Source organism: Amycolatopsis coloradensis (assembly GCF_037997115.1).
Lineage (GTDB): Bacteria > Actinomycetota > Actinomycetes > Mycobacteriales > Pseudonocardiaceae > Amycolatopsis > Amycolatopsis coloradensis_A.
Window position 1 is genome coordinate 2,250,951 of the sequence record NZ_CP150484.1, and the last position, 114,114, is coordinate 2,365,064.

General features: G+C 67.9%; 104 protein-coding genes, 4 tRNA genes and 1 pseudogene (1 of these 109 cut by a window edge). 59 read left to right on the top strand and 50 right to left on the bottom strand.

What is annotated here, in order from left to right; all coding sequences use genetic code 11:
- Positions 1-47: 47 nt before the first annotated feature.
- Complete coding sequence (gene ypfJ, locus LCL61_RS10560; protein WP_340686669.1) at positions 48-962, bottom strand: KPN_02809 family neutral zinc metallopeptidase; 915 nt, start codon at positions 960-962, stop codon at positions 48-50.
- Positions 963-1,500: 538 nt separating this feature from the next.
- Here ypfJ and LCL61_RS10565 point away from each other — a divergent pair.
- Positions 1,501-2,004, top strand: a complete 504-nt coding sequence (locus tag LCL61_RS10565) for a MarR family transcriptional regulator (RefSeq protein ID WP_185927058.1) — start codon at positions 1,501-1,503, stop codon at positions 2,002-2,004.
- Here the strand turns inward: LCL61_RS10565 and LCL61_RS10570 are convergent.
- Positions 1,994-2,706, bottom strand: a pseudogene (locus LCL61_RS10570) (sigma factor-like helix-turn-helix DNA-binding protein). The gene LCL61_RS10565 and the pseudogene LCL61_RS10570 overlap by 11 nt on opposite strands.
- Before the next feature lie 8 nt (positions 2,707-2,714).
- Positions 2,715-3,059 (bottom strand): YciI family protein, encoded by a 345-nt coding sequence (locus LCL61_RS10575; protein WP_340688545.1) that lies wholly within the window; start codon positions 3,057-3,059, stop codon positions 2,715-2,717.
- Positions 3,060-3,161: 102 nt separating this feature from the next.
- On the opposite strand from LCL61_RS10575, the gene LCL61_RS10580 reads away from it, so the two are divergent.
- Entirely contained in the window at positions 3,162-4,937 is a 1,776-nt protein-coding gene (locus LCL61_RS10580) for an RICIN domain-containing protein (RefSeq protein ID WP_340686670.1), read from the top strand.
- Between the two features lie 49 nt (positions 4,938-4,986).
- On the opposite strand, the gene LCL61_RS10585 is transcribed toward LCL61_RS10580, so the two are convergent.
- From LCL61_RS10585 to LCL61_RS10595, 3 genes are all read right to left on the bottom strand, one after another.
- Positions 4,987-5,075: transfer RNA gene (locus LCL61_RS10585), tRNA-Ser, on the bottom strand.
- A 71-nt stretch (positions 5,076-5,146) separates the two neighbouring features.
- Complete coding sequence (locus LCL61_RS10590) at positions 5,147-5,509, bottom strand: DUF4190 domain-containing protein (protein WP_340686671.1); 363 nt, start codon at positions 5,507-5,509, stop codon at positions 5,147-5,149.
- Between the two features lie 23 nt (positions 5,510-5,532).
- Complete coding sequence (locus LCL61_RS10595; RefSeq protein ID WP_340686672.1) at positions 5,533-5,820, bottom strand: DUF2277 domain-containing protein; 288 nt, start codon at positions 5,818-5,820, stop codon at positions 5,533-5,535.
- A gap of 113 nt (positions 5,821-5,933) precedes the next feature.
- Between LCL61_RS10595 and LCL61_RS10600 the strand changes: the two genes are divergently transcribed.
- Entirely contained in the window at positions 5,934-6,878 is a 945-nt protein-coding gene (locus LCL61_RS10600) for an Ldh family oxidoreductase (protein WP_340686673.1), read from the top strand.
- A gap of 46 nt (positions 6,879-6,924) precedes the next feature.
- Here the strand turns inward: LCL61_RS10600 and LCL61_RS10605 are convergent, their stop codons facing one another.
- Together LCL61_RS10605 and LCL61_RS10610 are read right to left on the bottom strand one after the other, a co-directional pair.
- Positions 6,925-7,143 carry an RNA-binding S4 domain-containing protein gene (locus LCL61_RS10605; protein WP_016330720.1) on the bottom strand — a complete coding sequence of 73 codons (219 nt, stop codon included), beginning with the start codon at positions 7,141-7,143 and terminating at the stop codon, positions 6,925-6,927.
- Positions 7,144-7,150: 7 nt separating this feature from the next.
- Complete coding sequence (locus LCL61_RS10610; RefSeq protein WP_340686674.1) at positions 7,151-7,912, bottom strand: trypsin-like serine peptidase; 762 nt, start codon at positions 7,910-7,912, stop codon at positions 7,151-7,153.
- Between the two features lie 146 nt (positions 7,913-8,058).
- Here LCL61_RS10610 and LCL61_RS10615 point away from each other — a divergent pair, with 146 nt between their 5' ends.
- Both LCL61_RS10615 and LCL61_RS10620 read left to right on the top strand, forming a co-directional pair.
- Positions 8,059-8,883, top strand: coding sequence for an SDR family NAD(P)-dependent oxidoreductase (locus LCL61_RS10615; RefSeq protein ID WP_340686675.1), 825 nt, complete (start codon positions 8,059-8,061; stop codon positions 8,881-8,883).
- Positions 8,884-8,979: 96 nt separating this feature from the next.
- Positions 8,980-9,639: a hypothetical protein gene (locus LCL61_RS10620; protein ID WP_340686676.1), complete on the top strand. Its 660-nt coding sequence runs from the start codon at positions 8,980-8,982 to the stop codon at positions 9,637-9,639.
- Here the strand turns inward: LCL61_RS10620 and LCL61_RS10625 are convergent.
- The gene (locus tag LCL61_RS10625; protein ID WP_340686677.1) at positions 9,627-10,475 is read right to left on the bottom strand and encodes a LysR family transcriptional regulator; all 849 of its coding nucleotides are present in this window, start codon (positions 10,473-10,475) and stop codon (positions 9,627-9,629) included. The genes LCL61_RS10620 and LCL61_RS10625 overlap by 13 nt on opposite strands.
- Positions 10,476-10,551: 76 nt before the next feature.
- Here LCL61_RS10625 and LCL61_RS10630 point away from each other — a divergent pair, with 76 nt between their 5' ends.
- From LCL61_RS10630 to LCL61_RS10640, 3 genes are all read left to right on the top strand, one after another.
- Positions 10,552-11,268 (top strand): CTP synthase C-terminal region-related (seleno)protein, encoded by a 717-nt coding sequence (locus LCL61_RS10630; protein ID WP_340686678.1) that lies wholly within the window; start codon positions 10,552-10,554, stop codon positions 11,266-11,268.
- A 72-nt stretch (positions 11,269-11,340) separates the two neighbouring features.
- Positions 11,341-12,603, top strand: coding sequence for an MFS transporter (locus LCL61_RS10635; RefSeq protein ID WP_340686679.1), 1,263 nt, complete (start codon positions 11,341-11,343; stop codon positions 12,601-12,603).
- A gap of 254 nt (positions 12,604-12,857) precedes the next feature.
- Entirely contained in the window at positions 12,858-14,033 is a 1,176-nt protein-coding gene (locus tag LCL61_RS10640; RefSeq protein WP_340686680.1) for a GGDEF domain-containing protein, read from the top strand.
- A 444-nt stretch (positions 14,034-14,477) separates the two neighbouring features.
- Here LCL61_RS10640 and LCL61_RS10645 read toward each other — a convergent pair whose 3' ends face one another.
- The 7 genes from LCL61_RS10645 to LCL61_RS10675 all read right to left on the bottom strand — a co-directional run bounded on the left by LCL61_RS10645 (position 14,478) and on the right by LCL61_RS10675 (position 26,987).
- Positions 14,478-19,433: an RHS repeat-associated core domain-containing protein gene (locus LCL61_RS10645; RefSeq protein WP_340686681.1), complete on the bottom strand. Its 4,956-nt coding sequence runs from the start codon at positions 19,431-19,433 to the stop codon at positions 14,478-14,480.
- Positions 19,434-19,466: 33 nt separating this feature from the next.
- A complete protein-coding gene (locus LCL61_RS10650; protein ID WP_340686682.1) occupies positions 19,467-19,988 on the bottom strand; it encodes a YbaB/EbfC family nucleoid-associated protein in 522 nt (173 codons plus the stop codon).
- Positions 19,985-20,314, bottom strand: coding sequence for a type VII secretion target (locus LCL61_RS10655; RefSeq protein WP_340686683.1), 330 nt, complete (start codon positions 20,312-20,314; stop codon positions 19,985-19,987). The genes LCL61_RS10650 and LCL61_RS10655 overlap by 4 nt, the downstream gene beginning before the upstream one ends.
- A complete protein-coding gene (locus LCL61_RS10660; RefSeq protein WP_340686684.1) occupies positions 20,311-22,260 on the bottom strand; it encodes a hypothetical protein in 1,950 nt (649 codons plus the stop codon). The genes LCL61_RS10655 and LCL61_RS10660 overlap by 4 nt, the downstream gene beginning before the upstream one ends.
- Positions 22,261-22,271: 11 nt before the next feature.
- Positions 22,272-22,688 (bottom strand): hypothetical protein, encoded by a 417-nt coding sequence (locus tag LCL61_RS10665; RefSeq protein ID WP_340686685.1) that lies wholly within the window; start codon positions 22,686-22,688, stop codon positions 22,272-22,274.
- 30 nt (positions 22,689-22,718) lie between these two features.
- Positions 22,719-23,570: an ESX secretion-associated protein EspG gene (locus LCL61_RS10670; protein WP_340686686.1), complete on the bottom strand. Its 852-nt coding sequence runs from the start codon at positions 23,568-23,570 to the stop codon at positions 22,719-22,721.
- A 489-nt stretch (positions 23,571-24,059) separates the two neighbouring features.
- The gene (locus LCL61_RS10675) at positions 24,060-26,987 is read right to left on the bottom strand and encodes a helix-turn-helix transcriptional regulator (RefSeq protein WP_340688546.1); all 2,928 of its coding nucleotides are present in this window, start codon (positions 26,985-26,987) and stop codon (positions 24,060-24,062) included.
- Positions 26,988-27,460: 473 nt separating this feature from the next.
- Here LCL61_RS10675 and LCL61_RS10680 point away from each other — a divergent pair, with 473 nt between their 5' ends.
- Positions 27,461-28,555: a S1 family peptidase gene (locus LCL61_RS10680; protein ID WP_340686687.1), complete on the top strand. Its 1,095-nt coding sequence runs from the start codon at positions 27,461-27,463 to the stop codon at positions 28,553-28,555.
- 101 nt (positions 28,556-28,656) lie between these two features.
- Here the strand turns inward: LCL61_RS10680 and LCL61_RS10685 are convergent, their stop codons facing one another.
- Positions 28,657-29,061 carry an SsgA family sporulation/cell division regulator gene (locus LCL61_RS10685; RefSeq protein ID WP_340686688.1) on the bottom strand — a complete coding sequence of 135 codons (405 nt, stop codon included), beginning with the start codon at positions 29,059-29,061 and terminating at the stop codon, positions 28,657-28,659.
- A 285-nt stretch (positions 29,062-29,346) separates the two neighbouring features.
- Positions 29,347-29,820 carry an Lrp/AsnC family transcriptional regulator gene (locus tag LCL61_RS10690; protein ID WP_125679070.1) on the bottom strand — a complete coding sequence of 158 codons (474 nt, stop codon included), beginning with the start codon at positions 29,818-29,820 and terminating at the stop codon, positions 29,347-29,349.
- A gap of 224 nt (positions 29,821-30,044) precedes the next feature.
- Here LCL61_RS10690 and LCL61_RS10695 point away from each other — a divergent pair, with 224 nt between their 5' ends.
- Positions 30,045-31,043 carry a beta-ketoacyl-ACP synthase III gene (locus LCL61_RS10695; RefSeq protein ID WP_340686689.1) on the top strand — a complete coding sequence of 333 codons (999 nt, stop codon included), beginning with the start codon at positions 30,045-30,047 and terminating at the stop codon, positions 31,041-31,043.
- Here the strand turns inward: LCL61_RS10695 and LCL61_RS10700 are convergent.
- Positions 31,030-32,514: an adenylate/guanylate cyclase domain-containing protein gene (locus LCL61_RS10700; RefSeq protein ID WP_340688547.1), complete on the bottom strand. Its 1,485-nt coding sequence runs from the start codon at positions 32,512-32,514 to the stop codon at positions 31,030-31,032. The genes LCL61_RS10695 and LCL61_RS10700 overlap by 14 nt on opposite strands.
- Before the next feature lie 84 nt (positions 32,515-32,598).
- Here LCL61_RS10700 and LCL61_RS10705 point away from each other — a divergent pair, with 84 nt between their 5' ends.
- A complete protein-coding gene (locus LCL61_RS10705; protein ID WP_340686690.1) occupies positions 32,599-33,153 on the top strand; it encodes an FBP domain-containing protein in 555 nt (184 codons plus the stop codon).
- Here LCL61_RS10705 and LCL61_RS10710 read toward each other — a convergent pair.
- Together LCL61_RS10710 and LCL61_RS10715 are read right to left on the bottom strand one after the other, a co-directional pair.
- Positions 33,116-33,931: a class I SAM-dependent methyltransferase gene (locus LCL61_RS10710; RefSeq protein ID WP_340686691.1), complete on the bottom strand. Its 816-nt coding sequence runs from the start codon at positions 33,929-33,931 to the stop codon at positions 33,116-33,118. The two genes, LCL61_RS10705 and LCL61_RS10710, sit on opposite strands and share 38 nt — an antisense overlap.
- A gap of 77 nt (positions 33,932-34,008) precedes the next feature.
- Entirely contained in the window at positions 34,009-34,701 is a 693-nt protein-coding gene (locus LCL61_RS10715) for a FadR/GntR family transcriptional regulator (protein WP_340686692.1), read from the bottom strand.
- Positions 34,702-34,775: 74 nt separating this feature from the next.
- Here LCL61_RS10715 and LCL61_RS10720 point away from each other — a divergent pair, with 74 nt between their 5' ends.
- From LCL61_RS10720 to LCL61_RS10730, 3 genes are read left to right on the top strand one after another with little or no spacing between them, the layout of a single operon-like run.
- On the top strand, positions 34,776-35,402 hold the full coding sequence (locus tag LCL61_RS10720; protein WP_340688548.1) for a GNAT family N-acetyltransferase: 627 nt from the start codon (positions 34,776-34,778) through the stop codon (positions 35,400-35,402).
- Positions 35,403-35,711, top strand: a complete 309-nt coding sequence (locus LCL61_RS10725) for a VOC family protein (RefSeq protein ID WP_340686693.1) — start codon at positions 35,403-35,405, stop codon at positions 35,709-35,711. It abuts the gene before it with no gap.
- A gap of 20 nt (positions 35,712-35,731) precedes the next feature.
- A complete protein-coding gene (locus LCL61_RS10730) occupies positions 35,732-36,493 on the top strand; it encodes a sulfite exporter TauE/SafE family protein (RefSeq protein ID WP_125679063.1) in 762 nt (253 codons plus the stop codon).
- Between the two features lie 113 nt (positions 36,494-36,606).
- Here LCL61_RS10730 and hisC read toward each other — a convergent pair whose 3' ends face one another.
- Positions 36,607-37,662, bottom strand: coding sequence for a histidinol-phosphate transaminase (gene hisC, locus LCL61_RS10735; RefSeq protein ID WP_340686694.1), 1,056 nt, complete (start codon positions 37,660-37,662; stop codon positions 36,607-36,609).
- Between the two features lie 97 nt (positions 37,663-37,759).
- Between hisC and LCL61_RS10740 the strand changes: the two genes are divergently transcribed.
- From LCL61_RS10740 to LCL61_RS10775, 8 genes are all read left to right on the top strand, one after another.
- On the top strand, positions 37,760-38,392 hold the full coding sequence (locus tag LCL61_RS10740; protein ID WP_340686695.1) for a dienelactone hydrolase family protein: 633 nt from the start codon (positions 37,760-37,762) through the stop codon (positions 38,390-38,392).
- Between the two features lie 49 nt (positions 38,393-38,441).
- Positions 38,442-38,921 carry a hypothetical protein gene (locus tag LCL61_RS10745; RefSeq protein ID WP_340686696.1) on the top strand — a complete coding sequence of 160 codons (480 nt, stop codon included), beginning with the start codon at positions 38,442-38,444 and terminating at the stop codon, positions 38,919-38,921.
- The gene (locus tag LCL61_RS10750) at positions 38,921-40,051 is read left to right on the top strand and encodes a PPE domain-containing protein (protein ID WP_340686697.1); all 1,131 of its coding nucleotides are present in this window, start codon (positions 38,921-38,923) and stop codon (positions 40,049-40,051) included. Before LCL61_RS10745 ends, LCL61_RS10750 begins: the two co-directional genes overlap by 1 nt.
- On the top strand, positions 40,051-40,812 hold the full coding sequence (locus LCL61_RS10755; protein WP_340686698.1) for an ESX secretion-associated protein EspG: 762 nt from the start codon (positions 40,051-40,053) through the stop codon (positions 40,810-40,812). Before LCL61_RS10750 ends, LCL61_RS10755 begins: the two co-directional genes overlap by 1 nt.
- A 19-nt stretch (positions 40,813-40,831) precedes the next feature.
- Positions 40,832-42,808, top strand: a complete 1,977-nt coding sequence (locus LCL61_RS10760) for an acetoacetate--CoA ligase (RefSeq protein WP_340686699.1) — start codon at positions 40,832-40,834, stop codon at positions 42,806-42,808.
- Between the two features lie 33 nt (positions 42,809-42,841).
- Positions 42,842-44,488: a phosphatidylglycerol lysyltransferase domain-containing protein gene (locus tag LCL61_RS10765; RefSeq protein ID WP_340688549.1), complete on the top strand. Its 1,647-nt coding sequence runs from the start codon at positions 42,842-42,844 to the stop codon at positions 44,486-44,488.
- Between the two features lie 65 nt (positions 44,489-44,553).
- A tRNA-Ser gene (locus tag LCL61_RS10770) sits at positions 44,554-44,643 on the top strand.
- 42 nt (positions 44,644-44,685) lie between these two features.
- Positions 44,686-44,759: transfer RNA gene (locus LCL61_RS10775), tRNA-Arg, on the top strand.
- Between the two features lie 135 nt (positions 44,760-44,894).
- On the opposite strand, the gene LCL61_RS10780 is transcribed toward LCL61_RS10775, so the two are convergent.
- From LCL61_RS10780 to LCL61_RS10795, 4 genes are all read right to left on the bottom strand, one after another.
- Positions 44,895-45,053 carry a hypothetical protein gene (locus LCL61_RS10780; protein ID WP_340686700.1) on the bottom strand — a complete coding sequence of 53 codons (159 nt, stop codon included), beginning with the start codon at positions 45,051-45,053 and terminating at the stop codon, positions 44,895-44,897.
- 367 nt (positions 45,054-45,420) lie between these two features.
- Positions 45,421-46,032: a hypothetical protein gene (locus LCL61_RS10785; protein WP_340686701.1), complete on the bottom strand. Its 612-nt coding sequence runs from the start codon at positions 46,030-46,032 to the stop codon at positions 45,421-45,423.
- 3 nt (positions 46,033-46,035) lie between these two features.
- On the bottom strand, positions 46,036-47,715 hold the full coding sequence (locus tag LCL61_RS10790) for a DEAD/DEAH box helicase family protein (protein WP_340686702.1): 1,680 nt from the start codon (positions 47,713-47,715) through the stop codon (positions 46,036-46,038).
- Positions 47,712-50,015, bottom strand: coding sequence for an ATP-binding protein (locus tag LCL61_RS10795; RefSeq protein WP_340686703.1), 2,304 nt, complete (start codon positions 50,013-50,015; stop codon positions 47,712-47,714). The genes LCL61_RS10790 and LCL61_RS10795 overlap by 4 nt, the downstream gene beginning before the upstream one ends.
- 259 nt (positions 50,016-50,274) lie before the next feature.
- On the opposite strand from LCL61_RS10795, the gene LCL61_RS10800 reads away from it, so the two are divergent.
- The 3 genes from LCL61_RS10800 (at position 50,275) to LCL61_RS10810 (ending at position 53,860) form a co-directional block, all read left to right on the top strand.
- Complete coding sequence (locus LCL61_RS10800; RefSeq protein ID WP_340686704.1) at positions 50,275-51,621, top strand: DNA cytosine methyltransferase; 1,347 nt, start codon at positions 50,275-50,277, stop codon at positions 51,619-51,621.
- 371 nt (positions 51,622-51,992) lie between these two features.
- Positions 51,993-52,388: a very short patch repair endonuclease gene (locus LCL61_RS10805; RefSeq protein ID WP_340686705.1), complete on the top strand. Its 396-nt coding sequence runs from the start codon at positions 51,993-51,995 to the stop codon at positions 52,386-52,388.
- 17 nt (positions 52,389-52,405) lie between these two features.
- Complete coding sequence (locus tag LCL61_RS10810; RefSeq protein ID WP_340686706.1) at positions 52,406-53,860, top strand: PIN domain-containing protein; 1,455 nt, start codon at positions 52,406-52,408, stop codon at positions 53,858-53,860.
- 88 nt (positions 53,861-53,948) lie between these two features.
- On the opposite strand, the gene LCL61_RS10815 is transcribed toward LCL61_RS10810, so the two are convergent.
- A complete protein-coding gene (locus LCL61_RS10815) occupies positions 53,949-54,518 on the bottom strand; it encodes a TetR/AcrR family transcriptional regulator (protein WP_340686707.1) in 570 nt (189 codons plus the stop codon).
- Positions 54,519-54,565: 47 nt separating this feature from the next.
- Between LCL61_RS10815 and LCL61_RS10820 the strand changes: the two genes are divergently transcribed.
- Both LCL61_RS10820 and LCL61_RS10825 read left to right on the top strand, forming a co-directional pair.
- Complete coding sequence (locus LCL61_RS10820; protein ID WP_340686708.1) at positions 54,566-55,234, top strand: SDR family oxidoreductase; 669 nt, start codon at positions 54,566-54,568, stop codon at positions 55,232-55,234.
- A gap of 4 nt (positions 55,235-55,238) precedes the next feature.
- A complete protein-coding gene (locus LCL61_RS10825) occupies positions 55,239-56,132 on the top strand; it encodes an SWIM zinc finger family protein (protein ID WP_340686709.1) in 894 nt (297 codons plus the stop codon).
- On the opposite strand, the gene LCL61_RS10830 is transcribed toward LCL61_RS10825, so the two are convergent.
- Positions 56,129-57,121: a tetratricopeptide repeat protein gene (locus tag LCL61_RS10830; RefSeq protein WP_340686710.1), complete on the bottom strand. Its 993-nt coding sequence runs from the start codon at positions 57,119-57,121 to the stop codon at positions 56,129-56,131. The two genes, LCL61_RS10825 and LCL61_RS10830, sit on opposite strands and share 4 nt — an antisense overlap.
- A gap of 156 nt (positions 57,122-57,277) precedes the next feature.
- Between LCL61_RS10830 and LCL61_RS10835 the strand changes: the two genes are divergently transcribed.
- Together LCL61_RS10835 and LCL61_RS10840 are read left to right on the top strand one after the other, a co-directional pair.
- Entirely contained in the window at positions 57,278-57,946 is a 669-nt protein-coding gene (locus LCL61_RS10835) for an HNH endonuclease family protein (protein WP_038507695.1), read from the top strand.
- 28 nt (positions 57,947-57,974) lie between these two features.
- Entirely contained in the window at positions 57,975-58,631 is a 657-nt protein-coding gene (locus LCL61_RS10840; RefSeq protein WP_340686711.1) for an alpha/beta hydrolase, read from the top strand.
- On the opposite strand, the gene LCL61_RS10845 is transcribed toward LCL61_RS10840, so the two are convergent.
- Complete coding sequence (locus LCL61_RS10845) at positions 58,609-59,244, bottom strand: nitroreductase family protein (RefSeq protein WP_340686712.1); 636 nt, start codon at positions 59,242-59,244, stop codon at positions 58,609-58,611. The two genes, LCL61_RS10840 and LCL61_RS10845, sit on opposite strands and share 23 nt — an antisense overlap.
- A 55-nt stretch (positions 59,245-59,299) precedes the next feature.
- On the opposite strand from LCL61_RS10845, the gene LCL61_RS10850 reads away from it, so the two are divergent.
- Positions 59,300-59,776 carry a MarR family transcriptional regulator gene (locus LCL61_RS10850; RefSeq protein ID WP_340686713.1) on the top strand — a complete coding sequence of 159 codons (477 nt, stop codon included), beginning with the start codon at positions 59,300-59,302 and terminating at the stop codon, positions 59,774-59,776.
- Here LCL61_RS10850 and LCL61_RS10855 read toward each other — a convergent pair.
- The 3 genes from LCL61_RS10855 to LCL61_RS10865 all read right to left on the bottom strand — a co-directional run bounded on the left by LCL61_RS10855 (position 59,745) and on the right by LCL61_RS10865 (position 61,434).
- Positions 59,745-60,170 (bottom strand): ATP-binding protein, encoded by a 426-nt coding sequence (locus tag LCL61_RS10855; protein ID WP_340686714.1) that lies wholly within the window; start codon positions 60,168-60,170, stop codon positions 59,745-59,747. The two genes, LCL61_RS10850 and LCL61_RS10855, sit on opposite strands and share 32 nt — an antisense overlap.
- 77 nt (positions 60,171-60,247) lie before the next feature.
- The gene (locus LCL61_RS10860; protein ID WP_340686715.1) at positions 60,248-61,021 is read right to left on the bottom strand and encodes a SigB/SigF/SigG family RNA polymerase sigma factor; all 774 of its coding nucleotides are present in this window, start codon (positions 61,019-61,021) and stop codon (positions 60,248-60,250) included.
- The gene (locus LCL61_RS10865; RefSeq protein WP_005149761.1) at positions 61,018-61,434 is read right to left on the bottom strand and encodes an ATP-binding protein; all 417 of its coding nucleotides are present in this window, start codon (positions 61,432-61,434) and stop codon (positions 61,018-61,020) included. The genes LCL61_RS10860 and LCL61_RS10865 overlap by 4 nt, the downstream gene beginning before the upstream one ends.
- A 136-nt stretch (positions 61,435-61,570) precedes the next feature.
- Between LCL61_RS10865 and LCL61_RS10870 the strand changes: the two genes are divergently transcribed.
- The 4 genes from LCL61_RS10870 to LCL61_RS10885 all read left to right on the top strand — a co-directional run bounded on the left by LCL61_RS10870 (position 61,571) and on the right by LCL61_RS10885 (position 63,974).
- Positions 61,571-61,879 carry a WhiB family transcriptional regulator gene (locus LCL61_RS10870; RefSeq protein ID WP_016330769.1) on the top strand — a complete coding sequence of 103 codons (309 nt, stop codon included), beginning with the start codon at positions 61,571-61,573 and terminating at the stop codon, positions 61,877-61,879.
- A gap of 214 nt (positions 61,880-62,093) precedes the next feature.
- Complete coding sequence (locus LCL61_RS10875; RefSeq protein WP_340686716.1) at positions 62,094-62,447, top strand: STAS domain-containing protein; 354 nt, start codon at positions 62,094-62,096, stop codon at positions 62,445-62,447.
- Between the two features lie 54 nt (positions 62,448-62,501).
- Positions 62,502-63,287, top strand: a complete 786-nt coding sequence (locus LCL61_RS10880) for a metal-dependent hydrolase (RefSeq protein WP_340688550.1) — start codon at positions 62,502-62,504, stop codon at positions 63,285-63,287.
- Between the two features lie 63 nt (positions 63,288-63,350).
- Positions 63,351-63,974 carry a helix-turn-helix domain-containing protein gene (locus tag LCL61_RS10885; RefSeq protein ID WP_340686717.1) on the top strand — a complete coding sequence of 208 codons (624 nt, stop codon included), beginning with the start codon at positions 63,351-63,353 and terminating at the stop codon, positions 63,972-63,974.
- Positions 63,975-64,035: 61 nt separating this feature from the next.
- On the opposite strand, the gene LCL61_RS10890 is transcribed toward LCL61_RS10885, so the two are convergent.
- Positions 64,036-64,302 (bottom strand): hypothetical protein, encoded by a 267-nt coding sequence (locus tag LCL61_RS10890; RefSeq protein ID WP_340686718.1) that lies wholly within the window; start codon positions 64,300-64,302, stop codon positions 64,036-64,038.
- An 84-nt stretch (positions 64,303-64,386) separates the two neighbouring features.
- Here LCL61_RS10890 and LCL61_RS10895 point away from each other — a divergent pair, with 84 nt between their 5' ends.
- A complete protein-coding gene (locus LCL61_RS10895; RefSeq protein ID WP_340686719.1) occupies positions 64,387-64,779 on the top strand; it encodes a hypothetical protein in 393 nt (130 codons plus the stop codon).
- A 44-nt stretch (positions 64,780-64,823) separates the two neighbouring features.
- Here the strand turns inward: LCL61_RS10895 and LCL61_RS10900 are convergent, their stop codons facing one another.
- Positions 64,824-66,458 carry an ABC transporter permease gene (locus LCL61_RS10900; RefSeq protein ID WP_340686720.1) on the bottom strand — a complete coding sequence of 545 codons (1,635 nt, stop codon included), beginning with the start codon at positions 66,456-66,458 and terminating at the stop codon, positions 64,824-64,826.
- Positions 66,455-67,351: an ABC transporter ATP-binding protein gene (locus tag LCL61_RS10905; RefSeq protein ID WP_340686721.1), complete on the bottom strand. Its 897-nt coding sequence runs from the start codon at positions 67,349-67,351 to the stop codon at positions 66,455-66,457. The genes LCL61_RS10900 and LCL61_RS10905 overlap by 4 nt, the downstream gene beginning before the upstream one ends.
- Before the next feature lie 94 nt (positions 67,352-67,445).
- Between LCL61_RS10905 and LCL61_RS10910 the strand changes: the two genes are divergently transcribed.
- Positions 67,446-67,949, top strand: coding sequence for a GbsR/MarR family transcriptional regulator (locus LCL61_RS10910; protein WP_192747577.1), 504 nt, complete (start codon positions 67,446-67,448; stop codon positions 67,947-67,949).
- Between the two features lie 235 nt (positions 67,950-68,184).
- Here the strand turns inward: LCL61_RS10910 and LCL61_RS10915 are convergent, their stop codons facing one another.
- On the bottom strand, positions 68,185-68,775 hold the full coding sequence (locus LCL61_RS10915) for a helix-turn-helix domain-containing protein (protein WP_340686722.1): 591 nt from the start codon (positions 68,773-68,775) through the stop codon (positions 68,185-68,187).
- 96 nt (positions 68,776-68,871) lie between these two features.
- Here LCL61_RS10915 and LCL61_RS10920 point away from each other — a divergent pair, with 96 nt between their 5' ends.
- From LCL61_RS10920 to LCL61_RS10945, 6 genes are all read left to right on the top strand, one after another.
- Positions 68,872-69,504: an NAD(P)-dependent oxidoreductase gene (locus LCL61_RS10920; protein ID WP_340686723.1), complete on the top strand. Its 633-nt coding sequence runs from the start codon at positions 68,872-68,874 to the stop codon at positions 69,502-69,504.
- A gap of 85 nt (positions 69,505-69,589) precedes the next feature.
- Positions 69,590-70,306, top strand: coding sequence for an SGNH/GDSL hydrolase family protein (locus LCL61_RS10925; protein ID WP_340686724.1), 717 nt, complete (start codon positions 69,590-69,592; stop codon positions 70,304-70,306).
- Between the two features lie 125 nt (positions 70,307-70,431).
- Positions 70,432-70,593: a hypothetical protein gene (locus LCL61_RS10930; protein ID WP_340686725.1), complete on the top strand. Its 162-nt coding sequence runs from the start codon at positions 70,432-70,434 to the stop codon at positions 70,591-70,593.
- A 391-nt stretch (positions 70,594-70,984) separates the two neighbouring features.
- Entirely contained in the window at positions 70,985-71,590 is a 606-nt protein-coding gene (locus LCL61_RS10935) for an RNA polymerase sigma factor (RefSeq protein WP_007030724.1), read from the top strand.
- The gene (locus tag LCL61_RS10940) at positions 71,587-72,066 is read left to right on the top strand and encodes a hypothetical protein (protein ID WP_007030725.1); all 480 of its coding nucleotides are present in this window, start codon (positions 71,587-71,589) and stop codon (positions 72,064-72,066) included. The genes LCL61_RS10935 and LCL61_RS10940 overlap by 4 nt, the downstream gene beginning before the upstream one ends.
- A 111-nt stretch (positions 72,067-72,177) precedes the next feature.
- Positions 72,178-74,706, top strand: a complete 2,529-nt coding sequence (locus tag LCL61_RS10945) for a CHAT domain-containing protein (protein WP_340686726.1) — start codon at positions 72,178-72,180, stop codon at positions 74,704-74,706.
- 228 nt (positions 74,707-74,934) lie between these two features.
- Here LCL61_RS10945 and LCL61_RS10950 read toward each other — a convergent pair whose 3' ends face one another.
- Positions 74,935-75,375: an SRPBCC family protein gene (locus LCL61_RS10950; RefSeq protein WP_340686727.1), complete on the bottom strand. Its 441-nt coding sequence runs from the start codon at positions 75,373-75,375 to the stop codon at positions 74,935-74,937.
- Positions 75,376-75,424: 49 nt separating this feature from the next.
- On the opposite strand from LCL61_RS10950, the gene LCL61_RS10955 reads away from it, so the two are divergent.
- Entirely contained in the window at positions 75,425-77,389 is a 1,965-nt protein-coding gene (locus tag LCL61_RS10955; protein ID WP_340686728.1) for an FUSC family protein, read from the top strand.
- A 3-nt stretch (positions 77,390-77,392) separates the two neighbouring features.
- On the opposite strand, the gene LCL61_RS10960 is transcribed toward LCL61_RS10955, so the two are convergent.
- Positions 77,393-78,016 carry an AAA family ATPase gene (locus LCL61_RS10960; RefSeq protein WP_340686729.1) on the bottom strand — a complete coding sequence of 208 codons (624 nt, stop codon included), beginning with the start codon at positions 78,014-78,016 and terminating at the stop codon, positions 77,393-77,395.
- Between the two features lie 89 nt (positions 78,017-78,105).
- Here LCL61_RS10960 and LCL61_RS10965 point away from each other — a divergent pair, with 89 nt between their 5' ends.
- The 3 genes from LCL61_RS10965 (at position 78,106) to LCL61_RS10975 (ending at position 79,856) form a co-directional block, all read left to right on the top strand.
- Positions 78,106-78,444: a hypothetical protein gene (locus tag LCL61_RS10965; protein ID WP_340686730.1), complete on the top strand. Its 339-nt coding sequence runs from the start codon at positions 78,106-78,108 to the stop codon at positions 78,442-78,444.
- Between the two features lie 202 nt (positions 78,445-78,646).
- Positions 78,647-79,579: a TauD/TfdA dioxygenase family protein gene (locus LCL61_RS10970; protein WP_340686731.1), complete on the top strand. Its 933-nt coding sequence runs from the start codon at positions 78,647-78,649 to the stop codon at positions 79,577-79,579.
- Between the two features lie 61 nt (positions 79,580-79,640).
- Complete coding sequence (locus LCL61_RS10975) at positions 79,641-79,856, top strand: antitoxin (RefSeq protein ID WP_340686732.1); 216 nt, start codon at positions 79,641-79,643, stop codon at positions 79,854-79,856.
- Between the two features lie 70 nt (positions 79,857-79,926).
- Here LCL61_RS10975 and LCL61_RS10980 read toward each other — a convergent pair whose 3' ends face one another.
- The 5 genes from LCL61_RS10980 to LCL61_RS11000 form a co-directional block, all read right to left on the bottom strand.
- A complete protein-coding gene (locus tag LCL61_RS10980; protein WP_340688551.1) occupies positions 79,927-80,880 on the bottom strand; it encodes a prephenate dehydrogenase in 954 nt (317 codons plus the stop codon).
- Between the two features lie 48 nt (positions 80,881-80,928).
- Complete coding sequence (locus LCL61_RS10985) at positions 80,929-82,947, bottom strand: NADPH-dependent 2,4-dienoyl-CoA reductase (protein ID WP_340686733.1); 2,019 nt, start codon at positions 82,945-82,947, stop codon at positions 80,929-80,931.
- 9 nt (positions 82,948-82,956) lie between these two features.
- A complete protein-coding gene (locus LCL61_RS10990; protein ID WP_340686734.1) occupies positions 82,957-83,493 on the bottom strand; it encodes a PadR family transcriptional regulator in 537 nt (178 codons plus the stop codon).
- A 226-nt stretch (positions 83,494-83,719) separates the two neighbouring features.
- Complete coding sequence (locus LCL61_RS10995; RefSeq protein WP_340686735.1) at positions 83,720-84,568, bottom strand: SAM-dependent methyltransferase; 849 nt, start codon at positions 84,566-84,568, stop codon at positions 83,720-83,722.
- 27 nt (positions 84,569-84,595) lie between these two features.
- Positions 84,596-85,063, bottom strand: a complete 468-nt coding sequence (locus LCL61_RS11000) for a MarR family transcriptional regulator (RefSeq protein ID WP_340686736.1) — start codon at positions 85,061-85,063, stop codon at positions 84,596-84,598.
- A gap of 144 nt (positions 85,064-85,207) precedes the next feature.
- On the opposite strand from LCL61_RS11000, the gene LCL61_RS11005 reads away from it, so the two are divergent.
- Positions 85,208-86,155, top strand: a complete 948-nt coding sequence (locus LCL61_RS11005) for an alpha/beta hydrolase (RefSeq protein WP_340686737.1) — start codon at positions 85,208-85,210, stop codon at positions 86,153-86,155.
- Between the two features lie 124 nt (positions 86,156-86,279).
- Positions 86,280-87,497 carry an alpha/beta hydrolase gene (locus tag LCL61_RS11010; protein WP_340688552.1) on the top strand — a complete coding sequence of 406 codons (1,218 nt, stop codon included), beginning with the start codon at positions 86,280-86,282 and terminating at the stop codon, positions 87,495-87,497.
- Here LCL61_RS11010 and LCL61_RS11015 read toward each other — a convergent pair whose 3' ends face one another.
- Both LCL61_RS11015 and LCL61_RS11020 read right to left on the bottom strand, forming a co-directional pair.
- Positions 87,498-88,337 (bottom strand): oxygenase MpaB family protein, encoded by an 840-nt coding sequence (locus LCL61_RS11015; protein ID WP_340686738.1) that lies wholly within the window; start codon positions 88,335-88,337, stop codon positions 87,498-87,500. It lies immediately after the preceding gene.
- Between the two features lie 45 nt (positions 88,338-88,382).
- Positions 88,383-89,276 (bottom strand): hypothetical protein, encoded by an 894-nt coding sequence (locus tag LCL61_RS11020; RefSeq protein WP_340686739.1) that lies wholly within the window; start codon positions 89,274-89,276, stop codon positions 88,383-88,385.
- A 132-nt stretch (positions 89,277-89,408) separates the two neighbouring features.
- Here LCL61_RS11020 and LCL61_RS11025 point away from each other — a divergent pair, with 132 nt between their 5' ends.
- On the top strand, positions 89,409-90,005 hold the full coding sequence (locus tag LCL61_RS11025; protein WP_340686740.1) for a DUF4383 domain-containing protein: 597 nt from the start codon (positions 89,409-89,411) through the stop codon (positions 90,003-90,005).
- Positions 90,006-90,008: 3 nt separating this feature from the next.
- Here the strand turns inward: LCL61_RS11025 and LCL61_RS11030 are convergent, their stop codons facing one another.
- The 3 genes from LCL61_RS11030 to LCL61_RS11040 all read right to left on the bottom strand — a co-directional run bounded on the left by LCL61_RS11030 (position 90,009) and on the right by LCL61_RS11040 (position 93,016).
- Complete coding sequence (locus LCL61_RS11030) at positions 90,009-90,995, bottom strand: SCO0930 family lipoprotein (protein WP_340686741.1); 987 nt, start codon at positions 90,993-90,995, stop codon at positions 90,009-90,011.
- An 82-nt stretch (positions 90,996-91,077) separates the two neighbouring features.
- A complete protein-coding gene (gene pcaB, locus LCL61_RS11035; RefSeq protein ID WP_340686742.1) occupies positions 91,078-92,451 on the bottom strand; it encodes a 3-carboxy-cis,cis-muconate cycloisomerase in 1,374 nt (457 codons plus the stop codon).
- A 25-nt stretch (positions 92,452-92,476) separates the two neighbouring features.
- Positions 92,477-93,016, bottom strand: a complete 540-nt coding sequence (locus tag LCL61_RS11040; protein ID WP_340686743.1) for a DinB family protein — start codon at positions 93,014-93,016, stop codon at positions 92,477-92,479.
- A gap of 99 nt (positions 93,017-93,115) precedes the next feature.
- Between LCL61_RS11040 and LCL61_RS11045 the strand changes: the two genes are divergently transcribed.
- Positions 93,116-93,191, top strand: a tRNA-Lys gene (locus LCL61_RS11045).
- Between the two features lie 214 nt (positions 93,192-93,405).
- Here the strand turns inward: LCL61_RS11045 and LCL61_RS11050 are convergent.
- On the bottom strand, positions 93,406-94,755 hold the full coding sequence (locus LCL61_RS11050) for a site-specific integrase (protein ID WP_340686744.1): 1,350 nt from the start codon (positions 94,753-94,755) through the stop codon (positions 93,406-93,408).
- Positions 94,756-95,460: 705 nt separating this feature from the next.
- Between LCL61_RS11050 and LCL61_RS11055 the strand changes: the two genes are divergently transcribed.
- From LCL61_RS11055 to LCL61_RS11085, 7 genes are all read left to right on the top strand, one after another.
- Positions 95,461-102,138, top strand: coding sequence for a LamG domain-containing protein (locus LCL61_RS11055; protein WP_340686745.1), 6,678 nt, complete (start codon positions 95,461-95,463; stop codon positions 102,136-102,138).
- Between the two features lie 132 nt (positions 102,139-102,270).
- Positions 102,271-108,060 (top strand): RHS repeat-associated core domain-containing protein, encoded by a 5,790-nt coding sequence (locus LCL61_RS11060; RefSeq protein ID WP_340686746.1) that lies wholly within the window; start codon positions 102,271-102,273, stop codon positions 108,058-108,060.
- Entirely contained in the window at positions 108,060-108,350 is a 291-nt protein-coding gene (locus LCL61_RS11065) for a DUF3027 domain-containing protein (protein ID WP_425341994.1), read from the top strand. The genes LCL61_RS11060 and LCL61_RS11065 overlap by 1 nt, the downstream gene beginning before the upstream one ends.
- Positions 108,351-108,550: 200 nt before the next feature.
- A complete protein-coding gene (locus LCL61_RS11070) occupies positions 108,551-109,057 on the top strand; it encodes a hypothetical protein (RefSeq protein WP_340688823.1) in 507 nt (168 codons plus the stop codon).
- Positions 109,058-110,448: 1,391 nt separating this feature from the next.
- A complete protein-coding gene (locus LCL61_RS11075; RefSeq protein WP_340686748.1) occupies positions 110,449-110,760 on the top strand; it encodes a hypothetical protein in 312 nt (103 codons plus the stop codon).
- Positions 110,761-111,093: 333 nt separating this feature from the next.
- Complete coding sequence (locus tag LCL61_RS11080) at positions 111,094-111,354, top strand: hypothetical protein (protein ID WP_340686749.1); 261 nt, start codon at positions 111,094-111,096, stop codon at positions 111,352-111,354.
- 8 nt (positions 111,355-111,362) lie between these two features.
- On the top strand, positions 111,363-112,001 hold the full coding sequence (locus tag LCL61_RS11085) for a class F sortase (protein WP_340686750.1): 639 nt from the start codon (positions 111,363-111,365) through the stop codon (positions 111,999-112,001).
- A 223-nt stretch (positions 112,002-112,224) separates the two neighbouring features.
- On the opposite strand, the gene LCL61_RS11090 is transcribed toward LCL61_RS11085, so the two are convergent.
- A complete protein-coding gene (locus tag LCL61_RS11090) occupies positions 112,225-112,485 on the bottom strand; it encodes a hypothetical protein (protein ID WP_340686751.1) in 261 nt (86 codons plus the stop codon).
- Positions 112,486-113,248: 763 nt separating this feature from the next.
- Between LCL61_RS11090 and LCL61_RS11095 the strand changes: the two genes are divergently transcribed.
- Both LCL61_RS11095 and LCL61_RS11100 read left to right on the top strand, forming a co-directional pair.
- On the top strand, positions 113,249-113,581 hold the full coding sequence (locus LCL61_RS11095) for a MerR family transcriptional regulator (protein ID WP_340686752.1): 333 nt from the start codon (positions 113,249-113,251) through the stop codon (positions 113,579-113,581).
- Between the two features lie 136 nt (positions 113,582-113,717).
- Positions 113,718-114,114, top strand: the 5' portion of a protein-coding gene (locus tag LCL61_RS11100; protein ID WP_340686753.1) for a dihydrofolate reductase family protein. 158 nt of this gene lie beyond the right edge of the window; 397 of the gene's 555 nt are visible here — the first part of the coding sequence; the start codon lies at positions 113,718-113,720; its stop codon lies beyond the right edge, outside the window.

The window sequence follows — 114,114 nt, forward strand, 5'->3', positions numbered from 1 at the left end:
TTCCGATCTAAGGACGGTTCTAACCGTCCTTACCACTCACGAGGCTTTCAGCCCAGGCTTTTGGCCGCGAAGGTGTCGCACCGCGCCGGCTCGCCGGTCTGGAAGCCGGTGGTGAACCACTTCTTCCGCTGCGCCGAAGTGCCGTGGCTGAACTTCGACTCGTCGACCCGGCCGCCGCCGAGCTTCGACTGGATGTAGTCGTCACCGATCCGCGAAGCGGTGTCCAGCGCGGAGTCGATGTCCCCCTGGCTGACCTCGGTGATCAGCGGCCGCCCGGACTCGGTCGGGGTGGTGGTGGCGTGGTTCGCCCAGACGCCGGCGTAGCAGTCGGCCTGCAGTTCGAGCCGCACCGAGCCGGACGTCGGCCCGCTCCCGGTGCCCTTTTTGGACACTCCGGTGAGGTTCTGCACGTGGTGCCCGTATTCGTGGGCCAGCACGTACGCCTCCGCGAACGGCCCGCCCTGTGCGCCGAACCGGGTGCGGAGTTCGTTGAAGAAGCCGAGGTCGATGTAGACCTCGGAGTCGCCAGGGCAGTAGAACGGCCCGACGTCCGAAGTCGCGCTGCCGCAGGCGGTGTTCACGCCGCCGTTGAAGAAGTTGGTGACGGCCTTGCGGTAGGTCGACCCGGACCGCTGGAACTCCTGCCCCCAGTAGTCCTGGATCGAGTTGATGACGGCGACGATCGCGCAGTCGTGGTTCCGGTTCGCGTCCGCGCCGGTCTTGCACTCCTGCGACAGCGACGTGTTGTCCATCTGCTGCCCGGAGCCCACGCCGCCGAGACTGCCCGAAGACGGGTTCAGGCTCACGCCGCCGAACTGGGAGATGAGGAAGTAGATGACGAGGCCGACCACGCTGAGCCCGCCGCCACCGAGTGCCACCCGGCCGCCGATACCGCCGCCACCACCGCCGCGCAGGTCCTCGACCTCGGAGGTGTCCAGGCCCGCGCCTTCGTCGAATCGCACGGGGAAAGCGTAGCCGGAAGACCCCGGATATGCCTGGGTGCGGCCACCGGAGCGGCCGCACCCAGAACTACCGAGGTTGTCTTGTTCCGATCGCCGGTCGGCCGCGATCACCGGGCCGGCGCCGGGCACTGCCGAGGCGGTCGAAGAGGCCGCGAACCCGAAACAGGCCGGAGTGACGCCGAATGCGCGAGAATTGTCGAGCGCATCTTGAGATGCCCGCGTTCATCGCTGTTCGCAGTCGCGACCGGCCCGGTCCTTTCCGTTCCGGTCGCGGGGACACAGCAGGCGGTCAACCGCGAGAATCACCCGCCATACCACCACCTGACCCTTCCCGGCTGGGGAGCAGGTCCGGCGACCCTTCGAGGCGATCGCCCGTTACTTGCCCGACCATCCGCTGACAAGCAGAATGCGCCTTTTCGCGCCGAGTCTCAACCTTTTCGTAACCCTCCTTCGGGCGAATGTTCCACCGGATTTTTCACGGACCGAAAAGTGACCGGTGGGTATGCGCCTTGTGCGATCAACGCTCTACTCTGCGTGGATGGCGGTGGAGCAGAAGGAAGTGCGCTGGCTGTCCGAGTCCGAGATGGTCGCTTGGCGCTCGTACATCGTCGCCACCATGCGGCTGCGGCAGCGCCTGCATCGCGAACTCTCCGAGCGCCACGACGTCACCCTCGCCGATTACGAGGTCCTGGTCTGTCTTTCGCTCCAGCCCGACCGGCGGATGCGGATGACGGAGCTGGCGAGCATGCTCGGCTCGACCAAGAGCAGGCTTTCGCACCAGATGGTCCGGCTGGAGGCCGACGGGCTCATCCGCCGCACGCGTGACCCGGCGGACAAACGCGGTGTCGTCGCGGAGATGACGGAACGCGGCGCGGAACTGCTGGAGGGTGCCGCGCCGACGCACGTCGAGGGGGTCCGGGAGCATCTGATCGACCTGCTGAGCCCCGAAGAGCAGCGGGTGCTGGGGCAGGCTTTCGGGCGGGTGCTGGACCACCTGTCGGAGATCGACGGCCTTCCGCGCCTGCCGCCGATCACTTCTTGAGGGCGTTGAGCCGCGCGGCCTGACGGGTCAGGTGCGCGCGCTCGGCCAGGTCCGCGCGCGGTCCGTCCGCCTCGCCGACGGCCACCGCGCGGTTGAGCCGGACGACCGGGCTGCCGGTCAGTCGCGCGAGCTCGTCGTACCACTCGACGATCTGCACCCAGTCGGTCTCCCCGGCGGTGGGCGCGTCGGCGTGGAGCGCCGCGATGGCGGCCTGTGCCTGGAACTCCCCTAGCCGGTCGTGGGCCAGCGCGGCCCGCAGGGTCTCGACGCCCTCGGCGATCAGGCCCGCGACCTCGGGATGGTCGATCGAGGCCGAGAGACGGCGGGTGAGCCGGATGGCTTCGGCGGCGAGGTCGACGTCGCCGGCCTGGTCGAAACGCACTCCGGAGACGGTGCGTTTGGCCCGGCTGATGCGCTGCGCCGTGGCCGCTTCGGGCACCAGGTACGCCTCGGCGATCTGGCGGGTGGTCAGCCCGCCGACGGCGCGCAGGGTGAGCGCGACCGCCGAAGACGGCGTCAGCGAGGGGTGGGCGCACAGGAAGTAGAGCTGCAGCGTGTCGTCCACCTCGAGCACAGGGCCAGACGCGGACGGCTTCGATCAGCGCTTCCTGCACGGCGTCCTCCGCCGTCGCGAAGCCGGCGCCGCGGCGGCAGATTCCGAGGACGTTCGGTGTGAGGCTGCCGGAGCAGGGGCTCGTCCAGCTCGGTGTTCACTCCGTGATGACGAGCTGCTCGCGCAGGAGCGGACGCAGTTCGAGCGCTCGCTCGTAGCTGTCGACGTCGATCACCATGAAGCCGGCGATGAGGTCCTTGGTCTCGGCGAAAGGGCCGTCGGTGACCGGCGGCTTGCCCTCGCCGTCGTACCGGACGAAGGTGCCTTCGGGGGCGAGAGCCTGCTCCTGGACGAACTCGCCGGTCTCCACGAGCCGGGCGGCGAAGTCCTTCATGTAGTTCATATGCGCCGTGATCTCGTCCGGGGCCCAGCGGTCCATCGGCACGTCGTTGACCGCCGCCGGAGCGCCGCGGTAGTGCTTGAGCAGCAGGTACTTGGGTATGCCGGAAGGGTAGTGGCAGTCTGCCGGTTTTTCTGCCTGGTGGTCTATACCTCCGACCTCTAGCGTACTTGTCGCGTTCCTCCCTCGCGAAAGGAAGAGCCCTTGTCGAAGGCGAAACGGCTGCTGGTCCTGGTCGGTCTCCTCGGTGGTTTGCTCGTCGGTGAGGCCGCGGCCTCCGATGAATTCGCTGCGTTCGCGGTTTCCGTGGCCAAGGACCACAGCCATCCGCTTCCACCCGGCGCGGCGCCCGTGGCCCCGCTCGCTCCCGCCGTCGCTCAGGCGCAGGTCGCCGCCAATCCGGTGGTCTGCGAGGGCGACGGGGTTTCCGGCAAACGCGTCGAGCTGGTCTACGTCCGCGAGGCCGGTCAGCCCGACCGGTACGCGACCGTCGTGCCGTCTCTGCGCGCCTACGCGTCCGGGGTCGACGACGCGTTCAACGACAGCGCAGCGGCGACCGGTGGCAGCAGGCACCTCCGGTACGTGACGACCGCGGGCGCGGGCTGCCAGGTCGCCGTCGCGAACCTCGTGGTGCCCGACGGCACGTACCTGTCCGGCGCCATCCGCGACCGCGCCATCCAGGCCGGTTTCTTCAACGCGGACCGCGATTACATGCTGTTCTCCGACAACCCGCACACCTGCGCGGGAACCTGGGGCGACAGCGACGACCAGCCCGGTCCCGCCAACGCCTTCAACAACGGCAGGCACTACACGGAGATCGCCGTCCCCTGCTGGGGTGTCAACGCCGCCGCCCACGAACTGGGCCACATGCTCGGCGCCGTCCTGCCGGGCGCCCCGCACTACCAGGGCGGCGGGCACTGCTCCCAGGAATGGGATCTGATGTGTTACGGCGACACGCAGTCCTTCGACTGCACGGAACGCGATTTCGATCGGCTGCTGGACTGCGGCAACGACGACTACTTCAGCACGAATCCCACCCCCGGCAGCTGGCTCGCCACCCACTGGAACGTCGCCAACAGCGCCTTCCTGATCAAGAAGGACACCCCCGACAACGACGACGGCCACGCGAGAGGCGGCAAGACCTACGTCATCACCGGCGCGAACGGCGACGCCATCGACGTCGTGGGTTCGTCGACCGGTGGCCTCGCCGACCTCAGCCACCGGCCGCGCGACGACTCCATGAGCCAGAAGTGGATCCTCGGGTACAACACCGGATTGCAGCTGGTCAACGCCAACAGCCAGCTGTGCGCCGACAGCGCGCAGAGCGGGACGGCGCCCGGCACGCCGATCCTCCAGTACAACTGCAACGGCCAGAACGGCATGCGGTGGGCGTTCCAGCCGCTCGGCAACGGCAAGGTGGCGATCTTCAACTACCTGACCGGCTACGCGGTCACCGACGGCGGCGCGTATCCGGCGCCGCTGGTCCAGCAGCCCTACACCGGGGCGGCCGACCAGCAGTGGACCCTGAACCCCGTCGCCGACCCGGGTCCGCAGGCGGGCAAGAAGTACTACCTGACGGTCGCCACCAACGGCAACAGCGCGGCGGTCGTCGACGGTTCGTCGTCGGCGGGCGCGAAGATCACCAACGTCGCGCGGCAGAACGACAACGGCCAGAAATGGCGGCTCACCGACGCGGGCGACGGGTACTGGAAGATCTCCAACGAGCGCAGCGGTCAGTGCCTGCGGCCGGTCTCCGGCAGCACCGCGGAGGGCGCGTTCCTGGAACAGACGCACTGCGGCTCGGCCACCGACCAGCAGTGGAAGCTGCTCCGCAGCGCCGACATGCGCTACGGACTGGTGAACCGGGCGAGCAAGCTGGCGGTGCGGCAGGTCAACAACGGGACGGCTTCGCTGCTGGAGCAGCGGCCCTTCCACGGCGGCCGCAGCGACGAGACCGTCTGGGCTCTCGTACCCGCGTAAACGCGACGCTCCCCAGGTCTGTGGACCTGGGGAGCGTCGGTTTCACGACTGGCGGTAGCGGTGGGATTCGAACCCACGGAGGACAGAGCCCTCGCATGTTTTCAAGACATGTTCCTTCGGCCGCTCGGACACGCTACCGCTGTCGAGGGTATCCGACGGCTTGTACTTGGAATGCTTCGGATCCAGTCGAAGCGCAGCTTTCCGTTGGACTAGTCGAAGTCCCAGTCGGTCAGGATCCCCACGAAGATGAAGCCCGCCAAGAGCAGGACGACGATGGCGACGCCGATGTAGCCGATGATGATCGCCGCGAGCGCCATTCCCTGGCCGCCGGCTTCCCCGCGTTTGGCCTTGGAATGCGCGATATGCCCCATGATGACGCCCGCGATCGACGGCAGCCCGCTGCAGGCGACCAGGCTGGCGATCGACACGACGAGTGCCGCGATGGCCAGGCCCTGTTCCTGCGGCGGTTGCGGCGGGCCGTACCCATAGCCCGGTTGCTGGTACGGCTGGCCGTACGGGGGTTGCTGGCCGTAGGGCTGCTGGTGACCGTAGGGGTCTTGCGGGTATGTCACCCGCTCACCGTAACCGCCGGAGTTCAGGAAGCTTGACTCTTCGCGGCCTTCGCCGCGATTCGCGCCTGGACTTCGGGGCGGCGCAACGGTGGCACCGTCGTCGGCGGCTGACGGCGTGCGGGCAGTTCGGTCAGCAGCCGCCGGGTGATCTCGGTGACCTCGGCGACGGCGGCCTCGAAGGGCTCGCGGGTGGCGTCGGACAGGCTCTGCACCCCGGACACCTTGCGGACGTACTGGCGGGCGGCGGCCTCGATCTCGTCCGGCGTCGCCGCCGGCTCAAGCCCTCGAAGCGTCGTGATGTTCCGGCACATGGCCCGATGGTACGTCCGCCCACCGGCGTTTCCGAGTGCTTCGATCACACAGTCGGTTAGAAGCTGCCCTGGTTCGTTGACGCCGAAAAACGCCGTTGGGCACCCTCGGCGGAGTGCCCCTCAGACCCCGCTCTCTTCGCCGTGCGCCCGTCGAGCCGATCCCCGAACCGGCCGAACCCTCCCCGATTCCGGAACAGGTCTGGCAGCGTGTCCCGATCGACGCCCTGATCGACCTGGTCACCGAGGTCTTCACCGCGCACGATCTGCCCTGGTCGCGCGCCAGGATGGCCGCCGAGGCGTTGTGCCACGGCGATCTCACCGGAACACCGGAGTCCGGCGTCGCCGAGCTGACCCGGCTGCACCTGCCGATGCTGGTCGACGGCACGGTGCGGCCGAGGGCCGAACCGCTGATGATCGCCGACCGCGGCGCCGCGGCCCTGATCGACTACCGCCGCGCGCCCGGGCTGTGGGCCGTCGGCGACGCGATGGACCGGGCGGTGTCCCGGGCGGGCCGATACGGCGTCGGGCTCATGTCGGTCCGCGGCGTCGGTCCGTTCGGCCGTGCCGGGCACCATGCGGCGAGGGCGTTGCCGCACACCATGATCGGGCTCGTCATGGCGGCGGGCGGTGAGCTCGGGAAGGCCGCGAACCCGCTCGGGATGGCCGCCCCCGCGGGCGCGTACCCGGAGTTCGTCCTCGACCTCGACACCCTGGCGGATGTCGACAGCGCCGCCGTCGCCGGCTTCGCCCTGCTGGTGGAGATCTTCGCCGGGGTGCTTTCGGGCGTCGGCGACCACGATCACGACACCGGCCTGATGGTGATGGCCATCGCGCCGACGACGCTCCGCAGCGCCGACGGGTTCTACAAAGCCGCCAGCGCGCTGTTCGGCAGCCTGCTCGGCTGGGAGGGCGGCACGCCGGTCCGCTACCCGGGCTGGCGCGAGGCGCAGTACCTCGAACAGTGCCAGGCGCTGGGTGTCCCGCTGAACGAGCCGGTGCACCGCGAGCTCGAAGAACTCGCGAGGGCGTTGCGCCTGGCTCCGCTGCAGGGCCGCTAGTTTCGCGTGATCAGACGGACGACACGGCGATCGAGGGCACGCGCAGCTAGCCCAGGACGACGCGGCCGCCTTCGCCGCCGACCTCCACGACGTCGCCGTTCGTCAGCTGACGGCCGCGCCGGACCTCCACCTCGCCGTTGACCGTGACCTCTTCGGCGTCGAGGAGGTCTTTGGCGTGCGAGCCGTCTTCGGCCAGGTTGGCCAGTTTGAGGAACTGACCGAGGCGGATCGGCTCGCCGGTGATCGGGACGTCGTGGATGCTCATGGGGAGATCATCCCCGTGCGTCCATCTTCCGGTACAAGGTGGCGACGTCGGTGTCGAAGTAGCTGCTGTAGGACGTGTCCGGATCGTCCCCGCCGTACAGGTAGCCGCCGATCACGCCGACGACGGTGCCTAGTTCGGTCGCCGGGTCGGCGCCGACCACCCACGGGCCGCCGCTGGTACCGGTCGTGAAGCCGGGGCACGCGACGCGCATCTGGTAGGTGTCGGCCTGTGCGCTGGAGCCGTGGCAGACGACCGGCGCCTCTCGTTCGTCGGGATAACCGGTCAGGGTGATCGCATGGGCGAAGCCGCCGCCGGTCAGCAGCGTGTTGGCGCCTGTGATGCTTTCCAGGGTCTTCGTGGTGCCCGCCTGGTGGGCGATCGCGAAGCCGACGTCGAGGTCCGGATCGGAGGACTCGGCCCAGCCGTCGGGAACCTGCGGATCCGAGACGTCCCAATAGCCGTAGGGCGCGACACCGTCGTGATAGCCGGGCGCGAACGAGATCCCCGTCGCGTACTGGCCGCCTTCGCCGTCGTGGAGGCAATGCGCCGCCGTGAGCAGGAGGTCGCCGGGGGCGCTGTGGACGACGCTGGCCGTGCAGAAATGCGTTCCGTCGACGAAGAGCGCGCCGATCGCCGGATTGGTCCGCGGCGCGGCGGGCGTGGCCGCCACCGTCGCACCGGCGCCATCGCCTTCGGTCGCGGCAGGATCCGGCACGGCGGAGCAACCGGACAGAACGACACAAAGCGCGAGCAACAGGGCGCGGCGCATCGCCTTCCTTTCGCTCGTCCACGGCTGTCCGGGTTCCAGATCACCATAAGTGGTACGCGAACACAGCCCGAATCGATCAACGCACAGCAAGCTCACAGCCGTAGTATGTGTTACCTCCGGTAACAGTCGAGCGGGTTGGAGCGGGTATGAAGTCGTTCACGGACAAGGTCGTGGTGATCACGGGCGCGGGCTCGGGGATCGGCAAGGCGCTCGCGATCGAACTGGCGGGGCGGGGCGCCAGGCTGGCGCTCTCCGATGTCGACGCCGTCCGTGCGGCGGGCACCGTGGCGGAGTGCGAGAAGGCCGGCGCGACCGCGAAGGCGTACGCACTCGACGTCGCCGACCGTGACGCCGTCCTCGCGCACGCAGAGGAGGTCGCCGTCGATTTCGGGGGTGCCAACGTCGTGGTGAACAACGCCGGGGTCGCGCTCGGGGCCACGGTCGAGGAAATGACCTGGGACGACTACGACTGGCTGATGGGGATCAATCTCGGCGGCGTGGTCAACGGCACGAAAGCCTTTCTGCCGCAGGTGATCGCTTCGGGTGACGGGCATATCGTCAACCTTTCGAGCGTGTTCGGCTTCATCGGCGTGCCCACGCAGAGCGCTTACAACGCGGCGAAATTCGGGGTGCGGGGGTTCACCGAGGCGCTGCGGCAGGAAATGTTGATCGCCCGGCATCCGGTCAAGGTCAGCTGCGTGCATCCCGGTGGCATCAAGACGAATATCGCCCGTGACGCGCGGGGCGGCGTCGAGCGGGACATCGACAAAGCCGCCGAAGGATTCGAAAAGATCGCGAGGACGACGCCGGAGAAGGCCGCGCAGACCATCGTGCGCGGTATCGAACGGGGGACGGCGCGCATCCTGATCGGTCCGGACGCGTACGCCATCGACGTGATTCCCCGCGTGCTCGGCTCCTTTTACCAGCGGCCGCTCGCCCTGTTGGGGCGCTTGGGAATGAAACGGCTCTGAATGGAGTAACCCTCCGTGCTCCGGACGGCTCGGGATAACTCGATCGGGGTGCGTTACTTACGGCGGCGTCGGAAATGCACCACAATGCTCAAGTTCGTGATTCCGCTTCCGGAGGTCCCCATGCCGCGCGCCGCCCAGCGCCGTCCGTCGACCGACGCTTTCTCGGCGCCCGTCGAAACCGTCGAACTCCTGGACCGGACGGGGATCATCGCGGCGAGCCTGCCGAAGCGGCGGCGCAGCCCGGAGAACGAACCCGAGCCCGAGCCGATGCCGACGCGTCCCCCGGTCTGCGAACCGGTCGTGGACAAGGATCTGCGGCCCAAGGCCGTCGTCATCCACCGTCGCGCCCGCTCGTGGCTGGTCGGCGGGGCGGGGGTGGCGCTGCTCGCGATCGGCTGGTTCGCCGGCACCTTCACCGTCGAGCCGGTCGACGAAACCGCCTTGCCCGAGCAGCCGCTGCCCGCCGTGGCGACGCAGCAGGCGCCGCCGCCCGCGCAGCCCGCCCCGCAGGCCGCCCCGGTGACCGTCTACGTCCCGGTCACCGTGAAACAGCAAGTGCCCGTGACGAAGAAGAAGCCCGCCAAGGAGCAGGTCGTCGCCCTGCCGCCCGCCGAGACCAAACCGCCGGAGCAGCCGCGTTCCGACATCGGATCGCGGGACAAGGCGGCGGACGGTCTCCGAAGCATGATGGATCCCGTCGTGGCGAGTTCGCTGGCGATGGAGATGGCGCAGGGGATGATGAGTTACGGCCGCTGACCCGTCAGCGCGGCGGCCAGCGCGGAGCCCTCGCGGGGATCGCCGTGCACGAGTTCGGTGCGGTGCACCACGCGCGGCGAGGACAAGGAAAGCGTGCTCACGCCGGTGAGCACGTCCGCCGGGAGCAGCGCCAGTCCCTGACCGGCGGCGACCAGGCCGAGCAGCCCGCGGACGTCGGTCCCGGTGTACCTCAGCCGACCGCGGAACCCGTCGGTCGAGGCGGCCTTCCTCAAGCGCTCCAAGGGAATCGCGGTGTCCGGTGCGTCGATCCAGCCCGCGTCGGCGAGTTCGGCCAGCCGGACGGTCCGTCCCGTCATCGGATGGTCCGCGGGTACCGCGACCGCGAGCGGGCGTTCGCCGACGACGGTGGTGCTGAGCGGGCCGACGTCCGGCAGCGGCAGCGGATCGCTCGGCGCGGTCATCCCGTCGACGAGACCGAGGTCCAGTGCGCCCGCCGCGACCTCCGTCAGCACGTCTTCGCGGCCCAGGACGCGCACGTCGGTGCCGCGCGGCACGGCGGCGGCGACTTCGGCGGTGAGCGACAGCGGGGTCAGCCCGAGGACGACCCGGCCGGTGGGCGCCGCGGTGAGCCTGGCGAGATCCGCGCGGGCGGCGTCGAGCCGCGTCAGCAACGGGCCGGCGTGTTCGAGGAGACGTTCCCCGGCGCGGGTCGGCGCGACGGGCCGCCGGGTCAGCAGTGTGGTGCCGAGATCCTGTTCGAGCGTGGCGATGTGCTGGGAAATCGCGGACTGTGTGTAGCCGAGGTCGCGGGCGGCGCGCGAGAACGAGCCACCGCGCGCCACCGCCACGAAGGTGCGGAGCAGGTGGGTCTCCATGGTCATCAGTATCGCTTATCGATCCAGCATGGATCATCGTTGGCGCTGAACTCGGTTCGCGGGTCAGGATGGTCGCATGACAGAGAAAGCCCGGGTCGCCCTGGTCGGTGACCGTTCGGACGGCGTCCGCTCCCACGTCCGGATCCCGATGCTCTTCGCCCGTCTCGCCGAGCGTGAAGGTATCGAACTCGACGCCTACTGGCTCCCGACGGACGCCGTCGGCGACCTCACCGGTTTCGACGGCATCTGGCTGGTACCCGGCAGCCCCTACCGGTCCGAAGCCGGCGCGGTGGACGCCGTGCGCGCCGCCCGCGAGAACGGCATCCCGTTCCTCGGCACCTGCGCCGGCTTCCAGCACGCGCTGCTGGAATTCGCGCGGAACGTCTGCGGTTTCGGCGGGATCGGGCACGCGGAGAACGCGCCGGAGTCGGCCGAGCGGCTGATCGTCCCGCTGGCGTGTTCGCTCGTCGGGCACGAGGGTGCCGTCCACGTCACGCCGGACACCCTGGCGGCGCGGATCCTCGGGGCGGAACGTTCCGTCGAGCGGTACCACTGTTCGTACGGCCTCGACGCCCGGCATCTGGACACCTTGGCGGCGAACGGGGTTGTCTTCAGTGGATTCGACGGCGAGGGCGACGCGCGGATCGCGGAACTGCCGGAGCATCCGTTCTTCCTGGCGACGCTGTTCCAGCCGGAACTCGCCGGTGACGGAACCCGGCCGCATCCGCTCGTCCAAGCCTTCGCTCGCGCCGCCGTGGCACACGCGAAACTGTCTGTCCATAGTGGACACTGACGGACGTCGTGGTCCGGATGGCCGCTGACACTGCGGAAGTGATCGACTACCGTGAGCCAAGGGGAGGGGCTCATGGAGAAGGGGGATTCCGCTCGGGGCACCGCGTTCAGGGCCGCTTTCGCGGTCGGCGAGTTCCGTGCGTTGTGGGCGGCCGAGGCGCTTTCGCAGGCCGGTGACCAGCTGGCAAGGGTCGCGTTGTCGGTGCTGGTCTGGGAAAGAACGGCGTCGGCGGGGCTGACCGGGCTCACCTACGGCCTGACGTACCTGCCGACGCTGATCGGGGGCACCCTGTTCGCCGGTTTGGCGGACCGGTATCCGCGGCGGACGGTGATGATCGTCTGCGACCTGCTGCGCGCGGTGATCGCGGCGCTGATGGCCGTACCGGGAATGCCGCTCTCGGTGCTGGCCGGACTGCTCGTGATCCTGACGATGGCGGGCGGTCCCTTCCGGGCGGCGCAGCTCGCGTTGCTTCCGGACGTCCTCGAAGGCGACCGGTACGTCGCCGGGCTCGCGGTCCGCACGATCACCATCCAAACGGCACAGCTCGCCGGATTCGGTGGTGGCGGGCTGGTGATCGGGTTCGTGACGCCCTGCTGGGGCCTGGTGATCGACGCGGTGACTTTTGTGGTCTCGGCGCTGCTGGTGTCCACAGGGGTTCGCCGCCGGAAGCCCGTCGCCACGGAATCTTCGGTGAAAAGCCGGGTGGCACGGGCTTTCAGCGGTGAAGGCGCCCGAGAACTGTGGCAGGGCAAGGGAATCCGGGTGCTCTTCGGGCTGAAGATGCTCGCCGGGTTCGCCATCGCGCCGGAAGGGCTCGCGGCGCCGCTCGCCGTCGGTCTCGGCGCGGGGACTTTCGCGGTCGGGCTTATTCTCGCGGCGGATCCGGTGGGTTCGGTAATCGGGTCGTGGATCTTCACGAAATGGGTTCCGGCGCGACGGAAAACGCGAATTGTCGGTATTCTCGCCATCGCATCCGTCGTTCCTTTGGTCTTTCTCTTCTTTCGCCCGCCGCTGCCGGTGTGCCTGGTGTTGATCGGGCTCAGCGGCGCCTTCGCGGCGCCGTACCACCTGCAGGCCGTCGCGTTGATGGCCCGCGCGGTGCCCGACGGTGTCCGGGCACAGGTGATGGGCCTGACCTCGACGAGTTTGGTGACCGTGCAAGGAATCGGGATCATGCTCGCGGGCGGTCTCGCCCAGTTGACCGGTCCGTTCGTGGCCGTCGGGGTGGCCGCGACGGTGGCCGTGGCCTCGGCGGGGCCGATGGCGATGGCCTGGAAACGCGCCATCGCCACCGGACCCGATGTGTGGCTCCCTGCCGGGAGCCGGACCGGCTGAATTGGTGGGATCAGTCCTCGCGACCGTTCATGATGGTCCTCCCTCCCACTGCTCCATCTGTGTGTTCCGGAATTGACTCGAGCCACCCTCAGTACTACCTCGGATACATTGAATTATGTACGGAAGGGGGACCGGTGACGATGATTATGGGGGATACGGAACTCGCCGGAGAAGGGGCCGGTACACGTCTGAGAGCCTGGGTCCGGCACTGGGACTTATGGTCCGGACCACGCGGTGTTCCCGCGGTTTTTCTTGTGGTGGAAGGACTCGCCGCGGCAGTCGCCCTAATCGCCCTGCTCCGATCGAACTACGAGACTACGGAATTCGTCCGATTTGGATCACTGCTCGGCCTGGCCATCCTGCAGGCCGAGCTTTCGCGTTCGGTGGAACGGTTACGGCGCACGCTTTGTGACCGGCCGCATATCAACATGACTTCGGTGTGGACGTTCGCGGGGGTGCTCGTCCTGCCGCAGGGGCTCGCGCTGGCGCTCGGCCTGCTCATCTACCTGCATCTTTGGCTCCGGGTGTGGCGGGGGATGAGTCACCGCCCGGCGTACCGCGTGGTGTACTGCGCGGCGGCCATCGTGATCTCCTGCCTGGCGTCGGGCGCCATCGTCTCCGGGCGGAACGGCCTGCCCGTCGGGTTCGCCGGCTCGCTGAAGATCGTCGAGGCGGCGGCCGTGTTCACCGTGGTCAACGCCTTCATCGTGGCGCTCTCGGTGTACCTGCACACCGGGGCAAGGTCCCCGCGTGCGCTGTTCGGCACGGGCGACGACAACCTGCTGGAGATCACCACCCTGGTACTCGGCACCTCGACCGCGCTGGGCATCGTGCACGCGCCGGCGCTCGTCCCGTTCGTCCTGCTGCCGGTGCTGGTGCTGCACCGCAGTGTGCTGGTGCGGCAGCTGGAGATCGCGGCGAACATCGACGGCAAGACCGGCGTCCTGAACGCGCACGCGTGGCACGCGCTGAGCGAGCGGGAACTCACGTCGGCGGCCAGGGCGAAGAGCAAACTCGGCGTGCTGATGCTCGATCTCGACCATTTCAAGCAGGTCAACGACGTCTACGGGCATCTCGCCGGCGACGTCGTGCTCAAGGCCGTCGCGAAGACGATCTCCGAGCACGTACGCGACTACGACTCCGTCGGCCGCTTCGGTGGCGAGGAGTTCGTCGTGCTGCTTCCCGGCGCGACGGAGACCGACGTGCTCCCCGTGGCAGAGCGCGTGCGGCGGGCGGTGATGGCGCTCGAGGTCGAGGTCGCGACCGCTTCGGGGCCGCGCGTCGTGCGGGGGCTTTCGGTGTCGATCGGCGCCGCGGTCTACCCGTCCGGCGGGACCGTGCTGGAACGGCTGCTGCACGTCGCCGACTCCGCGCTCTACCAGGCGAAGAACAGCGGGCGGAACCGCGTCGTCGCGCTCGCCGCCGCCTGACTTACCCGCATTCAGTCCTCTGGATGCGCATCTTGCGCACGCAACTACCTTCTTCGCCGGAGTCGGCAACACCCTCAATGTCCATCTGACGCCTGTATGTGCGGTTTTGCCGAGTAAGGCACTGTCCATGAGGGACGCTGATCGAGATAGAAGTGCCCGATTTGGGCGCTTCGGGGCAGTTTCGCGGTCGGGTAGTGAGCGATAAAGATGGTTCTAACCCTCTTTGTCACTCACGATCCCCTGGGGAACCGTGCGTATGGGCATCAATCGGACGTTCAGTCACCAAAGAGTGTCCTCTGTGGACGCCCTGGCTGCGAAGAAGGCATAGGGGTAGCGAAGGCCTCCTTCCCTACTCTGAAGGTAGGTAAGGAGGCCTTCACTACGCAGCCGTGGTAGTCGCCTTCACCACGCGTGTGCCGTCTCCGCTCACGCGAAAACCGGCAGTCAGTCCACGTCCATCGCGTTCGGGTCCTTCTTGCCGGTGTCGAGCGGTCCGAAGCCGCCGGCGTCGAGCTTTTCCCAGTCCTCCTTGGTCGGCTTCTTGTACGTCTCTTCGTGGATCCGATCGACTTCCTGCTCGTAGGTCTCGCGGTTCTGCCGCTTCATCTCCTCGGGCCAGTCCCCGTCCCGGATGGTGTCCCGGGTCATGTGCAGTTCCTTGACGTCGTGGCTGGACAGCGGCGGCGTGGTCGCGGTCGTCCCGGGACCGGTCGAGTAGGTGAGGCCCTTACCGCTGGCGTGCGCGTCGTCGATCATCTTGTGGTACGAGTCGTCCGCGATCTTGCCGTCGAGGGTGCCGTCGGTGTTCTTGAACCCGTCCCGGAACGCGTAGTCGAGCTGGTTGAGCTGGATCGCGGTGTTCGCGTCGCCGCCTTCCAGCGCGTTGCGCTCGGAGTCGCGGTAGTCCTGACTGTTCTTGAAGCCGCTCGGCTTCGCCGAACCTTCGGTCAGGTCTTGGTCGCCCTTGTTACCGGTACCGATATGCGACGCGTGCGCGGGTTTGGCCTCCTGATACGCCCAAGCGTGGTTCTCCAGGTCCTTTTGGTCGTGACTCGAACCCCGTGCGCCGCCACTGCCACGGCCGATCGCCTCGTAGGGGACCGGGTGCTCGGACTCGTGGGACTCTCCGGAGACCTTCTCCCGGCCGTCGGCCTTGAGTTCGTTGTCGTACTTCGCCGTGAGCCGGTTCTGCTCACGCTTCTTCGCGCCGTGCGTGCCGTCGAGGTAGCTCTGTGGCGGACGCCTCGGCTTCTTCGGTCCAGGCGTCGGCTTCGGCTTGGTGACCCGGTTGCCCGACGATTTCGTCTTGCCGCCGCCCCCGCGGGCACCCTTGGAGCAGGTGCCCGTCTTCGGTTTCGTCGGCGCCAGGCCGAGCGGGTCGATCATGTCCGTCGGGTTGCCGACGTAGGCCAGCGAGTCCGACGCCGGTTCGAGGCCGAGCGGGTCGTGCGAGAGGTATCGCCCGGTCGCCGGGTCGTAGTAGCGCTTGAAGTTGTAGTGCAGCCCGGTTTCCGGGTCGTGGTACTGGCCGGGGAAGCGCAACGGCGTGTACGCCCGCCCCGGCGGCGAAAGCACCTTGCCCCACAACGAGGTGTGCAGATGCCAGGCGACCTCGCCGGATTCGTCGAGCAGTTCGCTCGGTGATCCGACGAGGTCGGTGACGACGGCGTGGAACCGGGCGTCCTGTCCGGGGATCCGTTCGATCTGCGTGATGGGCCGGTCCGTGCCCGGCTCCAGGTCCCAGACGACGGCGGTGCCGCCGCGGATCTCTTCGGCGAGCTTCGAGCCGTCCCAGGTGAAGTCGATCTGTTCGAGGATCCGGCCTTGGACGTCGAGGTGCTGCTTGGCGATCCGCCGTCCGAGCGCGTCGTAGTGGTAGAGCCAGCGCTCGCCTTCGGGGGTGACCACGCCGGTCAGCCGGTCGTCGGAATTCCACTGATACGTCCAGGCGCGGCCGGGTTCGCGGCGCGCGATCGTACGGCCCTCGGTGTCGTGCAGGTACGACGTCGCCCCGGCGCCTGTCATCAGGGTGCCCTGGTAGCGCCGCGGTCCGACGGCCGGATCCGCACCCGGCCAGCCCGCCTGCGTGATCGCGCCCGCGAGGTTGTAGCCGTAACTCTCCCGCCAGCCCTGACCCTGGACGTCGACCACGCGGCCCGCCCGGTCGACTCGCAGCGACCGCGGCCCGGACAGCGAATCCGAGATCGACGAGACGAGCCCGTCCAGCAGGTAGCCGTACTCGCGGTGCTGGACGACACCCCTTCCGGTGGAGACGGTCTGGGAGGTCAGCCTGTCGGCGGCGTCCCAGCCTTGGCGCAGCTCGACCGGCGTGCCCTCCAGCCGCCGCGCCACTTCCCGGCCTGCCGGGTCGTACTCGAACCACATGGTGCGCCCGGCGGTCCGCAGCGCGACGGGGCGGCTCGCCGCGTCGTAGGCGAAGAACGACTCGGCGCCCGAAGGGGTGCGCCGCGCGACGCGACGGCCGATGGCGTCGTATTCCGAGCGGACTGCCCGGCCGTTGAGGGTTTCCGAGACGATCCGGCCCAGCGCGTCGTAGGTGATGGTGACTTCGGAATGCGCGTTGCGTGCCGAGGTCATCCGGTCGGCGCCGTCGTAGGTGAACGTGGCGACGTCGTCGCCCGCCCGGCGAGCGACGACCCGGCCGAGCGCGTCGCGTTCGATGACGACCGTCTGGCCGAGACTGTTGGTACGCGACACCATCTGCCCTGCGGCGTCGTAGCCGTAGCGGGTGGTGCGACCGTTGAAATCGGTTTCGCCGACCAGGTTCCCGGCCGGGTCGTAGTCGTAGCGCCAGACGAGACCGTGTTCGTTGGTGACCGACACCAGTCGCAGCTCGGTGTCGTACACATAGGACAGTCGATCGCCGTCCGGGCCGATTTCGGCGGTGGGCAGGTCGAACTGCGAGTACTCGGTGCGCACCGCGAGCCCGCGGGCGTCCACGGCTTCGTCGGCCGAACCCGCCGTGGTGCGGTTCCAGCGCCAGACGGAGCCGTCGGGGTCGATCTGCTCGGCGATCTCGCCGAAGCCGTCCCACCGCGTCCGGGTGACGCCGCCGAGCGGGTCGGTGACCGAGGTGGTCTGCCCGAACTCGTCGTAGGTGTACCGCGTGACCGCGCCGAGCGGGTCGGTGACGGAGACCGGCAGGCCCGCCGCGTTCGACTCGATCAGGGTGACGCCACCGAGCGCGTCGGTCACGACCGCGACGTTGCCCGCGTCGTCGTAGCCGTAGGTGGTGGTGGCGCCGGTCGGATCCGTGGCACGCACGAGCTTTCCCCGCTCGTCGTACTCGCGGCGCCAGACGGCGCCGTCCGGCCCGGTCCTGCTGGTCCAGCGGCCCGGCGCGGAGTACTCGGCGAGCGCGCGGCCGCCGTCCGGCTGCAGCACGGTGACGACGTTCCCGTCGTCGTCCATCTCCCACCGCGTGGTGCGGCCCAAGGCGTCGGTGCGGCTGAGCAGCTTGCCGAAGCGGTCGATTTCGGACCGCGTGGTATGGCCCAGCGGATCGGTCTCCGCGACGATCCGGTGCAGTTCGTCGAGCTGATACCGGGTGACGTGCCCGAGCGAGTTCGTGACCGAGGTGACCAGGTTTTCCCGGTCGTACTCGATGTCGACGTCGAGGAAGCCGCCGGTGCCCTGCGCTCGCACGACGCGGCCTTCGGAGTCGAAGCCGTATCCGTACCAGCGCCCGTTGACGTCCTCCCAGCGCACGATCCGGCCCTCGGCGTCGTAGGTGAACCGCAGGGGCTGACCGGCGACGTCGGCGATCTCGACCAGGCGGCGCCGCTCGTCGTACCGATAACTCCGCAGCGCGGTTTCCGCGCCGGGCAGCCGGAGGGCCGTGACGAGTCCGTCCTTCGACTCGACGAGCAGGCGGTAACCCGCGGAATGCTCCAGCTCGCGGGGGACACCGTTGTCGTCGTAGTGCACGGAGATCCGGTGGCCGTCGCCGTCCACGATCGCGCGCAGGGGAAGGGTGTCCCCGGGGCCGGAGAAGAACAGTGTTCCGTCCGGAGTGGTCACTCCGTAGCCATCGTCCACTTTGGACAAGGGGAGCCGCTGCCCGAATTCCGGGAGTACAGGACGGTCGGAAAGCGGTACGGGGTAAGAAAGAAATGTCCCATCGGCGAGCGCGAGGTGCAGGCCGTCGTCCTCGATCTCGATCCGCTGGTCCACAGTGGACGCCCATGAAGTGCCGAAGAAGCGGCCGAGGCGGTACGAGGAGAGATGTGTCCGCGACACGGTCAGCGGGAGGACGCCGGCGAACACGACGTCGTCCTGCGTCAGCATCATCGAGCCGGTCGCGACGTCGATCGGGTCGCCGCAGCCGCCACGGTCCTTGGGCGGCACACGGTTGCCCGGATCGGTGTTGTCGTCCTTGATCCGGTTGTTCGTCTCGGGTTTCGGGGCACCGCGGTCCTTGGGTGGCGGTGGCGGTGAGCCGGACGGCGTGGTCGATCCGTCCGGGGTCTCGTTCTTCGGCGGAGGCGGCGGATCCGACTTCACCGGCGGCGGATCGGTCTTGCCGGGCCCCGCGCCGGACGGTGAAGTACCCCCGCCATCGGGGCTGCTCTTGGGTGTCGTGCCTTCGTCCAGCTTGTTCGGCTTCGGTGCGGGCGCACCCTTGCCCGGCTGGAGTTTCTTCAGCGCCTTCGCCGCGCTGTCGAACAGGTCGTCCGCACGCTTCAGCAGCGGCATCAGCGCCTGGAGCGCCTTGACGGTCTTCTTCGTCAGGTTCGCGATCTTGCTCGCGGTCTTCGCCACGGCGTTGACCACCTGCGGGACCACCCAGGTCAGGCCGATGCCGAGGGTGAACAGCACCTGGAGCGCCCAGCTGATCAGATGCCCGATCAGCTCGGCGATGATGTCGCGCACCAGCGCGCGGATGGCGGCGACGACCTCACCCGCCGTCTTCACCCCGCTGGAGGCGCCTTCGCACCCCGCCTTCGCCGACTCCAGAAGCGTGACCGTGTCCTTGGCCTGGGCACGGTAGGCGTCGGCCGAGACCCCGGTCCAGCTCTGCAGATCGGCGGAGACCATCCCGGCCAGATCCGCGCCGACGTCACCGAGTTCGGTCGCGATGTTCATCCAGGTCTCGGCGTTCGCGGCGATCTCGTCGGCGTTGCCGGTGAGCGCGTCGAGCGCCTCCTTGAGCGGGCCGACGTGCTCCATCAGCCAGCCGACGCCGTTCGCGAGGATCGCGCCGAAAGGGTCCATGGCCATCGACAGCGCGTCGAGCGCGGTCCCGACCGCGCCCAGCGCCACCGACGCCCAGTCGCCGCTTTCGATGGCCGATTTCAGCTCGAACGCCGACTCCAGCAGTGACGAGCCGGTGTACGCCTTCGTCGAGTCCTTTACCTCGGCGACAAGCGGGTTACCCACGGCGACCTTCCTCGTGTTTCAAGGACGAGGACCTCACCAGGGCGAGTTTTCCTCGTCGTCCGGCGCTTCGTGACGCTTCTCGCGAGGCGCTTGCGGCGGGGGCGGCGTGTCTTCGGACGACGCCGGGGGAGCGGGCGGGTCCGAAGACTCTTCCTCTTCGATCTCGGGGAAGCGGCTGCGCAGGGTGCCGATCATCAGCGCCCTGGTCTCCTGGTCCTCGTCGCCGAGCGATTCCTGCATGACCTCGGCGACCTGGCCCGCGATCCCGGACTGCGCCTTGTGCATGGTCTGGAGGATCTGCCGCGACAGTTCCTCCAGCGGATAGGTCCTGGCCTTGTTCCCGAACTCGATGTCCGTCACGCCGCCGTCGGCCCCGACGGTGATCTTGACGGCGCCGTCGGAGCTGGACGCGGTCAGCCGCAGCTGCTCCGTCCGCTCCTGCGCGGCCGCGTAACGCTGGGCCTTCTCTTCCAGCCCCGCGGCCCATCGGTCCATTTTGCGCTGGGCCTCGTCGGGGTCCAGCATGAGCTCGCCGAGCTCGTTCCCGCCGGTCACTGCCTTCCTCCGATGTCCAAGGCCTTGAAGTCCGCCTTGAACGGTTCCGCGTTGGTCTTGTCACCGTCTACATAGGACTTGGCTGCGGTGCGGACGTTGTCGGCGGTCGCCTGGATCCCTTCCGCGGCCGCCTTGATCGTCTCCGCCGCGCGTTCGCCCGCCGGGTTGACGATCGGCGGCAGGAACGCGCACAGCAGGCCGTACGCGTCCGCCGACATCGCCGAACCGGTCGCGGCGTGCGCGGTGTTCAGCCGGTCCACGAGCCCGTCGAGATGGCTCGCGTGCGCGGTCAGGTCGTCCGGATCGACTTCGAACGAAGCCGTCACTTCCAGTCCTTGTTCTTCCAGTCACCGATCACCGGCGGCGCCACGACCTCGTCGGCGGCGAAGAAGGACGGGTCGTCGGACTCGACGTAGTCGGCGACCTTGTGCTCCTTGTCCTCCTGGCCCTGTCCCTTGCCGGCACCGGGGGCCATGCCGCCCATCGGGGCCATGCCGCCGGGCGTACCCGGCTTGCCGCCGGACCCCGCCGCACGGGCCGCGGCCGCCTCGGCGTCCATCGCGCCCGCGCCGACGGCGCCGCCCATGCCGAGCGAGCCCGTCGCCCGTCCGGCCCCACCGAGACCTCCGCCGCCCGCGCCACCGGCGCCGCCCGTGCCGGCACCACCGCCGCCGAAGCTGCTGGTGCCGCCACCGCCGGGGATGTTCGGCATGCCGAGCTTGGGCGGGTTGTACGGCGTGCCCTTGTAGGAGTTGCCGTCCGGGAACGAGGGACCGGTGAGCCGCTCGCCGATACCGCCGGGACGCGGCATCGGCGGGATGTTCGGCATGACCGGCCTCGGCCCGCCGCTGTTGGGCCCGTTCGGGACGGGGATGTTCGGCGGCGTGAACGGAAGACCGCCACCGGGCCGCGGGCCACCGCTCTCCGGGATGGGGATGTTCGGCGGGGTGAACGACGGCGGGGTGACGGACGGCGGGGTGTAGCCCGTGGTCCGCGTGCCGTCGTCGATCTTGGGCAGGTTCGGGAGGTGGGGGCTCGTCGACGCCGCGGGCTTGTAGGTCTCGCCGCCGGTCGGCCCGTTCGGGATGCCGATGTTGGGCATCGTCGGGCTGGAGCCGGGGCCGCCGCTACCGGGACCGCCGCCGCCGGGGAAGCCGCCCGGCCCACCGCCGGGGCCGCCGCCCGGCCCGCCGTTAGGAGAGTTGAACGGCGACACACCGCCGGGGCCACTGGTCCCGCCCTGCGGCGTCCCGTCCATCGAAGCGACGAGGCCGTCCGGGCGCGTACGGTCCGAGGCGGCGTTGAACGGGGTGCCGTCGGCGCCTTCGGGCGACATCCGGTCGCGAAGCGTGCCGGCGGGCGAACCCGCGCCACCGCCGGCGGGGCTGCCTTGGAGCTGCCTGGTCGCCGTCGCCAGCTTCGGCGGGGCGGGGAACGCCGGGGTGGCGATCGCCGAGCCGACCGTGGTGTCGAACTCGGTCATCACCTTCGCGGCCTGGTCCCGCGCGTCCTGCTGCTTCTTGAAGGTGGAGAGGTCCTTCCCGAGCTGTGCCATGTACACGTACGGGTCGGTGATCTTCTGCAGGTTGGCGTTGGCCTCCTGCACGTTGAACGCCACCGGAGGGTTCGCCGCCATCTGCTTCTGCGTCTCGTTGAGCGTCTGCGAGTGGATCTGCTGCTGCCGTCCGGCCAGCGTCGCGCCGTTCGCGGTCGAGCCGAGCCATTTGCCGACACCGGCGAGGTGCTCGCGGGCCGCGTCGCCGCCCTCGCCCTCCCAGTTGGCCGTGCTCGCGCTGATCGCCTTCGCCAAGTTGCGCTGATGCGAGGCCAGGTCGTTGCCCGCCCGGATCCACTCCTCGGAGGTCTCGGCCACCGCGGCCGGATCCGCGTTGTCCGCGATCGCGGTCTGCATCTGTTCGTGGGTGGCGTTCGCCCAGATCGTGGACGGCGGCTCGCCGGGTTTGCGGATGTCCAGGTTCTTGTCGAGACCCTCGCGCGCCTTCTCCAGCTGCCCCTCGTACATCTTCTGCGTGAACATGTCCTTGAAGCCGTTGAGCGCCTTGTCACCCCAGCCGAGGATGGTGAAGAGAAGGTCCGTCCCGGCCGAGGCCCCGGCCCGGATCTCGTCGCCGGAGGCGGCCTTGTCCGCCAGCGGCCCGACGTAGTAGTCGGACGACGAGTCGGCGGTCGGGTCGTAGTGCGAGTCGAGCTTGTTGTAGTCGGGCGAGTTCGGGTCGGAGACCTTCGCCGTCTTCTCCTCGGATTCGGTCACGGGTCTCTCCTTCAGATCTCGGTGTCGATCTGCTTCAGGTCGCGCTGGTTCTGGGTGTCGCGTTCCCGGTAGTTCCGCTGGGCGAGTTCGATCGCCTCGATGTAGGTCGGGAACTCGGCGCGAGCGGCCTGGAGCTGGGTGAGCAGACCTTGAGCGTCGGTCGCGGTGCCGTGCATGTGCTCGGACACCCAGCGGGCGGTCGCGGTGGAGCTCATCGGCGGCGACTTCTGAAGCTTGGTCAGCGCGCTCCAGCGCTCTTCGAGGCTGTCGATCACACCCTGGAGTGAACGGATCATCTCCTGGCCGGTGGTCTCGTCGACGGCGAAGCCGCCTTGCACCGCCATGCGCTTCAGCTGTGTGCCCGAGAGCGCGACCTTCGTGGGGGCCCACGCCGCCGCCGGCTTCAGTTCTTGTGCTTCCTCGGTCAACGGAGGGTCCTCTCGCCGGGTTCAGGAAGGTCAGTAGATGTCCGCGATGGCGTCCCGGATCGCGTTCGCCACGCCCGACTGACTGGCCGGGTCGTAGTGACCGATCACGGCGCCGGAGGCTTCGTCGGTCTCGGTCCAGACCAGGTACCGGCCGTCTTCGGTGTCGAGCCAGCTCAACGGTGTCGACCGGAGCCGTTCGCCGCGGCGGCCGATACCGCTCACGATGATGTACCCGCCGCCGAGGCGGGTCCCGGACAGCACCTTCTCCAAGACCTCGACGTCGCTCTCGTCGCTGCGCGGCGCCGGGGCCTCCGGCCGGGCGCGGACGACGCCGGTGAACTGGAGGTTGCCGAACGCGTCGGTCTCCTCCTCGTCGAACTCGGCTTCGGCCTGGCGGCGCGCGGCCATCGCGGAGACGGCGCGCTCCTCCTTCTGCACGATCGTGCGGCGGCCCGTCGACGCGGGGCGCATCCGCGGCAGCACCCCGGAGAGGACCTCGACCAGCTCTTCGTCGGAGAAGAGCGCGAACTGCAGGAGGTCTTCGCCGTGGGCCTGCGTGATGCCGAGCGCCTGCCTGCCATCGGTGAGCGCGAGGACGGCGATGTCCTGGCCGATACCGTCGATACCGTTGATCGAAACGGTGATCCGGTGGTTCCCGAGCAGCGCGAACGCGGTGCGGACGGCCTGGTTCAGCTCGCCGTCGATCGACAGGCGGCGCCGTTCGAGATCGGTGTAGACCTTCCGGACGATCGCGGCGTACCGCTCCGGGTCGATCGAAGTGTTCTGGACGCGTAAGGGAAACAAGCGGGCATCGACGCCAAGCGCTCGCCCGACAACTGTCGCCTCGACCGTCCCCAGCGCGAAATCGGCTCGCTCGGCCATGCTTCTGCGCTACTCCCTCACGGGGTCGGGCCCCGACTTTGTTAATGGCCAAAACAAACTAGCACAGCGCATGAACCTACGGAACCATACGCACACCGCTGAACCCGATGGAATGGATCACCGTGCCCGATCGGGCACTTTTCTTGCCCCTAAAGGAATAACGGGCCCGGTGACCGGCCTGCTCAGCTGGTCGCCCGGCGGGTGTGAGCTCGTCCGGGCCGGGGGTGCCGCGAAAGCCGCTTTCGCGACGTCTGATGCCCCGAAAGTGGCTTTCGCGACACCCCCGGGGCCTCGTCACAGTGGCATGACGCTTCTCGACTGTCCACAAGGGACATTTCCGGACAGGCTCGGCCAGTGAAGGCCTCCTTCCCTCGGCTCAGCCGAGGAAACTCGACCTTCACACCTTGCTGAGGTACGTGAAGGACCCCCTAGCTACAGGAAGAGGCCTTCATATACCTCAGGCGGAGGCAAGACACCCCAGGGCCGAAGTCAGCGGTCGGCCCCCGCCGGGGCGTAGGTCGTCATCCGGCGGGCCACGTCCGTCCGCGAACGAGCCCCGAGTTTCCGCAGGACTTTGGCGACGTGCTGTTCGACCGTACGCGGCGAAAGGAACAACCCGTCCGCTATCTCCCGGTTCGTCCGTCCGTCGGAAAGCATTCGCGCGACCTCGAGTTCGCGGGGTGAGAGCTCCTGGCCGTAGCCGCGCCGTCCGCGCTGTGAGGGGGCCCACGCGCCGTGTTCCCGCAGCTGGTGGCGGCAGCGGCCGGCGTCCCTGGTCGCGCCGAGCCGCTCGTAGGCCTCCGCGGCCGCCGCGAGCTCCTCGATCGCCTTGCGGTCGCCCGCGGTGTGACGGCCCGCGTTGAGCCGGGACAGGGCCGCCCGCTCCCGGGCGCCGATCGCCTGATACGGCATCGGCAGCGCCTCGTAGCCCGCCGCCGCCTCGTCGAAAACCGTTGCCGCGGCGGGATGTTTGCCGCGCGCGTCGAGCAGGATCGCCTGGCCGGCGAGCAGCGCGACCCGGGAGACCGGCGAGTCCTTGCCGTCGATCCCGCGGGCGAATTCCTCGACCACGGCGTCCGCCTCCGACCAGCGCCCCGCCCGCGTGTAGGCCTCGGCCGCGGCGGGGACCAGCGCCGCCGCCCACACCCAGACACCCTTGCGCCGGGCCGCCGCGACGGCGTTGTCGGCCGCCGCGCACGCGCCGTCGACGTCGTCCGTCGCGAGGAGCACCCTGATCAGGACCCCCGCGGCCGAGAGGACGACGGGGATGGGCCCGTGTTCCGGAGCGTGGACGCCCGCCGCGGCCAGATGTCGTTGCGCGGCGGCGAATTCCCCGCGAACGGCGGACAACCCGCCGAGGACGAGCGAGCACTCCATGACGATCGGGCCGAGGTCGGGATAGGCGTCGCGCAGCTGTTCGGTGGCCTCCGCGAGGCCGGACCAGTCGCCGCGCACCCAGTCGAGCCGGACGCGGGTGCCCTGCGCGAGCCCGGCGGCGTAGAGCGCGCCGGCGTCGGTCGCGCGGCGGATCCCTTCCGAGACCAGTTTTTCCGCTCTGGCCAGATGGCCTGCCCAGGACTGCGCGTCGGCGAGGTTGCACCACAGCCGCGCCAGCTGGACCCGCTCGGCGACCCCGCTGCCCTGGTCCGGCAGCTCGGTGAACTCGGTCCAGGCCGATCCGTCGCCGATATGCGCCTGGGTGGAGATCCGGTCGCCGAGGAGCGCGAGCCGCAGTTCCGGGTCTTCGATCCGGTCGAAGACCTCGCGTGCCCGCTCCATCCAGACCTCGTGCCAGGACAACGGGGTCAGCCCGTCGATCGGCTGGGCGAGCAGGTTGATCCCGCGGGCGGCCAGCTCCGGCTCGTCGACCAGTTCGGTGATCGCCTTCTCCACCTCGACCCGGCCGCGGCCGAGGCGCCCGATCGTGCGGACCAGCAGCATCCCGAGGCTGAGCCGGATCGTCCCGCGCACGCTCGGGCGCAGGTCGGTGAGGTCTTCGAGGATTCGCTCCAGTGTCTCGATGACGTCCGGGCGGAACCCGCGCAGCGCGACCTGGCTGAGCTTCGTGGCCAGCCGGGCGATGTCGTCCTCGCCGAGCCCCGCCTCGGCGAGCACGGACTGGAGCAGGTCGATGGCCCGTGACGTGTCGCCGTGGGCGATGGCCTCGTCGGCGGCGGCTTCGGCGTAGTGGCGCCACTGTTCGGCCCGCCCCGCCGCGCGCGAGTGGTTCGCCAGCAGGGTGAGCGGCGGGACCGGCTGACCGGCGAGCACCTGGATGGCGCGCGAATGCAGCAGGGTGCGCTCCGGGCCGCTCACCGTGTCGTAAACGGCCTTGCGGGCCAACGGATGCCGGAAGCCATAGCGGTCGCCGCCGAGTTCGCCGAGGACACCGCCATCCAAAGTGGACAATAGGGCTGCGCGGAGCGCGTCGCCGTCGAGGCAGGCGAGTTCGCCGATCACCGCGGGCTCGGACGGGACGGCGAGCACCGCCGCCGCGCGGGCCAGCCGGACGGCGGGCTCGGGCAGCGCTTCGAGCCGTTCGGTGATGGCCTCGCGCAGGGAGATCGGGACCTCGAGGCTTTCCAGCAGCCGGTCGCTCAGCACCTCCCCGATCGGCAGGCGGCCGGCCGCGTCGCGCAGCGCTCGCAGGGTCTCCTCGACCACGAACGGGATCCCGGCGGTGCTTTCGTGGAGCTTCGCGGTGAACGGCGCGGAGACCCGCGGCAGGTCCAGCAGTTCCTCGGCCAGCTTCCCGACGGCTTCGACGTCGAGCGGGCCCAGCGTCACGCGGGCGGTCTGGACGTTCGGCGGGGTGCGGAACGGCATCCCCGCGCCTCCGTGTCCCGACGGCGAGCCGGTCCGGTACGCCGCGACGACGGCCAGTTCGGGGGGCATGGCCGCGGCGAGGAACCGCATGAGGTCACGGGTGCCTTCGTCGGCCCACTGGAGGTCGTCGATCAGGACGAGCGCGGGCCCGCAGGCGATCAGGAGCTCGCGGACGGCGCGGAACTGGCGGTGCCGTTCGGCGCACGGGTCGGCGAGTGGTTCCGGTTGGGGCGGAAGGCTTTCCGCCAGTTCGGGCAGCAAGGGTCTCAGCACCCCGGCCACCGGGCTGAGTGGACCGAGCGGCCGGTCGCCCGCCGAACGCAGCGCTTCGAGCACCGGGCCGAACGGGAACGGCTCGCGCATCGGCTGGCAGGCTCCCGAGAGCACCCGGCCCGCCGCGAACTCACGGCGTCCGGCCAGCTCTGCGAGCAGCCTGCTGCGGCCCATCCCGGGTTCGCCTTCGATCAGCACGGCGGCGGGACGGCGCAGCAGGATCTTCACGATCGCCGAGACCTCGACGTCGCGGCCCACGAGCGCCGTCGATCCGGCGCGGACCGAAACCGAGGTCGGGCGAGGGGTGGCAAGCCACATCATGCGCTCCTCGGTGGGGAGTTCCCGCTGAGCCCGACACGATCTTGTGCGTTGTCCTGCGGAGCCTAAGCACTGCCTACCGGGTCGTAAACCACCCAACACGGACACCCCGGGCACCCCCTGAGGCCGTTCGCGGACGCAGCGTCACCGGTTGGCTGACGGATCGTCGGTTGGAAAATCACCGGACACCCGAAACGTCGGCGACAAACCCGATTCGGCGATTCATCCCACGTTCAGGGGGTGGCCATGACTACGCAAGGTATTTGCTTCGAAACCCTACTTACGGACGTGCCCGTCCGGGTGCCTGCACTAGGTGGCCGCCCGTGGAGCAGGGGATTCGGTTCCCGAAGAATGGGTATACCTATCCCGCGCCGACCCGGATTGCGGCCTTCGTCCGAGTCCAGAATTCTCACCCGTCAGGGGAGGGACATCGCATGGCGAACCGGAGCCGTGCGTGATGACGAGGGAGAAGCATGAAGATCACGAAGCTCCTCGGTGTGGCCGCCACGGCAGCACTGGCCACCGGCGCGCTCGTCACGGGTACCCCCGCGGCAGCGTCCTCGGACACTCTGCTCAATCAAGACATGGTTCCCGCCCTGCAACGGGACCTCGGCCTGACCGCCGGCCAGGCACTCGCCCGGATCCAGAGCGAGACGGCCGCCGGCGCTCTCGAACAGTCACTCGCCTCGGCGCTCGCCGGCAGCTTCGGCGGCGCCAGCTACAACGAGGCCACCGGCAAGCTCCGCGTCGGCGTCACGGACGCGGCGAAACTGGGCCAGGTCCTCGCCAGCGGCGCGGAAGCGGAACTCGTGCGCTTCTCGGCCGCCCAGCTGGATTCCACTGTGGACAAACTGAACGCCGGTGAGCGCGCGGCGGACGGCGCGATCACCGGCTGGGGTGTCGACACCAAGACCAACCGCGTGACGGTGAACGTCCTGCCGGGCAAGAGCGGCGTCGTCGACTCGTACCTGGAGAAGGTCAAGGTGGACAAGGCCGCCGTCGCGGTGGTCGAGACCACTTCGGTGCCGACCCTGAAGTACGACGTCCGCGGTGGCGACGCGTACTACATCAACAGCTCTTCGCGCTGTTCGATCGGCTTCTCGGTCAACGGCGGCTTCCTCACCGCCGGGCACTGCGGTCCGGGCACGGTGACCGGTTACAACCGGGTCGCGATGGGCTCGTTCGCCCGCGCCAGCTTCCCCGGGAACGACTACGGCCACGTCCGGGTCAACAGCAACTGGGTGCCGCGCGGGGTCATCAACAACGGCACCCGCGTGAGCGGTTCGACCGAGGCGGCCACCGGCGCGTCGGTCTGCAAGTCGGGGTCGACCACCGGCTGGACCTGCGGCACCGTCGGCGCCAAGAACCAGACCGTCCGCTACGCCGAGGGCACGGTTTACGGCATGACCGCCACCAACGTCCGCTCGCAGGCGGGCGACTCCGGCGGCTCGTTCATCGCGGGCAACCAGGCACAGGGCATGTTGTCCGGCGGCAACAGCTCGGTGACGTACTTCTTCCCGGTGCGGCCGGCGTTGTCCGCGACCGGGACGTCCCTGGTCCTCGGCTGACCTCAGCCCCGGTCATCGGGGGACCGTGAACAGGACGAAGGGCGGACCGAGTGCCTCCAGCGCACTCGGGCCGCCCTTCGTCTTCGTGCCGCGGGAAGGTCTCAGACGTTGCTGATCTCCTCGATCAGCGCCTCGACGTCGAAGTGCTCGCTCTCGGAGCCGAGCGGGACGAGCTCGTAGGTGGACTCGAGGAACGACTCGACGTCCTCACGCTCGAGCTCGAACGACGCGTAGCCGTCGGGTGACTCGATTTCGAGCGTCAGCAGCGCCTCGTCCTCCGAGAGGTCGGGGCGGACGCGGACGTCGCCGAGCCCGGCGGGGTCGGTGAGGCCGGTGACGAGCAGCTCACGCGCGAAGGTCCACTCGACCCACCGGCCGCGCTCCGTCCGGAACGACACGGTGACCGCGAACGGTTCGCCGGCGTGGAAGGACAGGCGGGAAAGAACGGGCGTGCTGCTGTTGTTCAGCAGAACGAACTGGCTCTGGTGAATTGCGTCGGTGTGCACGGCCACTCCTAAGTGCTCGTGGTTCGCGCGGCGCGAACTTTTCGTCTCGGGGAGGAGATGGCCGGACACGCGCCGGATGACGCGACTGCGACGACGTTCACGCTATCGGCTGCATATGTCCATAGTGGTGTAACGCCGGGCACAGACCCCTTGCGTTCGGGCGGATACCCGTGGTGACCGAGACTGTCCTCTTTGGATCCGGGGCTGAAGGACGCCATACCCGCATGCGATGCGGTGAAGGACGCTTTCGCCCCATGAGACGCGGGGAAAGTCCCTTTCGGCCCCTCAGGGCTCCAGCGGCAGCGTCAGTCCGGTCTTGACCCGGTCCATCGCCACCGACGTCGTGAAGTGCCGCACGTTCGGATTGTCGAAGAACATCCGCCGCGTGAACGTCTCGAAATCCGCCATGTCCCGGCAGGTCACCACGAGCACGAAGTCCGCGTTGCCGGTGACGTAGTAACACTGCTGGACGTTGTCGTCCGCGAGCACCTGACGCCGGAACCCGTCGAGGACCGCGAGGTTCTCGCGTTCCATCTCGACCATCACCACGAACGTCATCGACAGCCCGAGCGCGCGCGGCGACAGCACCGCCACCTCGCGTTCGATCACCCCGGTCTCCCGCAGCCGCTTGATCCGCCGCTGCACGGCGGCCGCCGACAGGCCCACCTTCGCGCCGATGTGCTCGGCGATCGTGCGGGCGTCGGACTGGAGGCAGGCGAGGATGGCGACGTCCATGCGGTCGAGGTCGGGTGTGTGCACCAGGTCAGGCTAACCGGACGGCTCTCCCGGGCGCCTGTTCTTCGCTCGCGCCTCGACGCGGTGTGCGTCACCCGATCGGGTGCTCGGCCCGTGTGCCCGGTCACTCCCGGAAGAAGATGAGAATTCTTTGAATTGTGACCCGGAACACAACTGACGGGTCTACTGAATGGTAGCGCTTACAAGTGAATGGCAGACCTCTCATTTCCCCGCGAAAGGATTCCTTGGTGCCCTCATCTCAGGCCGCCGTTCTCGCCGGTATCGGCTCATGGCTGCCTCCGCGCGTGGTGGGCAACGAGGAGATCGCCCAGCGGCTGGACACCTCCGATGAGTGGATCCGCTCGCGGACCGGCATCGCCGAACGCCGGGTGGTCGATCCCGGAACGTCCACTGTGGACCTCGCGGTCGAGGCGGGGCGCCGGGCGCTGGCGTCGGCGGGGGAGACCGCGGCGGACGCCGTCGTGCTCGCGACCTCCACGGCCGACCAGCTGTGCCCGGCCAGCGCGCCGCAGGTCGCGACCGAGCTCGGGCTGAACGGTGTCGCCGCGTTCGACGTCAACGCCGTGTGCAGCGGGTTCGTCTACGGGCTCGCCACCGGCGCCGGGCTGATCGCCGCCGGGATCGCGCGGCGGGTGCTGGTGATCGGCGCCGACGTCTTCACCTCGCTCGTCGACCCCGAAGACCGCGGCACGGTGCCGATCTTCGGCGACGGCGCGGGCGCCGTCCTGCTGCGCGCGGGCGACCCGGACGAGCTCGGTGCGCTCGGCCCGTTCGACCTGCACAGCGAAGGCGCGCTCGCGGAACTGCTCTGGGTCGAGGCGGGCGGTACGAAGAACCGCCGCTCGGACGACCCGCGCGACCATTACCTGGTGATGCAGGGCCAGACGGTCTTCCGGCACGCCTGCGCCCGCATGGCCGAATCGGCGCGCGCGGTGCTGGACTCCGCCGGCTGGGAGGTCGGCGACATCGACCGGTTCATCGGGCACCAGGCGAACATCCGCATCCTGCAGACCTGCGCGAAACAGCTCGGGCTCGCGGAGGACGTGATGTACTCGAACATCGAGAAGGTGGGCAACACGAGCGCGGCGTCGATCCCGATCGCGCTGGCCGACGCGGCCAAGGACGGCGCGCTCCAGCCGGGGCACCGCGTCGTGATGGGGGCCTTCGGCGCCGGGCTGACCTGGGGCTCGACGCTGCTGCGCTGGCCGGACGTCATTCCGGGCTGAGCGCGTTCGCCTCCCAGGCGTGCGTCGGCTCCTGGCGCCCGCGCAGCTCGAGTTCCGCGTACGGCTTCCAGTGCGCGCGCTCGCTCTCCAACGCTGCCTTGAGCACCGTTTCGCTCGCCAGGATCCGGCCGTCGGCGGATTTCGCGTCCTCGGTCAGGCGCGCGGCCTCGTTCACCGCGTCGCCGATGACGGTGTACTCGAACCGGCTGCTGGTCCCCAGCTGACCGGCGAAGACCCGCCCGCTCGCGACGCCGATGCCGAGGTCGAGCTCGCCGGTCTCCTGGACGGCGTCCCGGATGGCCCGCGCGGCCGAAAGCGCCGCCGTGGGCGCGTCCGCCAGCCTGGTCGGGGCGCCGAAGACGCAGAGCGCGGCGTCACCTTGGAACTTGTTGACCAGCCCGCCGCGTGCCCCGACCGCGTGCACCACGCTGGTGAAGAACCGGTTGAGCGTCTTCACGAGGTCTTCGGGCGGGGTGCGGCTCGCCAAGGCCGTCGAATCGACGACGTCGACGAACAGCGCCGTCACCTCGCGCACGTCACCCGAAAGGGAGGCGCCGTACTCCAGCGCGTGCCGCGCCACCTCGTCCCCGACGTGTCTGCCGAAGAGATCCCGCATCCGCTCCTGCTCGCGGAGCCCGGCGGCCAGGTCGTTGACCGAGGTCTGGAGCAGGCCGATCTCGCTGGAGTCGTCGACCTCGACCACGATCTCCTTGTTGCCGCGCGCGATCTCGTCGAGCGCCACCCGCAGCCGGTGCAGTGGTGTCGCGACGGCCTTCGCGAGCAGGCCCGTCCCGATCGCGCCGACACCGAGGCCGATCGCCGAAAGCATGATCAGGCTCGCGACGTGGTCGCCTTGGCCGAGGTCCGGCGGGGCGGCCACCAGCAGCACCCCGAGGAACGGCACGCCGCTCGCCAGCGACCAGGTGACGACCACCCTGGTCCGCACGGTGACCCTGAGCGTGCCCTTCGGCGGGGTCACCTTGAGCGCGATCGTCATCACCGGCCGCGCGACCCATTCGGCGGCGAGGTAGGTGAGGCCGACCGTGGTCAGCCCGCCGAGCCCGATCACCAGCGCCATCCCGAGCGCGTCCATCCAGGACCCGAGCACCCGCGCGAGCGCGCCGAGCACGATCGTGCCGATCAGCCAGAGTGTCCCGCTGACGATCCCCATGTCGACCGGGAGCCGGAGCGCCCGCTCGGCCTCGGCCTTCGTCGGCGGGCGGCCGAACACGAACCAGACCGCCGTGCGCCGCTGGAGCCACGCCGTCCACAAGGTACCGACGATCAGCGCCAGCGCGACGATGCCGGCGGCGGTGACGCCGAGGATCCAGCCGCGATCGCCGACCTCGCTCGGCAGGCCCTGCAGGAGCAGCAGCAACGCGACCACACCGGCACCGCACACACTGGAACCGACGCCGAGCGCGGCGAAACCGAGACTGGTCCTGAGCACCAGCCGGAACCGGCTCGACATCGTCTTCCCGCGCACCCGGTGATCGTATGACCTCCGGCGGAAAACGGTTCGCCCGTTCTCGGGTGCGGTGGTTACCGTGCGGGTATGGAACCGCTGGGCCAAGACGAGATCAGAGCGTCCTTCGTGAACTGCACCCGAGGCGAGGCCAAGGGGGTCACGCTGCCCGCCCGGCCCGAAGAGATCCCTTGGGAGAACAGGGAATTCCTCGGCTGGCGCGATCCGAAGGCCGCCTCCCGGGCGTATCTCGTGCTGCCGTACCGCGGGGAAACCGTCGGGCTGTCCCTCCGGGCCGCTCCCCGGCCGAAGGGCCGTGTCCTGCTGAGCAACATGTGCGGCCTGTGCACGACGACACATCCGCTGTCCGACATCGCGCTGTTCTCCGGCCGCCGCGCCGGGAAATCCGGCAGGGAAGGGAACACGCTCGGCATCTACGCGTGCGCGAACCTCGCGTGCAGCCAGTACATCCGCGGCGAGTTGCAGTCGGACGTGCCGCAGCCGTTCGAGTCCTTGACGCTGGAGGAACGCGTCTTCCGGCTGGAAGACAAACTGCACCGATTCGTCGAGCGGGTGCTGGAGTCACGCTCACGAGGCGCGTCGGCCCTCAGAACCGCATCCGCAGGATCCGCCCCATCTTCTTGAACGCCGGGAACAGACCCGCGACCCACAACTGTGCCCGCATCGACGGCGAAATCCGCGCCTTCACTTCGGGCGTCGCGTAATCCGTCGAGTCGAGCTTCGAGACCAGGGTCAAGCCGAGCCGTTCCAGTTCGGAGATCTCGTCGATGCCCCAGTACAGCGTCGCCTTGGCCTTGCGGACCACCGGATTCAGCTTCTGCAGCTTGATCCCCAGCCTGCTGAAGATGTCGAAGACCATTTCGCCGCCCTGCGGGAAACGCGCGATCAGCCGCCGCAGCAGTTCCTCGCCTTCGGACGGCCGCAGGTACATCGTCAGCCCCTCCGCGATCACCAGACCGGGTTTGTCCGACGGGATCTCGTCGAGCCAGCCGAAGTCCGTCACGGACGAGCCGATGGTCCGGTAGCCGTCCCGCGCGGGGTAGATCCGGGCGCGCAGATCGACGACCTCCGGGTAGTCGACGTCGAACCACCGCACCGAAGGCGGCGGGTCGACGCGGTACACGCGGCTGTCCATCCCACAGCCGAGCTGGACGACGGTCGCGTCCGGGTGCTCCCGCAGGAACGCCGCCGCCCAGTCGTCCATCGGTTTGGCCCGCATCGCGACGGTCAAGCCCATGTCGGCGTTCACGCCCAGCGAAGCGAAGTCGTAGTCGATCTGCTTGACGGCCTCGTCGGCGGCTTTGTCGCCGAGGATCGGCCGGTCGCTGCGGGCGTCGAGTGCCCGGCCGTACAGCGTGGCGAGCATCGTCGCCTTCTCTTCGGTGAACCGGACCTTCTCCATCGCGCGCCCCCGTCAGAAGTTTCACAATCTTCTGAAAACTCTACTCGCCCGGATCCGCGAACGCCATCAAGGAAGCGTCAATCCCGGGTCGTGTAGTCGTGGACGTAGGTCTTGGCGTCGAGCAGATGCCGCAGGGTGATCTCCCGCGCGGCCGCCGCGTCCGAACCGCGGATCGCTTCGAGGATCGCGCGATGCTCGTCGACGGCCTTCCGGATCTGCCCAGGAAGCCGCAACGCCGCCCGCCGCTCCTCGCCGACCAGCGACAGCACCGAACGCAGCAGGTCGGTGACGTCGTCGTTGCCGGCGTTCTCCGCGATCACGCGGTGGAATTCGGCGTCGGCCGCGATCACGCGCAGCATGTCGCCGTCGGCCGCGGCCCGGTCCATCTCGTCGACGGTGCCCTCCAGCCGCTCGAGCACCCGTGGCGTGTGGTCGAGCGCGAGCCGCTCGGCCAGCGTCGGCTCGACGGTGGTCCGCAGGTCGAACAGCTTCTCGACCAGGTGCTCGTGCTCGGAGAACCAGCCGCGCAGGGGCCGCTCGTCGAGCTTCTCGCGAACGTACGTGCCCGACCCCGGCCGCACCTGCACGTAACCGATGGAATCCAGCACCCGCAACGCCTGCCGCAGCGAACCGCGGCTGATGCCGAGCTGTTCGCAGAGCGCCCGTTCGGCGGGCAGTCTCGATCCGGCGGGGAGCCTGCCCGAGTCGATCATCGTGCGCAGATGATCGACCGTCGCACTCCACACCTGTTCGCGCTCGTCACCCGCCACGGTGCCATCCTCGCAGGTTCGGCGGAACGCCAGGAATTGTCGGTGCGGGGTGTCATCATCCGAAGATGACTGGGGTGGCAGGGCTGATCAAGGCATGGGTGCACGGCTGGGCGCTTTCGCGCGGCGTCGGGGTCCCGGTCGCCGAACCGGACGGCTACCGGCTCGACGTCGGGCGTCCCGGGCATCGCGTGAGATACGTGCTGGCGGACGCCGGATCGGTCGCGCGCCGGGCGCGTTCGCTGACAGAGCCCGGAACATGGCTGAAGGTGAGTGGTTCGCGGGACGAGGTGGCGAAGACGGTGCCGCCGGAATGGGAGGTCGGCCCGCCGGAGTACCTGATGAGCGCCCCGATAGCGCTGCGGCCGGTGATGGCCGCGCCCGAGCCGTACCGGGCGGAGCTGGTCGGCGACGGCGTGGTCACCGACGTGGTGGTGCGCGCGCCGGACGGCTCACGCGCGGCCACCGGCCGGGTCGCGATAGCCGGCGGCACGGCGGTGATCGATCAGGTCGTGACGGAGCCCGAGCACCAGCGGCGAGGGCTGGGCAGGTTCGTCATGCGCAGGCTCGACGAGGTGGCGGTCGCCGCCGGGGCGGAGCGAGCGGTCCTGGTCGCCACGGAGGAGGGCCGCGCGTTGTACCTGACGCTCGGCTGGACGGTCGCCGCGGAGATCACCGCGGCTCATCTACCGGAGGAGAACTGAATGCCGGCGGTGTTCAAGGACATCTGCCTCGACGCGAACGACCACCGCGACCAGCGGCCGGTGGAGTGGCCGGTGGCGATCGAGGATCCGGCCGGTCGCGGCCCGCTGATCTGGATCAACCCGCTGCCCGAGGCGAAGACCGTGAAGAACCGCATGCACATCGACGTCTTCGGCTCCGCGGCCGAGCTGGTCGCCGCCGGGGCCCCGAGGGCAACGAGTTCTGCGTCTTCGCACCGAACGAGACATAACGGGCTCGTTGAATGTTCGACTAGACACATCCGGAGCGCGAAAGGAGGTAACGGTGCTTAGGGTGCGGACGTGAGCGCTTTATGACGTGGTGGCACGCGGTAGTGATCTTCGTCGCGGGGCTCTGGGCGGGCACCATCAACACGGTCGTCGGTTCGGGCACGCTGGTGACCTTCCCGGTTCTGGTCGCCCTCGGCTACTCGCCGCTGACGGCGACGACGTCCAACGCGATCGGCCTCGCCCCCGGCACGGTCAGCGGGGCGATCGGCTACCGGGAGGAGCTCAAGGGCTACTGGCCCCAGGTCGCCAAACTCGCCGTGGCGTCGTTCCTCGGCGCGATCTGCGGGACGATCCTGCTGCTCTCGCTGCCGAAGGACGCTTTCGAGACCGTCGTCCCCGCGCTGGTCGGCCTCGCGGTGGTGCTCGTGATCGTCCAGCCGCGAGTGGCCGCCTGGGTCGCGAAGCGCCGCGAGGAGAACGGGACGGTCCACAAGATCGGGCCGCTCCTGCTGTTCCTGATCTTCCTGATCGGCATCTACGGCGGATACTTCACGGCCGCGCAGGGCGTGATGATGATGGCCGTGATGGGGATGCTGATGTCGGAGTCGCTGCAGCGGCTCAACGGCGTCAAGAACGCCCTGTCGGCGGTCGTGAACATCGTCGCGGGCGCGATCTACGCCTTCATCGCGCCGGTCAGCTGGCCTGTGGTCGCGCTGCTCGCGGTCGGGTCGACGATCGGCGGCCAGATCGGCGCGAAGATCGGCCGTAAGCTCTCGCCGAAGGTGCTGCGCGGCGTGATCGTCGTGATCGGCCTCGCCGCGATGGTGCAGCTGCTTCTCAAATAGGACCGGCCCGATGCGCGTGCCGGCTCGTCCGCGGTGCGGGGTTCCCTTGCCTTGCCCTCGAAGAGGAACGGCCCGCGCTCCGTGGACGAAGCGCGGGCCGGCCGAAAGTGTGCTCAGCGCGGGAAATCCCCGGCCGCTTCGAGGAAGAGGTCGTTCTCTTCAGGTGTCCCGATGGTCACTCGCGCGCCTTCGCCCGCGAAGGGACGCACGATCAGCTTGCGCTCCAGTGCGTGCTCCGCGAACTCGGTCGTCCGCTCGCCCAGCGGCAGCCAGACGAAGTTCGCCTGCGTCTCCGGCACCTCGTAACCCTTGGCCACCAAGGCATCCCGGACACGCGTGCGCTCCGAGACGATCTCCTTGCAGCGTTCCAGCAGTTCGTCGGCCGCGTCGAGCGAGGCGATGGCCGCCGCCTGGGCGATCATGTTCACCGAGAACGCGACGTAGACCTGCTTCAGCGCGACGGTGATCGCTTCCGGGGCCACCGCGTAACCCACGCGAAGACCGGCGAGGCCGTACGCCTTCGAGAAAGTCCGCAGTACCGCGACGTTGTCCCTGCCGCGCGCGAGTTCGACGCCGTCCGGCACCTCGGCGTCGGTCACGAACTCCTTGTACGCCTCGTCGAGCACGACGAGCACACCCGAGGGCACGGCGTCGAGGAAGCGCTCCAGTTCCGCCCGCCGCACGACCGTCCCGGTCGGGTTGTTGGGGTTGCACACGAAGACCAGCCGCGTCTTCGGCGTGATCGCGGCCAGCATCGCGTCCAGGTCCAGCCCGTGCCCGGCGGTCAGCGGCACCTTCACGCTGACGGCGTTCGCCACCTGCGTGACGATCGGGTACGCCTCGAACGAACGCCACGGGAAGACGACCTCGTCGCCAGGGCCGCACAGGGCCTGGATCATTTGCTGGCAAAGGGAAACCGAACCGCAGCCGACGGCGATCCGCTCGACTGGCTCGCCCAGTTCGCGGGCCAGCCGCTCGACGAGCGCGGAAGCGGTGATGTCCGGGTACCGGTTGATGCCCTGCGCCGTCTCGGCTATGGCCTGCGCCACACTCGGCAGCGGCCCACCGGGAACCTCGTTACTCGCCAGCTTGATCGCGCCCTGGATTGTCCGGCCAGGGACGTACTTCGGCAACGATTCGAGATCCGCACGCGGCGAAACAGGTGACATCTTCGGCGCTCCTACGTCTGGGGGACGGCTCCGACACCGTATCCTCCCGCGCGAGCGCAAGCTCCGAATATTTACCTAAGAGTGGTCTGATGGAGGAATGACCCTGACGACCACCGTGGAACACCAGCACGCCAACGGCCACACGCTGCGCCTGACCTTCGCCGAACCGGACGGTGTCGTCCGCGGCGGGCTCGTGGTGCTGCACGAGGAGGCCGAAGAGGTCGAAGAGGGTCTGGGCCTGCTCCTGGCCGGTCTCGCCGGCGAAGGCTGGCTCACCGTCACTCCGCATCTCGACCGGGACGACCTCACGCAGCAGGACCTGCTCGAAGCCACCGACGCGACGCTCTCCTGGCTCGCCGAGCGCGGTGTCCAGGCGGATCTCGTCGGTGTGGTCGGTTTCGACCTCGGCGGGACGGCCGCGCTGGTCGTGGCGTCGAACCGCAGGCTGGGCGCGGCGGTCAGCGTCGGCGGGCAGGGCGTCACCGGGCTGCCGGTCCTGGTCGAGATCGCGGGACGGCTCACCAGCCCTTGGCTCGGCATGTACGGCGACGCGGGCGACGAGGCCGGAGGCGCCGAAGTCGAGCAACTTCGCGAAGCGGCGGCGACGGCGAACGTCGCGACGAACGTCGTCCACTACCCGGGCGCCAACCACCGTTTCGACGCCGACCCGGACGCGGCCGCGGAGGCCTGGCAGCGCACGCTGAATTGGTTCGACGCCCACCTGCGGTGACTCCGTTCGCGCTAGCATTCCCCTTCAGATGTGACAGGGGAGGGGTCCGATGGCACAGTCACCCGAGACGCGCGTGACGGCGCAAGCCGCGTTCGGCGCTTCGGCGCCCGCCTTGGCGCCGCTGGCGAGCAAGGTCCGGGCAGCCAAGACCGATGCCAAGAAGGGGACCGTCAAGGTCACCGAGGACGCCGCCAAGAAGCTCATCGACGCACTGGTGAAGGCACGGCAGGAGCTCGACGCCCTGATCAAAGGCTCGACGGAGTTCAAAGCGCCCTTGAAACTGGGCGACAACTTCGTCGGGCACACGATGAGCGAACGTTTCCAGGGCGCCGCGACCAAGGGGACCGAAGCGGCCGTGCCCGTCCTCACGGACTTCGCCGGTGTCCTCGAAGACTTCCAGCTCACCGTGAAGGCGGCGCGGAAGCTGTACGTCGCCGCGGACGAGGAGGGGCAGGAACGCATCGAGCGGATCGCCCGCCGGTTCGACATGGAGGACGTCGTCGACCACGAGCGGAAGGAAGAGCGCTGATGCGGATCCTGCCGATGCCGTGGCCGCCGCGCGAGCCCGACCCGGAACCCGGTCCCGACAGCCTCTACGCCGACATCGACTACATGACCATCCCGCACCGGGAGCTCTACGAGATGGTCCACAACGAGCTGGACCTCGCGAGCGCGGAAGCCGCCGCCGGGCAGTGGGCGACCATCGGGGTGGTCCTCGACAGGATCGGTTCGGAGCTGAGGGCGGCCATCGTCGCGACCGCCGACGGCTGGACGGGCGAGGGTGCCGAGAGGGCGCGTGACGTCGCGATCAAGCTCGTCGACTGGGCGAGTGAGACGAGCCTGCGCGCGGACAACGTCGCGAACTGCGTGCGCCGCCAGGCGGACATCGCCGAAACCGCGCGGCGCACGATGCCCGAGCCGCCGGGATACGCCCCGCGGCCCAAGCCGCCGGAGGTGCCGAAACGCCGTCCTGTCCCGGTTTCGGATCCGGATTCGACGCAGGCCATGTCGGCTTCGCCGCCGTCGGGAGGCGGTTTCGCCGAAGCCGGCCGGATCGTCGCCGAACCCACCGACGAGAACGCGCAGGACCTGCACCGTCAGGCCGCCGACGTGATGACACGGATGCAGCGGAGCTCCGGCGAGGTCTACGAGAACGTCCCGCAGTTCGTCTCGTACGGCGAACAGCCGAAGATCCTTGAGAAACCCGAGGAACCGAAGCCGGATCCCGAACCCGAGCCGAAGCCGGAGACGCCCCCGGACGACTCCACGCGCAGCAGCGGCGTCGACGACGCCGGCCCGATCCAGGTGCGGGAGCCGGTCGTCGAGGCGCCGCGTCAGCCCGGTGCGAGCAGCGGTGCCGTCGTGCCGCCGCCCGGCGTCGCGGGCACGACCCAGGATCTCGGGCAGGGCAGCCGCTCGGGTGTCGGCGGGTTCGGCCCGTCGGGGCAGCAGCCCGGTCAGGTCGCGGGGACCAGGGCCGCGGCCGCGGGGATCGGCGGCGTCGGCGGGATGCCGATGGGGATGATGCCGCCGCAAGGGCAGCAGGACGGTGAAAGCCGCAAGTCCCCGGGCTATCTCGTCGAGGATTCCGACGTCTGGGGTCTCAGCGGGCACGTGACCCCGCCGGTCATCGGCGAAGACCCGAGGACCGACCGCTGATGGACTGGATCCGGTTGCACGTCGGCGAGCTGTTCCTTCTCTGGTCGGCGCACGGACGCGACGAACTGCCCGCGGTGCTGGAGGTCCCGCACGTCGGGCGGACACCGGAGTTCCGGGCGGAACTGGTGGCCACGGCGAGCGCGACGCTGTCCGAACGCGGCCTCGGCACGGTCGACTCGCCCGCGCCCGAGCTGGTGCGGCTGCTGCACACCGTCGCGAACAGCGAACTCACGCTGGACCTGCGGCTCGACGGCGACCCGGCGTACCGGGCCGTCGGCTGCGTGTCCGACCGCGGCGCGGTCGCGATCGGCGTTTCGGGCACCGACGTCGAGCTGTCCGAGCTGCGGGAGCCGCTCGTCGCCGCGACCCTGCTGCAGGCGCTGCCGCCGTGCGAGCAGGGACGGGGCCTCTCGGTCAACCTGCGTGTCGACGACTACACGGCCGCGTGCGAGGCGGGGGAGCGCGGCGGGCAGCCGGCGTTCTCCGATGTCCTGCGCGACGCCGGGCTGCGGGAACCCGAGGTCATCGTGCTGGTCCGGATCGCGACGCGGCGGATCGGCGGCGGGCGGCTCGGGGCGGCCAGGAAGTCGTGGGAGGGCCGCTGGGTGCGCGGCGAAGGGACGTTGACCTGGGTGGACACCCCCGACGGCCGCTACGGGCTTCGCCGCGATCGAGGGTGGCTGACCGTCACCCCGCTCGACGCGTCGCGGCTGAAGTCGATGGCGTACGAGCTGTTCACGGGGGCTCGCCAGAGCGGTTAACGAGGGTTAACATCGCGGGGTGACGCACACCGCCGACGCCCCAGAAGTGCTCTGGCGCCCTGAGCCGAGCCGCCTGCCCGACACCAAGATCGACGCGTTCCGCCAGTGGCTGCGCACCGAACGCGGCGTGGAGGTCGACGACTACAACGCGTTGTGGGAGTTCTCCGTCCAGCGCGTACCGGAGTTCTGGTCCGCCGTCGCCGACTTCCTCGGCGTGCGCTGGCACGACGAGCCCGGTGAGGTGCTCACCGGCGGGATGCCGGACGCGCGCTGGTTCGAGGGCGGCACGCTGAACTACGCCGAGCACTCGCTCATGCCCGGTGTCGCGGGCGCCGCGAAGGCCGACGACGAGGTCGCCGTGATCTTCCATCGCGAAGACGGCCTCTCGTCGCAGCTGACGTACGGCGCTCTGCGGTCCGCCGTCGCCTCCGCGCGGGAAGGGCTGCGCAAGCTGGGAGTGTCCAAAGGGGACAGGGTCGTCGCGCTGGCGCCGAACTGCCCGCAGACGCTGATCGCCTTCCTCGCCACCGCGAGCCTCGGCGCGATCTGGTCGTCGTGCTCGCCGGACTTCGGCGTCCGCGCGATCACCGACCGCTTCGCGCAGATCGAGCCGAAGGTGCTGATCGCGGTCAACGGCTACGTCTACAATGGACGGTGGTTCGACAGCAGGTCGACGGTGAACGCCCTGCGGGACGAGATCTCCACGCTCGAAGCGACCGTGCTCGTCGACTACGCCGGCGGCCGCCTCGACGGCACGCTCGACTGGGACCGGCTGCTCGCCGACAACGACGGCGCGGAGCCGGCGTTCGAGCCCGTCGACTTCGCCCACCCGCTGTGGGTGCTGTACTCCTCGGGGACCACCGGACTGCCGAAGGGCATCGTCCACGGACACGGCGGGATCACCCTCGAACACCTCAAAGCCCTTGCGCTGCAAAGCGATCTCGGTCCCGGCGATCGGTTCTTCTGGTTCACCACCACCGGCTGGATGATGTGGAACTTCCTCATCTCCGGCCTGCTGACCGGCACCACGATCGTGCTGTTCGACGGCAGCCCGGGCCATCCCGACCTGAACGTGTTGTGGCACTTGGCCGAGCAGCACCGCGTCACCTATTTCGGGACATCGGCGCCGTACATCCAGAGCTGCCTGAAGGCCGGCATCAAACCGTCCGAGCGGTACGACCTCACCGCGTTGCGCGCCTTGGGATCCACCGGCGCACCGCTGAGCGTCGAGGGCTTCCGGTGGATCGTCGACGAGGTCGGCAAACGTGTCCAGATCTGCTCGGTGTCCGGCGGCACGGATCTGTGCGCGGCGTTCGTCGCGTCCGCCCCGGACGTCCCGGTCTGGCTGGGCGAGCTCTCGGTCCGCGCGCTCGGCGCCGCCGTCGCCGCGTTCGACGAGGCCGGGAGGCCCGTGGTGGAGACGGTCGGCGAACTGGTGATCACCGAGCCGATGCCGTCGATGCCGGTCTTCTTCTGGAACGACCCGGACGGCTCGCGGCTGCGCGAGGCGTACTTCGAGATGTACCCCGGGATCTGGCGGCACGGCGACTGGATCCGGATCACCGGCCGCGGCTCCGCCGTCATCTACGGGCGCAGCGACTCGACGTTGAACCGCGGCGGCGTCCGGATGGGCACGGCCGAGTTCTACCGCGTCGTGGAGTCGTTCGACCAGGTCGCGGACTCGCTGGTGATCGACACGTCGGCGGCGGGGAACGAGGACGGGCAGCTGCTGTGTTTCCTCGTGCTGGCCGAAGGCGCGTCACTCGACGAGGTCGAGCCCGCCCTGCGCAAGGAACTGCGCGGGGCCCTCTCGCCGCGGCACGTGCCCGACCGGTTCGTCCAGGTGAGTGAGGTGCCCCGGACGCTCAACGGCAAGAAATGCGAGGTCCCGGTCAAGAAGATCCTTTCGGGTGTTTCACCTGACCGCGCCGTCAGCCGGGATGCCCTGCTGAACCCCGACGCCCTTGTACCGTTCGTGGAGCTGGCGAGGAGCTGAACGCAGGGGCGGAACTTGGCAGGCGCTTGGCGGGTGGCGGGGGCCACCTCGGTGGCGGTGATCACCTGGGTGACGCGGCTGGCCGGACTGCTGGCCCTGGTCTCGGTGCTGGTCCCGGCCGGGCGCACCCTGCGCGGACGCGTCGCCGAATGGCTGGAACTGCCGCACGAGGCCACGGTCGGCGCGGCGACGGTCGTGCTGGTGACCGGTGTGCTGCTGATGCTGCTCGCCACGGGTCTCAAGCGGCGCAAGCGCCGGGCCTGGCAGCTGGCCGTCGCCACCGCCGCGCTGCTGACCGTGTCGCACCTCGGGCTGCGGCACGCTCTCGGCGCGGGTCTTGTGTCGCTCGCGCTGCTGATCGCCCTGATCCCGACGCGGCGTCACTTCATCGCGCTGCCCGATCCGGTCATCGGCCGGTGGCGCGCGGTCCGGATCTTCCTGCAACTGACGGTCGCCGGGATCGCGATCAACTTCGTGCTGCTTTCGGTCGCGCCGATCGCCGCGGATTTCGGCGACCGGCTGGCGCAGTCGACGCTGGCCCTGATCGGCGTGAGCGGTCCGGTGGTGTTCCCCGCGCTGTGGCTGGAAGACCTGTCGGCCGCCGTCGGCCTGCTGTTCGGGATCGGCGCGGTGCTGCCGGCGGCGTACTTCCTGCTCCGCTCGGCCGAACCCGCGCCGGAGCTGACCGACGACGAGGTCGAACGGCTCCGCGGGCTGCTGGGGGAGCGGGACTCGCTGGGGTACTTCGCCCTGCGCCGGGACAAGTTCGTGGTCTTCTCGAAGTCGGGGAAGGCCGCGGTGACCTATCGGGTGATCGCCGGTGTCGCGCTGTGCTCGGCGGCCCCCCTCGGTGACCCGGAAGCGTGGCCCGGCGCGATCGAGGAGTACCTGGACGTCTGCCGGCGGTACGCCTGGACCCCGGCGGCCATGGGCTGCTCGGAACTGGGCGCGACCGTCTGGGCACGCTTCGGGCTCGAGGTGCTGGAGATCGGCGACGAGGCCGTCGTCGACACCGAGACCTTCACCCTCGAAGGCCGCGTCATGCGCGGAGTCCGCCAAGCCGTCTCGCGCACGAAGCGCGCCGGCTACACCGCGCGCATCCGGAAAGCCGAGGACCTGCCTCTCGCCGAGCTCGATGAACTCCGCACTCTCGCCGCCACCTGGCGCGGCACCGATACGGAACGTGGCTTCTCGATGGCGCTCGGCCGTATCGGTGACCCAGGTTCGATCCTGGTGACCGCCGAACACGAAGGACGGGTGCGCGGAGTCCTCCAGTTCGTCCCCTGGGGCGAGAAGGGCCTCTCCCTGGACGTCATGCGCCGCGACCGCACCGCCGACAACGGCGTCAACGAACTGATGATCTCCGAACTCCTCCTGACGACCCCGGCCCAGCACGTCTCGCTGAACTTCGCCGCCTTCCGGGCCGTCCTGGAACAAGGGCAGCGCATCGGCGCCGGCCCCGTCGCCCGCCTGTCCGCCCGGACACTGCGATTCTTCTCACGCTGGATCCAGATCGAGACCCTCTACCGCTTCAACGCGAAGTTCCAGCCCCGCTGGGTCCCGCGCTACCTCGCCTACCCCGCGGCCCGCGACCTCCCCCGAGTCGGCGTCGCCGTCTTCGAAGCCGAAGGACTCGGCGGGCGCCCATATGCCCTGCTCAGAGCCCTGCAGCGCGTCTAAGGGGGGTGCCTTTCAAGGGGGTACGCGGGGTGTGTAACCTATTTGAGCAGTGGTCGTTGGGCCTGGGAGGCTTCGCCTAGTCTGGTCTATGGCGCCGCACTGCTAATGCGGTTGGGGGTAACCCCCCCTCCCGGGTTCAAATCCCGGAGCCTCCGCTGGTACCTGTTCCGGCAGGTGCTAGATTGATAACTGAACAAGCGCCCGTAGCTCAGCTGGATAGAGCATCTGACTACGGATCAGAAGGTCAGGGGTTCGAATCCCTTCGGGCGCACGTCTGGTTGAGACAGCACTAAGGCCCTCCCGTTCGCGGGAGGGCCTTTTTGTCTGTCCGTTGTGGACTAACCGCGGCGTCGCCGAGCCGCCAAGGCATCGCCGACCGAGCCGCCACCGAGCAGTCCGGCCGCCGTCAGGGCGAGGTGATCGCGAGTAACACCACAGCCGCGGCCACGATGCCCACGATGAGGACCAGCGCGGGCAAAGCCCAACGAGCCGGCCTGAGCGCGTTCGTCGTGCGGGCCTCGTCGGAGATCATCTGCGTGAACCAGTCACTCCGTTGCCTGGTCACCATGAGCTCCCGCACCGGCGCGCTCAGTTCGCGTCGAAGTCCTCGTCGCCTACCAGTTTGCACGTGGCGATCACCGCACACTTCACGAGGTTGTGTAGCTCAGTGGGGAACGATTCCTCGTACTCTGGCTGGCCGAACTCAGGCAGCGGCGGACCATTCAGTCGGCCAGTCGATACGATGCCACTGACCACACGGCTTCCCGAGCCCCGCTTGGGGCCAGCTCGGCTGGGAGAGCCACCCTAGGAAAGGCCGCAAGAGCACAAATCACCGCTGCCGCCACACTTCACTCAGCGGACAACCACACGCCAGCAGCTTCGTCAACCTTACGGACGAAATGAACGCGCCGAGTCGAGCTCTCGTCTACCTGTCAGCCGACGTAGTCGGGGTTGTCAATCATGTCGCGGTGGAGGTGCACGACCTTCACTCCGCAGCGCGCTCCGAGCGAGGTGTGGCGAAGGCGCTCGCTCGGCTGGACGTCCTGCCCGTCACGGGTAACGATGACGACTATCGGATCGGTGCCTTTGTCCACAGACTGCTGCATTGCCTCCCAGAGAAGGTCGCTGAGGGCAGTTTTGGATCCCCAGATCACGACCTTGCGATCCTCGCCGCGAGTTGCTGCACACAGCATCGGCTTGATCTCGATCGACGACTGGTCAAGCACCCATCCCTCTCCAAGCGCAGCGTCGATGACCTCCTGTGGGCCGCGGTATCGCCTTGGTACGTATCGGACTGTCCGTCCAATACCCTCCTGCGCTCTAGAGTACTCCTTCATCGCAGTGTCTTTGATCCAAACGCGCACACGCTTGGCTGCGAAATACCCAAGTAGAATCTCGCCGATCTCCTTATCCGCAAACCATGCCTCGTATTGACGAGTTTTGGCTGGGTTGGACAAAAGCTCCCAGTCTAGGACGTCGGCCGTCCGATAGAGCTTAAGGAGGATCTCTTCGCGGATATTGTCTGGCAAGCTATCTTGAGTCAACTGTCACTCCAGTGTGAAGGGGACTTCGGGGAACTGCAGGCGGTACTCGTCGAAGGCGGTTTCTAGACTCGCGGCGTCCTTGATCCACTCGTCCATTAGCGCCTCGACTAGCTGATCGCTGAAGTCGATCCGTGATGGACTGAAGTTAGCGAGTACCTCCAGAGTGCCGCTGGCCTCCAGTGATCTTTTGAGGTTGAGGGCAGCGGCAATGCGCCGCAGGTCGCTAACGAAATCGAGAACCGTGACCCGTTCCTTACCCTCGCTTAGGCGTAGGCCACGGCCGAGCTGCTGGACGAAGATTCGACGGGAGTGGGTCACTCTGGCGAAACAGAGGATGTTGACATCTGGAACATCGACGCCCTCGTTGAGGATGTCCACTGCGGTCAAGATGGGCGTGCGGCCTGCGGCGAAATCGAGCAGCCGCCGTTGCCTGTCGCGCTTGCTCAGATCGTTGTGCACCGCCTCGGCCCCCGTCCAGAGGGGTGTTTGACGGAGCAGCCGGGCGACTCGCTCAGCGTGCTCGATCGTGCGGCAGAACACGATCGCTCTTGGACGAGTAGTTCGCGCCCATACAGCGGCCAGCTCATCCCTCACAGCGTCGTCGCGTTCGGGAAGGAACAGCTTCGAGTTCAGCTCAGAGAGTCCGTAGGAGTAGATGCTGGCGGCCTTTACGGCGTCCCAATCGATGTCGTCGACAAATAGCTTGTAGTCGACTTGGGCGAGGTATCCCCGGCGCATGCCCTCCTCGATCCCAAGCGTGAAGCTTGGCTCGCCCAGCCGATCAGTGATGTCGTAGGCGTCACCTCTCCAAGGAGTCGCCGTGACACCAAATTGCCACGACCGCTCCAACAGCCGCAGGAGCTGCTCGTACTGCCCGTCCGCACTCAGGTGATGCGCCTCATCGACCATCACCAACTCTGGTCGGTAGCCGAACTCCGCAGCCGAAAGAGCGGAACCGACGGTGGCGCACGTGAGGCCATCCATCTTGTCCGCCTTGAGATCTCCAGTGAGCAACCGGGTCTCCACGCCCTTGGGCAGGTGCCGCCACAGTGCGCGCTCAAGCTGGTGCACTAAGTCTTTTGCGTGCGCCACGACGAGCACCCTGGCCTTTGGGTTGTTTTGGAGATACTCGCCGATGACCTCCCCGCCAACAACGGTCTTACCAAGCCCGGTTGCGAGGACAAGCAGCCCGCGGCCAGTTGACCTCAAGTCGGCTTTCAGCCGCGCGACTGCTTGGTCCTGATAGTCACGCCGCCTGACCTGCCCAAAGTGATCGGGAAGGCCACTGAAAGCTCGTTCGAGATGTCCGCCGTCCCAGAGGGCGATCGGTGGGCCAATGCGCCCCAACTCTGCAGCTCGCCTACGAGCCGTAGGGCTAAACCTCGAGTTTGTGACAACTGCGGCGCGTGTGACGCGATAGCTATCTCTGGCTCGTGCGACCTCGTCCACCGCCTCCTCGCCCACCGGCCCTCTGCTCTTCCATTTACACTGCAGGACCCACTCTCGCCCGCGCAGTTTGGCCAGGATGTCGCCGCCCTCGTCCCCCGGACCGTCGATGTTGACTACAGATGTCGCACCGAGGTGCCACAGCAGCCGCTCGATTCGCCGTGGGAACTGGACTGGACCGGAGGCGAGCAGAGTCGGAGGATCGAGAAAGTGACCCACGCCGACGCGCCCCCTCACCGAGCCAGTGCGCGTGACACCAACCGGGCACTGGCTCGTACGCGTGCGAGCTCGTCGAGCTCCAGCCGGGGGCGCTGCTCTTCCAGAAGGGCGAGATCACCTAACGGACCGAGCACCCGCTCTACCACCACATCGCGCACTGACTCATCGACTCCCTCGTAAGCCCTGGCAAAGACTCGGTTGTCAAAGAACGTTTCGGGTGCCTCACGGAGGATTCGCTTAACCGCGTTGCCCCGCAGGTAGCGTATGAACTCGCCGGTTTCGATCTGGTCACCCCAAGGCTCGGCTCCTGGGACTTCGAACGCGAATCGACGTTGCGCGTCCTTACGCTCCATCTCAGTTGTCACATGCCAGTGTCGCTGAGGTGACTCCGCCACGAACGGGATCATCGCTTCGCGTACCTGATCCAGCAGCCGCTCCGCCATGTCGGCCATTGCGGTCGGGGTGAGGTCATCCACGGCGTTCGAGTCCTTGAGGTGGGCGATGACTCGTGACAAAGGTGTGTCCAGTCTGCTCGCCCGCACGCGCAGATACTCGGAGACCTCGACTAGGGCGATGTCCCGCGGATCAGCGCCGCGGCGTTGGAACAGTGGATCGTCGAGGTTGACGAACACCTCCAGCGTCGGTGACCTGAGCATGTAGGTGACGACCGGCGCAGGCTGCTCGCGTCGGTCGATGAGCTTCTGTCCCTTGACCAGCCACGCTGACAGCTCGATCGAACCCAGGTCGGCCAGGTTGTACTTGCCGTTTAAGTCGAGCAGCGGCTCTCCGTGCTCGCGATAGCGCTTGAGTCGATCCTCGACTGTCTCCGCTGGTGGATTCGACTCACCCTTATCGCCCGGCTGGCCGTGAGGTCCCGTGCCGTCGTCGTCACCTTGCTCGTCGTCATCCAGCCCGGGCAGAATGCCGGTGCCGGACGCGTCGTCACCTGTGTCGGGCTCCGTAGGTGGGTGGTCGTTCTGATAAGCGGAGCGGTACCAAATCTCATCCGTCTCGTAATCGGGATCGTTGTCGCGAAATCGCTTGGCCCACTCATAGGTTTTTTCGTGGATTGGTTGCCCGTCTTTGCCTGGGATCAGATAACTGAGTCCGGCCGGCGAATTCCGTCGGTATCCGGTGTACAGCAACGCAAGTGGACTGTCATTGACAGTCCCGGGTAAGCGTTTGGGGCGCAATGGCGTGTCGCCTCGGATCAGCCTGAGGACCTGTTGCCATTCCAGGCTTTCGAACTCGAACGCGTTCTTCTGGTAATTAGGCGTGACATGGTCACAGTGGATTTCGCCGACGATACGACCACGAGCAGACTTGTCGTCGATCGGGTACTCGAGTTCGGGGTCGACGGCGTCCTCTGGCAGCCAGTAAAAGGCGCGTTTATCTCGGATTAGGATCTTGCGACCATTGCGCAAGAAATCAATCCCATATTCGGACTTGTGTACATAGCGCTGGATGCCGATCCAACCATGCACGCGGCGAGCGCGCTTGGAGAGCCGCTCACTTCCGCACTCTTCGCAGAGCTCTACGTCAAGAGGGTTCCAGTTACCACAGTCCATGCAGGCTAGCCTCGCCGAGAGCTCCCTGTCTATCCGTTGCACGGCGTGGATGTCGACACCGTTGCGAGTGACGAATCTGGACTCATCCCACACGCATTGACGGCGGGGAAAGACTTTCTTGTTGTTGAGCGTGAGGGTGAAACCCTTGGTTTCGAGGAGATAGCTGTAGATATCACCAAGATTTTCGCGAATTGCCTTCTGCGTGTTCGTCCGCCTGAGCGCCTGGAACTGTTCGGACTTTAACTCGCTGACGGTGACAGTGGTGCCGTGCTCGGCTGGGTTTGCCTTCGGCACGAGGCGAAAGGGTGCCTGGTAGCGCTCGGTATTGGCGATCTCTGCCAGGTTGAGAACGACTTCCACCCAGTGCGTGTCACCTTCCCGACTGGTGACTACCGTCGTGTGCCTGCCAAGGCGGGCGGTGCTGATGTTGAATCCCATGCCGAACAGGCCGAGTGCACCATGTCGGGCATTGCTAGTCCAGCCAGCGCTGATCGCCTTAGTTACTGCCTCCAGGCTCATTCCGCGTCCGTTATCCCGCACGGAGATGCTGGCGGTGGAGCGATCGGCGTTAGCGGGCGGGAGCGAGACGGCGACCGTGGGCTTCTTCGTTGTGTCGTTTGCGGACAGGAACTCGTCGAAGGCGTTGTCGATGAGTTCGGCGAGGCACTGCCAATTGGCGAACTCGATGTCGCCGAGCACGCCGAGAATCCTCGGATGCGGTGTCACATCGATGAATCGACTTTCGCTCACGAGTCTCCCTATCCGCTGTCCCTCGGCGCCAAACACGTACGGGAGCATGCCCGTCTCCCCCGGAAGGCTACAAGCCGTCACAGCCAGTCACGAACACAGAGTAGTACTAGCTGCCGGTCGTCAGGAGGGCGGCACGCATTTTGGGTCGCCTCCCCTCGCAAGAGTCGTCGCGCTCAGGGTACGGTTCCCGTGACGATCGCCCCCGCAACACTCGGGCGATTTGACGGTGACCAGATGATCTCTCGGGTAGGATTTTCGCATGGCTGACCAGCGGAAAGGATCGCGGGTGGAACGAACCTCGGTGGAGCTTTTCGCCGGCGGCGGCGGCTTGGCGATGGCTGTCAGCAACGCTGGCTTCCGTCCGCTTCTGCTCAATGAGTTTGCCAAACATGCCTGTCGGACGCTTGCGATCAACTTGGCTGATCCTGTTCCAGATGGTGTGTTGCCAACCATACCTGCCCCGGGTCAGCGCCCCCCGTTAGTGAGTGGCGACATTCAGTCGCTTGACATGTCCTATCTCGCCGAAGCGGAAGTCGACCTCCTGGCGGGTGGTCCCCCGTGTCAGCCCTTCAGTCTGGGCGGTATCGCAAAGGGTGACGAGGACAAGCGCAACATGTTCCCGGAGATGTTTCGGGCTATCCGGGAGATCCAGCCTAAGGCGATCATCTGCGAGAATGTCCGGGGGTTGCTGCGCCCCTCCTTCGCGCCGTACTTCCGCTACATTCTCAACGAGTTGGCCCTTCCGTTTGAGAAACGGGATCCGGATTCGACCTGGCAGGAACATAACGCATTACTGATCAAACGGCTGGCAGAGACGCAAGACGACCCGCGTAAACGGTACGTAGTGAGGCCATTCCCGGTCAATGCGGCCGACTACGGGGTGCCGCAGATCCGACACCGGGTTATCATCGTCGCCTTCCGATCGGATCTCGATGTGGACATCGACGCGTTCGCAGCTTCGGTACGACCCGAGTACTCGGAGGCGGCGTTGCACCGCTCGATGCTCGACGATGACGAGGGCAACCCCGGTTCCTATTGGGTGCGGCACCCAGATGTACCCCCGCACGTGCGTGACAGGGTAGTCGCGCGCTTGCCCACATCCCCACTACTCGATGATGGACGCAAACCGTGGCGAACGCTTCGCGACGCGCTTTCGGGGTATCAGGGGCCGGGCAAGGAGAACCTTCCTCCTGTGCCCGACATCCCTGATGAGTGGCTTGACCGGGTCGATCGAAAGCCGAACGGGTTCACCCATCACGTAGGATGGCCAGACGCCCGGATCTATGACGGCCATACCCCTAACGAACGTGACCGCCCGGCGAAGACCGTAAAGGCGGGTGTGCACGGCGTTCCCGGCGGGGAGTCAGTAATGCTCCGAGATGACCGAGTCAAAGATCCCACCGCCCCTGGCGGATGGCGCTACAAGCACCGGTACATGACTGTGCGGGAGGCGGCGCGAGTGATGTCGTTCCCGGATCAATGGGAGGCAAGCGGCCCGCGGGGCGAGCAGATGCGTCAGCTTGGAAACGCGGTTCCTGTGCTGCTCGGGGAGGTCTTCGCTCGGGCCGTCGCTACCGCGCTGGAGAAGGCGGAGAACCAGGAATGATCGGTCAGCCTCGTGCTTCGGCCCGAGGCTCTCGCTGGCCTGCGGAACGCGCCTGGCGACTGGTTGGCGCTAGGAAGCGAGCGGCGTCTGAGCAAGATAAGGCGGCAGGCGGGCGGGCCTGCCGGGTAGTAGATCATGGGAACGGGCGGACGAGCCTTGCTTCGGTGCGGCTACGGCCAACGGCGAATGGTCAGGTCGTAGCCTCGTTGCGGTGGACGGACGGGCGGCGGTCATATACGCGTGGCCTCGGAGTGGTTACCGCCAATACGCGTGCTGGCAATTTGGCCCAGGCGTGGAGTCGTGCTCGGGATAAGGGCCTGCCGAAGGTCTCCGATGACTCATGGGCCACTTCTCGAGCTGCGCGCCACGTCATGCGTGCGAATCAGGGGCGTGACACCAAGCCTGAGCTGCTACTGCGTTCCCGTCTATACCAGCGCGGACTTCGCTACCGAGTATCCGCCCGTCCGCTGCCGACGCTGCGCAGGACAGCGGACATCGTATTCCCCCGGGCGAAAGTTGCAGTGTTCGTGGATGGCTGCTTCTGGCATGGTTGCCCAGAGCACCACCGGCCGTCTCGGTCCAATGCGACGTTTTGGCGCGACAAGATCGAAGGGAACCGCGCGAGAGATCGGGAGACCAATACTGTGTTGCGCTCGGAAGGCTGGGCCGTGGTACGGGTATGGGAACATGTCGAAGCAGCTGAGGCCGTAGACCTGGTGTTGGCGGCGTTGGCTGAGCGAGGCGTGGCTCCGCGAGAGTCACCGTGATGTGAAAGGGTGCCGTCGTGGGGGATGACTCGCCGAATCCGCCTACCGCTCGCCTCTTCAAAGGATTTGAGGCGTATCAGTCACCGACGGATGCGGATTACTCTGCTGTCCTGAAAACGGGATTGGTGGTTCTCGACACAAACGTGCTATTAAACCTCTACCGGTTCACCAAAGAGGCTCGAGGTGATCTTCTCAGGGTTTTCGAACGGCTTGGCGACTCGATGTGGGTGCCGCACCAAGCGGCACATGAGTTTTTCCGCAACCGCGAACAAACAATCTTAACCCGACACAACGTCCATGCGGCTGCTGTTAAAGATCTTGAGAAGCCGGTGCAGGCGGTGCGTGATGTCATGTCGCGTTGGATGAAGGCTGTCGGCCTTCCGCAGTCCCGCCGTCATGAGCTTCTTTCGACTCTCGATGAGGCTTACAGTAAGATTAGGGAATTTATCACCGAGGACCGTGACGATTCGCTGCAGGGCGCTCGAGATACCAACACGGATCCGATCCTCGCCATGCTTCTGCGGCTGCTCGATGGGCGTATCGGTCCGGCGTTCTCGCAGGAGGCTATGGCCAAGGCTCTCAAGGAGGCGGAGCGGAGAAATCAGACGCGAACACCGCCCGGATACCAGGATAGAGAAAAGGATGACAATCGTAGTGCGGGCGACTATCTGGTATGGGAGCAGACGCTTTTCGAAGCGGAGCGTCGAAAAGTAGACGTCCTGTTCGTGACCGGTGACGTGAAGGAAGACTGGTGGCGACGCGTGCAGAACTTGCCCGTAGGACCCCGAGTGGAACTGGTGGACGAACTACGAGACCGCACCGGTAGGCGACTGTTGATGGCGCAACCGCAGGATTTGCTTCGAATCGCGGGAAACTTGCTAGACATCGTAGTTCGTCCTAGTTCGGTGGAGGAGATACAGGATTCGGGCCGAGTGGAAGCGGGGGCCACGAGCACACGTCAAGACCGGATTCGACTGTATCTTGAGAGTGCGCTCGGTACGGGCCTGCCAGCAGGCATGGTGCTCAATTCTCGTGGCGCGAACGAACTCTCGGGATGGGACATCGTGATCGACGGGTCGCATCGCCAACGGGTGCTGATTTGGTTCTACGATCCGTTACGACCGTTCAACGACATCGCCACTGATTCAGTGCGCTCGACAGCGACCGCCATGGTTAGAGGCGCGAGGCGTCGGTTTCTTGGTGAGGAATCGTGGTTGGTGTGCGTCGCGGACCTCACCACTTTGGCCAGGCGGATGGATGTAGAGCGCCGAGAACCATGGGAAAACAATCCTGAAAAGAACTCCGCTTCGGCGCGTGCGGCTGCGGAGTTTGCGCCATATCTGCGCAACCTCAAGGAGGCTGGATTTGATCACGTGGATCACGTTATTGATACCGAAACAGATAACCTGGCGAGACTGGATTCCGTCGCGGACAAGGTGCGGGAATATCTCGCAAGGTCGGCTCGACCATGATCAAGCGCACTGGTCGTTCACGTCGTTCGTCAGTCCCTGAGACCCATGATCTGGATAATGGTGTGGATAGTTTGCGAAGACTAGCCAGCTAATCCCCGAACACGCTGGCCAGAGCCTCCCGGATTAAGCCCGCCAGATCCGCCTCTCCGCCAGTCTCCGCCCACCGCAGCAGCGCGACATGTGCCGCGCCCAGGCACGCCATAGCCGTAGCCCGCACCTGAAACTCTTCGTCCGGCGAAGGAGAAGGGCCGCTGAGAGCGGCCACGATCGCATCAGCAGTCGCGTACTGGCTGTCCAGATGCCGCGCCCGCAGCGCCGGCACCGAGATCATCAGCCGTAGCCGCGTCAGCAGGAAAGCCTTCTCCTGCGAAGACCCCAAAGCGGCGGTCGACTCCAAGGCGCGGCCGATCCGCGCGGCCAGGGGAAGGGAAGGAGGCTGCGCAAGCACGGCGGAAGCGGTCACAGGGTCGTACTCGTCGTAGAGGACCAGGTCCTCCTTCGTCGGGAAGTGCCGGTAGACCGTCATCGCCGAGACGCCGGCGGCCGCGGCGACGTCGGCGACGGTGGTCGCGTCGTAGCCGACGTCGGTGAAGAGGCGGATCGCGTGCTCCTGCAGAAGAAGCCGGGTTTCGGCGCGCTGGCGGTCTCGGAGACTCACGTGGTAGACACTATCAAAGTGTTAGTCACTAACATCTGGGGTGGACGATGAAGACGGCATTGGTGACCGGGGCGTCGCGGGGGATCGGGGCGGCGATCGCGCGGAGGCTCGAGAAGGACGGCATACGAACCATCAAACTGTCGAGTGAGCAGGCCGACTTGTCGACCATGGCGGGAGTCGACAAAGCCATCGAGGGCATCGACAGCCTGGACATCCTGGTCAACAACGCGGCCGCCCAGCCGGCGGGCCCGATCGAGACGGACACGCCCGAAAGCTTCGACCGCCTGATGGCGGTGAACGTGAAAGCGCCGTACTTCCTCATCCAGCGAGCACCGCTGAACGACGGCGGCCGCATCGTCAACGTCTCGTCGGTCGCGACCAGGATGGCCAACCCCGACCAGACGTCCTTCGCGATGACCAAGGGCGCGCTCGAGACGATGAGCCGCACCCTCGCCCACCAGCTCGGACCGCGCGGGATCACGGTCAACGTCGTCGCGCCGGGCGCCACCAGGACCGCGGACAATGGCGAGATCTTCACGCCGGAGCTGGAGGCCGCCATCAAAACCCTCACCGCGCACCGGAGGCTCGGTACAGCGGAGGACATAGCGGACGTCGTCGCCTTCCTCGCCTCCGACGACGCCCGGTGGGTGACCGGGCAGGTCCTCGACGCGAGCGGTGGGTTGTTCCTCGGTCCTCCGGCCCAAGGGGTTCAATAGGGCGGTGACGTGGTTCAGCGAGGACGAACTCCGCAGGCAGGCCGGTGACGTCTCTTTCGCGCGCGGCTCCAAGTACCTGGAGTCGGTCGAGACGCTGGACGACGTCGCGGGCGGGGTCACGGCGGTGGTCAGCGGCACCGACCGGTACACGGTCCGGTTGCGCAACGTCGACGGCGAGCTGGTCGGCGAGTGCACCTGCCCGCACGCGGCGGACGGCTTCTTCTGCAAGCACTGCGTGGCCGTCGGGTTGCTGGTCCTCGAGGGCGTGGCGGACGGCGGCGCGGCCGACATCCGCGGGTACGTCGAGACCCTGGACCGCGCCGAGCTGATCGAGTTGCTCGTCGGGCACGCGAACGAGGACCCGGCCCTGTTCCGCAAACTCTCGCTCAAGGCGGGCCGCGGCGACCTCGACGCGTTGCGGCGTCACGTCGAGCGAACGTTGCGGTTGCGCGGTTTCGTCGGCTTCCAGGGCACGGTCGCGTACACCGAGAAGGTGCGCGAGGTGCTCGCCACCGCCAGGGAACTCATGGACGGGCCGCTGCTGTGCCGCATCATCGAGCTGGTGGTGGAGGCGCTGGACTTCGTCGAGGATTCGTTCGGCGCGCTCGGCGACGAGGCGCGGGGCGCGCTCGCGTTGTACGCGGAGGCCTGCGCGGACTCGCCGCCGGAGCCCAAGGAGCTCGCGGAGTGGCTGCTGCGGCTGGACCTCGACGGCTCTGGCCGGGTCGACGTGAACATCGCGGACTTCACCGCGGGCCTCGGTTTCGAGGGGCTCGCGGTGTTCCGCGCCGGTGTCGAGGAGCGGTGGAGGCTCGACGACGGAGAAGACCCGTACCGCAGCCGCAAACTCCAGCGGCTGCGCGAAGGGTTCGCCGCGATGCGGAACTGGAAAGCCTAGAACCGCTGACGGTTGCGGTACAGCTCCTCCAGATGCCGTCGCCCCGCCTGGTCGCCGGTGTCGGCGGCCGCGCGGAACCAGTGCTCGGCCTCCTGGAAGTTCCCGTGGTCGGCGGCGAGCGTGCCGAGGTTGGTGTACGCGGGGACACTGCCGAGCTCCGCGGCCTTCCGGTACCAGGCGGTGGCCTCGCCGGGATCGTTCCGGTCGTTGGCCAGCACGCCCAGGTTCGTCATCGCCGCGGCGTCGCCCCGTTTGGCGGCCTTGAGATACCAGCGTTCGGCGGCGTCGAGTTCGCCTCGGCGGTGCAGCACCAGGCCGAGGCGGACGGCGGCGTCGGGGGCGCCGGCGGCCGCGGCGGCGTGGTAGCAGCTTTCGGCGCGCGTGAGGTCGCCCCGTTGCTGGGCCTGGTGGCCGAGTTTGATCAGCGACGTCGCGTCGGCTTCTTCGCCCGCCTTGCGCCACCAGGGATCCGCTTCGGAGGTCCGGCCGGTGTCGCAGAGCACGGCGCCCAGCGTGATCATTCCTTCGACGTTGCCCGCCTCCGCGGCGTCGCTGGCCCAGTACTCGGCTTCCTGGAGTTCGCCACGCCGGTGCAGTGACCGCGCCAAATCCGCCATCGCCTCGACCCGGCCCTCGCCGGCGGCACGCCGCCACCAGTCCTCGGCGGCGTCCGAATCCCCTCGTCGCGCGCAGAGATTTCCCAGATGCGACATGGCATGCGAATCACCGGCCGTCGCCGCTTCCCGATACCAGCGTTCGGCCTGCTCCGGCACGCCGCGTTCGTTCAGGAGGTGCGCCAGGTTGCCCATCGCGACCCTGTCCCCGCCCTCGGCGGCCTTGCGGAACCACGCCTCGGCCTCGTCGAGATCGCCGCGCTCCAGCGCGGTGGATCCCATACGTGCCATGGCGATCACGTGTCCGCGTTCCGCGGCCTTCCGGTTCAGATAGTCGTCGATCCGGGTGTTCCATTTACGTTTTCCGTCGCCCACAAGCCCGCTCCTTCCGGCAGCGTCCCTGGGGTAGTCGCTGCTCAGGACCCGGATGTGACAACAACTACCGCGTGTCATCGCCGTGTCGCACCCGGTTTCCCCGCCCGCCGCGGCGATACTTGGCGCTCCCCAACCCCCGTCGAGAGGAACCGCGCGGTGGCTACGCGTACCAGCCAGATGACCACGGCACAGCGGCTGCTCCTGCTGATCACCCTCGCCGCCGTCGTACTCGCGGTCTTCTGGTTCGTGAGCGGCAAGGGCGACGCGCTGCAGCCGAAGCCCGCCAACCCCGCGAGCGCCGCCGACGCGCGCAAGCAGCTGGACGAGCTCACCGTCGCGCCGCGCGGTTCGATGGACGGCTACGACCGCAAGAAGTACCCGCACTGGGACAACCAAGGGAACAACTGCAACACCCGCGAGTTCGTGCTCAAGCGTGACGGCAAGGACGTCAAGGCCGGTTCCGACTGCGCCCCGACCTCCGGCAGCTGGACGAGCATCTACGACGGCGAGACCTGGACGAAGCCGACCGACGTCGACATCGACCACATGGTCCCGCTCGCGCAGAGCTGGGTCAGCGGCGCGAAGTCGTGGACCGACGAGAAACGGCGCCAGTTCGCGAACGACCTGACCCGCCCGCAGCTGTTCGCCGTCACCGACAACGTCAACCAGGAGAAGAGCGACAAGGCGCCGGACCAGTGGAAGCCGCCGCTCGTCTCGTTCTGGTGCACCTACGCCACCGACTGGATCACCGTGAAGCACTACTACGGCCTCACGATCACCACCGCCGAGAAGAGCGCCCTCAGCGACATGCTCGGTCGTTGCTGATCCGCCCGAATTCGGGTTGGCTGGGGCGATGGCGACCTTCGTACTGATCCACGGCGGTGGCGGCAGCGCCTGGGACTTCCACATCCTCGAGGCGGAGCTGACCGGCCGCGGGCACGACGTCGTCGCGGTGAACCTGCCGATCGACGACGAGAAGGCCGGTTTCCCGGAGCACGTCGACGCCGTCGTGAACGCGATCGGTGACCGCGAGGACCTGGTGATACTGGGCCATTCCTACGGCGGCTTCACCGCGCCGCTCGTCGCCGGGAAGCTGGCGGCGCGGCTGCTCGTGATGCTGACGCCGATGATCCCCAAACCGGGCGAGACACCCGGGGATTGGTGGGGCAACACGGGTTTCGAGGACGCGAAGGACCTCACCGACGTGGAGAAGTTCTACAACGGTGTCCACTCGGACATCGTCGCGGAGGCGGGCTCGCACGGCCGGAACCAGGTCAGCGCGGAATGGTCGCAGCCGTGGCCGCTGGACGAGTGGCCGGACGTCCCGACGAAGGTGCTCATCGCGCGCGAAGACCGCTTCTTCACGCCCGAGTTCCAACGCCGGGTCGTCCAGGACAGGCTCGGGTTCGCCCCCGACGAGATCGACGGCTCCCACTCCGTGCCCTTGAGCCATCCCAAGGAACTGGCGGACCGGCTCGAGTCCTACCTCACCAGCGGTCCAGCCGCATGACCTCTTCGAGCGGCTGACGCGCGGCCGGCTTGAAGGTGTCACCGGTGTAGAACGCCGTCGGGATGAGCGCGGCCTGGTGCACGTTCTCCGGCAGGCCGAGGATCTCCGCGGCTTCCTTCTCGTACGCGAGGTGCAGCGTCGTCCACGCCGTGCCGAGCGTGACGGCCCGCGCCGCGAGCATGTAACTCCACGCCGCGGGCAGCAGGTTCCCCCACAGACCCGCCTGGTTGCCGGCGGGCAGCTCCGCGCTGTTCGTCTCCAAGCACGGGATGACGTGCACGGGCACCTCGCCCATCTTGTCGGCCAGGTACTCGACACTGGAGCCGACGCGCTTCTGCACCTTCGACCGTTCGGGGTCGTCCGCGAACAGTTTCCCCGCCGCCCGTGGGGAATCCAGGTACTCCCGGCACGCACGCCGGTACAGCTTCCCGAGCTCTGCCCGCTGCCCGGGGTCGGTGATCACGAGCCAGTGCCAGCGCTGCGTGTTCGACCCGCTCGGCGCCTGCAGCGCCACCTGGAGGGCGTGTTTGACCAGTTCGAGAGGCACCGGCCGGGTCAGGTCCAGTCGTTTGCGGACGGTCCGGGTGGTCGTCAGCAGCTCTTCGGGCGTCATCCGGCGATTATGTCGTTATGATCCGCTGGTGGGGAGGCCGCCGCGCGAACGAGGTATGGGCACTTTGCTCAGGCACCTCCTCGAAGTGACCGAGGCGGACGTCGCCGCGTTCTTCGAGGACATCGGGCTGGGGGACTACCGCCCGCGGTTCACGCCGTTCGTCCGCGCGATCGTCACGTACGGGCCGCTGCCCATCCGCGACCTCGCCGCCGAAGTCGGCGTGACCCATTCCGCGGCCAGCCAGACGATCGCGCAGATGGCGCGCCAGGACCTCGTCTCGCTCCGGCCCGGTGCCGACGCCCGGCAGCGGATCGTTTCGCTGACCGAGAAGACGCGGCGTCTGATGCCGACGCTCGAAGCCGAATGGGCGGCGACCAGCGCCGCGGCCGCGCAGCTGGAAGCCGAACTGCCGTACCCGCTCAGGGAGGTGCTGGTCGCCGCCGTCGAGGCCTTGGAGCGGAAATCGCTCCGGGAACGCATCGCCGAAACGGACGCGGCGCTCAGGCTGAGGCGTCTGCCCGGTCGAGACTGAACACGGCCCAGACGTACTTCCCGCCGGAGCAGAGCTCGTGGCCCCAGTCGTCGGACAACGCGTGCACCAGCTGGAGACCGCGGCTGCGCGCCGCCATCGGCGATGGCTCCTTCAGCTTCGGCCGCCCCGACCCGGAATCGAAAACCCGCAGGGTGAGCCTGCCGCCGGAGTATTCGACTTCGAGCCTGTCCGGCTTCTCGCCGTGCTCGAAGGCGTTCGTGACCAGCTCGGAGGTCGCCAGGAGGACGTCGTCGACCGCCGGGCCGTCGAGGCCGAAGCCCGACAGAGTCGCTCGTACCGCCTGCCGCGCGACGGCCGGTGCCGTCACATCGACCGGCAGAGGGAGGGAGACCACCGGCAACGAGCCCTCCGATCGGGTCTTGGACATCGTCATGGTTCCGCACCTCCCCTCACGAGAGACTCCCAGATCCGCTGTTCGCCTCCCAGATACCCACAAGGGCCGTCGACGAATCAGGTCCCGTCCGTGAGTTCGGTCTCGGTCAGACCTTCCCGCATTTTCTTGAGCGTGGCGGCCAGCAATCTTGACACCTGCATCTGGGAAACACCGACACGGCGGGCGATGTCCGACTGGCTCATCCCGGACCCGAACCGCAGCGCGACGATCTTGCGCTCACGGTCGGGCAGCCGTTCTAGCATCGGTCGCAGCGCCTCGCGCAGCTCCGCCTGGCTCAGGTTGGCGTCGGCTTCGCCGAAGCGGGTGTGCGCCGAGTTCTCCAGGAGGTTGTCCAGCGAGGCGCCGTACCGGCCCTGGCCGGCACGGAGACCCTCGTAGACCTCGTCGATCGGGACGCCGAGATGGGCGGCGATCTCACTGGGCTTCGGCGCGCGGGAGAGCCGGATCGTCAGCTCTTCGCGCGCGGCCGAGATGTTCGCGTTCAGCTCCTTGAGGCGCCGGGGCACCCGCACCGACCAGCTGTTGTCGCGGAAGTGGTGCCGCAGCTCGCCGGAGATGGTGGGGACCGCGAAGGCCAGGAAGTCGCTCCCCTGGCCGGGGTCGAACCGGTCGACGGCGTGGATCAGCCCGATCGTCGCGATCTGGACCAGGTCCTCCATCGACTCGTCCCGGTTGCGGAACTTGCGCGCCAGATTGCGCGCGAGTTCGAGGTGCGCGCGCACCAGCTCGTCCCGCAGCGCTTCGCGTTCGGGAGCGCCTTGGGGCAGCGCGCACATGCGCTCGAACAGGGCCGGGACGTCCGCGCCGTCTTGCTCGACGGGTTCGGTCACGGCCGGGCCGCCTCGCTCTCCCGGATGAGCTCCACCCTGGACAGGTAGCCGCCGTCGGCCGGGGTGACACTCCGTCGCGCGGACGTGGCCAGCGCGGTGAGCAGTTGCCAGGACAGACCGGTCTCGTCGTCGGGTTCCGGAGAGTCCGAAAGCACCGAAACGGTCACCTCGATCCGCCCGTCCTTCCAGGAGAAAACGCAGGTCAGGTGCCCGTCGGCGGCCGAGGGGAGCAGCATGGAGCAGGCTTCGTCCACCGCCATCCGGAGATCTTCGACGGCGTCCAGGTCGAAGTCCTGGCGCATCGCGATGTCCGCGACGATCGTCCGGAGAGTCGGTACCACATGCGGTACCGCGGCCGTGCGTACCTCGATGAGTTGAGCGCCCTCGCCGCTGGGCGGGGTGTTGTCCACCACGTGTGTTCCTCTCTCCAGCTGCACTGCCGATCCGTCAGATGCCCTGGGTGTGAGCAAACCAAACCCACGTTTGAGCCGCGCAGGGGGCGGGCATGTAACCGGCGACAAACGATCTCCTGGGAAGGCGGGGACCGACATGGCTGACGTGAGCCGGCTGCCGAACGTGGTGGCGGAAGAGTGGGACTGGCAGCTCCGTGGGTCGTGCCGAGGCGCTGACAGCAGCTTGTTCTTCCACACGGACAACGAGCGCGGTTCGGCCCGCGAGCGGCGCGAATCGCGGGCCAAGGCCATCTGCCACACCTGCCCCGTCCTGGCGCAGTGCCGTAAGCACGCGCTCGCCGTGCAGGAGCCGTACGGCATCTGGGGTGGACTGGGCGAGATCGAGCGCCGCGAGCTGTTCCTCCGCGAACGCCGCGCCGGGCGCAAGGCGTTGACCGCGCATTGAGCGTGTCCCGGGCACCGGTCGGCGACGCGCGCGACGGCGATCGTGGCGCCTCGTCCGTACTGGGTTAGGGTTGGGACTGTCGTTGCGGGGACAGCCACGCCTACCCGCCGAAGAAGAGCGTGCGTCCGTGTCCGGACTGGGCGCGGCCGTCGCTTGAGACCACAGGCGCGTTCCGGCGCTGAGCGTCGGTTCTCACCTGATGAGGAGAATGTGCATGCCCGCAGCGGACCAGAACACCACGCCGCCCGGTTTCAGCATCACGCTGGACGCCGAGGCGTCTGAACCGCGTGTGGTGGTCACCGGTGAGCTCGACCTGCTGACGAGCCCGCAGCTTCAGGAGACCCTCGGGGCCCTGATCACGGACAAACCGTCGGGTCGGGTGGTCGCCGACCTGACCGGCGTGACGTTTTTCGACTCCTCGGCGTTGAACGTGGTGCTCCAGGCACAGCGTCAGGCCGCCGAGAAGGAGGTCGAGCTCGAACTCGTGCCCAGCCCGCAGGTGAGCCGAGTGATCGAGCTCACCGGCGTCGCCGAGCACCTCAGCGTGTCGGAGGAGCCTCCCGCCTGATCCCCCGATACGGTCGTGGGCTCGTGATCCGCGACACCTGGGGGCAGCACGATGATGGGGCGGACGCATGCCCTGACCGGATGGTGCGCGGGCCTCGCGCTCGCACCCGTCGTCGGGGCGGGCACGGTGCACCAAGCGGTCGTGTTCGCCGCGACCACGGCCGGATTCGCCCTCCTGCCCGACCTCGACCACCCGGGCGCCCGCGCGTCGAAACTGCTCGGCTGGTTCACCGGCGCGATCTCCTGGCTGCTCCGCCGGGTTTCGGCGGCCCTCTACGCGCTGACCAAGGGGCCTCGGGACGAGAAGGTCACCGGTAAGCACCGCCATCTCTCGCACACCGTGCTGTTCGCCGTCGGTCTCGGCTTCCTGACCTCCTGGGGCACCGCCGAGGGCGGTCCGTGGGCGGTGTTCGGTGTCGTCGTCCTCGGCCTGCTGCTCGCCGAAGGCGCGCTCGGCGACTGGCTCCTGCCGGTCAGCGGCGCCGCGGTCGGCTGGTGGGTGTGGACCGCCCCGCCGGACAAGGCGGCGCAACTCGCGGAGATCTCCGGCTGGCTCGGCATAGCCGTCGCGGCCGGGTGTTTCGTGCACTGCCTCGGCGACGCGCTGACCGAATCCGGCTGTCCGTTCCTGTTCCCGATCCCGATCGCGGGCGAGACCTGGTACGAGATCCGGCCGCCGAAGCCGCTGCGGTTCCGCACCGGCAAGAAGGTGGAGAACCGGCTGATCTTCCCGGTGTTCGCGGTCGCCGCGGTGGTGCTGATCCCCGGTGTCCGGGAGTACCTGTTCACCACGGTCCAAGGACTGCTCACGCCGGACGGGACGCAGACCGCGGTGCAGTGAGGAATGCCCTCGTCGCCGTCGGCGTTGAATCGGAACGCCGGACCCGGTTGAGGAGGGGGAACAGTGGACAAGCCCGTGCTGCGCGCCGACGCGCGCCGCAACCGAGCGAAGGTGCTCGCGGCCGCCGAAGAGGCCTTCGCCGTCGACGGTCTCGCCGTCCCCCTCGACGAGATCGCCCGCATCGCCGGTGTCGGCGCGGGCACCGTCTACCGGCATTTCCCCAGCAAGGAAGCGCTCTTCCAAGCCGTCGTCGTGGACCGGCTCGAACAGTTCGCACGGGAAGCACGCGAACTGCTGACCGCCGAAGACCCCGGCGAAGCGTTCTTCGACTTCTTCAAACGCGTCGTCCAGCAGGCGTNGCTGACCGCCGAAGACCCCGGCGAAGCGTTCTTCGACTTCTTCAAACGCGTCGTCCAGCAGGCGTCGCGCAACCGGGCACTCTGCGACGCGCTCGCCGAGACGACCGGGCTGGGTTTCAAAGCGAGCGCCGGCAACGACTTCCGGGCGGCCTCGCAGGCGTTGCTGACGAGGGCACAGGCCGCGGGCGCGGTCCGCGAGGACATCGACGGCGACGACCTGCGCGCCCTGATCGCCGGATGCCTGGCCGCGGAACGGTACTCACTCGAAGAGCGGCATCTCGTGCGGATCATTGTCGACGGTTTGCGCACGCTACGTAACAAAACGTAAGATCAACGCGAGAAGTCCTCGTACCTGCGCTTCGCATGGCGAGGGGGTGCCGGATGTCGAGTCAGGGTCCCACCACCGGTCCCGTCACGGTCGCGGCCATCGCCGGCCTCGCGACCGGGCTGCTCGTCGCCGCCCTCCTGGTGGCAAGCCGCGAGCCGCAGCGCCGCGTGTACGAAACCGGCACGACCCCGCCCCCGGCCACGACCTCCCGTTCGGTCGGGCCGGTCACGGTGACCGTGCCGGCCAGTTCGCCGGAACCGCTCGTCATCACCCGCACCAGCACGCCCAAGCCGCGCACGGTGACCAGGACCGTGACACCTTCACCCACGTCGACGGTGCTCCCACCCAGTACGACCACAGGATTCCGCAGCGACTGATGCAACCCGGGCGGCCTTCGCCTCGTCTGCCCGGTATGCGGCGACTTCCCGTTTTCCTGCTCCTGCTCACGGCCTTGACCGCGTGCGGTCCCGGTGAGAAGGCCTGCCCGGCCATCGCCCTGTCGGAGGGGATCTCCCTCGACATCCCGCCGGAACTGGCCGCCGGTGTCACCCGTGTGTCGCTGGAGTTGTGCTGGGCCGGTGCCTGCGTGACCGAAGCCGCGTCCGGTGGCGAGCACGTCTTCATCCCGACCCGGGGCCTGCCGACCACGCCGGTCCGGACCACGGTGACCCTCGACGACGGAAAGCCCCACGTCCTCGACGTGACCCCGGCGATCGCCTACCCGGCGGGCGAAGCGTGCGGAGGCGGGGTGCCGACCGCGAAACTGGTCGTGACACCCGGTGGCGAAGTACGGCAAGTACCGTGAAGGCCGCCCGTCCCGACGGACGGCCTTCACGGTTTCCCCTGTGGCTAGCCGACGTCGCGACGCCGCCAGCCCATGAGCCCGGCCACGAGCGCGACCACGGCGACCGCGGTCAGCCAGACCAGCGGTGTCGCGGTGAACTCCGCGGCGGGCAGTTTCGGAACGTGCGAGAACGGTGAGACGTCCACGACCGCCTGCGGCAGGTCCAGCACCGGGCCGAACAGGCTGAGCAGCAACGCCAGCCCGGCGATCGCCCACGCCGCCGTCGAGAACTTCGGCGCCAGGCCGAAGAGCGTCACGGCGAGGCCGGTGATCACCCACACCGCCGGAAGCTGCGCCAGCGAAGCGACCACCATGTCCCCGACCGAGTCGGAGACACCGCCGGCCCGCATGCCGTTCGACAGTCCCAAAAGGACACCGCTGACGACCATCATCAGCGCCGTGCCGCCGAACGTGAACACGAGATGGCTTCCCAGCAGCCGCATCCTGCTCACGCTCGTCGCGAGCAGTGGCTCGACCCGCACGGCGGTCTCCTCGGCGCGGAGCCGCAACGCGGACTGCACGCCGTGGAGCGCGATGACCATGGCGAACAGGCCGGTCATCGCCGCCATGAAGGCGTCGATCAGCCCGTCCGTGCCGCCGAGGCGCTGGAAGATCTCCTTCGCCTGCCGGCTTTCCCCGACGACGTCGCCGATACCGCTCGCCACCGAGCCGAACACCGCGGCGCAGACCGCCGTGCCGATCAGCCAGCCGATCAACGGCCCCCGGTGCAGCCGCCACGCCAGCGCGAACGGGCTGCGCAGCGACGCCGCCGCCTCGGCGGGCCCGGGACGCGGCGGGATGATGCCGGTGCCGACGTCGCGCCGCGGGAGCAGCGCGTACCCGGCGGCGCCGACGACCACGGTCGCGGCCAGCGGCAGCAGGAACACCCACCAGCGCTCGTCGGCGAACGGCCGGATCTGCTGCGCCCACCCGATCGGGGAAAGCCAGGAGACCCAGGTCGCGTCCGAGGTCGAGTCGCCGACGGCACGCAGCAGGAACGCGACCCCGACCGCGGTGGCGCCGATCCCGTTGGCCGTCCTCGAATACTCGGCGACCTGGACGGCCACCGCAGCGATCGCCGTGAAGACCAGCCCGGTCACCGTGGTGGCGGCGCCGAGCGCGAGCGAGCCGCCGACGGGCAGCTTCGCGCCGATCATCAGCCCGGTCTCGACGAGTCCGATGAGGACACTCGCGCCGGCGGACACCAGCACGCCCGCGGTAAGCAGGGCGTATCGGCCGACCACCGCGGAGGCCAGCAGTTCCGCGCGGCCGGAGTCCTCCTCGGCGCGGGTGTGCCGGGTGACGGTGAAGACCGCCATCAGCCCGGCGGCCAGGGCGAGGAACCCGCCGAGCCGCCAAGCGGTGAACCCGCCCGCGGTCGAGAGGTCGAAGGCCGGGCCGTAGATCAGCGAAAGCGACGGGTTCGCGCCCATGCTCGCGGTGAGCCCGGCCCGTTCGGCGGCCGTCGGGTACAGCGTTTCGAACGTCCCCGAGGAGGTCGAAGGCATGATCCCGAGCAGGACGATCCAGATCGGCAGGACGATCCGGTCCCGCCGCAGCGCCAGCCTGGTCAGCTGCCAAGTGCCGGCGAGTCCGTGCGCGGCACCCGAGACCGCGGGACGGTCCAGCGTCGCGGTCATTTCGCGCTCGCTTCGGTGGTGTAGTGACGGAGGAAGAGCTCTTCGAGTGTCGGCGGCTGGCTGGTCAGGCTGCGGACGCCGACCTGGGTGAGCTGGCGCAGCGCGTCGTCGAGGGAGCGGGTTTCGACATCGAAGCGGACCCGGTTGCCCTCGACCTTGAGGTCGTGGACGTTCTCCAGCCTGGTCAGCCCGTTCGGCGGGCCGGCGAGCTCGGCGGAGATCGACGTCCTGGTGAGGTGCCGGAGCTCGGCCAGCGTGCCGGTCTCGACGGTGTGCCCGTTGCGGATGATGCTGACCTTGTCGCAGAGCGCCTCGACCTCGGCGAGGATGTGGCTCGACAGCAGCACCGTGCGGCCCTGCTCGCGTTCCTCCTGGATCGCGTACTGGAAGGTGGCCTCCATCAGCGGGTCGAGGCCCGAGGTCGGCTCGTCCAGGATCAGCAGGTCCACCTGCGAGGCCAGCGCGGCCACGATCGCGACCTTCTGCCGGTTGCCCTTGGAGTAGGTGCGCCCCTTCTTCCTGGGGTCGAGGTCGAACCGCTCGATCAGATCCTTGCGGCGGCGCTGATCGAGCCCGCCCCGCAGCCGCCCCAGCAGATCGATCACCTCGCCGCCGGACAGGTTGGGCCAGAGGTTCACGTCGCCGGGGACGTAGGCGAGGCGCCGGTGCAGGCTCGCCGCGTCCTTCCAGGGATCGCCGCCGAGCAGGCGGACGTCGCCCGAGTCCGCATGGAGCAGGCCGAGCAGGACCCGGACGGTGGTCGACTTCCCCGCGCCGTTCGGGCCGAGGAAGCCGTGCACCTCCCCAACGGGTACCTGCAGGTCAAGGCCGTCCAAAGCCTTGGTCCGGCCGAAGGATTTGTGGAGGCCGGAGATGGAGATGGCGTTTTCCATGTGCCTGAATGTACAGTGATTTCACGAAGTTGTGAAGTTAAGAAAACGTATGGATGGTGTGATCACTCTGGGGGACGTAGGAGAGGATGTGCTCATGACGACGACGCCTGAGAGTGCTTCGAGCACCCAGAGAGACGAGGACGCCGTCCGCCGTTACGTGGAGCACCTGGGCCTCACGCTCTCCCAGATCGGGATGCAGAGGATGCCCGCCAGGGTGTTCGCCGCGCTGATGACCACCGACGCCGGTCGCCTCACCGCGGCCGAGCTGGCCGACCAGCTCTCGGTGAGCCCCGCCGCGATCTCGGGAGCCGTGCGGTACCTGGAGCAGATCGGGCTGGTCGCGAAGGAGCGCGAACCCGGCTCGCGCCGCGACCACTACCGGCTCTTCGACGACCTCTGGTACGCCACCTTCATGAAGCGCGACCGCATGATCACCATGTGGCGCGACGCGGCCGACGAGGGCGTTTCGGCGCTGGGCGAGGACACGCCGGCGGGCGAGCGGGTCGCCGAGATGCGCGACTTCCTGAGCTTCATGATCAAGGAGCTCAACGACATGTACGCGAAGTGGCACGAGATGCGGGCCGAAAAGGGCAAGTGAGACCCCCCTCGTGCTCGCTTGGAGTACATGAAGGTGTGAAGGTCGAGTTTCCTCGGCTGAGCCGCGTGAAGGGGGCCTTCACGCGCGGCCGCTGTGGTCGCTGGGGCTGGTGGTGTTGCCGGGGCCGCGGATGGCGATCGCGTAGTCCGTGAAGGCCTCCTTGCCTACCTTCAGAGTAGGGAAGGGGGCCTTCACGGACTTGCGACCAACTAGCCGCCGCATCCGTCCTGAACGCTCACGAGGCCACCGCGACCACGAGCGTGCCCGCCAGCCTCTCCGCCCACTGGTCCAGTTCTCCCGGGGACGGCTCCCGGTCCTCGAAGGACGCCAGGAACGCGTACTGGAAACAGGCCCCGAGCAGCAGCGACGCCGCCGCGTCCAGATCCGCGTCCTCGCGAACCCTGCCGAGCCGGACCTCCTCGCCCAAGTACGCGGAGACGCGCACCAGCGGGACGTCCGGCCCGCCCGCCCGGCTCATGACCCGGTCCCGATGGGTCGCGAGCAGTTCCCGCGAGGAGAACAGCGACACCGCGATCGGGAAGCTCTCCAGATAGAACGACAGCGTGATCCGCGCCAGCCGGGCGAGATTCTCCGCGAGCGGTGTGTCCGCCGCGGAGCTCATCAGCTCGTCCAAGGTCGTCCCGAGCGCGGGCAGCCGCTCGGTGAGCACGCTCATGAAGATCTCGGTCTTGTCCTTGAAATGCTTGTACAGCAACGCCTCGGAGTAGCCCGCCGCCCGTGCGATGGCCTTCGTCGTGGCGTGCGCGTAGCCCTGCTCGCGCATCACCTTCGCCGCCGCGGCGACGATCTCCTCGCGGCTTCCCATGTTCGCTCCTGAGGGCTTCTCAGTGTTCGCTCGACAAGTGGTTAGTGAACACTCACCATAGTGGGTGAGTGTTCACTAACCCAGGAAGGCGTGACCATGAAGCTCACTGTTCTCGGTGCCACGGGCGGGGTCGGCTCCGAAGTCGTCAAGCAGGCGCTGGCCGCGGGGCACCACGTCACGGCGGTCGTTCGCGACCCGTCCCGCCTGCACGCCGAAGGTGAACTGCTGGAGGTCGTCGTCGCCCAGCTGTCCGAGCACGGCGCGCTGACCGAGGCGGTGTCCGGGCGCGACGTGGTGATCTCCGCCCTCGGCGCCCGCGACCGCAACCCGACGACCATCGTCACCGACGGGGCGCGCGCCGCGGTCGCCGCGCTCGGATCGGCGGGCACGCGGAGGCTGCTCCTGGTGAGCGCAAGCGGCCCGTTCGTCGACGGCGACGCCTTCTTCACCAGGAACGTCGTCAAGCCGATCCTGGGCAGGGTCCTCCGGCACGCCTTCGCGGACATGGTCGCCGCCGAGCGGATCGTGCGCGCGAGCGACCTCGACTGGACGATCGTGCGCCCGCCGCGCCTGCTGAACGGGCCGCACACCGGCGCGATCGCCGCCCGCACCGACGGCAACGTCCGCGGGAGCTACAGCATCAACCGCGCCGACGTCGCCGACTACCTGCTCCGCGCGGCCGCGGACGACTCGCTCGTCCGTCAGACGGTCTCGATCGCCCGCGGCTGACTCCCGCATTTGGTCCTCTGGATGCGGTTGTCGCATGCGCAACGATCGCGTTCAGAGGACGGAACGCCGGAAGTAGAGTCGCGGGGTGATCAGCCGTGCGGTGGTGCTCGCCCCGATCCTGCTCGCGCAAGCCGTCCGGGTGCGCCGTACGACGCCAAGGCTGCCCGGTGCCGCGGGGCCGGTCACCGGCCTCGTGAAGGGCGACGGCCGCCCGGTGCGGCTCGCGGTGCTCGGCGAGTCCACCGTGGACGGCGTCGGCGCGGCCACCCACGCCGAGGCGCTGACCGGACGGCTCGCGGACGAACTCGCGCGGGACGGCGGCGCGGTCGCCTGGCAGGCACTCGGCAAGACCGGCGCCAACGCGCGCGTGGCGCGCGAGGAGCTGCTGCCACTGCTCGAACCCGCCGACCTCGTGGTGATCGCGCTGGGTGTCAACGACACGATCGAACTGCATTCGGCCACACGCTACCGGCGTGACCTGCTCGACCTCGTCGTCGCCGTGCGGCGCCGGGTGGGCCGGGTCCCGGTGGTGCTCGCGGGCGTGCCGCCGATGGGCCGGTTCCCGTCGCTGCCGCGTCCGCTGCGGGACGTCCTCGGCGCGCGGTCGGCCGTCCTCGACGCCGCGGCCGCGCGGCTGGCGCTGCTACCCGGCGTCGTCCACGTCCCGATGCCCGCCGCGATGCTGGACCCGGCGACCTTCGCCGAGGACCGTTTCCACCCCGGCCCCGAGGGCTACCGGCGCTGGGCCGAACAACTCGCGGACGTGAGCCGACGGCTACTCAGCGACACCATTTCCGGGTAAAAACGCTGATCAGGTCACCCGCCTGCCACAGATTAAGAAATTTCCGCGAAAAAGCTGGCTCTGCGTGTATCTGGTGGCAGCCTCGTTGCGTCCTATGGAGCAGTCGAGGAAATGAGGGACACCCGATGACGACCGAGACCAACACCGCACCCGTCGACGACGAGGCCACGGCCACCGAGGACCTCGAAGAGACCCCGAAGCCGATCACGGCGCCGGTCCCGCCCCGCCCCGGCACCAGCCCGGACGGCAACTGGGAGCCGAACGGCACCAACCCGCCGGTGAACTGAACCAACACAGACAGGTGATGTCCGGAGGCCGAGGGGGCCGCCTCTCGGCGAGTGGCTCGACACGGCTCCGGCCGAACCGGTATTCNGCCGAGGGGGCCTCCGGACATCACCTCCGGGTGCTCCCTTCGGGGGAGGGGGGACGCCCGGACGCGGGCCCGTTGGGGAGCGGGCCCGGGGGGAGGGAAAAGGGCCGGCCGGTGCGCAGTCCACACCTACTCGCGCCGGCCGGTGCCTTTGGTCCTTCACCCCACATCGAGGGGAATGGCCGAAATTCGACAAAAAAGTTAGTGACTTGATGTATCCCAGAGCCTCTTGCACGCTCCTTCTCCCCGAAGGGCCCGCGATACTGCCAGCGCCGACACGAAGACACGTCCGAAGTGGGGCAGATACGGTGACCGACGTGCAAACGACCGAGGTAGACCCGCCATGGGAAGGACTGACCGGTGCCGACCTGCATGCCGCCTGCATGCGCGCGGCGCGGGCCGGTGACCGCCAGGCGATGGACAGACTTGTGCACGAGCTGACCCCGCTCGTGTGGCATGTCGCGCGCGCGAACGGGCTCGACCGCCTGACCGCCGAGGACGTGGTCCAGACGGTGTGGCTCGCCCTGTTCAGTCAGCTCGAGAAACTCCGTGACCCCAAGGCGCTCGCCGCGTGGCTGATCACCACTACCAGACGCGAAGCACAACATCCTTTCGGCCGCCGCGCCCAGCCTGTCCCGCTGACCGACGAGCTGGCCGAGAGCATGGAGAGCACCCACCCGGCCCCCGAAGAGGAAGCCGTCCGCGCCGACCGGGATCGCCGGGTCTGGCGCGCCTTCCTCCGCCTGCCGCATCGCTGTCAGCAGCTCCTTCGGCTGACCGTGCTCGCCGGGAGGGCCGAATACCAACTGGTCGCCGAAGCACTCCGTATGCCGCGCGGAAGTGTCGGCCCGACCAGGGGCCGTTGCCTCGAATCGATGCGCGACCTGCTGGCCCACGAAGGGGGAAGCCGATGAACGACCTCGGGACGCCGGGGGAGATGACCTCCCCGGGCGATGAGGCCTTGCTCGCCGATATCGGGCGCTTCATGGACGAACTGGACCCGCCACCGGGAGACCTGGTGCAGCGGGTTCAGTTCGCGCTCGCGCTCGAAAACCTCGACGTCGAGGTCGCCCGCTGGGAACGGATGGACGCCACCGCGGGCGTTCGTGGCAGCGACACCGGCACGATCACCTTCACCGTCAGCGACCTGACCGTGATGATCAACCTCACCAAGATCGGCAAGAAACACCGGATCGACGGCTGGCTCGTGCCCGCCGGCGAGTACGGAGTGGAGGTTCGTGTCGCCGAGCACGGCACGAGTTCCACCACCGCCGACGAGGGAGGCCGGTTCGTGCTGGACAACGTCCCCCAGGGCACCACCCAGATCGTGATCCACCTCGGCGACGTGACCTGTCGCCGGACCGTCGTGACCCCGACAGTGGTGCTGTAACCGGACGGCTGTTCCGTTATGCGGCGCGGGTGTGCTCCCATAGTGCGTGTGCCCGCGCAGCTTCCTGTCGTTGATTCCGTAGCCGAGGCCGCGGACCTCCATCGTCAGGCGATGGCCGCCGCCGCCGACCACGGCCCGGGCGCCGCGATCAGGTTGTTGCAGCGCGCTTTGTCGTGCCTCGGGCCGCTGAAGGCAGCCGGGCCGGAACGGCTGGAGATCCGGGTCAGGGTGCTGATCAGCCTCGCCGCGGCCGAGGCCGAGGTCCTGTCCCAAGAGGACGGATTCGCTCGGCTGGACGAGGCGGAGCGAGTGCGGCTTTCGCTGCCGGAAGGCGAAACCCGGCGGCTGCTGCGGTTCACCGTCGTCCTGCAGCGCGCCGTCGTCCTGATGCGGATCGGGAGGTTGGAGGAGGCACTCGCGCTCTACGACGCGGTGCTTCCCAGCCTGGCCGACGAGGTGGAGGACCACAGCCTGCTCCTGACCCGGAACATGATGAACCGGGCGTGGCTGCATCTCCAGATGACCAACCCCGACGGCGCCTACCAGGATCTGAGCGGCGCGCTGGACATCGCGGTCAAGTACGGCCATCGCCGCCTCGAAGGGAAGATCCGGCACAACCTGGGTGATCACGCCCAGTTGCTCGGCGACATCCCCGAAGCGCTCCGGCACTACGAACAGGCGGCCTCGATCTTCGTCACCGACGGTCCCGGTTCGCTGCCGCTCGTTCGGCTCGACCAGGCGAAGGCCCTGCTCACCGCCGGGCTCGCCGAGGAAGCGGCGCGACACCTCGACGAGGCGATCCCCGAACTCCGGGACAACGGTGCGCACCATCTCGTCGCGGAAGCGGAGGTCGCGCGGGCCGGGGCCGCCATCCTCGAGGGTGACCACGTTCTCGCGAAGAAGCTCGCGACGTCCGCACGGCGGAGCTTCCTGCGGCGTGGCAACGGCCGGTGGGCGGAGATCGCCGAGTTGACCCGGCTCCGCGCGGACGCGGTGAAGGTACTGGCGGACCGGGAAAAGAAGCCGTCCGCGAAACTGCCGGAGCGGCTGGCCGATCTCGCCATCCGGCTGGCCGGGCTCGGTCTGCGCGACGAAGCGGGCGCGGCCAGGATGTTCGCGGTGCGGTTGCTGATCCGTCGCGAAGAGACGGTCGCCGCGCAGGAACTCCTGGCGCAGGTACCGAAACCTCGGCAGACCACGCCGATCGACCACCGGATGCAGCTGCGGTTGTGCCGGGCCGAACTCGCGGTGGCGTCGCATCGGCCGCGTTCGGCGCTCGCGCAGGCGCGGGCAGGGCTGGCCGAACTCGGGCAGATCCGCGACCGCATGGGCGGGCTCGACCTTGTCTGCGGGACGGCGGCGCACGGCGAGGAGCTGGGCAAACTCGCGCTCACGCTGGTGCTCAAGAAGGCGAGGCGCAGCGGCGCCGGGGCGAAAAGCCTGTTCGCGTGGTTCGAACGCACCCGCGCGCAGGTGTATCGCTACGAACCGCTGCCGGTCATCGAGGATCCCGCGCTCGCCCGGCACATCAACGAAATGCGGCACGTGCAGGGGACGATCCAGGCGCGGCGGTTGTCCGGCGAACCGGTCGGGAAGCTCGAGGAGCGCTACGACCGTTTGCAGCGGGAGGCGACGCGGCTCGGGTGGTACACCAGCCAATGGGGTCGTCCGCGCCCGGTGTCGGCACCCGAAGAGGTGGTGGAGCGCCTCGGCGATCGCGTGCTGGTCAGCCTGATGGGGTATCGCGACACCTTGTACGCGGTGGTCGTCGACCGCGGCCGGTTCCGGCTGCTGAAGCTGGGGCCGCTCGCGGAGATCGTCGAGACCGCGCGGCAGTTGCACGCGGACCTCGACGCGCTGGCCCCGGACAACCTGCCCGCCCCGCTGGTCGAGGTCGTCACCGGTTCCGCGCGGCGCCGGGCGGACAAACTGGACAAGCTGATCTCGGCGTCGCTGGCGAAGACGCTGGAGAACCGCGAGCTGATCATCGTGCCGATCGGCTCGCTGTACGCGTTGCCGTGGGGTGCTTTGCCGTCACTGCACGGACATCCGGTGTCGATCGCGCCGTCGGCGACCGCATGGGTGACCGCGTCCGGGCGGCGGAGCTCCGGCCCGGTCCTGCTCGCCGGCGGGCCTGGGGTGCCGGGTTCGGTCGGTGAGGTGCGGAACCTGCGGACCGTGTACCCGCAGGCCCGCCTCGTCGACGGGAAGGACGCGACCAGCGACGCCGTACTGTCCGCTTTGGACGGTTCCGGGATGGCGCATCTGGTCGCGCACGGCGCGCACGAACCGGCGAACGCGCTGTTCTCGCGGCTGGAGCTCGTCGACGGCCCGTTGTACGCGCACGAAACCGCCCGGCTCGCGAAGCCGCCGGAACGGGTGGTGCTGGCCGCGTGCGAACTCGCGATGAGTCATATCCGGCCCGGCGAGGAGGCGCTCGGTTTCGCCGGGACGCTGCTCGCCAGTGGTTCGCGGACGGTCATCGGCGCGATCGCGCGAGTCGGCGACAAGGCCGCCGCCGCCGCGATGTCCGATCTGCATCGGCGGTTGGCTTCGGGGACCGCGCCCGCTTTGGCGCTCGCGGAAGCGACCGCCGCCGATCCGCTGCGGCGCCCCTTCCTGTGCCTGGGCGCGGGCTGAAGGGGACTTTCGCCGCGTCTTATGGGGTGAAAGCGTCTTTCGCCGCGCCTTATGCGGCTAGGGCGTCCTTCGCCGCGTCCTGTGCGGCTTTGGCGTCCTTCAGTTCCCCACAGGAGTTGTCCACAACCATCGCCCCCTGTGGACAACTCAGCCGAGCGGCCCTTTCCGTCCCCCAACGCCGATAGACTGGACTCGGGGTCGCCCCCCTTGGGAAGGGCGGGGGTGGGGTCAGGCGCGTTCCGCGTGTTTCACCAGGCGAGTGGCCAGGATCGAGATCACGGTGCGCAGGGCCGTGCGGACGGCGGCGCCGGTGCCGGGCAGCGGTTCGGTGAACCGGCCGGCCCAGCGCAGATCCGTACCGCCGGAAGCGTTCGGCGTGAACGAGACTTCGGCGCGATAGTCCTTGAGCGGCGCGAGACCCGCGAAGCCGTAGACGTGCTTTCGGTCCTGTTCGTACTCCAGCGTCTCTTCGTGGAGATACACCGGCCACAGCCCGACGGCCCGGACGGCGCCCACTCCGTCCGCGTCCGGCTTCCGCGCCCAGCGCGAGTGGAACACCACCGGCTTCGCCCATTCCGACCACCGGGAACCATCGGCCTCCAGCGCGAACAGCGAAGCGGGCGAGGCGCTGCTCGTCCGGTTGACCTCGAAGGAGTACGTCTTGCCCATGTGGCGACGATAACCGCTCCGGCCGCCACGGATAAGTCAAGATAGGGGCGTGAGCACGACGCGCCGCGAGATCGCCGCACCACATTGGCTGGTGCAGCTGCTCCGCAGCACACCGGTTCCCATTCCGTGGAACATGGTCGCCCGCGCCGTCCTCGCCCTCGCCGTACCGCTGGCCGTCGGTTACGCGCTCGGCGACATCGCCGTCGGCGCGCTCATCTCCACCGGCGCCCTGCCCACCGTCCTTTCGGAATCCGCCGGCCCGTACCGCTACCGCGCCCGGCGGCTCGGCGGCGCCACCGCGGCCGCCGGCCTCGGCTACTTCGCCGGGTTGATCACGGGCGGCATCCCGGCCGCGTCCATCCCGGTCGTCGTCGGGGTCGCGGCGGTGTCCGCGCTGATCAGCGCGGCGGGCAGCAACGCGTCGGTCGCCGGACTCCAGATGTTCGTCTTCTGCGTCCTCGGCACCGGCCAGCACGTCACCGGCCTGCGCGTCGAAGTCCTTCTCGGCTACTTCTGCGTCGGCGCCGCCTGGAGTCTGCTCGTCGCGCTCGCCACCTGGACCTTCCGCGCCACCAGCCCCGAACGCGGCGCCGTCGCGCACGTCTACGTCGAACTCGCCGCGATGCTGTCCGCGACCGACGAAGCCACCTCCCGCGTCGCGCGCCACCAGCTCACGACCGCGATGAACACCGCGTACGACCGGCTGCTCACCGCGCGATCCTGGCTGTCGGGCCGCGACGCCACCTACCGCCAGCTGCTCAACCTGCTCTCGGCCAGCACCCCCGCCGTCGAGGCGTCCGTCGCGATGGTCAACGCCGGCCGCCGCGCCCCGGAAGACGTGATCGACCACTTCATCGCGACTTCGGCGGCCGTACTCGCGAACCAAGAACTGCCGGAGCCGCCCGAAGCGCCCGAAGGCGCCGACCCGGTCCTCGCCGCGCTCTACGCCGGACTCGCCCGGATAGGCAAGGGCGACAACCGGAAACGGCGCGAGATCCAGCCGTGGCACAAACGCCTCCGCGGCTGGGCGGGGTCGCTCATCTCCGGCCCGCTCACCTGGTTCGCCGCGCTCCGCCTCACGTTGTGCGTCGCGATCGCCGAAGTCGTCGCGCTGCTCGTCCCGTTCGAACGGTCCTACTGGATCACGCTCACCGTCGGCATCGTCCTCAAACCCGACTTCGGCTCGGTGTTCGGCCGCGCCGTGCTGCGCGGCATCGGCACGGTGATCGGCGTGGGCATCGGCGCGGCCGTACTCGCCGCGGGCGGCGAAGGCTGGCTGCTGGTCCTGCTGATCGCCGTGTTCGCGGGCGGCGTCGCGGTCGGCAAGGTCCGCAACTACGGCATCCTCAGCGCCTTCGTGACCCCGCTGATCATCCTGCAGATGGATCTCGCCAGCACCGGAAGCTGGGACGTCGTGCTCGCGCGGCTCGTCGACACCGTGCTCGGCTGCGCGATCGTCCTGATCTTCGGCTACCTGCTCTGGCCGGGCAGCCGGCGGCCGCAGGTCGGCGGACGGCTCGCCGACAGCCTCGACAGCCTGGTGAAATACGTCGACAAGGGGCTCGTGCTCGCGCCGTCGGGCGAAGCGCGATTGGAACGTTCCCGCGCCCGTCGCCGCGCCTACCGCGCACTGGCCGACCTGCGGACCGCGTTCCAGCAGGTCGTCGTCGAACCCTCGGCAGCCGGGCGGCAGGCCGTCGCCTGGTGGCCGGTGATCGCCGGGCTCGAACGCGTCGCCGACGCCGTCACCGAGGTCGGCGTCACCCTCGGCCGCGGCGCCCCTGCCCCGGCCGATGCCGACATCGCCCTCCTGACAGCCGCCCTCACCGAACTCGCGGCCGCCGTCCGCGAAGAACGGGAACCGGCGGAGATGCCGATGCCCGACAACGAGCAGCTGTCGGGCGTCGTCGACCAGATCGGCGCCGCCTTCGACGCCGTGCGCGGCCCGGACCTCGTCGAACGCGCGCCGCTGCGGCTGGTCCGGCGGTTCCTGCCCTACCACCGCCGCGCCTGAGCGTCAGCCGAACCGGATGTGCTTGACGCTCGTCCACTTGCGACGCACGAAACCCCGCAGCGCGCCGTCCGTGTTCGGGGTGAGGGTCAGCCCGGCCGACGCGGCGATCCGATCGGCGACCCGCGCGACGGCGAGCGTGTCCGTGTGGATGTGTTCGCCGAACTCCGCACCGCTCAGCCGGTCCAGGCAGAGGTCGAGCTTCGACACCGCGAAACTCTCGCGCTTCGGCGGCCTCCCCTTCCGCCGTACGGAATGGACGATGCCGCGTTCGCTCAGCCGTCGCAGCACGGTTTCGCGTTCGGCCAGCAGCGCGAAGTGCCGGACGTCGTGCCCGCGGTCGGCCAGCCTGCCGACGATCTCCTCGAAGTACCGGGGCTCCACCAGCGTCATCGGCACGATCACCGGACCGTCCTGTTTGCCGAGTACCAGGTCGAGCACCTCGAAAACGCCCTGGCGCCAGGCGGCGAGGTCCTGGAAGTCGCCACGCAGCCGTGGCGGCATCATCCGGTGCAGGCCGAAACCCGCGACCTCGGGATCGGACAGGACGCTGCCGGGCAGCCGCCGGTGCAGTTCGTGCGCGGTCTGCGTCTTGCCGCCGCCGAACGGGCCGTTGATCCAGACGAGCATGCCGCCGACCCTAGCCACGCGACCACCCGTACGGGGGAGGGTGAGCATCATCTCGAACTAATGTTCGAGTTTTCACGCATAATCGACGCATGCTCGACACTGGTGACACGCTGCCGCCGGGGCCGCGTCACCTGCACATGGTCCGGCCCAACCAGCCCGTTTGGGTCGATCTCAAGTTGGTGTACCCCGTCGGTGCGGTGAAGACCCGCCTGCCCGACGGCCTGGATCTGACCGGCACCGTCCCCGGGCTGCTGGGGATGTGGCGGGCGACGACGACGGGGCACTGGGTCGGCTGGGTCACCTTCCAGCTCGGTCCGGTCGGCCGGGGCGGCACGACGCATTCGCAGTGGGTGCTGGCCGAGGCGCTGCGGCCGCGCGAGGAGCGGAACACGTGGTCGGGCAGCTTCCCCTCCGAGCGGAGGCGATGATCGTCCCGTCTCATGGACGGTATTGACCGCACGCCGGATCGGGCCCACGATGGCCCCGTGTCCGTCCACTGGGAGTCCGAGCCGACGCGTTCGGCCGGCGAAGGCGTCGCCGCATTGCTCCTGCGCCGTGGACGTTTGGGCTCTCCGCCCGCGTAGCTCCTCATCTCGCCAAGTCGTCCGACGGTGAATCCAGGGAGCCTCCATGTCCATCGAACTGCCCGACCGTGTCCGTCTCCGCCCCGCGACCGTCCCCGACGGCGGGATCCTCGAAGGGCCGCGGTTGCTGCGGCGCCTGCCGGAAGGCGTCGAAGAACGCCCGTACGAGCTTTTCGCGCTGCGTCCGCTGGGGCGGGTGATCGGTGCCGAGATCGGCGGTGTCGACCTGGCCCGGCCGCTGACGCCCGCTCTCCACGCCGAGCTGAATCGCGCGCTGCTGGAGTGGAAGGTGTTGTTCTTCCGCGACCAGGACATCACTTCGGAGCACCAACGTGCCTTCGCCGCCAACTGGGGTGAACTGGAGACGAACCCGTTCATCCCGAAAGGGGAGACCGCGGACACCACCCGGTTCACCCGCTCGGCGACCATGCCCGCGTTCGAGAACATCTGGCACGTGGACGTCACCTTCCGGCCAGAGCCCGCGCTCGGTTCGGTCCTGCGGCTGATCGAGATCCCGCCGGTCGGCGGCGACACGATATGGGCCGACATGGCCGCCGCCTACGACAACCTGCCGGAAGACGTCCGCGACCGCGTCGACGGGTTGACCGCGGTGCACGACTTCATCCCCGGCTTCGACCGCTTCTCCGATCCGGAACTGCTGCTGCGCCACCAGGACGCGTTCCCGCCGGTCGAGCATCCGGTCGTCCGCACGCATCCGGAAACCGGGCGGCGCTCCCTCTTCGTGAACCAGGCGTTCACGACGCACATCGTCGGCATGGACCGCGACGAGAGCGACAGGCTCCTGCGGTACCTGTTCAGCCGGGCGCATATCCCGGAGTTCCAGGTGCGCTTCAGCTGGCGGCCGGGTTCGGTGGCCTTCTGGGACAACCGCGCCACCCAGCACTACGCCGTCAACGACTACCACCCGTACGCGCGCGTGGCCGAACGCGTCGCCATCGTGGGCGACCGGCCGTTCTGAGCGTCCCCACGACGGGTGATCGCCGGGGCGTGTTCGCCGGTGCCTGTGTGACGATGTGGCCATGGGCATCAACTTCGATGAATTGAAGAACAAGGCCACCGACGCTCTCCGCGAGCACAACGACAAGATCGAGGGCGGCCTGGACAAGGCGGCGGACTTCGCGAAGTCGAAGTTCTCCGGTCACGATTCGCAGATCGACTCCGGGGTCGAGAAGGCGAAGGGCTTCATCAACAAGTTCGACGACACCCCCGACACCCCGCCCCAGCAGGGCCAGTAACCCCTGCGCGTTTCGTCCTCTGAATGCGGTAGTTGCGTGTGCAAGGACCGCGTTCAGAGGACGAAACGCGTCAGGAGACCTCGCCGATCGCGGTGTCGCCCTCGATCGCGGTGATCCGGCCGCCGCGCTCGCCGAGCGCGATCAGGCCGTCGCGCGCGTCCGGCGCGCTCAGACTGACCCGAACCCCCGCGCGTTCCGCGTCCTTACTGGCCGCAAACGCTTGCGCGCCCTCATAGCCCGCGTTGACCGTCACCGCGAGGCCGCCCGTCGACGCCAGCGAGCCCCGAGCGGCACCCAGCCGTCCTAGCGCTTCGTCGACGATCGGCAGCAGCGCGTCCCGGTTGCCTTCGGTCATCGCCCGCACCAGCGCCGGGCTCGACCCGGCCACCCGCGTGCCGTCCGTGTAGGACCCGGCGGCCAGCGCCATCGCCAGCGGCCCGCCCTGCGCGCCGATCGTGGCCAGGATGGCCGCGAAGATATGCGGCAGATGCGAGATCCGCGCGACCGTCTCGTCGTGCGAGTCCGCCGGAAGCGGCACGACCTGCGCGCCGACGTCCAGCACCAGCCGGGCGACCTCCGCCCAAGCGGTCAGATCGGTGTCGTGCTCGACGCCCAGCACCCACGCCGCGCCGCCGAACAGCGCCGGGTTGCTCGCCTTCCAGCCGGAGTTCGCCGTCCCGGCCATCGGGTGCCCGCCGACGAACTTCGCGTACGGCGCGCGACGGCGGACCGAGTCGAGCACCGGGCCCTTCACGCTGGTCACGTCGGTGAGCACGCAGTGCCCGGCGACCCGCGAAACGGTCCGGAGCACTTCCTCGACCGCGGGCAGCGGCACCGCGAGCACGATCATCGCGTCCCGCTCCGCCGCCTTGCCCAGCGCGGCTTCGACCTGCGTCGTCACGTCGAAACCCGCTCTGCTGGCGGCGTCCGCGTCAGCTTCGGAGGTCGTCGCCCCGAACGTGGTGCGGCCGATCGAATGCGCCGCGCGCAGCAGCGAACCACCGATCAACCCGAGCCCGATCACGCATACGTCCCGCACAAGGGTTCATCCTGCCATCTACGAGGCCACTCGTCAGAGAACGGCGGCGAGGCGGGTTCCCTGATCGATGGCGCGTTTGGCGTCCAGCTCGGCCGCGACGTCGGCGCCGCCGATCAGGTGCACCGGCAGTCCGGCCGTGCGCAGGTCGTCCACGAGGTCGCGCACCGGCTCCTGTCCCGCGCAGACGACGACGTTGTCCACATCGAGCACGCGCGGCCGGTCACCGACGGTGATGTGCAGGCCGTCGTCGTCGATCCGGTCGTAGGTGACCCCGGTGAGCTGCTCGACGCGTTTGGCCTTCAGCGCGGCCCGGTGCACCCACCCGCTGGTCTTGCCCAGTCCCGCGCCGATGCCGGACTTCTTGCGTTGCAGGAGGAAGACCTGCCGCGGTGACGGCTCGACCTTCCGCTCGGTCAGCCCGCCCGCCGCCCGCTCGGGATCGGTGACGCCCCATTCGGCCATCCAGGCGTCGAGATCGAGCGCGGGGGAGGTGGTGTGCGTCAGGAACTCGCTGACGTCCACGCCGATCCCGCCCGCGCCGATCACGGCGACCTTGCCGCCTACCGGTTTCCCGTGCCGCACGACGTCCACATAGGACAGAACCTTGGGGTGGTCGATACCGGGGAGCGACGGCACCCTCGGCGTCACGCCGGTGGCCAGCACGACCTCGTCGAACCCGGCGTCGATCAGATCGGCGGCGGCCACGCGCGTGCCGAGGCGCACCTTGACACCGGTGACCTCCAGCCGTCGCGTGTAGTAGCGGATGGTCTCCGCGAACTCCTCCTTGCCCGGGATCTTCCGCGCGATCCCGAACTGGCCGCCGATCTCGTCGTCGGCTTCGAACAGTTCGACCGTGTGCCCGCGTTCGGCCAGGCCGGTCGCGGCCGCGAGCCCGGCGGGACCAGCGCCGACGACGGCGACGCGTTTGGTCTCGCGCGTGGGCGAAAGCGTCAGCGTGGTCTCGTGGCCCGCACGCGGATTAACCATGCAGGACACCAGTTTCCGCTTGAACGCGTGGTCGAGACAGGCCTGGTTGCAGGCGATGCAGGTGTTGATCTCGTCCTCGCGCCCGCTCTCGGCCTTGCGGATCCATTCCGGGTCGGCGAGGAACGGCCGCGCCATCGACACCAGGTCCGCGTCGCCGCTCGCCAGCGCCTCCTCGGCGACCTCGGGCATGTTGATCCGGTTCGACGTGACCACCGGGATCCCGACGTGCGGTTTGAGCTTGCCGGTCACCCAGGTGAACGCCGCGCGCGGCACGGACGTCACGATCGTGGGCACCCTCGCCTCGTGCCAGCCGATGCCGGTGTTGATGATCGTCGCGCCCGCCTCTTCGACCTCCTTGGCCAGCGCGACGACGTCTTCCCAGCGCTGTCCGCCTTCGACGAGGTCCAACATGGACAGTCGATAGATGATGATGAAGTCCTCGCCGACCGCTTCCCGCGTGCGGCGCACGATCTCGACGGCGATCCGGCGCCGGTTCTCCGCGCTGCCGCCCCATTTGTCGGTGCGTTTGTTGGTCCGCTCGGCGAGGAACTGATTGATGAAGTAGCCCTCGGAGCCCATGATCTCGACGCCGTCGTAGCCCGCTTCCTTGGCCAGGAAGGCACAATCGGCGAACGCGCGGATCTGCCGCAGCACGCCGTACCCCGAGAGGGCCCGCGGTTTGAACGGGTTGATCGGTGCCTTGATACCCGACGCGGAAACGCTCAGCGGGTGATAGGAATACCGGCCGGCATGCAGGATCTGCAACGCGATCTTGCCGCCGGCCTCGTGCACCGGATCGGTGAGTTGCTTGTGCGCCTTGGCTTCCGCGCGCGTCGACAGCTTCGACGCCAGCGGCAGGAGCCAGCCGGTCCGGTTCGGCGCGAAGCCGCCGGTGACGATCAGCCCGACGCCGCCGCGGGCACGTTCGGCGTAGTACTCGGCCAGTTGCGGGAAATGCGCTTCCTTGTCCTCGAGACCGGTGTGCATCGAGCCCATGATCACCCTGTTGCGCAGGGTGGTGAAGCCGAGGTCGAGAGGGGACAGCAGGTTCGGGTACGGGCTCATCGCTGGTCCTTACGCGTCGTGGTGGAATGCCCGGAGGACTTCCTCGAGCCACTCGACGTGGCCCTGTTCGGTTCGGATTCCTCCGCGCAGCACGAGGAACTGGTGCAACGACTGTCCACTGAGGACACTAGGTTCGGGGAAGTCGCGCTTCTCGATCAGCAGGTACGCGTCGAGCTGTGCCGCGTGCGCGTCGCGATGCCGGGTGACCTCGGCGGCGACGGCGGCCGGATCGCCGAGCGCCGCGCCGCGGATCTTCACGGCGAGCTCCCTGGCGGTGGCCGACGGATCGGGTTCGGCGAGCCAGCGGGCGAGTTCGGCCCGCCCCGCGTCGCCGACGGTGTAGACCTTCTTGTCGGGTTTCCCGGACTGCGCGACCGGGGCGACGGCGACCCAGCCCGCGTCCTCCATCCGCTTGAGGACGCGGTAGATCTGCTGGTGGGTGGCGCTCCACCACAGTCCGATGGACTTCTCGAAGCGCCGCGTCAGCTCGTAGCCCGAGCCGGACCGCTCGGACAGTGAAACCAGGATCGCGTGCTCCAGTGCCATGCACCTAGTTTCATATGCACCTAGTTGCACTGCAAGGCGACGCACGTCACAAAGCGCGTGAAGGCCCCCTTCCCTCGGCTCAGCCGTGGGAAGGGACGCCGAGGTCGAACTCCATGNAGAGCGGGACGACACCGAGCGCGAACTTGCCCTCGTTCGGCACGGTCCGGTTTTCGAACGTGGCCTTCCCTCGGCTCAGCCGTGGGAAGGGGGCCTTCACGCGGGAAAGCTACGGCTTGCGGGCGATACCCCCGATGACGCGGGACTCCGAGGGGTTCGCGGCGAAGAGGGTCTTCTTGTCCGGGTGCCACGCCGGCGCGTAGACCAGGCCCGGCTCCAGCAGCGGCCAGCCGCCGAAGAACCGCCGGAACTCGTCCATGGTGCGCAGGAAACCGGGGTTCGTCGTGGTCTCGTAGTACTCGAGGATGTCGAGCAGCGCCTGCCGTTCCTCGTCGTTGGCCGGGTTCTCGTTGGTCATCTGCGAAAGCACCAGCAGTGAACCCGGCGCGAGCCGGTCGCGGTAGAAGTCCAGCAGCCCGTCGGGATCCTGCTCGTCCTTGATGAAGTGCATGACCGCGTTGACCACCAGCGCGATCGGCTCCCGGACGTCGATGATGCCGGAGTCCATCACCCGGTTCCAGAGGTCTTCGGGGTCGAACAGATCGGCGGCGATCGCGTGGTGACGGTCGGGGTCCGCGGTGTCGGCGAGCAGCAGCGTCGAATGCGCGAGCGCGATCGGCTCGTTGTCGATGTAGAGGACGTGCGTGTCCTCCTGCGGCCGCGCCTCGTCGGCGACCTCGTGCACGTTGCCCGCGGTCGGCAGGCCGGAACCGATGTCGACGAACTGCTTGATGCCCAGCTCCGCGCAGTGCCGCACGGCCCGGCCGAGGAACTGCCTGCTGGTCTTGCAGTAGTCGCCCATGAGCGGCAGGCGCTCGCGCACCTTCTCGGCGAAGTCGCGGTCGATGGCGTAGTGGGTGCCGCCGCCGATGAAGTAGTCGTAGACCCGGGCCGCGGACGGCCGGTCCAAGCTGTTCTCGACGGCCCTGAGCGCCGCGTCGTGATCGATCATCGTCATCCCTTTGTCCGCGCCGGAAATCCCATGCTAACCGGCCGGGACGTAGGCCTCGCGGTAGGCGTTCACGGATTCGGTCAAGCGATCGAGCTCCGCGCGGGTGCGGGCGAGACCGGCCGCGTCGAGGCCCATCGCGTCACCGATGATCTTCGGGATCCCGCTCGCGCGTTCCCGGAGCCGGGCGCCGTCCTCGGTCAGGCTGATGCGGACGGACCGTTCGTCGTCGGCTTGGCGGACGCGCTCGACCAGTCCGGACTTCTCCAGCCGCTTGAGCAGCGGCGACAGCGTGCCGGAGTCGAGGTTCAGCACGGTGCCGAGTTCCTTGACCAGCCGCTCGTCCTCCTCCCAGAGCGCGAGCATCACCAGGTACTGCGGATAGGTCAGGCCCAGATCGTCGAGCACGACGCGATAGAGCGCGGTCACGGCCCGCGATGCCGCGTAGAGCCCGAAACACAGCTGATCGTCCAGGCACAGCGATCCGGTGTTGTCCGTCGGCATCGGTCCTCCTCGTCCCCATGGTGCGCCGATCATGCCGCAGATCGCCACTCGGGTGAGCCAAATCTCCTTGAGTGCATTTTAGTTGCGCACAACTAAGTTGCGAGCTACTTTTGCTGCATCGACTTTGGAACCCAGGAGGCAGAAATGACCGCCAACCCGCACAACCTGGCCCTCGAACCGGCCGCGCAGGCTTTCGTCGAGGCCACCGCCACCCCGCCGTTCCTCTTCCAGCTGCCGCCGGAGGAAGGACGCAAGGCCGTCGACGAGGTCCAGGGCGGCGACGTCGAGCTGCCCGCCGCGGACGTCGAGACCACGCACGTGGACGGCGTCGAGGTCCGCATCGTCCGGCCCCAGGGCGTGACCGGCCCGCTGCCCGTGATCGTCTACATCCACGGCGCCGGCTGGGTCTTCGGCAACTTCCACACCCACGAGCGCCTGGTCCGCGAGCTCGCCGTCGGAGCGGGCGCGGCCGTCGTCTTCCCCGAATACGACCGCTCGCCGGAGGCGCGCTACCCGGTCGCCATCGAGCAGAACTACGCCGTGGCGAAGTGGGTCGCCGAGCACGGCGCCGAAAACGGGCTCGACGGCACGAGGATCGCGATCGCCGGCGACTCCGTCGGCGGCAACATGACCGCCGCGCTCACCCTCCTCGCGAAGCAGCGCGGCGACGTCATCTTCCGGCAGCAGGTGCTCTTCTACCCGGTCACCGACGCGAACTTCGGCACCGAGTCCTACCGGCGGTTCGCCGAGGGGTACTTCCTCGCCCTCGACGGCATGAAGTGGTTCTGGGACCAGTACACGACCGACCCGGCGCAGCGCGCGGAAATCACCGCTTCACCGCTGCGGGCGAGCCTCGACGAGCTCGCGGACCTGCCGCCCGCGCTCGTGATCACCGCCGAGGCCGACGTCCTGCGCGACGAAGGCGAGGCGTACGCCGCCAAGCTGCGTCAGGCCGGAGTTCCGGTGACCGCCGTGCGGTACCAGGGCATCGTGCACGACTTCGTCATGCTCAACACGTTGCGCGGAACGCACGCCGCGGAAGCCGCGATCGCGCAGGCGATCGGGGTGCTGCGCACCGCGCTCGAAGGCTGAGCGATTTGTCCAGGGTGACACGCGTCACCCTGGACAACACTTTCCGGTGGTCGCACGTCTCTTGATCCAGATGCGGGAAGTGCGGTGCGGGGGCGTGCCGCCGCCGGAGAGGGACACGATCGCCATGGGACTGGGACTGAGTGCCATCCGGCTCGATTCCACACTGAACCTCGTCATCGTCGTGGTGCTGGCCCTGCTCGCGATCGTCGCCGTGCCGTTCTTCTGGGAACGCTGGCGCCGCAAGCTTCTCGGCCGTAGCGGCACGATCCTCGTCGCGGTGGTGTTGATCGTGGTCAGCACCGCGATGGGCGGGAACATGATCGGCGGGTTCTTCCCGACGGTCGGCGCCCTGTTCGGCACCGGTGTGTACTCGGCGGAAAACGTCGACGCCGTCGCCGGCGAGAACGGCTCGGACCTCGACAAACTGCGTGACGCCGGGGCGATGCGGGCCAAGGAGGGCAAGGGTTCCGTCGTGCACATGACGGTGACCGGCAAACGCACCGGCCTCACGCGCGACGTCTCGGTGTATTTTCCGCCCCAGTACTACGATCCCGCGTACCGGTCACTCAAATTCCCGGTCATCGAATGGATCCCGAACTATCCGTCCGGTCCGGAAGTGGTCACCGGCCCGTACGGGATGCCGGGCAGGCTCGACGAAGCGATCGCGAAGCACGTGCTCCCGCCGACCCTGGTGATCATCCCGGACCCGACCGGGAAACCGAAGGTCGGCCACGACACCGAATGCGTGGACGAAGTCAACGGCGCCCCCAACGACACCTACCTGACCGCCGACATCCGCGACTGGGCGATCGAGAAGCTCGGCGCGAGTACGCAGCGGAAGGCGTGGACGATGGCGGGCTGGTCTTCGGGCGGCTACTGCGCGATGAACCTGGTGACCAGGCATCCGCAGTGGTACGGCCAGGCGGCGAGCGTCAGCGGCTACTACAAGGCTTCGGTGGACGCCGAGACGGAGAACCTTTTCAAGGGCAGGCAGGACATCGTCGACGCGAACACGATCACGGTGAACCTGCAGAAGCATCCGTCGCCGGTCGACATCCTCGCGATCGCGGGGGAGAAGGAAAGCTTCGAGAGTTTCTCGCTCGATCAGCTCCAGTCCGCCGTCCGCGCGCCCGCGACGCTGTCCACTTGGCGGATCCCGGACGCCGGGCACAACATGAACACCTTCAAGACGCAGATCCCGGACGTGCTGGCGTGGATCGGTGCGCGCACCGCGCCGCCGAGCGCGCCGCAGGACAAGAAGATCGTCGGCAGCGGCGGGGTCAAGCCGTGGCCGCTGCCGAACACCGGCGCAAAGGGTGCGCTGGTCGACGTCGTCGAGTAGCTAGCCGCGCTTGGTGCGATAAGCCTTGGGGTACAACCGGAGCCGTTCGGGAACGCGGTTCCCGGCCACCTTCATGGCCGCGCCAAGGCGTCGGAGGCGGCGCTCGTCTTTGTCCGTCCACTTGAGACTCAAGCGATCACGCAAGGGCTGGGGGAGCAGGCCGATCGCGCACAGGGTCAGCACGTTCCCGCCCGCCGGCCGGACGGGACGCCACAAGGCCTCCGGCAGGAACCACCACGGCGGCGGTGGCGTGTCCCGCATGGTGATCGAGTGGAGCAGTTCCCGGACCGTGTGGTTGTCCTCGAGCCGGTTCGCGACCACGTCGTCGAAATAGGCGTCGAATCCTTCCAGGTCCTCGGGCATGTGGTGCTCGCGAAGGCCGAGCAGCAGGCCCAGACGTCGCCATTCCGCGTAGAAGTGACACTTTTCGTTGTGAGACAAGGGATGTATGAACACCTCCTGCATGCGGACCGTCGTCCAGAACGTCGATCCGTGCACCCACCAGTAGGCCTCCGGGTTTAGCGCGTGATAGCGCTCGCCGTGATGGTCGACGCCCTTGATCGCCTTGTGCAGCTCGCGGAGCCGTTCGGCCTCCACGGTCGCTTCCCGGCCGCCGAAAACCTGGCACAGCAAGGAATCGATGGTCCGGTCGAGGCGGCCCCACGGGTCTTCGGTGTAGTTCGAATGGTCGTGGACGCCGGCGCCGACCACCGGATGCGCGACCTGTAGCAGCAACGCCGTCCCCGCGCCGAGCAGCAGTCTCCGGTCGCCGACCACTCGCCAGGCGACGGAATCCGGACCGAGCGGGGCCACGGCGGGCAGGCGGGCTTCGGTGCTCATGACGACCTCCCGAGAGAGTGGCGTGCGGCCACTGTCCCACCTTGTTTACAGGTCGTCAATAGCTGGTCGAAGCGCTTTCACCACCTCGGTCACCCGCCTGCCGGCGCTGGTGTAGGTGGTCGACACCGGCTGGGACGTCAAGACGACGACGATGTGGCGATCGTCTTCGCCGACGGTGCCGGAGCTGTGCAGGATCCGCGAGCCGCGGCAGCACGCCCAGCCCTGCTTGATCGACCGGCGAAGGGAACCGACGGCGTCCGGGATGCCGAAGTACTGCCGGACACCGTCGGAACCGCTCTCCGTCGCACCGCTCAACGCCCGCATGATCGTCGTCCGCGTTCCCGCGCCCGCCTGGTCCAGCAGATAGCGGTAGATCTTCGCGACGTCCGCCGCGGTGATCCGGGTGTCGCCCCAGCGGCCGGGATCCTCGGGAGGACGCGTGCCGCCGAGGCCGATCTTGCCCGCCCAACGGGTGACGATGGCGGGTCCGCCGTAGGCCGTCCACAGCCTGCTGGCGATGTCGTCGTCGCTGGCCGACAGCATCCGCTGCACGGTGCTCGCCGGTGTGCCCGCTTGAAGCGCTTCCAGCGCGATGAGGAGCTTCACCAGGGAAGCCGAGGTGTACGGCCGGTCCGCTTTGACGGAGACCGTGGTCTTCTTGGCGGTGCGGTCGTAGACGACCACGCTCACCTGTCCGCCGGGGACAAGGCCTGGGAGTGCCTCGGTGTCGACGGACTTCGGCGGTGGCCCTGGCGCCGCCGAGGAGGGCGGAGCCGGGGATTCGACCGGTTCCGGTTCCGCTTCAAGGGTGATCACCGTGTCCCCTGACGCCGCGGCTACGACCGCCGCCGGGCCGGCACGCGGCGGAAGCAGCACCATCGCGGCGATGGCTCCCAGGCACAGCCCCACCAGAAGGAAGACCCCACTTGCTTTGCCCACACGAGTTGTTGACCGCATCACCCGTTCGTGTTCACGGCTAGGCCGTTCGGATGCCTCGGTTTGCCCGGGAGGACCCCGGGGTATCCGGCGCCCAAGCCTGAAATCAGGTCGCCAACTCTGGGAGGCGGAGCAATGGCACGTGCACAACGCGCTCGTATCCGGACCGCGGGTGTCCAGCCCGCGCAGGTTCTCGCCGGGCTGTCGAGCCTGGCCTTCCTGGTGTTCGGAATCGTGGGCTTCACCAGGACCGGGTTCGCCGATTTCGCCGGCCGCAGCGATGCGACCGTGCTCGGATTCTCGGTGAACCCGCTTTACAACCTCGGGTTCGTCCTGCTGGGCGCGATCGGTCTGCTGCTGACCTTCGGCTCGGGCCGGTCCCGGGCCTTCGGTCTCCTGACGTTCGTCGCCTTCGGGGCGCTGTTCGTCTGGGGCCTCATGATCACCGGGACCGTATCCACGAACCCGGTCTCAGAGGCGGGGAACCCGTTCAACCTCAACGCGACGGACAACTGGCTGCACCTCGGCCTCGCCGCCCTCGGGCTGCTGATCGCGTTCCTGCCCGCGCGGCACAAGGTGCTGCTGCCGGAGGACGAAGAGGAGAACGTGGTGACGGACCGGGCCGACAGCGCCACAGTCGTCGAACCCCTTCCCGACGGCTCGCGACGGCCGAAGCATGAAAAAGGCCCGACCGTCGCTCGTGAAGAGCGACCGCCGGGCCTCGCCCACTAGGTCTCAGTAGCCGTACTCCTGGGCGGGAGCGTCGTCCTTCTTGGGGGCGGCGTTCCCGCTCTGCGCGGCCTTGTTCTTCACCGGCGCGGTGCTCTTGCAGCCGGCGGGCTCGATGACGAACCAGGTGCCGCCGACGCCGTGCCCGTTCGCCTCACCGGCGTTCGCGTCCTTGGCGTAGCGGTAGACGGCCCATCCGCCGACGGTGACCTGCGTGGTGCCGTCCGCGCGCTTCACCGTGCCGAGCAGCTTCTGGTCGATGCCTTCGAGCTGGACGTCGCCCTCGGCGAGCACCGGCGGCCAGGTCTTCGCGCAGTCACCGTTGCAGGTCGGCTGCTTGTTCTTCTTGTCCTTGGTGAACATGTAGAGGGTGAAGCCGTCCTTGTCCACAATGGCCGGTCCGATGCCGTCGACGTTGCTCGCGACCAGCTTCGTGGCGCCGTCCTTTTGTTCGGCCGGAGCCGCCTCGGTCTCCTTGGCCGCCTGGCCCGCCTTGCCGCCCTTGGCGTTCGCGGCGAACCAAGTGCTGCCGACGCCCTGTCCCTTCGCCTCGCCCGCCTTGGCGTCCTTGGCGTAGCGGTAAAGCGCCCAGCCACCGACGGTGACCTGCTTGCGTCCGTCGGCGCGGGTCACTTCGCCGACCAGCGCCTGATCCACGCCCTCGAGCTGGACTTCGCCCTCGGCCAGCATCGGCGGCCAGGTCTTCGCGCAGTCACCGTCGCAATTGGACTTCGGCGGCTTCGCGCTGTCCTTGTCGAAGCGGTACAAGGTGAACCCGTCCTTGTCGACGAGCACCTGGCCGAGATCACCGGCTTCGGCCACGGCCACCTTGGTCTCACCCTTGGCCGCGGGGGCGCTCCCTCCCGCCCCGGCCACCGCGGCGGCGGGAGCGACGGCCGGCGCCGCCGTCTCGGTGCCGCCGGAGCAGGCCGACAGCGCGACCAGGCCCACGGCCGCGGACGCCGCTGCGACGACGAAACGCTTGCGAAGCATGGGATTTCTCCTTGTTCGTAGGGGTTCCGCGGCTTGGCGCGGTGAGCTTGTACCCCCTACACGGAGCCGGCGCGGGACCGGTTCAAGGAGTTTTCGGATTTTCTTCGCGGGCCTCCAGGGCGGCGTCGGTGAGCACCCCGGCCGACCCGGTGTAGTTCGCCGGATCCAGCAGGTCGGCGAGGGAATCCGTGGGGAGGACTCCGGTTATCTCGGGCAGGCCGGAGAGAACCTCGCCGAGCGCCTTGTCCTGTTCCAGCGCGAGTTTGGACGCGCGTCCCAGGACTTCCTTGGCCCGTGCCTTGCCGAGCAGCGGCGCGAGCACGGTCGACAGACGCTCGGAGACGATCTGGCCGTGCGTGAGGCCGAGGTTCTCGCGTATGCGTTCGTCGTTGACCACCAGGCCGCGGGCGAGCTCGGCGGCCGTGTGCGCGGCGCCGCCGGTCAGGCGCAGGCATTCGCGCAGCAGTTGCCACTCGGCGTGCCACGCGCCCGCGGATCGTTCGTCCTCGGAGACCAGGGCCTGGGTGACGCCGGTGGCCAGCACCGGGACCTGGAGCGCGGCCGACCGGATCAGCGTCGCGAGCACCGGATTGCGCTTGTGCGGCATCGCCGAGGAGCCGCCACGGCCCTCGCCCGCCGGTTCGGTGACCTCCCCGACCTCGGTGCGCGTCAGGAACTGGACGTCGACCGCGATCTTCCCGAGCGCGGCGGCCGTGAACGCGAGTGCGGCCGCGAGGTCGGCCGTCGGGGTGCGGAGCGTGTGCCAGGGGAGCGTGGTCTCGGCGAGACCGGTCTCCTCGGCGAAGGCCGTCTGGAGCCGCTGCGGATAGCCGTCGGGCAGGTCGGCGAGGCGCGCGTACTCGGCGTACGCGGCCCTCGTGCCCGCCGCGCCACCGAGCGAGACCGGCAGGACGACACGGTTCAGCTTGTCGAGCGCGTCGAGCGTCAACTGACGCCAGCCCGCCGCCTTGAGCCCGAACGTGGTGGGGACCGCGTGGGCGGTGAGGGTGCGCCCGGCCATGATCGTGTCGCGATGCGCGCGGGCAAGTTCCGCCAGCGCGTCCGCCGTCGCCTCGAGATCCGCGACCAGGAGCGCCCGTGTCCGCGCGGCGACCAGCATCATCGCGGTGTCGAAGATGTCCTGGCTGGTGGAGCCACGATGGACGTACTCCGTCCCGGCGGCCTCTGTCAGCTCCTTGATCAGCCCCACGACCGGGTTCGCCGTCTCACGAGCCGCCCTCGCCAACGCGACCACGTCGATCTCCACCGACGCGGCGGCCTCGGTGATCGCCTCGGCGGCGGCCTGCGGGATCAGCCCCGTGCCGGCCTGCGCCCTGGCGAGCGCCGCCTCCGCGTCCAACAGGGCTCGCACCCAGGCGAGATCACCCGTCGCCGCCTCGGCGGGCGTGCCGGCGCGAACCGGGGACAGGAGGCCGGAATCGGGATCGGCGTTCATCGCCCCAGCATCGCATTTCAAAATGTCAGTGGCCTGTCCTCCCGTCGATGCGCTCGCGAAGCAAGTCGGCGTGGCCTGCGTGGCGGGCGTACTCGGCGATGTGATGGGTCAGCAGCCACCGCAACGAGAACGGCTCCCCGTCGCGACGGCCCTTGCCCGTGTCGTCGAGCGACGCGGCCGCCACGATCTCCCGCGACCGCGCGCACTCCGCACGCCACGCCGCCCACGCCTCCTCGACATCGCCGCCCAGATCCTCGAAGTCCTGCTCGGGCCACTCGTCGGAGTAATAGAGCAACGGGACGTCCTCGCCCGCGAACTGCAGGCGGAACCACCAGCGCTCGACGCCCGTGAGGTGCCTGAGCAGCCCGTGCAGCGACATGCTCGACGGCTCCACCGACCGCAGGGCCATCTGCTCCGGCGTCAGCCCCTGACACTTCAGCTCGAAGGTGCGGCGATGCCAATCGAGCGTGGACGTCAGGATCTCGCGCTCGCTCGCCACGCGCGGCGGCTCCGGGCGCTCGCCCTCCCAGCTCGCCGCGTAGTTCTCGTCGGGGATCGTGTCCATGCCCTCGACCATGCCAGAGACCCCCGACAATTCCGTGGCGCTCCGGCGGCGGCCCCGCCATCCTGGTGGTCGACGGCGGTCTACTAGACTCGGCCGCACGGGCCGTTAGCTCAATTGGTAGAGCTGCGGACTTTTAATCCGTAGGTTCTGGGTTCGAGCCCCAGGCGGCCCACCACCTCAACATCCCCGCTGATCAGCGGGGATGTTGTTGTTTGTGGATCTTGTGGTCGTCGGCGTGATCTTGGGTGGGCTCGCTGTGGGCTCTGTGGGTGCTCGGCCCGGCGTTTGGCTCGTTTTCGTGGTGGCCCGGACGGTTGAGGGCGTGCTTCAGCCCCGGGCTCGTTCCCTCTCGTTGAAGGCTGTATCTGCTGACGTGTTCTTGGGTCTGGCTATGCGGCGTGGATGGATGCCGCGGTTCGTCTGCCGGCGGTGATCAGGCGGCGTCCCGTGGCGCGGTGGGGTCGTCGTTTGGGGCGGAGGCGGGTGGCGGTGGTGCGGGCGGCGTCGAGGACGAGGCGTGCGGTGGCTTCGGCGGATTGACGGGCGAGGGTGGGTAGGACGCTGGTGTAGGTGTCGGCGGTGAGCACGATGCTGGCGTGGCCGAGGAGGTCTTGGACGGTTTTGAGGTCGTTTCCGGCGGCGAGGGACAGGCTCGCTGCGCCGTGCCGGAGGTCGTGGAGCCGGATTGGTGGCAGTTCGGTTTGGTCGTTGAGGGTGCGGAAGAGGTGGGTGATGGAGTCGGGGCGGATGGGTTCGCCCCATCCGTTGGGGAAGAGGTAGCCGACGGGTTCGCTGCGGAGAGGCGTGCGGGATTGTGCGCGGTGACGGCGCAGGACGGTGATGGTGTTGTGGTCGAGCGCGATGACTCGGTTGCTGGCTTCGCTCTTGGGTTTGCCGAGGGTGACTTCGGACCCGATTTGGCGGGCTTGGTGGGACACGGTGAGGTAGCCGGCGTCCAGGTCTATGTCGCTCCACATCAGCCCTGCGATTTCGCCGCGGCGGAGGCCGAGCAGTGCGACGAGGTGGAAGAGCGGGTAGAGCCGGTGGGCGCGAACGCTGTGCAGGAAGGCCGCGGTTTGCTGGGCGGTCCAGACGGCGACGGCGGGTCGTTCTCCGGTTGCTTGCCATTGAGCGATGCGTGGTGGTGTCCAGACGACGGCGTGCGGTCGTCGGTGTGCTGGGAGTTCGATGTAGCGGGCGGGGTTGTGGTCGATGAGGCCGCGTCGGACGGCGGCGTTGAGGGCGGCGCGGAGCGTGGCGTGGATGCGTTGCAGGGTGCCAGGGGTTAAGGGGTTGCCGGCGGCGCCGTGGGTGCGGATGAGGGCGGGGAACATCGCCTGGACCTTGGCGTTGGTCAGCTCCTTGAGAAGGGTTCCGCCGAGGTAGGGGATGAGGTAGAAGCGGATGTGCTGGCGGTAGAACCGCAGGGTCGAGTTCTCGGGGCCGAGCCAGGTATCCAGCCAGAGCTGCAGCCAGTGAGCGGTAATGATCGTCGCCGACGCGAGGGCGTGGGCGTGCGGTGCGCGCAGGTAGTCACGTGCCTGGCGCGCGGCGCGCCGGGATGGGAACCCGCCGCGGCGTAGCTGCCGCCGTCGGCCGTCGGGGTGAGGCGGCATCTCGACCCGGAAGTACCAGCTCCCGTGTCCTCGATCATGCAGGCGTGGACACCGGCTGTTCAAGGCTCTGCCGGTGATGTCCCGGCAGCTGCAGCGCTTGAACACGCCCGTTTCCGCGCCCATGGAGACCACCACCTTCACACGGGTGTGTGGTCGCCCGTGCTCCCGCCATTTTCCCTCGGTAGGCGGTGGAGTTGCCGGTCAGAGCTTCGCGGTGGTCGCCGCGGCCGACGGTGAAGCGCGTGCAGCTGCTTGACCTGTCCGAGCCGGAACTCGTACCGGGCCGAGGCGCTGCGCGGAACCGTAGTTCTGTGCGCTGCGCGAGGGCATAGAAGCCCGGGCCGGCGTCATTCGTGTCGAGGTGATGCATCAAGCCGCTCAGCAGCAGGCCATCGTGGCTGTCGCGTGAGGGGTGTCCCGGCCCGCCTCGCGCGGGTCGTTGAATCCGGTGTGGGACGTCGTGCGCTCCAGACGGGAACGTGAGAACTGGAACTCGCGTACATCTGCCATTTCTGGCAAACGGTGTCGTGGCGGATGGGCAACGATTAGAACGTTGCGTCGGAAAAATGCCAACAGTTTGCCGGGTGAGAGGTAATGAACCCGAGGCTGCTTGTGGTTTTGTCACAAATTGGTCTAGCCCACTCCATGATCGTTCACTCTGTTGGAGTCTTCCTTCACTCGATAGTGATCGTGAAGAGTCAGGATGACTTTGTGGGTCGCGTGGCGTCGGGGGACGCGTGCTGACCGGGCCGAGGGGGTCCTTTTCCAATGGTGCGTCCGTCAGTGGCGCGTGGCTTCAGGCTGCGCACGTTACCCATGGTGTTCCTCATGCTCGCCGGCGTCGTTGTGGTAACGGCGAGTTCGCCGAAGAGTTCACTGCCTGCCGCGGTCGTTCCCATCGCCGAGGCGCCGGATGCCGCCAGCGCGTTCGCGGCGGCCCGGCTGCAAGGCACCCCGGTCGGAGTGGCGAACCAGACCGCTGAGGCGAAGAAGGTGCTGGCGAACCCCGACGGGACGTTGACGGCGCAGCTGTCGCCGCAGCCTGTGCGGGTCCGCAAGGGCGACGGTTGGGTACCGATCGACACGGCGCTGACCTCGGTGCCGGACGGCACGATCAGGGCGAAAGCGGCCGTGGCCGACGTGGTGTTTTCCGCCGGCGGCGAGGATCCGCTGGTCCGGTTCTCGCGTGAGGGCAGGCGTCTCGCGTTGCGGTGGCCTGGCGCGTTGCCGAAGCCTGAGCTTGACGGCAGCACGGCGAGGTACCGGGAGGTGCTGCCTGGCGTCGACCTGGAGATGCAGGCCGAAGCGGAGGGATACAACCAGCGCTTCGTGGTGAAGACTCCGGAGGCGGGACGCAATCCGGCGTTGGCGTCGATCAAGCTCGGGGTCGAGACGGAAGGTGTGCAGCTCACCTCGGATGAAAGCGGCCGCGTTCAGGCCGTCGATGGCGACGGCCAGAACGTCTTCGTCGCGCCGGCGGCAACGATGTGGGATGCCCGCGGGCGGGAAAGCACGAGCACGCCGGTCGGGGTCAAGGTCGATCGAGCCGCGATGACGTTGACGCCGAATGCCGCGATGCTGGCGGATCCGGCTACGCGGTACCCGGTGGTGGTCGACCCGGACATGCGGTCGCCGGGGCAGAGCATGTGGGCGAAGGTCTTCCGCGGACACCCTGATCAGCCGTATGTCAACGGCACGGTGGATGGGGACGCTTGGGCGAAGGTCGGAAAGTGTACGTGGGCTCAATGCCGGGACATCGACCTCGCCCGCACGTTCTTCCAGTTCGATACGGCGTTCCTCGCCGGTAAGGAAATCAAGACGGTCAATTTCAACACCGCCGTGGTTCACGGTCCGGATTGTGGTTCGAACGAGCACAAGCTGTTCATCGCGGATCGCAATCTCGACTGGGGGGTGACCTGGAACAACCAGCCACGCGGGCAAGAGGTCAGCACCTCCTGGGTGCCGGGTAGCTGGGATAGTTGCCCGGGTAACCGGCCCGTTGGTTTCGGTGTCGGTCTTTACATCAATCCCAGCGGGTCGACGACCTATTTCCTGCAGGCGAAGTCCGAGACGGATTCCGACGCTTGGCGCAGGTACGACGTGCCGAGCACGATCCTGCAGATCACCTACAACACGAAGCCGAACGCGCCGTATGACATGAAGACCGATCCGCCGCTGCCCGCACCGTGTCGTTGGTGTGGCGGTGTGCCGTATGTCGGGGATCCGTCGATCCGGTTGTTGAGCAGGTTGTCCGACCCGGACGCCAATGATCAGCTCCGGCCGGTCTGGGATATTTACGGTGGTGCTCCGGACCAGCGTGCTCCGGCGATCTACCAGGCGTCGGGTGCTTACCACAGCACGGATGTCGATTTGACGAAGCGCGATGGACAACGTGTCACGTGGACGGTGTGGGGGCATGACACGGCGGACGGTGGTCCTTGGCGGAACGGACCTGGGCCGTTCATCGTCGACCGGACGGGTATCGGTACCAAACCGACTGTGACGGCGCCGCTCTACAACGCGGACAACCTGTGGCACGGTGGTGTCGGCGTGCCGGATGTGTTCGAGTTCGGAGCGAACGGCGTCGCGGACGTCGACCACTATCTCTACGGCTGGACCGATCCGCCCACGACACCCGTGGACGCGGTCGCTCTCGGTGGTAAGGCCTATGTGAAGCTGACCCCGCCAGGGGACGGGCCGCGGGACTTGTTCGTGCAGAGTGTCGACCGCGCGGGGCATCGCAGTCCGACGCAGGCGCATCACTTCTACGTGCGCGCGGGTAACGGCCCGTTGGCGCAATGGTCGTTGGAAGGCAACACCAAGGACACCGCGACGCTCGGTTTCCGTGACGCGACGCTGCGCGGAGGACCTGTCTATGTGCCGGGCAGTACCGGATCGGGTATCAAGCTGGACGGTGTCGACGATTACGTGACGGCGCCGATTTCTGCGAGCACGTACCCCAGTTTCTCTTTCTCGGGCTGGGTCAATTTGGCGGAGAAGAAGCCCGGCTGGTCGACGCTGGTGAGCCAGAACGCGTCGACGACGGCGATGGTGAAGCTCGGGCACACCGGTACCGCGACCGATCGCTGGGCGTTGGAGTTCCGGCCCGGAAACGACCCGGCCACGGCGCCGACGACGGTGACGTCGGTCGCCGCGGCACAGACGAACACCTGGACCCACCTCGCCGGTGTCTACGACTCCGGGACGCAGCAGATCCGGCTGTACGTCAACGGCGATCTCCAAGGCAGTGCGACATGGAAGGACCCGTGGCCCGCGACGCATGAGTTCGCCGTCGGGCGCGCGATCGTCAACAGTGCAGGGGCGGAGTACCTGGCCGGTGCGGTCGACGAGATCCGTACCTATGACCGGGTGCTGACCGATGCCGAAGTCAAGTCCGCGGTCACGCGGGACAACGTCACCGCGGGCTATTGGAATCTCGACGACGCGGACGGGACGACCGCGCGTAATGCCGCCGCGGGTGGCGAGATGGCGGTCCTGCAGCCTGGCGCCAGGTTCACTCCTGCGGGCGCGGTCAACGGTGCGGCCACCTTTGACGGAGTCAAGGGCTATGCGGCCACGTCCGGGCCAGTGGTGCGTACTGATCAGAGTTACGCGATCACCGCATGGGTGAAGCCGGACAAGCTCGGGGACATGACCGCCGTCTCCCAGGACGGCACAGCGGTCAGTGGTTTCTATCTCAAGCAGGACAACGGTTCCTGGGTCTTCGGGATGAACCCCGGTGATGCCACCGGTGGCGCGGCGGTGGAAGCCAGATCGGGAGCGAACACGGTGCGGACCGTGCCGTGGACCCACCTGGCCGGCGTGTACAACGCGACCGCCAAGACCTTGTCGCTGGTGGTGAACGGGAAGCAGGTCGCGAGTGTCCCGGCACCAGCGATACTGTGGCATGCCGCCGGTGCGTTCACCATCGGGCGGGGCCAGTACGGGACCCCGCTCGGGTTCTGGTCCGGGGGTGTCGATGAGGTGCGGGCTTACAGCCGCACGCTCGATCTCACGGAGATCCAGGGCATCGTCGCCCAGAACAACGTCACGGCCGCCACGTGGAAGCTCGACGGTGACGCGCAGGACACGTCGGGCATGGCGAAACACGGCACCGCGAAGAACGGTGCCCAGTGGGTCGCCGGGCAAACCAGTTACCCCGATGCGACGGATCTCGCGGTGAACCTGGACGGCGTCGACGACCACGTCAGCGCACCCGCGCCGGTCGACAGCAGCATGAGCTTCTCCGTCGCGGCCTGGGTCAAGATGACCAAGAAGACCCCTGGCTGGGGTGCGGTGGTCAGCCAGAGCGGCCAGAACGTGTCCGCGTTCAACCTCGGCTACACGGGAACTGCCGATGACCGGTGGGCCTTCGCGATGCACGGCCCCGACAGCACCGCCCCCGCCCAGGTTGTCCGGGCGCGTTCCGCGCAGCCAGTGCAGACCGGTGTCTGGACCCATCTCGCCGCTAACTACGACAGCAACACCGGTGAGATGCAGCTGTATGTGAACGGCACCCTGTCCGGGACCGCGACGTTCACCGCGAAGTGGAACGCCACCACCGAGTTCGACATCGGCCGCGGCAAGTGGAACGGCACGTGGCTGGATGCGTTCGGTGGCGCGGTCGACGACGTCAAGGTCTACAGCCGTACCTTGTTCACCGACGAAATCCGCACCATGTCCGGCCAGGACCTCACCCTGGTGCACAACTGGCAGCTCGACGAATCCAGCGGTACCAAGGTCGCCGACTCCACCGGCGCCCGCACCGGAACCCTTGAGCCGGGGGCGCAGTTCGCGCAAGGCCGGGTCGGGAACTCCGTGCAGTTCGACGGCAAGACCGGAGCCGTCGGCACCACCGGTGTCGATCTGCGCACGGACGAGAGCTTCAGCGCATCGGCCTGGGTGTACATGGACCGCAAGTCCGACATCGTCTCCAAGCTGACCGCGGTCAGCATCGATGGTGAGCGGACCAGCAAGTTCCGCCTGGGGCACGTGGCCGATGAAATGAATGCGACCTGCTTCGGTGGCGAATTCGAGAACCCCAACGCTTGCGGCAAGTGGGTGTTCGAGATGGCCGAGACCGACACGGACACCGCGGTCGCCCGAGCAGCGGTGCCGGCTTTCCCCGCGGAGATCAACTCCTGGGTCCACCTAGCCGGCACCTACGACCGCCAGAGTAAGAAGATCTGGCTGTATGTCAACGGAAAACGGGTGGGCGACGGAACTCTGAACGGACGTTGGCAGGCGTCTGGAGGTGCTCAGATCGGACGAGGCCTCACCGCGGACAAGCCGAGTCAGTTCTGGACCGGCAAGGTCGACGATGTCCGTGTCTACACGACAGCCCTGGACAAAGAACGCGTCAATGGCCTGTACAAGTCCTATCCCGCCGCCGATGGCGGTGCCGCGACGTTGCCGGTCGCGGACGCGGGGCAGTGGCGGTTCGATGAGAACGCCGGGCAGGTGGCGCTGGACGCGAGCGGTCGTGGATTGACCGCGGCGTTGAAGGATGGTGCCGGGTGGGGCGGCGGGCTGAACAGCCCGGGGTTGCGGTTGGACGGGACCACCGGCTACGCGCAGACCGCCGGCCCGGTGCTGGATACGGCCAAGAGCTTCTCGGCCGCGGCCTGGGTCCAGTTGACGAAGACCGACAGCGGCTACTACTCGGTGTTCGGGCAGAACGGAAACCGGGTCAGCGCCTTCCTCGTCCAGTACGACGGCAGCACGAAGAGGTGGCGAGTCGTGGTCCCCGGCGAGGACAGGGACGATCCACCAGGGGTCGAGGTCTGGGAGACCCAACCTTCGATTCCCCACAACTGGACTCATCTGGCCGTGGTGTACGACGCCCAGTTCCGGCAGCTGAAGTTGTATGTCGATGGTGTCCAGTCCGGCATCCAGGTCGGCGTCACGACCATTCCTTCCGCTGGGGCCTTCACGATCGGCCGAGCTCGCTGGAACGGCCAGGACGGAGCCTTCTTCCCAGAGAGGATCGACGACGTCCGGGCCTTCTCGAAGGCACTCACCGACGCGGAGGTGCGGAAGGTCCATGACGACACCCCGCGGGGAGACGGGGGCGCATGGCGGTTCGACGACGGTACCGGACAGGACTACAGCTGGCGGGACAATGCCGTCGTCCCGTCCAGCGGAACGTCGTTCGTGCCGGGAATCAGTGGCACAGCACTACAGCTCGACGGGGCGAGCGGCCAGGCGACCGCACCTCAGCGTGGCCTGGCGGCAGAAGACAGTTTCACCGTGTCGGCGTGGGCCAAACTGACCCGGACCGACCAGGTCGCGACCGTGCTGTCCCAAGACGGTTCGAGAATGAGCGGTTTCACGATCCAGTACCGCCCTGAAGTGAACCGGTGGACGTTCGGCTCGACCGCGCAGGACGCCGATTCGTCACCGCTGGTTTACGCCAGTTCCTTCGACCCCGCGGTCGTGAACCGGTGGACGCACCTGACGGGCGTCTACGACCAGGCCGCGCGCGAGCTCCGCCTCTACGTCAATGGGCAGTTCGCCGGCAAGAAACAGAACGTAGTCCTCTGGCAAGCGGACGGTTCGTTCGCGATCGGTCGTGCCAAGTACAACGGGCAACACAAGGAGTTCTTCCCGGGCTTGGTCGACGAGGTCTATGCCCGATACGGGATCGCCTCGGACGCGGCGATCCAGGCGCACGGAGCCTTTCCGGCGACGGATGCCGGCCAGTTCGGCCGCTTCCGCGACGGAACGGGCGAGCAGAGGAGTGCGAATACCGGCGAGGCACCACCTGCCGGAAGCCACTTCGAGAAGAGCCTCGGCATGCTGGTCCCGGCGACACATCCCAACACCCATGTTCTCTATTCTTGTCGAAACGGTGAAGAATTCTTCACCTCAATGGACGGTTCCTGTGATGGCCAGGTCAAGCTCGGTGAGATCGGATCGGTATACACCGTCCAGCCGAGCAACCTGCCCACCATGGCGGTCTATCGTTGTGCTCTGGCTGAAGAATATTTCGACAGTAGCGACGTGAATTGCGAAGGCGCGACCCAACTGGGAGTGCTGGGGTACACGCTCGCCTACGCGCCACTCGTGCGGTATTACAACGACAATGCCTACGACCATCTCGGTACGGCGCACGGAGCGCGGCCCGGCTATCACAAGGAGTTCCGCCATGGCTACGTTCCTCTGATTCCGCAGCAAGGTACGCAGCCCTTCGCCGCGTGTGTGAACTACACGGACCACTTCGTCTCCCTCGACAGCGCCTGCGAGGGCAAAACCGTCATCGAATCGATCGGCCATCTCTGGACACAGAAACCCGACGACCCCACCGCGAAACCCCTCTACCGATGTGGCAGCAGCGGGACCGAGTCGATGACCAGCGACGACGACAACTGCGAAGGCCTGCCCAAGGACCGATTCCTCGGCTACGTCCTCGCCGACATCCCCCGGGTCGAACCCGTCTTCGCAGCTACGAGCAGTGCGGAACCGACGCCCGGCGCAGCACGGCCATCGGCAGTCGGTGGCGGCTAGATCTCCAGCCCACACCGCGAATCGTCCACCGCACACGAGGTAGCCCCGCGCTGGGGAGGACCTCACCGCGTCCAGCCTGGAGAACTGATGCGACACAAGTCGTCCACACGCCGCACTTCGAGAACCCTCACCGTGGCGCTGATCTGCTCGCTGGTCGTGACCGGCGTCAGCACCTCGCAAGTCGCGAACGCGGCCAACGGCTGGAGCGTCGACTCACCGATAGTCGACTCGACTCCGGTGACGAAGCAGACTATGAAGGGCCGCGAGCTCGACGACGCGAGCAAAGCCGCACTCACCGGGAACCAGCCCGCTGGTTCCACCACGCCCGATGGCGGAGGTACCAGCAGCGCGACGTCCCTCTCGCCGTCGGCGACGTGGGATGTGTCGAAGCAGACCGGTGACTTCACCTGGTCCTACCCTCTGCGCGTGCCGCCCGCGCCTGGGGATCTGCAGCCGAACCTGGCGTTGTCCTACAACTCGTCGACGGTCGATGGACGCACTAGCGCCACCAATAACCAGGCGTCGTGGGTCGGTGACGGCTGGGACCTGCACCCTGGTTTCGTCGAACGTACTTACGGCAGTTGCCAAGACGACAAGGAAGGCGGAACCATCCCGCCCAAGGTCGGCGATCTCTGCTGGAAGAGTGACAACGCGACCGCCGTCTACAACGGGTCCGGCGGCATGCTCATCCATGACACCGGCAAGAACGTGTGGCGCCAGAAGAGCGACAACGGCTCTCGCATCGAGCGCCTCACCGGTGCGCCCAATGGTGCTCGTGACGGCGAGTATTGGAAGATCACCACGGTCGACGGAACTCAGTACTTCTTCGGGTCCGCTCCGACGTCGAAGTCGACCTGGACCGTGCCCGTCTACGGCGACGACGCCGGCGAACCCTGCCACGCGGCGGACAACAAGTTCGACAACTCCGCCTGCACGCAGGCCTACCGGTGGAATCTGGACAAGGTCGTCGACCGGCACGGGAACCTGATCCTGTACAGCTACGACATCGAGACCAACAACTACGGGCAGAACGTCAAAGACACCGCGGTCTCGTACGTCCGCGGTGGGACGCTCAAAGAGATCCAGTACGGTCTGCGTGAAGGCGACCCGGCACCCGCAGCCGGGAAGGTGACCTTCACGACCGAGGAACGGTGCGTCCCCGGCAGCGTGTGCACCCTCGACAAGACCGAGAACTTCCCCGATGTCGCCCTGACCGACCGGTGTGACGGGCCCACCTGCAAGGATCACTACAGCCCGACGTTCTGGTCGACCAAACGCCTCGCGAAGATCACCACCCAGGTACGCGCGGGCACCGGCTACACCGACGTCGACAGCTGGACCCTCGAGCAACAGTTCCCGAACCCGGGCGACGGCAACAAAGCCGCTCTCTGGCTCAAATCCATCACGCACACCGGTCACGTCGGCACGCCCATCACGCTGCCGAAGGTCACCTTCGAAGGCAAGAAGCTGCCGAACCGGGTCGTGAAGGACGACGGCGTCGGCTATCTCAACCGGTACCGGATTTCCGCCATCGTCTCCGAAGCCGGTGGCGTCACCACCGTCAACTACGCACCCGCAGACTGTTCCGCCACGTCCTTACCGGACAAGCCGGAGACCAACACCAAGCGCTGTTTCCCTGTCACGTGGACTAAACGGGATTTCGCCGAACGCACCGACTACTTCCACAAGTACGTCGTCGGCTCCGTCGTCCAGTCCGACTGGATGAGCACCAGCTCCGAACAAGTCACCAACTACGAGTACCCGGAGGGTGCGGCGTGGCACTACACCACATCCGAGTTCGCGCCCGAGAAGGACAAGACCTGGAACGAGTTCCGCGGCTTCGGCAAAGTTATCGTCCGTACCGGTAAACCCGACAACCCCAGCGGGCCGAACAGCTACAGCGAAACCCGCTACTTCCGCGGCATGCACGGCGACAAACTCCCCAACAACGGCACACGACCCGTCAGCGTCCCGGACAGCGAAGGCGGATCCCACGTCGACGAGGACTGGCTCCAGGGGCTCGAGCTGGAAAGCCTCACCAAAAACGGCGAGGCCGGCGCTGTCGTCGGCAAAACGATCACCGAACCCACCTGGCAAGGCCCCACGGCGACGCGCGGCGCTTACAAGGCCTACATAGTCCGGTCCGGAACGCAGCGCTCCTTCACCGCGTTGGCGGCAGGCGGCTGGCGAACCACCAAAACCACCACGGACTACGACCCTAACGGCCTGCCCACCAAGGTCAACGACTACGGCGACCTCAACGTCACCGGGGACGAGCGCTGCACAAGCACGACCTACGCCCAGAACACCGGCCGATGGCTGCTGAACTTCCCGTCACGGGTCGAGACCCTCTCCACGGTGTGCGGGGCCTCGCCGGTCTACCCGCGGGACACCATCTCCGACGTCCGGTCGTCCTATGACACGCTCGCACCCGGTATCCCGCCCACGGTAGGCGACGTCACGCTGGCCGAAGAGGTCGACGGCTACAACGGTTCCACGCCGGCCTACCGCACCGTCGCCAAGACAAAGCGCGACGTCTACGGGCGCGCGATCGAAATCACCGACGCCGACGGCAACACCGCCACCTCCACCTACACCCCGGCCACCGGCGGTCCGGTGACCCAGCTTGTCACCGCCAACGCACTGGGGCACAAGACAACGACCGTCTACGAGCCGGCCTGGGGATCCGCGCGGACGATCACCGACCCCAACAACCGAGTCATGGAGATCAGCTACGACGCGCTCGGCCGTAAAGCTGAAGTCTGGCAGCCCAACCGGCCCCGGGCAGACCATTCCACCGAACCCAGCGCACGCTTCACCTACGACGTCCGGAACAACGCGCCGAGCTCGATCACGTCGATGCGGTTCGGCCCCAAGAGCAACTACGTCACCTCGACCACCATCCTCGATGGTCTCTACCGGACCCGGCAGGTCCAGGCGCCCGCTCCTGGAGGGGGCAGGCTGCTGGTCGATACGCGGTACGACTCACAAGGGCGCGCCTACAAGACGACACAGCCGTTCTACAACGACCAGCCAGTCGACACCTCTCTCTGGGTGGCCAGCGACACCGAAGTACCCGGTCTGACCGTCACAGAGTTCGACGGCGCCGGGCGCGCGATCGCCTCCATCTACCGGGGCGGAGCCACGGAATGGCGTACCAGTACCACCTATGGCGGTGACTCGGTCAGCGTCACGCCGCCGGAAGGCGGCAGCGCGACTACGACGATCACCGACGCCCGCGGCCGGACCCGCGCTCTCCGGCAGCACCACGGTGCACAACCGACCGATGCCTACGACGAAACCAAGTACGAGTACACCAACTCGGACAAACTCGCCGCACTCACCGACTCCAGCGGCAATCGCTGGTCCTACACCTACGACATCCACGGTTCGCTGATCCGCACCGACGATCCTGACCGTGGCGCCACGACCTACACCTATAACAAGCTGAACCAGCAGACTTCGAGCACCGATGCACGCAACGTCACACTCGCGTTCCGCTACGACAAACTCGGCCGCAAGACCGGCGTCTTCAAAGACAGCCTCGCCGGCACCAAGCTCAGCGAGTGGGCCTACGACACCGCTCCCAAGGGCATCGGGCAACTCGCATCGTCCACACGCTGGGTCGACGGCAACGCCTACATCAACAAAGTCAACGTCTACGATCCGCTGTACCGGCCTTTGGCGCAATCGATCATCATTCCGCCGATCGAGGGGCCGAAGCTGGCCGGCACCTACCAGACATCTCTGTCATACAAGGAAGACGGAAGCCTCGGCGCCGTCGGTTACCCGAAGGCGGGCGACCTCTCGCCCGAGACCATCGCCTACACCCAGGACGAACTGAACAACGTCCTCACCGCCGATGGCGGCGTTGACGACGACTTCCAAACCTACGTGTCCCAGACCGAATACACCCGTTACGGCGAACCACAACGCCTTCATCTCGGTGGTTCAAGCAGCACTGCCACCAACGGGAAGCGCGCGTGGTTGTCCTTCTACTACGACACCAACACCCGCCGGCTCGACCGCACGATCGTCGATGCCGAGGTACCGCAGCCGATGCAAACCGACACCCACTACAACTACAACCCCGCGGGCAACATCACTTCGATCTCTAACTCCCCGATCGGGCAGCCCGCGGACAAACAGTGCTTCGGCTACGACTACCTCCAACGCCTCACCGAAGCCTGGACACCCGCCAACGCAGACTGCGGCACGGCACCCGCGGTCAACGGTCTCGGCGGTCCGGCCCCGTACTGGCAGTCCTATGCCTACGACAAGTCCGGGAACCGGATCGGCGACACCCAGCATGTCGCCAGCGGCGACATCACCCGCAAGTACAGCTACGCCGCACCCGGTACGCCGAAGCCGCACTTGCTGAACGCCGTCACCTCCGAAGGACCGGCTGGTACCAAGACAGCCCAGTACACCTACGACGAACTCGGCAACACCAAGACCCGCCCCGGCACGGCCGGACAGCAGAACCTCGACTGGAACGTCGAGAACAAGCTCGAGAAGGTCACCGACGGCACCGCCGACACCACCTTCCTCTACAACGCCGACGGCAACCGGCTCATCCGCCGCGACCCCACCGGCACCACCCTCTACCTCGGGCCACAGGAAGTCCGCCTCGACAAAGCGAGCGGCAACGCGACCACCACCAGGTACTACAGCCACGGTGGCCTGACCATCGCGATGCGCAAGAGCGGTGCCCTGACCTGGCTCGCCGGCGACCACCAAGGCACCACACAGGTCGCGATCAACGCCAGTGACCTCACGATCAAGCAACGCCGACAGACCCCGTTCGGAGCCGAGCGTGGTCCGAGCGCCGGTATGCCTGGTGAGCGCGGCTTCGTCGGCGGCACGATCGACGCCTCCACCGGGTTGACCACACTCGGGGCTCGCAGCTACGACGCAGATCTCGGCCGGTTCATCTCCGTTGACCCGCTCATGAACCCCAGTAGCCCGCAGCAGATCAACGGCTACAACTACGCCAACAACAACCCGATCGCCCTCAGCGACCCCTCCGGACTCGCGCCTGAGGACCACCCCGGCTACTGCGTCGGCTGGCGAGGCGACTGCGGAATCGACCCCAACGTCGGAAACCACCTCCACGGTGAGTACTCCCCCGGCCAGCTGGATCAAATGGATGTAAAAAAAGGTGGCGGTAAGTCAAAGAAGAAGGCTCGGGAGGATTGGACAAAGAAGAACTCTCCGAGTTCAAAAAAGCGCGGCGAGGTATTTGCCGAATTCGACAAGGTGCTCAACATGAGCACGCTCGAATACTGGAACTTCCCGATGCCGCCGAACGTTGATCCAGATACCAATATCTGCTTTGGCAAGTTGGCTTGCGAAAAAGCCCGCGACCATCTTCTTGCGCCAGAGACGCAGAATGACGTAGAAGGCGCCAAGCTGATTGCGGCCACATATTGTGTGGATAACTTCAATGAATGTGCACGTGCGGCAGGAATTGCTGACACTGTCCACGGGGCGCTCGGTGCTTTGATGGGTCTCGTTGCCGGCGGGGGTCTTGGTCGAAGCGGAGCGAGCCGGGTTACGGTTGGTTCTGCTACGGGAGAGGAGCTGGCGAGTTTATCGCCGGCGTTCAGGGACCTTGTGGCGAAGCGTGCTGGATTCACCGGGCAAGGTCAGCGGATTATCGTCGACGAGAATATCAAGCATCCGGAGGCGATCGCACAGGGGCTCCGGAACAACGGATATGATGCTCGCAGCGTGAAAGAGATGGGCATCACGGGTGCGCTTGACTCCGAGCTCAAGCAAGTGGCGAACCAGACTGGAGCCCGGGTGCTCACTCACGACAGGGGCAGGCAGTTGGATGGAGGATTTGGCGATCTGGCAATCCAGATCGATCAGCGAGTCGGCAGTCTTGACAGCATTTTGCGCGTGTTGAATGGAAAGTAATGTCATTTGATAAGCATGTAGGGTCAAGTGAAAAAGAATTATCAATCATCAATAAGCGGTGGCTTGAGCGACGTAATCGAAAAACGTGGGATGACTCCTATCGGGATGAGTGGTATGACGAGCAGTGTGGCGGTTGTAGATTCTGGTTTCCGCTGGCGGGGGCATTTGGGAACGATTACGGGGTTTGCGCCAATGCCAACTCTTCGCTGGATGGGACTGCGCGATCTGAACATGACGGGTGTGAGGCGTTCGAAGATGCCGGCCAGTGGATTATTCCCAATGATATGTGATGCATTAAATAGCTCAGCCGCGTTTTCGGGATGCAATCTTGGCGAGAATACGATCAAATGGCGTTGATCGCCGCTGAGTCAAACTTAAGCACTTGGCTATCAAGACGCTTGATGATGGGTCTAGTTTGAACCGCTTGCGTAGGCTTTGGCTGTTGCCGGTGATGTTGTGCTGCTCATGTTCGATCGGATCGGGGAGCGTGGTGACGAACCCGGTCGGTTCGGTCTCGGCTCCGTCTCCGAGTTGGGATCCGGTGGTTTCGCCGGAAGTGGTTTCCGCGGCTTGCGGCTTCCTTGGCGCCGATGAGCTTCAAAGGGCCCTGGAGTCGAAGGCCGCCTACCGGTCGGTTGAGGAGAAGCCGGTGGAGGGGGAGCGGAGCGTTGCCTATGGTTGCGAGTTCAGTCGTGTTGATGATGGGTCTGGCGTCGGTAGCTTGATGGTGACCGCGATCAAGGGTGAGGCGGCGCCGGAGAGCGCGCTCGCCGTTGCCGAGCAGAACTGTCTGGGTGAGGGGCAGGCTCAGCCGCTGGCGGGCGCTGGGGAAGCGGCGATGTGGTGCCGGAGCGAGGACCTCGACACCCTGGTCGTAACCGTGAAGCGGAGCCACGGTGAGGTTCGGATCGCGCACTTGACGCTTGCCGGTAGTCCCATGGCCGCCAATATCCCCGGGTATGCCTCGCTGGCGCGGCTTCTCGGCGGCAGGCTGTAGCGTCCGAGGTTGAGCGAGCCATCCGGTCTCTGATCGGACCTGAGCACGGCATGGCGCTCAATTGCCTGCCGGCAAGGCCGCGAGACGCAATGGTCTCGATGGGAATGACGTGTCCGAGGCAGCACAAAGACAGGAGCACGGACACGGACATGCCGTGAACGGCAGGGTCGGCCGTCCGCGGCCGGTGAGGATCTATCCGGACGAATGATGCCTCGGTTCTCCACGTAACGGGCGAACTGGCGAAGCTCCTCAGTAGCCGGCCTTAGTGTTGGAAGAGTGGAGCGTCGGGGGATCACGCCGTCTCCGATTGGGCTCCGTTGCTGACGTAGAGCCCGGCACGACCTGATACAGCCTGACACCCGGTTCAGTTGCGATGTCCGCGTTGACCTGCACGAATGGTCGAAATCCGACACCTCGCGGCACTGCCTGGCACAGTGGCGGAGGGGACTTTTAATCCGTAGGTTCTGGGTTCGAGCCCCAGGCGGCCCACTCTTTCGCCTGGTCCACGCGTTGTGGCCACCCAAGACCAAGATCATCTCCCCGGGTTTGGATCGAACGGGTTTATCCAGGAGCCCTTCCAGGGCCTTTGCCGTGGCCGGGTCGACCGTCTTCCGCTCCAGGTAGTTGTCCTGCGTCATCGACACCCGCGAGTGGCCGAGCTGGTCCGCGATCAGCCGCGTCGGCACCCCCGCGTCGTCCAGGGCGGTCGTCGTCGTCTTCCGGAAGGTGTGCGAGGTGACTCACAGGAAGTCCTCCCCGCCGCGAATCTCCCGGATGACCCGCAGGACGTTGTTCGGGTCCCGCATCCCGTCGGTCGAGCTACTTCTGGCGCGAGGTCCACTGTGTACGGCATGGCTGCTTCGCGTTCGCTGTCGTGCCGGTCACCAGGTCTCGTTCACGAAACTCCGAACGGTCGCGTCGTGGTGACGCTGATGGGCTCTCATACGCGCGATCCGCGTGATTCCACCGAGGCGGGGCGTCAGGGGCAGGAGCATGCCGCGTTGCTCGACGATATGCCAGGGCGGACTACGACCTCCTGCCCCTCGTGGTGTGCATGTGGCGATCACGCACTCTCACAAGCCACTTTGCGGACGTGGGTGCCTGGACCGCATTTCCCTGACGCATCCCGAATACGTGAAACTCGTCCGAGGACCCGAACGGCGCCGCGGCTTCACCCGGGCAGGATCTCGCGGGGTTATCCCATGGCCGTCGCCGCGAAGAGGACCTTCGATCGGCCGCTCCCTGCCGAAAGTCCCTTCTGAGACAGAGAATCCCGTGTCACGGTTAGCGGGCTGCGTGCAGCACTGGACGAGGGAGAGTCCGTGTCTTGGAGATCGCATGACGAGGGCAGTTGGCGGCGGAGCAACCTGATCACCCACCATCGGGATCACTTGCCGCAGGTGAAGGTATTGGTCGATGAGCTGTACGCGGCGTTGTCCGAGGACGGACTCGGCGCCTACGAGGCCATGATCGAGGCGGAGTACGCCGGACCACATGAGCACGTTGAACATCACCCATGCGGTGATGGCGTGCTCAGCTTGATGGCCGAACCCACCCGCGATCCGAAGCGGATGCGGCTGACCCACCTGGTCTACGGCGGATGCACCACACACCAAGTCCGGCAGGACCTGATCGGTCGCGGCCTGGGATCGCTGGGCATCACCTGGGTGTATCCGCCGGAAGCCGACTTGTCCGAAGACTGAGCAGGCCGGCCTCCTGACTCCGACTCCGCCGAGTGTCGTTGCCCCAGCAGGGAGTTCAGCTGTCGAGACGATGTCATGTCTTCGTGCGCACACCTGTCCGTTCCGGAACGGCGCGGCCACCGACGCCGGTCGATTTCGAGGGCTGAGCGACGGAGGCGATAGTCGTCGTCCGCCATGAGCGCTTGTCAAGAGACCTGCGCCCGGGAGGGCGGGACCTTCTTCCCTTCTCGCTCGATCCCTTGTGGGACAGGGTGAATTGGTCCGGATACGCAATCGGCTCACCTGAAGAGTGTCGAGCGAAACGAGGTCCGATCAATGCGAAAACCTTCCATCATGACCACCTGTGCCGCGGCTGCCGCGACGCTCGCCGGCGGTCTGCTGTTCGCCGTGCCGGTCGGGGCCGCCCAGCCTCCGACGACCACCGCCCCGACCACCACCGGGCCGACCACGACGACCAAGCCCACTGGCCCCACCGCGACCACACCGACGTCGAAATCGCCGACGGCGCCGCCGACGACATCCAAGACCACGACCAAACCGAAGGTCCCCTCCGGCGGAGTCGAGACCGGCGGGGGCGGCACCGCGGTCGGATAGGAAACGAAATGGGAAAGCCCGGCTGGGCCCGCAGTCATCGAGGACTCCTGCTCCTGACAGGCGTCCTGCTCGCCGTCCTGGCCGGGCTGACCTTCGTCCTCACGGGCGGACGGGAACAGGCCGTACCCGGCAGCACGACCACATCGGCTCCGCCGCCGGCGGCGAGCGCTCCTCCCGCCGCCACGGCGCTGCCGCGCTCGGATCCGGTTCTCGTCGAGATCCCCAAGATCAGGGCGAAATCCACGTTGGTGCCCCTCGGGCTCAACCAGGACAACACCCTGCAGGTGCCCCCGGTCAGCCGGCCGATGCAGGCGGGGTGGTACGCGGAGGGTGCGTCACCCGGCGAAATCGGCCCGGCCGTGATCGTGGGTCACGTCGACGGCAACCGACAACCGGGGATCTTCTACCGGCTCAAAGAGTTGCAGGCAGGGGACCACGTCGTCGTCTCTCGCGCGGACGGGCGGGTGCTCACTTTCGTCGTCACCCGGGTCATGCAGGTCGACAAGGACGAGTTCCCGACTGACGCCGTATACGGTGACACCAGCGATCCTCAGCTGCGGCTCATCACTTGCGGCGGCGGCTTCGACCGCACGGTGCGCAGCTATCGTGACAACATCATCGCCTTCGCGGTTCTCCGGCAAGGGTAGGGAACGGCTTCATCTTCGACCGCGGTGAAAGCAGGTCTCCAGTCACCGGCTCGCCAGAGGGAATGCGTTCAGGCAGGCCGAGACCGGCGATCTGCAGGGGGCTGCTCATCCACGTCGACGGGGAGTTTCACGGCGTGCCGGCGGTGCGTACCACGTGCGCGATACCGGAGAAGCCGGCGAGTGTGGAGCGAGAGATCGCCGTCGGTCGCTGAGCTTGGCCGTGTCAGGCGCCGAGCCGGTTGTAGATCCGGCTGGCCAGAGTGGCGGCCAGCTGGTTCAAGGCGCTCCAAGGTTCATCGAGCGCGAACCGGGCGAGTAGCTCCGCCGCCGCGTAGGCCTCGGCCTCGGAGAGCAGTGGCGCGCGCCGGTCCTGGAGCCCCTGCTCGACCAGCCGGGAGAGGGCTTCGGCGTACTCCTCCAGGTCACGCACCACAGCCAGGCCGTACCGCTCGTCGAGCGAATCCCCGGTGAGGTCGTCACTCATGGTCGCCTGCCCCTTCTGTCTTCACCCGTCCGACGCGCCTCAGAAAATCTATGCTGACTGGGGTAGACATTCAACGCCGGGTGTGTGTAATGTTCTCCTTGTACCGAGAAGACAACGTCAAGCAGGCGCGGGAGATGACGTAACTGCCCGCGAGGTGAGACAAGCCGGTCAGGCGGTACGGGGCCGATCAAGGAACAGGTTCCGGACGGTGATCGGACGCAGGACGCGGGCGGAGTAAGCGCGCCCGTGAAGAACACGAAGTTGTAGTCAGTAGTGCAGTTGCAGGAACGGTCAGGTGGCCGGAGCCGATCAGTGACGGGGCTCCGGGCAGTGGCCAGCGGCGTCAGCGTGCTGGGACCGATCAGTGGAAGGGTTCCCGTCGTTGGCGTTCGCAGCAGGTGAAGTAGCAGTACCCAGCAAGGTGAGAACACAGGAAAGAAGGGAACGGCAACATCATTGGATCGCCCGCAGCGGCAGGACAGCGCCGCGCGGGTGCCGTAGTTCCATCGAGTTCGGAGGTGGTTCGCGGTCACGAATGAGCGATCCCCGCGAGGTCCGGCTTCCCAGCGGACGCGGGTGCAAGAGGCCGGCGGTCACGTCGGTTGACAATGGTGAAACCTAACCCTGAGGACCCCGGGTGAACTCGGCGCCGACCCCGCCGATGAGGACGGCGGCCGCGTCGCGGNGAACATCGGCAGCTTCGCCGGAGACGTCGAGATCACCGAAGCGCTGTACGCGGGGTCCTTTGTGATGTGGAGGTGGAATGATCCCTGACCAAAACGGACCGGCCGCGCCCGACGGGGCCGACAAATTCGATGACGAGCACTACCCCGCCTACACGATGGGCCGGGCCGCCGACATGCTCGGCGCCACCCAGGGCTTCCTTCGCAGCCTCGACGAGGCCGGTCTGATCACCCCGCAGCGTTCCGCCGGCGGTCACCGCCGCTACTCCCGGCACCAGCTTCGCCTGGCCGCCCGGGTGCGGGAACTGGTCGATCAGGGCACCGCCGTCGAGGCCGCCTGCCGCATCGTCACCCTCGAAGACCAGCTCCACGAAGCTCAGCGTCTTAACGCCGAACTCCGCGCCGACGACTGAAAACCCCAGGCTGTGAACGCCCTTGTCCGGATCGGGCAAGGGCGTTCGTGCGTGGCTGTCGAGACGGCCGAGCCCGCTCCGACTCCCTCCTGAAAGCGCCGGACAGTGGCGCCACAGGAGCGAAGGAGGCCTTGCGATGAGCAAGGTGGTGCTGGATGTGTCGATGTCGCTGGACGGCTTCACCGCCGGGCCGAACGTCCGGGCCGAAGAGCCCATGGGCGACGGCGGGGAACGCCTGCATGAATGGATGGCTGGGGGAGGCCCCGACGCCCGCGTTTTCGAAGAGGTGAACGCGATGGTCGGGGCGACCGTCATCGGCAGGCGCACCTTCGACCTCGGGTTGCGGCCGTGGGGCGGGACTCCGTGGCCGGGTGTCCCCAGTTTCGTGGTCACCCATCGGACCAGGGAAGACCTCCTCGGCGACAACGGTGGCACGTTCGCCTTCGACGGGCTGGAGGCCGCGGTCCGCCGTGCCAAGGACGCCGCGGGGGACAAGGACGTACTTGTGATGGGCGCCGACGTCGCCGGGCAGC

What these genes read in the sequence shown, in the direction of transcription:
- LCL61_RS10970 (WP_340686731.1), top strand. Translation starts at nt 78,647, where the DNA reads ATGTCCATCGAACTGCCCGACCGTGTCCGTCTCCGCCCCGCGACCGTC.
- LCL61_RS10905 (WP_340686721.1), bottom strand. Translation starts at nt 67,351, where the DNA reads ATGGAAAACGCCATCTCCATCTCCGGCCTCCACAAATCCTTCGGCCGG.
- LCL61_RS10625 (WP_340686677.1), bottom strand. Translation starts at nt 10,475, where the DNA reads ATGGAGACCCACCTGCTCCGCACCTTCGTGGCGGTGGCGCGCGGTGGC.
- hisC (WP_340686694.1), bottom strand. Translation starts at nt 37,662, where the DNA reads ATGTCACCTGTTTCGCCGCGTGCGGATCTCGAATCGTTGCCGAAGTAC.
- LCL61_RS10915 (WP_340686722.1), bottom strand. Translation starts at nt 68,775, where the DNA reads ATGGGAAGCCGCGAGGAGATCGTCGCCGCGGCGGCGAAGGTGATGCGC.
- LCL61_RS11005 (WP_340686737.1), top strand. Translation starts at nt 85,208, where the DNA reads ATGACCGCCAACCCGCACAACCTGGCCCTCGAACCGGCCGCGCAGGCT.
- pcaB (WP_340686742.1), bottom strand. Translation starts at nt 92,451, where the DNA reads ATGAACGCCGATCCCGATTCCGGCCTCCTGTCCCCGGTTCGCGCCGGC.
- LCL61_RS10855 (WP_340686714.1), bottom strand. Translation starts at nt 60,170, where the DNA reads ATGACGATGTCCAAGACCCGATCGGAGGGCTCGTTGCCGGTGGTCTCC.
- LCL61_RS10725 (WP_340686693.1), top strand. Translation starts at nt 35,403, where the DNA reads ATGCCGGCGGTGTTCAAGGACATCTGCCTCGACGCGAACGACCACCGC.
- LCL61_RS10930 (WP_340686725.1), top strand. Translation starts at nt 70,432, where the DNA reads ATGACGACCGAGACCAACACCGCACCCGTCGACGACGAGGCCACGGCC.
- LCL61_RS10800 (WP_340686704.1), top strand. Translation starts at nt 50,275, where the DNA reads ATGGCTGACCAGCGGAAAGGATCGCGGGTGGAACGAACCTCGGTGGAG.
- LCL61_RS11040 (WP_340686743.1), bottom strand. Translation starts at nt 93,016, where the DNA reads ATGGACACGATCCCCGACGAGAACTACGCGGCGAGCTGGGAGGGCGAG.
- LCL61_RS10745 (WP_340686696.1), top strand. Translation starts at nt 38,442, where the DNA reads ATGGCACAGTCACCCGAGACGCGCGTGACGGCGCAAGCCGCGTTCGGC.
- LCL61_RS11055 (WP_340686745.1), top strand. Translation starts at nt 95,461, where the DNA reads ATGCTCGCCGGCGTCGTTGTGGTAACGGCGAGTTCGCCGAAGAGTTCA.
- LCL61_RS11065 (WP_425341994.1), top strand. Translation starts at nt 108,060, where the DNA reads ATGTCATTTGATAAGCATGTAGGGTCAAGTGAAAAAGAATTATCAATC.
- LCL61_RS10565 (WP_185927058.1), top strand. Translation starts at nt 1,501, where the DNA reads ATGGCGGTGGAGCAGAAGGAAGTGCGCTGGCTGTCCGAGTCCGAGATG.
- LCL61_RS11000 (WP_340686736.1), bottom strand. Translation starts at nt 85,063, where the DNA reads ATGCCGACGGACAACACCGGATCGCTGTGCCTGGACGATCAGCTGTGT.
- LCL61_RS10910 (WP_192747577.1), top strand. Translation starts at nt 67,446, where the DNA reads ATGACGACGACGCCTGAGAGTGCTTCGAGCACCCAGAGAGACGAGGAC.
- LCL61_RS11085 (WP_340686750.1), top strand. Translation starts at nt 111,363, where the DNA reads ATGGGAAAGCCCGGCTGGGCCCGCAGTCATCGAGGACTCCTGCTCCTG.
- LCL61_RS10675 (WP_340688546.1), bottom strand. Translation starts at nt 26,987, where the DNA reads ATGTGGCTTGCCACCCCTCGCCCGACCTCGGTTTCGGTCCGCGCCGGA.
- LCL61_RS10680 (WP_340686687.1), top strand. Translation starts at nt 27,461, where the DNA reads ATGAAGATCACGAAGCTCCTCGGTGTGGCCGCCACGGCAGCACTGGCC.
- LCL61_RS10730 (WP_125679063.1), top strand. Translation starts at nt 35,732, where the DNA reads ATGACGTGGTGGCACGCGGTAGTGATCTTCGTCGCGGGGCTCTGGGCG.
- LCL61_RS10845 (WP_340686712.1), bottom strand. Translation starts at nt 59,244, where the DNA reads ATGACGCCCGAAGAGCTGCTGACGACCACCCGGACCGTCCGCAAACGA.
- LCL61_RS10615 (WP_340686675.1), top strand. Translation starts at nt 8,059, where the DNA reads ATGAAGTCGTTCACGGACAAGGTCGTGGTGATCACGGGCGCGGGCTCG.
- LCL61_RS10965 (WP_340686730.1), top strand. Translation starts at nt 78,106, where the DNA reads ATGCTCGACACTGGTGACACGCTGCCGCCGGGGCCGCGTCACCTGCAC.
- LCL61_RS10875 (WP_340686716.1), top strand. Translation starts at nt 62,094, where the DNA reads ATGCCCGCAGCGGACCAGAACACCACGCCGCCCGGTTTCAGCATCACG.
- LCL61_RS10945 (WP_340686726.1), top strand. Translation starts at nt 72,178, where the DNA reads ATGGCCGCCGCCGCCGACCACGGCCCGGGCGCCGCGATCAGGTTGTTG.
- LCL61_RS11030 (WP_340686741.1), bottom strand. Translation starts at nt 90,995, where the DNA reads ATGCTTCGCAAGCGTTTCGTCGTCGCAGCGGCGTCCGCGGCCGTGGGC.
- LCL61_RS11050 (WP_340686744.1), bottom strand. Translation starts at nt 94,755, where the DNA reads ATGGGCGCGGAAACGGGCGTGTTCAAGCGCTGCAGCTGCCGGGACATC.
- LCL61_RS10755 (WP_340686698.1), top strand. Translation starts at nt 40,051, where the DNA reads ATGGACTGGATCCGGTTGCACGTCGGCGAGCTGTTCCTTCTCTGGTCG.
- LCL61_RS11095 (WP_340686752.1), top strand. Translation starts at nt 113,249, where the DNA reads ATGATCCCTGACCAAAACGGACCGGCCGCGCCCGACGGGGCCGACAAA.
- LCL61_RS10975 (WP_340686732.1), top strand. Translation starts at nt 79,641, where the DNA reads ATGGGCATCAACTTCGATGAATTGAAGAACAAGGCCACCGACGCTCTC.
- LCL61_RS10985 (WP_340686733.1), bottom strand. Translation starts at nt 82,947, where the DNA reads ATGAGCCCGTACCCGAACCTGCTGTCCCCTCTCGACCTCGGCTTCACC.
- LCL61_RS10710 (WP_340686691.1), bottom strand. Translation starts at nt 33,931, where the DNA reads ATGGAGAAGGTCCGGTTCACCGAAGAGAAGGCGACGATGCTCGCCACG.
- LCL61_RS10750 (WP_340686697.1), top strand. Translation starts at nt 38,921, where the DNA reads ATGCGGATCCTGCCGATGCCGTGGCCGCCGCGCGAGCCCGACCCGGAA.
- LCL61_RS10880 (WP_340688550.1), top strand. Translation starts at nt 62,502, where the DNA reads ATGGGGCGGACGCATGCCCTGACCGGATGGTGCGCGGGCCTCGCGCTC.
- LCL61_RS10895 (WP_340686719.1), top strand. Translation starts at nt 64,387, where the DNA reads ATGCGGCGACTTCCCGTTTTCCTGCTCCTGCTCACGGCCTTGACCGCG.
- LCL61_RS10995 (WP_340686735.1), bottom strand. Translation starts at nt 84,568, where the DNA reads ATGACGATGATCGATCACGACGCGGCGCTCAGGGCCGTCGAGAACAGC.
- LCL61_RS10820 (WP_340686708.1), top strand. Translation starts at nt 54,566, where the DNA reads ATGAAGACGGCATTGGTGACCGGGGCGTCGCGGGGGATCGGGGCGGCG.
- LCL61_RS10700 (WP_340688547.1), bottom strand. Translation starts at nt 32,514, where the DNA reads ATGTCGAGCCGGTTCCGGCTGGTGCTCAGGACCAGTCTCGGTTTCGCC.
- LCL61_RS11080 (WP_340686749.1), top strand. Translation starts at nt 111,094, where the DNA reads ATGACCACCTGTGCCGCGGCTGCCGCGACGCTCGCCGGCGGTCTGCTG.
- LCL61_RS10605 (WP_016330720.1), bottom strand. Translation starts at nt 7,143, where the DNA reads ATGAGCATCCACGACGTCCCGATCACCGGCGAGCCGATCCGCCTCGGT.
- LCL61_RS10950 (WP_340686727.1), bottom strand. Translation starts at nt 75,375, where the DNA reads ATGGGCAAGACGTACTCCTTCGAGGTCAACCGGACGAGCAGCGCCTCG.
- LCL61_RS10920 (WP_340686723.1), top strand. Translation starts at nt 68,872, where the DNA reads ATGAAGCTCACTGTTCTCGGTGCCACGGGCGGGGTCGGCTCCGAAGTC.
- LCL61_RS10940 (WP_007030725.1), top strand. Translation starts at nt 71,587, where the DNA reads ATGAACGACCTCGGGACGCCGGGGGAGATGACCTCCCCGGGCGATGAG.
- LCL61_RS10900 (WP_340686720.1), bottom strand. Translation starts at nt 66,458, where the DNA reads ATGACCGCGACGCTGGACCGTCCCGCGGTCTCGGGTGCCGCGCACGGA.
- LCL61_RS10850 (WP_340686713.1), top strand. Translation starts at nt 59,300, where the DNA reads ATGGGCACTTTGCTCAGGCACCTCCTCGAAGTGACCGAGGCGGACGTC.
- LCL61_RS11010 (WP_340688552.1), top strand. Translation starts at nt 86,280, where the DNA reads ATGGGACTGGGACTGAGTGCCATCCGGCTCGATTCCACACTGAACCTC.
- LCL61_RS11025 (WP_340686740.1), top strand. Translation starts at nt 89,409, where the DNA reads ATGGCACGTGCACAACGCGCTCGTATCCGGACCGCGGGTGTCCAGCCC.
- LCL61_RS10990 (WP_340686734.1), bottom strand. Translation starts at nt 83,493, where the DNA reads ATGGCACTGGAGCACGCGATCCTGGTTTCACTGTCCGAGCGGTCCGGC.
- LCL61_RS10670 (WP_340686686.1), bottom strand. Translation starts at nt 23,570, where the DNA reads ATGGCCGAGCGAGCCGATTTCGCGCTGGGGACGGTCGAGGCGACAGTT.
- LCL61_RS11015 (WP_340686738.1), bottom strand. Translation starts at nt 88,337, where the DNA reads ATGAGCACCGAAGCCCGCCTGCCCGCCGTGGCCCCGCTCGGTCCGGAT.
- LCL61_RS10610 (WP_340686674.1), bottom strand. Translation starts at nt 7,912, where the DNA reads ATGCGCCGCGCCCTGTTGCTCGCGCTTTGTGTCGTTCTGTCCGGTTGC.
- LCL61_RS11090 (WP_340686751.1), bottom strand. Translation starts at nt 112,485, where the DNA reads ATGAGTGACGACCTCACCGGGGATTCGCTCGACGAGCGGTACGGCCTG.
- LCL61_RS10805 (WP_340686705.1), top strand. Translation starts at nt 51,993, where the DNA reads ATGCGTGCGAATCAGGGGCGTGACACCAAGCCTGAGCTGCTACTGCGT.
- LCL61_RS10635 (WP_340686679.1), top strand. Translation starts at nt 11,341, where the DNA reads ATGGAGAAGGGGGATTCCGCTCGGGGCACCGCGTTCAGGGCCGCTTTC.
- LCL61_RS10840 (WP_340686711.1), top strand. Translation starts at nt 57,975, where the DNA reads ATGGCGACCTTCGTACTGATCCACGGCGGTGGCGGCAGCGCCTGGGAC.
- LCL61_RS10740 (WP_340686695.1), top strand. Translation starts at nt 37,760, where the DNA reads ATGACCCTGACGACCACCGTGGAACACCAGCACGCCAACGGCCACACG.
- LCL61_RS10960 (WP_340686729.1), bottom strand. Translation starts at nt 78,016, where the DNA reads ATGCTCGTCTGGATCAACGGCCCGTTCGGCGGCGGCAAGACGCAGACC.
- LCL61_RS10630 (WP_340686678.1), top strand. Translation starts at nt 10,552, where the DNA reads ATGACAGAGAAAGCCCGGGTCGCCCTGGTCGGTGACCGTTCGGACGGC.
- LCL61_RS10595 (WP_340686672.1), bottom strand. Translation starts at nt 5,820, where the DNA reads ATGTGCCGGAACATCACGACGCTTCGAGGGCTTGAGCCGGCGGCGACG.
- LCL61_RS10870 (WP_016330769.1), top strand. Translation starts at nt 61,571, where the DNA reads ATGGCTGACGTGAGCCGGCTGCCGAACGTGGTGGCGGAAGAGTGGGAC.
- LCL61_RS10705 (WP_340686690.1), top strand. Translation starts at nt 32,599, where the DNA reads ATGGAACCGCTGGGCCAAGACGAGATCAGAGCGTCCTTCGTGAACTGC.